Here is a 104,890-nt window from a genome sequence, read left to right on the forward strand (position 1 = left end):
TCAGCCACGCCCCCAGCCCGGCTGATAACGCCCTGACCAGCCCGCCTTCCCCAAGGCAAAGGACAAAAGGGGCATCAACTCGCGCAATGCCCTCTGAAACGCCTTTGCTCTGGAACGCCTTTGCTTTGGCGCCCGCCCTTGCTCTGGAACAGGGCGGTGCCGGCTACCGGCCGCGGGCGACCACCGCCAGTTGTCCGTCCTGGTCGATGACCGCGAGGTCGCCCGAGTGGTCGGTGCGGTAGACGCGGGCGCCGAGGCGGTGCAGGAGCGCGATCGTGGACGGAGCGGGATGGCCGTAGTCGTTGTCGGCTCCTACGCTGATCAGTGCCGCGCGAGCGCCTACGGACCCGAAGAAGGCCGGGTCCAGTCGCCGCGAGCCGTGGTGCGGGACCTTGAGTATGTCCGCTCGCGGGGCGAGGCGCCGCAGCAGCGCGTCCTGGGCCTCGGTTTCGATGTCGCCGCTCAGGAGGGCCGAGCCTGCTCGCCAGCGTACGCGGGCCACGACGCTGGAGTTGTTGATCAAGCTACCCTCGCCTTGGCCCTCGGTCCCACCCTGGGCCGGGTCAGGGGCGAGGATGGTCACCTCGGACGGACCCAGTTGCCAGCGACTGCCCGAGGGCGGTGTCCATTGGGGGATCCGGTGTCGGGCGAGGATGGTCGCGATGCGATCGCTCTCCTGCGGGGCGACGCGTTGCGGGCTGACGATGACCGCGCCGACGCGCCTGTTCCTGAGTACGCCAGGGAGCCCGTCCACGTGGTCGGCGTGTGGGTGGGTGAGGAGTAGCAGGGGTACGTCACGTACGTCCAGCCTGCGGAGGCACCGGTCCATGAGGACGGGGTCCGGGCCGGTGTCGACGACGATGCCACGACCGGGACCGGCCGCCAGCACCATGCCGTCGCCCTGACCGACGTCGCAGACCACCATCAGCCAGTTCGGGGGCGGCCACGGCTTGGCCATGGGGCGAACCACGAGCGCGACCACGAGTGCCGCGCCGGCCATCGTGAGGGCCGCCGTTCGCCAGGTACGGCGTCTGAGCACGGGAATCATCACGGCCACGGCGACCATCAGCAGCCCAAGTCCCGGAAGACCGCCCGGCCATGGAAGCGTGGCCAGTGGCATGCTCACTGCCCACTCGGCGACCATGATGATCCAGCCCACGGCGTACCCTGCCGGGATGACCAGCCACTGAGCTGCCTGCGGCCAGAGGGGAGCCACCAGCGCGGCGGCGAACCCGAGAATGGTCGCCGGCGCCACAGCCGGACCCGCCAGGAGGTTGGCGGGTATGGCCACCAGGGTCAGTTGGCCGGACATCAGCACGAGAACCGGTGTCACAGCGACCTGTGCCGCCGCGGACACGGCCACCGCCTCCGCCGCCCACCGAGGCAGCCGCAGACGGCGCCGACCTCGTCCTGGCGGTGAGCGAAGCAGAGCAGAGGACGGCTCCTGGGACTCGAGGACGACATCGGGTGCGCCGGCATCGGCACTGTGGGGTGCCGAGTCGCTGTGACGACCGGCATCGTCGGCCCTGGTGGGAGTGGGGCTCTCGGCAGCGAAGTCGTCGTGGGTGTCGGCGGGGGTTTCCTCCGGGTCGGTGCCGATGAGGTGGGCTCGCCAGCGGGGAGCCAGGAGGAGGATGCCGGCGGTCGCGAACACGGACAGGGCGAAGCCGTACGAATGAGCCAGTTCGGGGTCGAACAGGATGAGCAGCAGGATCGACGCCGACAGGGCCGCCACGCCGTCCTTGGTCCGGCCGGTGCCCAAGGCTATGGCGGCGGACAAACCCATGAGCAAGGCTCGGAGGACGCTGGGCGAGGGTCTGGCCACCACGGCGAAGGCGATCATCGCGACGGCGGCGAGGACGGCTCTCAGGGCGAGCGGGAAACCGGCCAGGCGAGAGAGGGCCAGGACGACACTTGCCACGATCGCGAGGTTCGCGCCACTTACCGCGTTCAGGTGGCTCAAGCCTGCTTCGTTGAGGTCGGCGGTGAGTTGTGGGTCCATGCGGGAGACGTCGCCCACGACCAGGCCTGGGAGGAGGCCGCGCTGGTCAGCCGGGAGTACGTCCGCGGCCGTCCGTAGGCCTGCCCTGAGGGTGCCTGCCGCGGCCTGGATCCATGACGGGGAGGTGAGGACGCGTGGTGGCTCTCGTACGAGGAGGACGGCGCCGATCAGGTCGCCGGGGGTTGCCTGTGCCAGGCGAGCGGTTACTTCCAGGCTCTGGCTCGGGAGGAGGCTGCTCCACTCGCGGCCCTGGGCGAAGACGACGACAGGGGTGTTCACCGCGATTGCTCTGCCGGCCACACCTCGGCGAAGCGGCGATCGAAGGCTGGCAGGGGTTTGGAGGACGGTCACCGTGGCGGTGACGACTATGCGGTCCTGGGTGAAGCGTCCGCCTCGGTGGCGTCTGATCTTCGGATCGTCGGTGAGGGTGATCTGTGCGGTGACCTGTGCTCCGCGGGTCGCCAGAGCGGCCACCGGGCCTGTGCTCACGGCGTGGACACGCAGGGCCACTGAGGCTGAGGTCGCGGCGACGCAGGTGAGAGTCGCGATGGCCACGTTGCGCCAGAGCCGCCGGACGGAACCCTGAACCGCGCCCGGAGAAGTGCGGCGGGACACGATCCAGGTGAGTGAGGCCACTTGGAGGACGCGGGAAGGTCTGGGGAGGGTCAGGAGCGCGGACACGGTGGCCACCGCGGAGACGATCAGGCTTGTGGTCGGGGAGAAGTTCAGGAGGGTGAGGGCGGCGGCCCAGGCGGCGAGGGCGGGCAGGGCCAGGGACCAGGAGTGAGATGAGGGGGGCAGGTCGTGGGGCAGGTCGTGGGGCAGGTCGTGGGGCATGTCGTGGGGCATGTCGTGGGGCATGTCAGACGCGGACCTTTCCCTTGATCTCCTCGTATTTCTTCGCGCCAATGCCGCTGACCTCGCGCAACTGGTCGACGCTGGTGAAGCCGCCGTGTGCGGTACGGAAGTCGGCGATGCGGGCCGCAAGGACCTCGCCCACGCCGGGGAGTTGTTCGAGTTGGTCGGGGGTGGCCGTATTGAGGTCGAGGGTCGTGGTGGCGGGGTCGGCTGAGGCGAGGCCGGGTGGGAAGCCCGGTGGGACGCCTACAACGATCTGTTCGCCGTCTACCAGGCGTCTGGCCAGGTTGACCGAGGACATGGCGGTGCTGCGGACGGGGCCTCCTGCGGCTGTCACCGCGTCGGCCACCCTGGCGCCCATGGCGAGGGTGTAGAGGCCCGGCTTGCGGACCTTGCCGGTGATGTAGACGGTCACCTTGGCCGTGGGAGAGGGGGTGACGGGTCCCGGCGGGCTGGGGGGTGGGGCGGGGAGGGGTTCTGGGGTGGGTTGGGAACGCCACGCGATCACGCCTGCCACCACCGCGGCCAGGACGGCCAGGGCCATCAGGATGCGCAGGCCCGGCCTGCCGGGGTCGAGCGAGGCGGGCGGCTTGGCGGCGACGGCCTGGCGAAAGGCCTCGAACGAGGGCGGGATCGGGGCCGCCACTCGGCCCGGCCTCTGAGTCGGCTTGCGCGGGGCCGCCACTCGGCCAGATCTCTGGGTCGGCTCATCAGGGACCGCCACTCGGCCTGACCTCTGAGCTGGCTCGTGAGGGACCGCCTCGCGGCCAGATCTCTGAGTCGGCTCGTGAGGGACCGCCTCGCGGCCAGATCTCTGAGTCGGCTCGTGAGGGGTGGGAGCGCGGCCTGACCTCATGGGCGCCCCATGCGAGGCTCGGTCTGGTCTCACGGATGCCTTGCGCAGGGCTGGGCCCGGCCAGGCGGGCGCCTCGGGCAGAGCTCGGCCGGGCTGCGGAGGCGGGTCGTGTGGGTGTTGGAGTGCGCCGCCGGGCAGGCTGGGGTTGGTGAGCGACCGTAGGCGGGACTCGGCGATGGTCCGCTCGGCTGTCGCATCGTGGTTGCGCACGCCAGCGAACGTACGAGACAGGCAGGGGGCCGCAGGCTGGTGAACGAGGTTCTGGGGACAACCGAGCGACGGTCAGGCGGCCCTGTGGACGAAGAAGTGGTTCGTCACACGACCGTCTGGATTTCTGCGACGGTCCGTGGTGGTTGGGGTCCTTATGGTCAGTCCCCCTTCGGGGGGGAGGAAAAAGACCGTCCGTCGTGGCACGGGTCCCCAAGAAGAGACACCCCTCCGGGGGAACGAAAGAACGGATACCACGGAGAACGTTCGGGGACATCACCTAGTCGGCCGAGGAAACCGTCAGTCCCAGCAGGCCGGGACCCACATGAACGCCGACGACCGCCCCGACCTCCACCACCCGCATCTCCACCACCCCGGGCAGCCGCTTGGCCAGCCGTTCGGCCAACCCCTCCGCCCGTCCCAGCGCCCCCAGATGCTGCACGGCGACCCGCACCTCCGCCTCGCCCGCCGCGGCCACCGCCAAATCCTCCAGCCGGGCGATGGCCCTGGTCGCGGTCCGTACCTTCTCCAGCAGCGAAACCCGCCCATCCACCAGGTGCAGTAACGGCTTGATCAGCAGCGCCGAGCCCACCAGCGAGGCCGCCGTCCCGACTCGGCCGCCTCGTCGCAGGTATTCCAGCGTGTCGGCGTAGAAGTACGTCCGGGTCCGTAAGGCGCACCGCCGGGCCGCCGCCGCCACCTCCGCCGGCGTGCCCCCGTCCGCGGCCGTACGGGCGGCGGCGAGCACGGGGTAGCCGAGGCCCATGGCGATCGAGCGGCTGTCGATGACCTCTACCGGTACCGGGGAGTCCTTGGCGGCCAGCAGGGCGGCGGCGGCGGTGCCGGAAAAATCGCCGGAAAGGTGTATTGAGACCACGGCCGAAGCGCCGCCGGCCGCCAGCGACGAGTAGCACGAGGCGAAGCGCGCGGGCGCGGGTCTGGACGTGGTCGCCGACGACAGGTCGCCGGTGAAGGAGTCCTCGTCGTACGAAAGACCACCGGAAGTCACCTGTACGGGCACAACAGCGACACCAGGCACCGGAGGCAGGTAAGCAGTTGAATCCGTGACCACGAACACCGATGGCGGCATAGTCCGAGATCAACTACTGGACCGGGGTGCCACCCCGCCAGACCCGGCGCGGCTTGAGGCCGAAGGACCAGGCGAAGGCGCCCTCGTGGTCGGCGTCCCACTGGACGATGTCGGCGAGGCGACCGGGAGCCAGGACGCCCCGGTCGGGCGCGCCCAGCACGGTGGCGCCGCCGAGCGTGGCCGCCCGCAGCGCGTCGTTGACGCTCATCCCGAACGCCGACACCGCCATCGCGATCACCAGGGACATCGAGGTGATGCCGCAGTAGCCGGGGTTGTGGTCGCTGCCGAGCGCGATCTGCACGCCGTGCTTGATCATCTGGCGGACCGGCGGCAGGTGGCCGCGCTGGAGCGCCGTCGCGGGGCAGACCACGGCGGGCACGCCGTAGCGGGACATGATCGCGATGTCCTCTTCGGACATGTGGTGCAGCCCGTCAGCGGAGGCGCAGCCGAGCTCTGCGGCCAGTTGAACGGCGCCCCGGCGGCTGTAGAGGCCGGCGTGGATGCGCGGCAGCAGGCCGACGTTGCGGCCCGAGGCGAGCACCCAGCGGGACTCCTCGGTGGTGAAGTGGCCCTCGTCGCAGTAGACGTCCACGCTGTCAGCGCCGGCGGCGGCCGCGTCGGCGCACCAGGCGCCCACGGCCTCGACGTATTCGCGCTGCCGGCCGAAGTATTCCGGCGGCACCACCTGCGCCGCGAGGAAGGTGACGTGCACCCGCGGCATCATCGGCTCCTTCTCCAGCTCGCGCAGGAGCCGCACGTCGGCGAGCTCGCCGTCGCGGGTGAGGTGGTAGCCGGTCTTGGCCTCGACGGTCGTGGTGCCGCTGAGCAGCCAGCCGCGCAGCCGCTCGCGTACGCCGTTGCACAGGGTCCACGGGTCGGTGCCGCGGGTCACGGTGACGGTCGAGCCCACGCCGCCGCCCGCCGCGGTGATGGCCGAGGAGGTGGAGCCGCCGGTGCGGATCGCCAGCTCGGCGTAGCGGTTGCCCGCGTAGACGGGGTGGGTGTGCGCGTCGATGAGACCGGGCGTGACGAGCGCGCCGCCCAGATTTTCGACGTGGTCCACATCGACGATGTCGTCGACGACGCCGGGCACGCTCTGCGGCAGGTCGGGCGCTCGGCCGACCCACGCGATCCGGTCGTTGTGTACGAGGATGGCCGCGTTGCTGAGGACCTCGTTGCCGGTCCAGAGGCGGCCGATATTGGTCAGGAGCCGAACGGTCACCGCATCACCGCCCCGCGGGATCCCCCAGCTGAGCACGCTGCCCAGCAGCGCACGGCTGCCGCCGCGCCCACTGAGTCGGCTCCGGGTCCGGACGACATGGGGGGTCTCCTGATCTCATCCGCGTATGGCTGTGCGGTGACCGTATCGCCAGACTCATGATCCGGCGATTTCAGTTCAGTTACGTTATTTCACAGGTGGGCTTGCTGTACAGGGTTATTCGGAAAGAAGCCCACTCATCCCAACCGCCACTCAGCCCCATCGATCCCCTGTGGCCCCCGCACGCGACCTGACTCGCAGCAGCGATCATCTGAAACCCGTGCCATTAGTGTCGTAAGACTCGGCTTATCCTAGCAATCCCAGCGTTCAGGGACCACTGCCGCCTTTGGGCAGCTCCGCAGTGATTTCAGGGGTTCTGGCCCCCACAACCACCAAGAGCTGCCCGATACGACCGCTAGGAGACGCGTTCGACCGGCTTGCCGGCCCGCTCCAGCTCCTGGAACAGACTCGGGAGCACGCGCGCGTGCAGGACTGTGCCCTCCGCGACGTGGTCCACCGAGAGCACCTCGCCCTCCTTGTGGGCCCGCGAGATCAGGTCACCCCTGTCGTACGGCACGAGCAGTACGACCTCGTGGTCGAGCCTGGGCAGCTCACGCTCGATGAGCGCCATCAGCTCGGCGATGCCGGCACCGGTGCGCGCCGAGACCACGATGCTGTCGCGCTCGCGCCTGGCGATGCGGTCCAGCACCTCCTGGTCGGCGGCGTCGGCCTTGTTGATCACCACGATCTCGGGGATGTCGGAGGCGCCCTCGATGTCGGCGAAGACCTCGCGTACGGCGGCGAGCTGGCCTTCGGGGTCGGGGTGGGCGCCGTCGACCACGTGCAGGATCAGGTCGGCGTCGGCCACCTCCTCCAGCGTGGAGCGGAACGCCTCGACCAGCTGGTGCGGCAGGTGGCGGACGAATCCGACCGTGTCGGCGATCGTGAACAGCCTGCCGTCCGGCGTGTGCGCGCGGCGTACGGTCGGGTCGAGGGTGGCGAACAGGGCGTCCTCCACCAGCACACCGGCGCCGGTGACGCGGTTGAGCAGCGAGGACTTGCCGGCGTTGGTGTAACCCGCGATCGCGACGGCCGGGACCTCCCGGCGACTGCGCCGGTGGCGCATGGTGTCACGCGAGGTGGACATGCCGCTGATCTGGCGGCGCAGCTTGGCCATGCGCTCGCGGATGCGGCGCCGGTCGAGCTCGATCTTGGTCTCACCGGGGCCGCGGCCGCCGATGCCGACGCCGCCCGCGGCGCGTCCGCCGACCTGCCGGGACAGGTTGCCACCCCAGCCACGCAGGCGCGGCAGCAGGTAGCTGAGCTGGGCCAGCTCGACCTGAGCCTTGCCCTCACGGCTCTTGGCGTGCTGCGCGAAGATGTCGAGGATCAGCGCGGTGCGGTCGATGACCTTCACCTTGACCGTCTCCTCCAGCTGGCGGAGCTGGCCGGGGGCCAGCTCGCCGTCGCAGATCACGGTGTCGGCGCCGGTCGACTCGACCACGTCGCGGAGCTCGAGCGCCTTGCCCGATCCGATGTACGTGGCGGGGTCGGGCTTCTGGCGGCGCTGGATGAGGCCTTCGAGGACCTCCGAACCGGCCGTTTCGGCCAGGAGCTTCAGCTCCAGCAGGGAGTTTTCGGCGTCCTCCGCCGTGCCTGAGGTCCAGACCCCGACCAGGACGACCCGTTCGAGCCGCAGCTGCCGGTATTCGACCTCGGAGACATCCTGAAGTTCGGTGGACAGGCCCGCCACGCGGCGCAGGGCCTGGCGCTCCTCAAGGTCCATCCCGTCGGTGTCGAACTCATCAAGCGCGGAGTATTCGTGCATTCGTGTCATCTCTAATAGGCAACGTCTGAACACCGGAGTGTCTTCCCCGATGGTGGCATGACATCCCTCATGCCATCACCTGGTTATCCCGGGCAACGTTATCCCGGCACCACGCTGACGTCTCCCGAGCCCGTGGCCACCGACACCTTGTGCGGAGAGGCCGGGTCCTTGTCGACCGAGACCTGAACGTCACCCGATCCGACCTTGGTCTTCACATCATAGGCACCGGCCGGAAGATGCAGAGTGGCGTCACCGGAGCCGCTCTTCAGCTCGACGCTGTCGGGCACGACGGCGAACTTCAGCGCGAGGCTGCCGGAGCCGGCCTCGGCGAAGATCTTCTTGGTCCCGAGACCGCTGGCGTCCACGTCTCCCGAGCCGGCGCTCGCCTCGATCTGCCCGGTCAACTGCCTCATCGTGATGTCGCCCGAGCCCGCGTTGGCGTCGATCTGAAGACCCTTGGGGATATCGATCTTGTAGTCGACGCTGCAGTTATCCCAGTCCTTGGGGCAGCTGTAGAACACGGAGAGCGTGTCGCCGTCGACCTTGTGCTCGGCCTTCGGCTTCTCGTTGCGCCAATGGAGGGTCTCGGTGACCCGCACGGCGGTGCCGTCGTACTCCGTGAGCACGGTGTCGCCGGAGCCGCTCTTGAGCTGCAGCTTGGCGACCTTGTCCGTGACCTGGTACGTGACGGTGTCCTGGTTGGTCGGGCCGGCCAGGTCCTTCAGCCCGCAGCCCGTCAGCAGTAATGCCGAGGCGAGGAGGCCACCCGCGATCACGATCGTCTTCATGGGACAGATCCTCGCGCCCACAGGGGATGGCGCACATCGGGGTTTCCCCCTGACCCTCCCCGGGGGAACCCCCACCTTGAACCGGGGACCACCCATGAAGTAGCTTCCTTCCATAATCCAGAACCAGTTTTCCACATCATGGAAGAAGGGGCATATGGAGATCACCGGCCCGATGCTCGACCGGTTCGACGAGGTCCTCACGCCGGAGGCTCTCGCCTTCGTGGAGAGCCTGCAGCGGGAGTTCGACGCGACCCGCCAGGAGCTGCTGGAAGCCCGGCGCGTACGGCAGGCGGACCTGTCGGCGGGCGGCCGGCTCGACTTCCTGCCGGAGACCAAGGAGGTCAGGGAGAGCGACTGGAGCGTCGCGCCGCCGGCTCCGGGGCTGGAGGACCGCCGGGTCGAGATCACCGGCCCGGTCGACCGCAAGATGACGATCAACGCGCTCAACTCGGGGGCCAAGGTCTGGCTCGCCGACTTCGAGGACGCCAACTCCCCGCTCTGGGCCAACTGCGTCGGCGGCCACCTCAACCTGCGCGCCGCTCTCGACCGGACGATCGACTTCGAGACCGGCGGCAAGACGTACGCGCTCAAGCCCGACGCCGAGCTGGCCACGATCGTGGTCCGGCCGCGCGGCTGGCACCTCGACGAGAAGCACGCCCTGGTGGACGGGCGGCCGGTGTCGGCCTCGCTGTTCGACTTCGGGCTCTACTTCTTCCACTGCGCCCGGCGGCAGCTGGACAAGGGGCGCGGCCCGTACTTCTACCTGCCGAAGATGGAGTCGCACCTGGAGGCGCGGCTCTGGAACGAGGTGTTCGTCCGCGCCCAGGACCTGCTGGGCCTCCCGCAGGGGACGATCAGGGCGACCGTGCTGATCGAGACGTACCCGGCGGCGTTCGAGATGGAGGAGATCCTCTACGAGCTGCGCGACCACTCGGCCGGGCTCAACGCGGGCCGCTGGGACTACCTGTTCAGCGTGATCAAGAAGTTCCGCACCCGGGGCCGGGAGTTCCTGCTGCCCGAGCGCAACGCGGTCACCATGACCGCGCCGTTCATGCGCGCGTACACCGAACTGCTCGTGCGGACCTGCCACAAGCGGGGGGCGCACGCGATCGGGGGGATGGCGGCGTTCATCCCCTCGCGGCGCGATGCCGAGGTCAACGCGACGGCGCTGGAGAAGGTGCGCGCCGACAAGACGCGCGAGTCGGGCGACGGCTTCGACGGCTCCTGGGTCGCGCACCCCGACCTGGTGCCGATCTGCCGCGAGGTGTTCGACGGCGTGCTGGGCTCGCGGCCCAACCAGCTCGACAGGACGCGCGAGGAGGTCTCGGTCTCGGCCGCCGACCTGCTGGCGGTCTCCGAGACGCCGGGTTACATCACCGAGGCGGGGCTGCGCGGCAACGTGGACGTGGCGCTGCGCTACCTGGCCGCCTGGATGGGCGGGCTCGGCGCGGTGGCGATCCACAACCTCATGGAGGACGCGGCCACGGCGGAGATCTCCCGCTCGCAGATCTGGCAGTGGATCCACAACGACATCACGCTGGCCGACACGGGCGCGACGGTGACGAAGGAGCTGGTCGAGCGGATCATCGCGGAGGAGCTGGCGAAGATCGCGGCCGAGCCGGGCTACGACGAGGGGCTGTACGCGCAGGCCACGGCGCTGTTCAAGGAGGTCGCGCTGGACGACGACTTCGCCGAGTTCTTGACACTTCCCGCGTATGCCCGCATGCCGTAATCACGAAATTTCCGGATATATCCGGCGTGTCAACGCCGGAGATATCCGGAAAGGTAGAGCGAGAGACCGGGTATGACGAAGGATGGCCTAGAGAAGGGGGCGCCATGGCCGACAAGCCGCTCGACGAGCTGACGGCCGCGCTGCGCGCGCTGCTGCCCGCCGACTCGGTGATCACGGACCCGGTACGCCTGCGCACCTACGAGTGCGACGGCCTGACCTACCACCGGGCCATGCCGGGCGTCGTCGTGCTGCCCGAGACGGCCGAGCAGATCTCCGGGGTGGTCCGCGCCTGCAACGACTTCGGGGTCCCGTTCGTGGCCCGTGGCTCCGGCACCGGCCTGTCCGGTGGGGCGCTCCCCCGCCAGGACGGCGTGCTGATCGTCACCTCCAAGATGCGCCGCGTCCTGGAGATCGACCTGCCCAACCGCCGGGCCGTCGTCGAGCCGGGCGTCACCAACCTGGCGATCACCGAGGCGGTCCGCGACCGGGGCTATTACTACGCCCCCGACCCGTCCAGCCAGCAGGTCTGCTCGATCGGCGGCAACGTGGCGGAGAACTCCGGCGGCGCCCACTGCCTCAAATACGGCTTCACGGTCAACCACATCGAAGCCTGCGAGATCGTCACCCCCGACGGCGACCTGGTGACCCTCGACCGGATGGACCCCGGCTATGACCTGCTCGGGGCGTTCATCGGCTCGGAGGGCACGCTGGGCATCGCCACCAAGATCACAGTACGGCTGAGTCGTGCCCCCGAGGCCGTCACCACGGTGCTGGCCGCCTTCGAGAGCATCGAGCAGGGCGGGCAGGCGGTGTCGGCCATCGTCGGCGCCGGCATCGTGCCCGCGGCGATCGAGATGATGGACGCGCTGGCCATCGAGGCGGCCGAGGCGGCGGTGGCCTGCTCCTATCCCGAGGGCGCGGGCGCGGTGCTGATCGTGGAGCTCGACGGGCCGGAGCGGGAGGTCGTCCGGCAGTTCGCCCGGCTTCAGGAGATCTGCTCGGGGGCGTTCGAGCTGCGGACGGCCGACGACCCGGCCGAGCGGGCGGCGATCTGGAAGGGCCGCAAGTCGGCGTTCGCGGCCGTCGGCCGCATCAGCCCCGCCTACATCGTGCAGGACGGCGTGGTGCCCCGCACCTCGCTGCCGAAGGTGCTGGCCGCCATCGACCGGCTGTCGCAGGAGTACGGGATCAGGGTGGCCAACGTCTTCCACGCGGGCGACGGCAACCTGCATCCGCTGGTGCTGTTCGACGACGCGGAGCCGGGGGCGGGCGAACGGGCCGAGACGGTCTCGGGCGCCATCCTCGACCTGTGCATCGAGCACGGCGGGTCGATCACCGGTGAGCACGGGGTGGGCGTGGACAAGGCGAAGTACATGCCGAGGATGTTCTCCGCGGCCGATCTCGACACCATGCAACTCCTCCGCTGCGCCTTCGACCCGAAGGGCCTGTCGAACCCAGGCAAGGTGTTCCCCACGCCGCGGCTGTGCGGGGAGGTGCCGGGGGTGCGCAAGGGCGTCCATCCGCTGGTCGCCTCGGGACAGGCGGAGCAGTTCTGATGGAGATGGACGGGCTGGAGAGGACCGGTGTGACGGTCAGGGAGGCCGGGCCGGACGACGTCGTGGGCGGCGTACGACCGGGCGTGGTGGCCCTGCCCGAGTCGGTCGAGGAGATCTCGGCCGTGCTGCGCGCCTGCGCCGAAGCCGGCCTGGCGGTCGTGCCCGTGGGCGGCGGCACCAAGCTGCACTGGGGCCACCCGCCCGAGCGGTGTGACGTCCTGCTCGACCTGTGCTGCCTGAACGAGGTCGTCGAGCACGCCGCGGGCGACCTCGTGGTGAAGACCCAGGCCGGGGTGACGATGGACGCGCTGGCGGACGCGCTCGCCGAGCAGGGGCAGGAGCTGGCGCTGGACGTGCCGTTCGCCGAGGGCGCCACGGTCGGCGGCACGCTGGCCGCCGCGACGGCCGGGCCGCGCGCCTTCCGTTACGGTACGGCCCGCGACCTGCTCATCGGCATCACCGTCGTGCTGCCGGACGGGACCGTGGCCAAGTCGGGCGGCCGGGTGGTCAAGAACGTCGCGGGCTACGACCTGGGCAAGCTGTTCACCGGCTCGTACGGCACCCTGGGCGTCATCGCCGAGGCCACGTTCCGGCTGCACCCGCTGCCCGCCGACCGCCGCTATGTCGTGACCGAGCTCGAGCCGCCCGTTCAAAAGCCCGTTCAAAAGCCCGTGCAGACGTACGGCCAGGAGCGCGTTCAGGAGGTGACCGCGATGCTGGCCGCCTCACAGGCCGAGCCGAGCGCGGTCGAGCTCGACTGGCCCGGCGGCGACGCGCCGATCACGCTGGCCGTGCTGGTCGAGGGCTCGGCCGCCGGGCCGCGGGCCGAGGCGCTGCGCGCGGCCATGGGCGCGGGCACCGTCACGGACGAGGCGCCGGCCTGGTGGGGGCTGATCGCCGACGACGAGGTCCTGATCGAGCTGCGGTTCCCGCCCGCGCGGACGAGTGAGGTCCTGGCGGCGGTACGCGACACCGGGCTCTCGCTCCGCGGCTCGCCCGTCGCCGGGCGGGTCTGGCTCCAGCCCGGTGCCGAACCACCTGCGGAGTTCGCGGGTGTCGTGTCCGGGCTGCGGGAGCGCTTGGCGCCGCTGGGCGGCCGGGTGACCGTGCTGGCCGCGCCGTACGAGGGCGTGGACCGCTGGGGGCCGGTGAGCGCGCTGCCGCTGATGCGGCGGGTCAAGGAGCGGTTCGACCCGGATCGCCAGATGTCTCCCGGCCGGTTCATCGGCGGCATCTGAGTGGGCGGCAACCAGGAGGCATCCGAGTGGGCGGCTCTGAGCGGGAGGCATCTGGCATGACGTCCGGCGGCATCGACCCCAAGCTGATCAACGACTGCGTGCACTGCGGGTTCTGCCTGCCCACCTGCCCGACGTACACGCTGTGGGGCGAGGAGATGGACTCGCCGCGCGGCCGGATCAACCTGATGAAGCAGCACGTCGAGGGCACGCCGGTGACGCCGGAGATGGCCGGGCACTTCGACGCCTGCCTCGGCTGCATGGCGTGCGTCACCGCCTGCCCGTCGGGCGTCCAGTACGACCGGCTGATCGAGCAGACGCGGGCCGAGGTCGAGCGGGTCCACGTGCGCGAGCCGCGTGAGCGGGCGGTCAGGGAGGTCGTGTTCAGCCTGTTCCCCTACCCGCGCAGGCTGCGACTGCTGCGCCCCGGGATGGGGCTGGCCGCGCGGATGGCGCCGTTCCTGGAGCGGGTGCATCCCAGCCTCGGGGCGATGGCGGGGCTGGCGCCCCGGGTCGGGCGCAGGCAGCGGATACCGCGGCTGGTCCGGGCAAGAGGGCCGCGCCGTGCCGTGGTCGGCATGCTGACCGGGTGCGTGCAGGGCGAGTTCTTCCCGCAGGTCAACGCGGCCACCGCGCGGGTGCTCGCGCTGGAGGGCTGTGACGTGGTCATCCCGCCCGGCCAGGGGTGCTGCGGGGCGCTCAGCGTGCACTCGGGGCGCGAGGAGCAGGCCAGGCGGCTCGCGCGGCGCACGGTCAGGACGTTCACCCTGGCCGGCGTGGACACGGTCGTGGTCAACGCGGCCGGGTGCGGGTCGTCGATGAAGGAGTACAGCCAGTTGCTGGGCAGCGAGCCGGGCTTCCGCGTGCTGGACCTGTCGGAATACCTCGTCGAGCTGGGACCGGTGGCGGACCGGCATCCCCTGCCCGTCACGGTGGCCTATCACGACGCCTGCCACCTGGCCCACGCGCAGGGGATCCGGGCCCAGCCGCGCGAGCTGCTGAAGGCGATTCCGGGGCTGGACCTGCGCGAGGTGCCGGAGTCGGCCATCTGCTGCGGATCGGCGGGGACGTACAACATCTTCCAGCCTGAGGCGGCCCGCGATCTGGGCGACCGGAAGGCCAAGTCGGTAGCCTCGACGGGCGCGGAGCTGCTGGTGTCGGCGAATCCGGGCTGCACGATGCAGATCGCGGCCGCGATGCGGCGCGGCGGTGCGCGGATCAGAGTGGCGCACACGGCCGAGGTGCTGGACGCGTCGCTGCGCGGGGTGTCTCTTTGACCGGACGGGGGTTGGGCGGGTGAGCGTGCAGTCTGTCGAGCGGGCGCTCGACGTGCTGGAGGCGCTGGCCGAGCACGGTGGCGAGGCGGGGCTGTCGGAGATCGCGGCCAAGACCGGGCTGCCGTTCGGGACGATCCACCGGCTGCTGCGGACGCTCCTGGCCCGCGGCTACGTACGCCAGGAGTCGGACCGGCGCTACGCGCTGGGCGGCGGGCTGGTGCGGCTGGGCGGCATCGCCGAGAGCATGGTCGGGGTGTGGGCGCGGCCGTACCTATCGAAGCTGGTGTCGCTGTCGGGAGAGACGGCGAACCTGGCGGTGCTGGAGGGCGACTTCATCGTCTACGTGGCGCAGGTGCCGTCTCCGCGCAGGCTGCGCATGTTCGCCGAGGTCGGGCGGCGGGTGCTGCCGCACAGCACGGCCGTGGGCAAGGTGCTGCTGGCCGGGCGGCCGGCGGAGGAGGCGGTCGCGGTGTTCGTTCGGACCGGCATGCCGCGCCGCACCCCCAACACGATCACCGACACCGACGGCATGCTCACCGAGCTCGGCCTGGTCAGGGACCGCGGTTACGCCATGGACCTGGGCGAGGAGGAGCTCGGCGTGCACTGCCTGGCCGTGCCCGTGCACGACGGGAACCGGGTGGTGGCGGCCATGTCGGTCTCGGGCCCGGCGGAGCGGATCGACGCCCTCGACCGGGAGGAGCTGGCCGGGGCCATGCGAAAGCTCGCGCTGGACTTCGGCGCCGAGCTCAGCCCTGTGGCCGGCGCAGGCTGACGAAGCCGTCGCCATACTAGTCTGTTGCGCTATGAGCAACACGTCCGTTCAGTCGGTCGATCGGGCCATCGCCATCCTGGAGATCCTGGCGCGCGAGGGCGCGACGCGGGTGACGGACCTCGCCGTCCAGCTCGACGTGCACAAGTCCACGGCGTTCCGGCTGCTGGCCGCCCTGGAGCAGGGCGGGCTGGTGGAGCAGAGCGGTGACCGCGGCCGTTACCGCCTGGGATTCGGCGTCGTACGGCTGGCGGGCGCGGCCACCGCGCAGCTCGACCTGTCGAAGGAGAGCCGCCCGGTGTGCCTGCGCCTGGCCGAGACCGTCGGCGAGACCGTCAACATCGCGGTGCCCCAGGACGGCGACGCGGTGAACATCAGCCAGGTCCGCGGCCCCGCCGCGATCAGCGGGCACAACTGGGTGGGCCAGCGCACCCCCTCGCACGCCACCTCCAGCGGCAAGGTGCTGCTGGCGTTCGGGGCGCTGCGGCTGCCCGCCGAGCCGGCGCGTTACACGCCCTCGACACTCACCGAGGCCGGGCGGCTGGGGCTGGCCGAGATCAGGGAGCGCGGCTGGGCCACCACGGTGGAGGAACTGGAGGTGGGCCTGAACGCGGTGGCCGCGCCGATCAGGGGCAGCGACGGCTCGGTGGTGGCCGCGGTGAGCGTCTCCGGGCCGTCCTACCGGCTCACGCCCGAGCGGCTGCCCGAAGTCGGGGCGCTCCTGGCCGAGGGCGCGAGGGAGATAAGCCAGCGCATCGGCTATTACCGTTGACCCCATGTGTAGAAGCATCAAGACCCTGCGCCCGCCGTACACCGAGGACGTGACGGAAGACGACGTACGGGCGGCCGCGCTCCAGTACGTGCGCAAGATCTCCGGGTTCCGCGCGCCCGCCGCGCACAACGCCGAGGCGTTCGACCGGGCGGTCGAGACGATCACCAAGGCGTCGGAGGAGTTGCTCGCGGCGCTGCAGGTGCGCGGAGGGCGTTGACACGATCCCCGGGTGGGAGAAGTGTCCCCGGTAACCGCATCCATCTCGCCAGGGGGCACGCAGCAGTTCAGCGCGTTCGGAGACCTGACCGGCTCGGGCCGTCGTCAGCAGGAGGCCAGGATGCCGGTCATCGCGTCCTTCTCACCGGTGGTCAGCCACAGGTCGTACTTCGCCTTCACGTCGATCTGCTTGGCGATGTAGGTGCAGCGGTACGCCTTGCGCGGCGGCAGCCAGGTCGCGGCGTCGGAGTCGCTCTTCTGCCCGTTGAGCGGCCCGTCCACGGCCATCAGGTTCATCGGGTCGTTGGCGAACTGCTTGCGCTTGTCCGCCGTCCACTGCTGCGCGCCCTTCTGCCAGGCGTCGGAGAGCGGGATCAGGTGGTCGATCTGCACGGCGGTGCTGGTGTCCTGACCGCGCTTGAACGTGATGGTCTTGCCGCTGTAGGGGTCGTCCAGCACGCCGGTGAGGACGATGCAGTCGTGCGTGCCCGACTTGAACGTCTCGTCCTTCAGGTCGCGCTTCAAGATGTCGTTACGCGTGTCGCAGCCGTTGTGGTCGACGTCCGACCAGGCCGGGCCGAACTTCTCGCGCTCGAAGCCGGTACGCGGCGCGCGGCCTTTGACGGCGAGCTTGGCCAGCTTCTTGCGGGCGTCCCCCACGTCGGCCGACGGGGCTTTACCCGTGTCGGCCCGAGGTGTCTGCGCGTCCAGCTGCCCACATCCCGCGAGCAATCCCACTGTGGCCAAACCGGCCAAAACCACCTGAAGACGCACGCTCTACTCCCAAGACTTATGTTTTCGTAAAGTCTAGGTAGAGCAATTACCACTAAGCGCCTATTTATCCCTCAAGTGCGTCAAGCAACCATTCGGCGAGGTAAGTGGTGAAGGACGACCGCACGTAGATCCGGTAGCCGCCCTCCCCTTCCGGGTCGGAGAACCGTTCGAGCAGGACGGCCGCCTTGCCCAGCAGCGTCTGGGCGTGCCCCGGGAACACCGCCGGGTGCAGGTCGATCGGGCAGCCGGTGATCAGGACGTCCAGTGCGCCCGGCCCCGTGAGCTCCAGCACCGTCCGCTGCCCCGACACATCCACCCACCCAGGCCGCTCTTCGGCGTCCCCTGTCACGAGCCACCAGTCGGGTCCCAGCCGCAGCCCCACTCCGGGATCGGTACGGTGAACCTCCCACATCCGCACAAAGGGCACCTCGCGCAGGCGTACCCGCTCGGAACCGGCGGCCTCGAAGCGTTCGGTGAACGCGGCGGCCGGGCTCTCCCGGCAGCCCTCCACAAGCCCGGCGACCGCCCTCACATCCGGATCACCGTCGCGCCGGGTGTTGCCGGGGTCGTAGAAGACCGGCTCGACCACCGTCACGGGCACGGCCGCCTCCCCCGACACCGCCGAGAGCCGATCACCGACGGCCACGCCACGGACCATGGCCAGGCTGAAGCTCCGCCCGAGCGTCGCGCTCAGGTAGCTGGACGTCACATGCCCCAGCATCGGCCCGGTCGGTCCCACGAGCTGGGCGCCCTCCTGCACGAACGCGGCCGGATCGTCGGCGAGCAGTCCCACCAACCGTTTGCGCCCGTCGCGCGCGGTGTCGGGCCGCGCGTGTGAGCGCTTGCCCACGAAGTCCGGCTTGCGCTTCGACACCAGCCACGACATGCCGAGGTCCTGCGGGGTGACCGTGCCGTCGGTCTCCTGGCCGACGATGGCGAACCCCTTCTCGGCCCGCAGCACGTGCATGGTCTCGGTCCCGTACGGCACCGCGCCCAGCTCCAGCACGCTCTCCCAGAGCGACCTGCCGTACCACCAGGGCACGTTGACCTCGTAGGCCAGCTCGCCGGAGAAGCTGATCCTGAACACCCGCCCGTCGACGCCCAGCACGCTCGTGGCCGCGTACGTCATGAACGCCAGCTCCTCGGCCCCCGGCGCGATCAGCCCGATGATCTCCCGCGCCTTCGGCCCCACCACCGCGACCGTCGCCCAGTGGTCCGTCACGGACGTGAACGACACCTCCAGCCCCGGCCACTCGGTCTGCCGCCACTCCTCCAGCCAGTCGAGCACGGCCGCCGCGTTGCCGGTGGTCGTGGTCATCAGGTAGTGGCCGTCGGCGAGCCGCGTCGTCGTGCCGTCGTCGAACACCATCCCGTCGGCGGTGCACATCACCCCATAGCGGCACGAGCCAACGCGCAGCGTGGAGTACATGTTCGTGTAGATCCGGTCGAGGAACTCCCCCGCGTCCGCGCCCCTGACGTCGATCTTCCCGAGCGTCGAGGCGTCCATGGCGGCGACACCCGTGCGGGCCGCCCGGCACTCGCGCAGCACCGCCTGCTCCATCGTCTCGCCGTCGAGCGGGAAGTAGCGGGGCCGCTTCCACTGCCCGACGTCCTCGAACACCGCGCCCCGCGCGAGGTGCGAGGCGTGCGGCGCGGTCGTCCTGACCGGGTCGGAGAGCGCGCCCCGGTCACGTCCGGCGAGCGTGGCGAAGGACACGGGTGTGTACGGCGGCCGGAACGTGGTCGTACCCACCTGCCCGGGGGCGGCGCCGAGCAGCGCGGACATCACCCCCGCCACCACGGCACCCGACGTCTTACCCTGGTCGGCGCCGGTTCCGGCGGTGGTGTAGCGCTTGACGTGCTCCACGGACCGCATGCCGGTCCCCGCGGCCCTGGCGAGATCGGCCACGGTGACGTCCCGATGCAGATCGGCGAAGGCGTCGGGCGCGTGCGGCTCCACCACCCAGACAGCCGCCGGGGGTCGCAGGGGAAGCTCGTCGGTCTCCGGTACGCGGAACCCGCCTCCCTCCCTCTTGCCCGTCGGCCGGGCCGCCTGGCAGCCCGCCGCGTAGCCGTCCTGGATGGCCTGCGCAGTGCCGTACCGGCCCCGGCAGGCACCGGCGGACCGTTCGGCCTGGGCGGAGAGGCCCGGCACGAACGCCTGCGCCTCCTCGTCGAACACGGTCCGGCCCTGCGACTGGCTGAACAGGTGGACGACCGGGTTCCAGCCCCCGGCGACGGCCAGCAGGTCGGCCTCGAAGCGCCGGTCACCGGCCAGGACCTCGGTGAGCACACCGTCGGCAGCCGCCACGGTCCCCGTGACGGTCCCGGTGACGACCTGCTGACCAAGCGTTTCGGCACCGGCTCGCGGGCGCGGGTCGATGATGGCGGCGATCTCGACGCCGGCCGCCCGCAGGTCGCGCGCCGCCTCGTAGCCCGAGTCCGCGCAGGCGAAGACGACCGCCCGGCGGCCGGGCCGTACGCCGTACCGGTTGACGTAGGTGCGGGCGGCCGAGGCGAGCATCACGCCGGGCCGGTCGTTGCCGGGGAAGGCGACCGACCGCTCCTGCGCGCCGGTCGCCAGGACGACCTGGGCCGCGCGCAGGTGCCACAGCCGCTCTCCCCGGGGGCGGCGCTCGACGGCCACCACGTAGTTGTGGTCGTAGTAGCCGATCGCCGTGGTCCTGGTGAGCACCCGGACCTCGGGCATGGACGCCAGCCGGGCCCGTACCAGGGCCACCCAGTCGAGCGCGCGGGCGCCGTCCAGACGGACCCGGCTGTTGAGCAGGTCGCCGCCGAGCCGGGGCTGGTCGTCGACGAGGATCACCCGGGCGCCCGCCACCCCGGCGCTGAGCGCGGCGGCCAGCCCGGCCGGGCCGCCGCCGACCACCAGCACGTCGCAGTGCAGGTAACCCTTGTCGCGGCGGCGATCGTCGGTCGCGTCCAGGTCCACCCGGCCCTTGCCGCGCAGGCTCCACGCCGTCAGCCCCTCGTACAGCTCGACGGTGGTGGCCGCCAGCATCGGGTCGGCGCCCACGCGGACCAGGGCGTTCGGCTCCTCGGGGCCGGCGGAGAAGATGCCGCGCGGGCGGCCCAGCTCGACGCTGTGGCCGACCACGCGCACGCCGTTGGCCAGCAGCGCGGAGGCGAGCGTGTCGCCGGGATGCCCCTCCATGCGGCGACCGTCGAAGCTGAACGACAGCACGACGGAGCGGTCCACCAGACCGCCCCTGTCCAGACGGGTCATGGCGCCTTTCCCGATCTCATGGGTTCCGGGTTTCGTGAGTGACGGTGTGCCGGCGCAGCGTGAACCAGGTCCGGCAGCCGTGCACGTGGAACCAGCGCTCGTGGAACCATCCCTTGGGGTTGTCCCGCAGGAACACGTACTCGGCCCACTCCGCGTCCGTGGCGGTGGCGGGCGTCTCGGGGTAGGCGATACCGGCCTGCCCGCCGTAGCGGAACTCGTTCTCGTCGCGGGGGCCGCAGTGGGGGCAGTCGATGAGCAGCATCAGTGCGCCACCGCCGCCGCGCCGTGCTCGTCGATGAGCGCCCCGGTGGTGAACCGCTCCAGCGCGAACGGCTCGGCGAGCGGATGCGGCTCGCCGTGCGCGATCGTGTGCGCGTACACCCACCCGGAGCCCGGCGTGGCCTTGAAGCCGCCGGTGCCCCAGCCCGCGTTGACGAACAGCCCGTCCACCGGGGTACGCCCGATGATCGGCGAGGCGTCGGGCGAGACGTCCACGATGCCGGCCCAGGTGCGCAGCACCCGCACCCGGCTGAAGATCGGGAACAGCTCCAGGGCTGCCGCCATCTGCGCCTCGATGACGTGGAAGGCGCCCCGCTGGCCGTAGGAGTTGTAGGAGTCGATGCCCGCGCCCATGACCAGCTCGCCCTTGTGCGCCTGGCTCACGTAGACGTGCACGGCGTTCGACATCACCACGCAGTCGAGCACCGGTTCCAGCAGCTCCGACACCAGCGCCTGCAGGGGATGCGACTGGAGCGGCAGCCGGATCCCGGCCTCGGCCGCGAGCACCGAGGTGTGCCCGGCGGACGCGAGCGCGATCTTCCCGGCCGCGATCGGCCCCCGGGACGTCTGTACGGCCACCGCCCGGTTCCCGGTGATCTCGAAGCCGGTGACCTCGCAGCCCTGGATCAGGTCGATGCCATAGGCGTCGGCCTTTCGGGCCAGGGCCCAGGCGACGTGGTCGTGCTTGGCGATGCCGCCCCGCCGCTGCAGCGTGGCGCCCATGACGGGGTAGCGGGCGCGCTCGGAGACGTTGATGACCGGGCAGAACTTCTTGACCTCGTCGGCCTCCAGCCACTCGGCGTCGACGCCGTTGAGCCGGTTGGCGTTGACCCGCCGCCTGCTCTCGCGCACGTCGCCCGGGTTGTGCGCCAGGTTGAGCACGCCGCGCTGGCTGAATTGCAGGTCATAGTCCAGCTCCTCGCTGAGGCCCTCCCACAGCTTGAGCGAGTGCTCGTAGATGGCGGCGCTCTCGTCCCACAGGTAGTTAGAGCGGATGATCGTGGTGTTGCGCGCCATGTTGCCGCCGGCCAGCCAGCCCTTCTCGAGCACGGCGACGTTCGTGATCCCATGGTTCTTGGCCAGGTAGTAGGCGGTGGCCAGGCCGTGCCCGCCGCCGCCGACGATGACCACGTCATAGGCGGGCCTGGGGTCGGGGTTGCGCCAGAGAAAGTCCGGGTGGGTCACCTTCTGATCTTCTCCATCTTGGGGTCGAACAGGGGCTCGGTGGCGACCTCGGCCGGGACACGCCGCCCGAAGTACGAAATATCGACATGCGTTCCGGGGGTGGTCAGCTCGATCGGCAGCCAGGCGTAGGCGATCGGCCGCTGGATCGTATGCCCGTAGGCGGCGCTCGTCACGTAACCGACCGTGCGGCCCGCGTGCCGTACCGGCTCCTTGCCCATCACGACCCCCGCGCTGAGCAGCGGGACCAGCTTGCGGGTGATCTCGGTGGTCAGCGCGTCCCGGCCGAGGAAGTCCTTACCGTCCTTGACGGCGAAGGCCAGCCCCGCCTCGTACGGGTTGTGCTCCGGGGTCATGTCGACGCCCCAGAGCCGATAGCCCTTCTCCAGCCGGAGGCTGTTGAACGCGGCCCTGCCCCCGGCGATCGGCAGGCCCGTCGCCCAGAGCGTGTCCCAGAGCTTGAGGCCCAGGTCGGCGCTGGTGTAGAGCTCCCAACCGAGCTCGCCGACGTAGGAGACACGCATCGCGGTCACCGGAACGTGCCCGACATATCCGGTCTTGAGGCTGAAGTAGCGGAAGCCCTCATGGGACAGGTCCATGTCCGTGAGGGGCTGGAGGAGCTCCCTGGCCCGCGGCCCCCACACGCCGACGCAGCAGGTGCCGGGCGTGATGTCCCGGACGTACACGCCGCCGGGGGCGTGGCGGGTCAGCCAGTCGAGGTCGAGGTTGCCGTTGGCGCCGATCTGGAACCGGTCCTCCGTCAGCCGCGCCACCGTGAGGTCGGAGCGCACGCCGCCACTCGCGTCCAGGAGCAGCGAGTAGGTGACCGAGCCGGGCTTCTTGTCGATGTTGTTGGTGGTCAGGTACTGCAGGAACGCCGCCGAGCCGGGCCCGCCGACCTCGATCCGCTTGAGCGAGGTCATGTCGTAGAGCGCGACGCCCTCCCGGGTCGCGTGCGACTCCGCGGCGGCGACCGGCGACCAGTAGCGACCGGCCCACTGGTCGCGCCGGGCCACACCGAGCAGCGCCTCGGCGGCCTGGCTGTCGTGCTGCGGCACCAGGTCCTCCTCCAGCAGCGGCAGGTTCGCCTCGAACCAGTGCGGACGCTCCCAGCCGGCCGCCTCCAGGAAGTAGCCGCCCAGCTCGCGCTGCCTGACATAGAACGGGCTGGTCCGCATCGGCCGCGGCGACTCCATCGGCTGGAGCGGATGGATGACGTCGTAGACCTCGACGAAGTTCCGCTTACCGCGCTCCTCGACGTACGCGGGCGCCAGCTGCACCGGCTCGAACCGGCTCAGTTCGCATTCATGCAGGTCGAAGGTGGACCGCCCGTCGACGAGCAGCTCGGCCACCGCCCTGGCCACGCCCGCCGAGTGAGTGACCCAGACGGCCTCGGCCAGCCAGAACCCGTCGAGGTGCGGCGCCTCGCCGATCAGCGGGAACCCGTCAGGAGTGAAGGAGAAGATCCCGTTGATGCCGTCCTCGTACGTGGACTCCTTGAGCGCCGGCAGCAGCTCGACCGCGTCCCGCCACGCGGGATCGAAGTCCTCCTCGGTGAACGCCTGCACCGAGGGCATCACCGTGCCCTTGGGCCCGATCTCGTCCTGCCGGACCGACATCGGCCGGTGCGCGTAGGAACCGATTCCGATGCGGTCGCCGTGGCCGCGGAAGTACAGGTCGCGGTCCTGGTGCCGCAGGATGGGCCCGTCCGGTACGCCCGGCGTCCGCGCCTTGGCGTACTGGTGGGCCAGCGGCAGCAGCGGCACGCTCAGCCCCGCCAGCCGCCCGATCGCCGGCCCCCAGAACCCGGCGGCGCACACGACCACCTCGGCGGCCAGCACGCGATACTCGACCTCGCTCGCCTCCGGCCGGCGGGCCTCGACGGCGACGCCGGTCACCCGGCCGCCCCCCTGCTCGACGCCCACGACCGTGTGGTGCGGCAGGAACCTGGCACCCCGCTCGATCGCCCGGCGTGCCTGCGCCTCACCGCAGCTCACGGCCGCGGCCAGCCCATCGGTGGGGACGTGGAAGCCGCCCAGCACCTTGCTCCTGTCGAGCATCGGCCAGAGCTCCACGCACCGGTCGGCGTCGACCAGCCGCCCCTCGACACCCCAGGATTCGGCCCATCCCTGCTTGCGGTGCAGGTCCGTCCACCGCTCCTCGGTGGTGGCCACTTCCAGGCCGCCGACCTGGTCGAAGCAGGGCCGCCCGGCGAGGGCGAGTCCGCTGTACTTGCGCACGGTATAGGAGGCGAACTCGGTCATGGTCTTGGACGGGTTCGTCTGGAACACGAGTCCAGGAGCATGCGAGCTCGACCCGCCGGCGGCGAACAAGGGCCCCTGATCGACGACGGTGACATCGGTCCACCCCCGCCCGGTGAGCTCGTCGGCCAGGGCACAGCCCACGATGCCGGCTCCAATGATCACCAAACGAGGCCGGCTCACCATGCGCCCTCCGGTTGTTCCCTAATACGCAACAAGCACCGGACTACGCAACGAACATAGAGCCCACCGCACCCCCGGACAAGGCCCCTGGAAGGTCACATGTCGCCCTGGGAGGGCGATACCGAATCGCCACCGGCTTTCGACGGACCACGGACGGGGCCCAGAGCGCGCACGTCACGGCGCCCAGCGCGCTCCACCGGAGGAGCGTGTCCCTGGACAGAGCCCGGCCCCGTTCGGGGATGGGGTTCACCGGGCCGGCCGTAAAAAAGGATCCCGCCTTTGAACGTAAAAAGGATCCCGCCTTGAAAAGGCGGGACCCCTCACAATGGGAGAGCCGGGCGGCTAGGAGCGCCCGTACGAGTCCTCAATGCGCTCGATGTCGTCCTCGTCGAAGTGACCGAAGGCGATCTCCAGGATCCGCGTCGCGGGCCCGGACGAGCTGAGCCGGTGCGTCTGCCCCTGCTGGATCAGCACCCGATCCCCCACAGCGGGCTCGATGCGCTTTCCGTCCACCTCGAACACGCACCCCGGGTCGAGCGCCACCCACAGCTCGGAGCGGTGCTCATGACGCTGCAGGCTCAGCCGCTGCCCCGGCGAGACCTCGATGATCTTCACGGTGGACACCTCATTGAGGGTGAACCGCTCGAACCCACCCCACGGCCGCTCGTCACGGATCACAGCCGCCAGCCTGTCGATGTCCTGCATCGCCCCTCCAGGGAAAAGTCACGCCATAAACCCGCGCTCAAACTACCAGGCACCTTCTGATCAGGCGCTACGCGGCCCAGCAAGACGAGCTCGTCAGGTGATGAGGATCCCGCCGTCGACGGGCAGGACGACGCCCGTGATGTACGACGACGCGTCACTCGCCAGGAAGACCGCCGCGGCCACCAGCTCCGCCGCCTCCCCCACCCGGCCCATGACCACCCGCTGCGCGACCATCCGCTCCATGTAGTCGGCCTTGAACTGCTCCGTCATCTCCGAGGCGAAGAACCCCGGCTCCAGGCAGTTGACCCGGATCCCCCGCCGCCCCGTCCACTGCTGCGCCAGGTCCCGGGTCAGCCCGATCACCGCCGCCTTCGACGCGCTGTAGGCGGCCTGCGGCAGCCCGGCCGTCGTCTCCGCCAGGATGCTGCCGATGTTGACGATCGACGAGCCGGGCCGCATCACCCGCGCGCACGCCTGCGCCATCCAGTACGTGCCGTGCAGGTTGATGTCGACCACCTGCCGGAACTCCTCCGGCGTCTCCCGCAGCGCCGGCACGGCGGTGCCGACCCCGGCGTTGTTGATCAGCACGTCGACATCGCCCATGGTCTCCACGGCCGCGGATACCAGCGCCTGGCAGTCCTCGACCTTGGTCACGTCGGTCGGCACGGCCAGGCACCGGCGGCCGGTCTCCTCGACCAGCCGCCGCGTCTGCTCCAGCCGATCCTGCCGCCGGGCCCCGATCACGATGTCGGCCCCGGCCTCGGCCAGCCCGCGGGCGAAGGCCACGCCCAGCCCCGACGACGCGCCGGTGACGATGGCGACCTTCCCGTCGAGGCTGAAGCGTTGAAGCATCCTAGAGGCCGTATTCCTTGACGATCCGCTCGTGGCGCTCGACCTCCACGTCGACCTCCTTGGCCAGGTCGAGCCAGGCCAGCGGGTGCGACCAACGCTCGGTGGCGTCGTCGAGCAGGGCGTCGACCTCGGCCGGCGACACGTCCGGCGGCACCGCGACCCAGCCGAACACGCCGGGCAGCGGCTCGCCGCCGGTCGGGTGGGTGACCATGTAGTTCTCGTCGCTGTAGACCCACATCGGCCAGCCGCGCTCGGCCATGACCTCGGTGAACTCCGCCCAGTCCTCCTCATTCGGCGCGGCGCCGTCGAAGAAGTAGCTGGTGTAGCCACCAGGGCGGAGGACGCGCACCGCGGCGAAGGGCGGCACGAAGTTCTGCTGCTCTTCGGGGTCGTCGGGGACCGGCTCCAGCAACTGCGGGTCGAACACGACCAGGTCGCCGGCGTTGTAGTCCATGCCGCGCGGCTGCGGCAGGGCGAGCCGGGCGGTGGCCGGGCCGGTGCGGATGGACAGGATCTGGCGCTGGCCGCCGTCAGGCGCGGGGAGGATGACCCGGATCAGGCCCATCTCCTCCTCGATCGGCCCCTCGGCCGACTTGACCGGCATGCCGATCTTGGCCGTGCCCTTGCGGACGATGTCCCAGTCCTCGCTCGAGGTGGCCATGACGATCATGCGCCAGGTGTCCTCCTCGGTGATCTCGTCGATCACTTCGAGCAGTGCCTTGGCGCCCTTGGCGTTGTCGTCGAGCTGCTGGGCCGCGGTGGCGACCAGGCGGCGCGCCTCGACGCCGCCCCCGGCGGCGACGGCGTGCTCGGCCGCCTCCAGCGCCTCCGGCCAGCGCTCGCGGGCGCTGTGGAGACGGGCCATCGCGAGGTATTGGGTGTCGTGCGGCAGCAGCGCCGCCATCTGCTCCAGCCGCTCGTCCTGGCGGGCCTCGATGAGCAGCGTGGTCAGCGTGGAGACGTCGTCGGGGTCGGCGGTGACGATGTCGCCGGAGTCGACCAGCAGCTTCCAGTAGATGTCGGCGCCCGTCGCCGGGTAGCCGAGGAAGCCGAGGGTGGAGGTGTGGCGACGGGTGGTCTCCAGATCCTCGCCGGACCTCGGGGCCAGCCAGCCGGTCCACCGCTCGGGGTCGGCGTTGTGCCCGTCGGCGGCGTCGAAGTAGGCGACCCGCTCCTCGACCGGGCAGGGCGCGGGCGGCTCGGTCGTCGCGTCGGCGGCGGCGCGCAGGGCGGCGATCCGCTCGGCCACGCCCGTGCTGTCGCGCAGCTCGGCGGCGGCCGACTGGGCCAGGTCGGCCAGCAGCCTCGCCTGCCAGACGCTCTGCCTGGCGATGGCCAGCTCACCCGCGACCAGCGAGAGCTCGACGCGAGCGCGGTAGCCGCCCATCATGCCGTAATAGTCGATCCACTGGCGCAGCACGCGGCCGAGCTGCCAGGTGTTGGTGATCTGCGAGGAGCCGGCCAGCTTGGCGACGGCGTGCGTCCACTCCACCCACGAGCGCGGGTGCTCGCCGACCACATCGAGGTCGGGCAGCGCGTCGACGGCCTCGGCGATGCGGCCCAGCGTGGCCAGGATCAGCGCGCGGCGTACGCCGTCGTTGCGCTCCTTGGACACCGGGTCGTCGGCCTGGAAGTCGGCCGCGGCCTGGAGCGCGGCCAGCGCGTCCTCACCGCGCCCGGCGGCGAGCAGGGCGCGGGCGCTCTCGGCGCCGAGCTCCCAGCTGGCCTCCCGGTCGGCGGCACGCAGCCGCTCGACGGCGCTCTCGGCATAGAAGACGGCGTCGCCGGCCCGGCCCGCGTCGATGAGCGCGGCGACGTATTGCGTCACCAGCCCGGTGTAGGCGGGGTTGGCCGGCTCCAGGTCCTGGATGACCGCGTCGAGCGTCTCCAGGCGCTCGGTGGCGTAGCCCGGACCGTCGGCGTTGGCCCACGCCAGGGCGAGCGCCTCGACCGCGGCCGGGGTGGCCGGGCAGTCACGCACCTCTTCGCGCTGAGCGAACGACAGCAGGTGCTCGGCGTCACCGATCGCGACGGCACCCTGCGCACGGTCGCCCACGCGGCCGAGCAGGTGCCAGTAGCGGGCGTAGAACTCGAGCCACGGGAGCTCCAGGGCCTCCGCCTGCTGGGCGATGGCCGGAGCCATCACGTCTAGCTGGGGGTATCGCCCCTCGTAGGCCTGTGCGGGCAGGTCTCCCAGCGCCATGGCGAGCCCCACGTTGCCCGCCTCAGAAAGCTGCTGCTGGGTTTCACCGACCCAGGCCCAGATGTCCACGTCCATGAGCAGTCAGTCTGCCAGGTCAATCACCGTGCCCAAAACGCAGAAGCTCGATGAGCTCGTCCGATTCGTCATTGTTCAGTACCGAAAATACAGATGCCAGCAGATCATCGGTCGTCTCTTCAACCGCGACCCTTTTCGCGACGACGGCGGGACCCGGCTTCTGATACGGCTCCGGCCAGGTGAAGAATTTCGCCATCACTTCACCAGAAGTGTGTCCGAAAGGAGTCCCGTCGTGGTCGGCCGCCAGCATCGCCTCCAGCGGGTCGAGGCCCGCCGCGATCACCGCGTTGGCGTGCAGCCCCCCTCGCAGCTCCCGTACGACGTGCATGAGCTGCGTGGCCCGCGCGGGCGCGTCGTCGGGCAGGGGTACGGCCCGCCACCCGGCGAACAGCGGCGCCCCGGCGGTCGGCGCCTGGGCGACGACCCGTTCGAGCAGCTCCGCGAGCCTGGCGCAGCCATCGAAGCCGCCGAGCGTGCGCCGCCCCCACTCGTGGCAGACGTCGGTGTAGACCTCGACGGCCCGCTCGACGCTCATCTTGCGCCCGCCGTGCCAGCTCTCCTCGACGTGGGCGGCGGGGAAGAAGACCGCGACGGAGGTGACGACGTCGGCCGCGCACTCGCCGAGGACCCCGCAGCGCCCGCGGAAGTAGAACTCACGCGGGCCAAGGCCGTACTCCTCGCAGCGGGCCTTGGCCTCCCTGGAGAGCATGAAGCGGCCGCCGTATTGGCCGATGGGGCCCTTGACGCGCACCGCCGTGGTTCTCGGGTCCGCCATGTCCACCCTTCCTCGGTTCGCCAAGTGGACTCAGCATCCCTCAGAAGAACATCATTCTGCAAGCATCAGGTTCCCGCCCGCCACGATGACGGCGGGGCCGGTCAGGTAGCTGGTCTCCTCGGTGAGCGTGACGACGACGGTGCCGCCGGGCACCTCGATCGTCCACGTGCCGGTGCTCTCCCCGCGCAGGCCCGCGGCCGCGACGGCGGTGGCGACCGTGCCGGTGCCGCAGGAGCGGGTCTCGCCCGAGCCGCGCTCGTAGACGCGCATGACCGCGCGGCTGGGGCCGACCGCGTTGAACAGCTCGATGTTGACGCCGCTGGGGAAGACCCCCGGGTCGAAGCCGGGCTGGTGGGTCAGGTCGAGCTGGACGACGGGGTCGCCGATGGGGCAGGCCAGGTGCGGGTTGCCCATGTCGACGTGGACGCCTTCGTACTCGTGACCGCTGACGGTGGTGACGCTGTGGCCGCGGACGACGGGCTTGCCCATGTCGACGGTGACGTCGCCGTTGTCCTCGATGCGGATCTTTCTGACGCCGCCCCTGGTCGCCACGCTGAACTCGCTCTCCCCGACCAGCCCCGTCTCGACGAGGTAGCGGGCGAAGACGCGCGCGCCGTTGCCGCACATCTCGGCCATGCTGCCGTCGGCGTTGCGGTAGTCCATGAACCACTCGGCCGCGCCGGCCTGGTCGGCCACCTCGGGGCACAGCTTGGTACGGACCACGCGCAGGACGCCGTCGGCGCCGATCCCGGAGCGCCTTTCGCAGATGGCGGCGACCAGCACGGCGGACAAGTCGAGCTCGCCCTCGGGGTCAGGGAGGATGACGAAATCGTTCTCGGTGCCGTGACCCTTGAGAAAGCGCATTTGACTATTTTATGCGGAGCCTTGGCCGACGATCCGCGCCAGGGACCGGTCCAGCAGGTCCGGGGCGTCGTAGGGCAGCCAGTGGACCCGCGGATCGCGGCGGAACCACGACTCCTGGCGGCGGGCGAAACGCCTGGTCGCCCGGACGGTCTCGGCGAACGCCTGCTCCTCGGTCCACTCGCCGTCGAGGTAGCGGGCCACCTGGGCGTATCCCAGCGCGCGGCTCGCCGTACGTCCCTCGGCCAGGCCCTGCCCGAGCAGGGCCCGCACCTCGTCGACCAGGCCCGCCGCCCACATGCGCCCGACCCGGACCTCGATCCGCTCGTCGAGCTCCGGCCTGGGCACCTCCAGCCCGATCTGCACACTCGGGTAGAGCGCCTCGAACGACGGCATGGTGGCCGAGAACGGGCGGCCCGAATGCTCGATCACCTCCAGCGCGCGCACGATGCGGCGGCCGTTGCTCGGCAGGATCGCCGAGGCGGCGGCCGGATCTGCCTCCCGCAGCCGCTCGTACAGCGGTGCCGGGCCGCGTTCGGCCAGCTCTGCCTCCAGCCGGGCCCTGATCTCCGGGTCGGTGCCGGGGAAGTCCAGGTCGTCGATGGCCGCGCGCACGTAGAGCCCGCTGCCGCCGACCAGCACGGGTGCCGCCAGCGACTCGATGAGCGGCCTGGCCAGCTTCTGGTATTCGGCCACACTGGCGGTCTCGGTGACGTCCCAGATGTCGAGCAGGTGGTGCGGCACCCCCCGCTGTTCGGCCGGGGAAAGCTTCGCCGTGCCTATGTCCATCCCTCGATAGAGCTGCATCGAGTCGGCATTGATGCACTCGCCCCCGAGCCGGATCGCGAGATCCACGGCGAGATCGGACTTTCCGGCGGCCGTGGGACCCACGACGGCGATGACTGGCTGCTGGCGCACACCGACAAGTGTGTCAACTGTCCGGGTATGGACAGACCGTTTAGAGATCGAGCAGCGTCGGCTGGAGGTATCCCTCGTGGGTCAGCAGCCAGCGCTTGGTCTCGACACCCTCGCCGCCGCTGAAGCCGCCCAGCCCGTTGCCCGCGACGACGCGGTGGCAGGGCACCACGATCGGGATCGGGTTCGAGCCCATGATCGAGCCGATGCCGCGGGCCGGCACCCGCGAACCGCTCCGCTCGGCCAGCTCGCCGTAGGTGACGGCGGTGCCGTACGGGATGCCGTGCAGGGTCTTCAGCACCTGCCGCCGCGACCCGGAGGTCAGGCGCCAGTCGATCGGGGTCTCGAACGTACGCAGATCGCCGGCGAAGTAGGCGTTCAGCTCGGCGACGGCGAAGGCCGTGCGCTCGGGGTCGTCCACCTCGGTCAGGTCCGAGAGCCGCTCCCCCGGATGCGTCCGGGAGCCCCATCCCGTGGCGGCCAGGCCGACCTCGGTCACCGCCAGCACGAACGGCCCTACCGGCGTCGGCACCTCGGCGAACGCGACCGTACCCATCATGTCCTCCCCTGGGGGAATTGCTCCCGGCATAAACACTAGGCGACTCCGGGATGGCCATGTGGCAAAGGCTCTTCAGGGCCGGAATCCGTGTTGTTACCGTCCCACCATGTCAGCACCGAGCGCCACCGCACTCGACCGGATCCCCGGCTGGTTCTGGCAGACGACCACCAAGGAGATCACCTGGTCGGTCCCGTCGTCCATCGCGCGGTCCGCTGGACCCGCAGACGCCTCACCCGGCGCTGACGGTTTACCGTCGCGCTCGTGTCATCCCGTGAACTCGTCATCCACGCGAGTCGCAGGGCGTGCGATGCGCATGCCTCGAAGAACAGGCAGACTGGAAGAGTGAATCCTCAGTCACGGTACGCCAGCCACCGCGTGTACCTGGTGCCCGCTGATCTGCACGAACTGGCAGGGCCCAGCACCGGGCTCGTGGAGTTGCCGACCCACCTCGATTGGTCGGAGCAAGGTGTCTACGACCTGGAGGACGACGGCCAGCTGGGATTGATGTACGAGCGCGTCATCCGCGAGGCGGATCACCTCGACGACCTGCGCACCTACTTGAACGGCTCGGTCCTGGTTCGCATCTGGCCACGGCTCTTCCTACCTGTCCAGGCCAGGCAGGCATGGGAAGCCCGCTTCCGAAGTCTGGTGCGGGCCGCGTAGTGGCCATGGATCCCCTGCACGAACTGGCCACCAGGATCGGCTTGGCGGCTACCGAGCGATTCTACCGATAGCGGCGGTCGCTCAGTAAAAGTCGAGATGGGGGTCGACTGGCGCGCCCATCCACCGGTCCGGCTGGAGATCGGCCCAGTGCTTCACCAGGATGATGCGGTCGGAAACAAGGTGGCTGCGCTCTATGGCAGAGCCGAAGTTCGTGACTTCGTCGATGTAGACGCCGTATTGCGCAGCGGCCGCTACACCACGGACGATCTGACCCGCCTCGCCACAGACGCCGACCCAGGCTTCGACATCATCATGTTCGCGGTCGCGCTTTCCGCTCTTGGCCGCATACCGGACCAGGCACTCGCCCACCATGGTCTGACGGCCGGCGACATCGCTCGACTTCGCGAACGATTCCAGTGCTGGGAGCGGTCTCTACATCCGGAGCGTCCGTGATGCCGCACAGCTCGGTTCGCGAGCACCGAACAGCGAAGTCCGCTCCAAACGTCTAGCATCGCGCTCGTGTCATCTCGCGAACTCGTGGTGCTGGGCACTGCCAGCGCCGTCCCGACTCGGCACCGCAACCACAACGGTTACCTGCTGCGCTGGGACGGCCAGGGGTTCCTGTTCGACCCGGGTGAGGGCACGCAGCGGCAGATGGTGCATGCGGGGGTCAGCGCCAACGACATCCACTGGCTGTGCCTGACCCACTTCCACGGCGATCACTGCCTGGGCGTGCCCGGTGTGGTGCAGCGCATCGCGCGTGACAAGGTCCGGCACCCCGTACGAGCGGTCTACCCCGCCTCCGGCGCCGGCTACTGGCAGCGGCTCCGGCATGCCGCCGTCTTCGCCGACACCACGGTCATCGAGGAGCAGCCGGTCAGCGGCGAGCAGGTCACCATCGGCCCGCTGACCGCCCGCCGCCTGTCCCACCCCGTCGAGTCCTACGGCTACCGCCTCCAGGAGGCGTCCAGCCGGCGCATGCTGCCCGACAAGCTGGCATCTTTCGGCATTCGCGGGCCGGAAATCAGCGAGCTCCAGCGCACCGGCTCCGTACGCGGCATCACCCTCGACCAGTGCAGCGTCCCCAAGCCAGGCCAGAGCGCCGCCTTCGTCATGGACACCCGCCTGTGCGACGCCGTCTTCGAACTCGCCTCCGGCACCGACCTGCTGGTGATCGAATCGACGTTCCTGTCCGCCGAGAGCGCCCTGGCCAAGGAGTACGGCCATCTCACCGCGTTCGAGGCCGGTCTCGTCGCCGCCGACGCCGGCGTGCGCCGCCTCGTGCTGACCCACTTCTCCGAACGCTACGGCTTCGCCGACGAACCCGCCTTCCTCAGCGACGTACGGCGAAGCTACGACGGCGAAGTCATCCTGGCCCGCGACCTGATGAAGATCCCCGTCCCCCGACGACGGCACCCGTAGATCACGAGACCAGCGGGCGAACCTCCTCGGCCACAAACCGCACAAAACCCTCGATATCGGGCTCATCGACCGTCGCCTGGAGCACCACGGTGTCACCCCCGGCATCCGCCAGCCGCTGAACGGCCTTGGCCACCGTGCCCGCGTCCCCGGCGGCCCCGGAGTCCGGTTTACCGGCGTCGCCCCAGCGCTCGAGCTCGGCCTTGAGGCGTCCGGGTCCGTCCGGTCCGATCGCCGCGTGCAGGTGCACGATCACCTCATGGCGGTCGGTACGCCCGGCCGCCGCCCGCCCCTCGTCGATGAGCCCGCGGGCCCGCCGTACCTCCTCGGGCGGAGTTCCGGCGACCAGGATGGTCCCGTCGGCGGCCTCGCCGGACAGCCGCAGCGAGCGCGGCCCGACCGCCCCGGCGAGCACCGGGGGCACGGTCTCCGGCGGCCAGTCGAGGGCGACGTCGTCGAGCCGCACGTAACGGCCCTCCACGGTGACCCGCTCACCGCGCAGCAGCGCCCGCAGGGCCGCGAGGTGCTCGCGCAGCAGGGTCACGGGCGAGTCCACCCGCGCGCCGGCCTGCGCCATCCACTCCTGTACGCCGTGACCGACGCCCAGGACGACCCGCCCCGGGAACAGCCGGTAGAGCGTGGCCGCCTCCATGGCGGTCAGCGCGACGTTCCGCAGGGGCACCGGGAGCAGGCCGACGCCGACGCGCAGCCGTTCGGTCCAGGCCAGGGCCGCGGCTGCGCTGGCGATGCCGCTCTGAGAGAAGCAGTCCTCCCAGAGCCACAGCTCGTCCAGCCCCGCCTCCTCCGCGGCGCGGGCCACACTGCGCATCCGTTCGGGGGGTAGCTGAGGCCGGAACACGGCACCGAGAGCAGTCATGAGATCTTTCCTACCCGCCCGCACCCGGACCGGACAACGGCTGCTGGACCAGAATCCGGGTGAGCAGGTCGTGTAGCTGGGCGCGTTCGGCGGCGTCGAGGGGGGCGAGGATCTCGTCCTGGATGGCTCGCGCCTCCCGCGTCAGGCGGGTGAGTTCGCGCTGTCCTCCCGCGGTGATGGTGACGGTGACCCTGCGGCGGTCGGCGGGGTCGCGGGCGCGGTGGACGAAGCCGGGCGCCGAGAGCTCGTCCAGGACCTTGACCACGTCACTGGGGTCGATGCCGAGCCTGGCCGACAGGTCGCGCTGAGCGTGCGGCCCGAAGTCCGCCAACGCCGCCAGCACGGCCATGTGCCACATGCGCAGCCCGTCTGCCGCCAGCCGCACGGCCAGCCGGCCTCTGGCCGCCTTCCCGGCCTTGGACATCAGGTACGTGGTGAGTCCGAGCAGGCTCGGCGGCAGCTCTTCCATATCTGGATATTGTAGGGTCTGACCCAATAATAGGTCTCGACCCACTATTTCCGGAGGTTTCGGATGGACGTGCTGCATCCTCGGCTGCTGGTTTCGGCGTTCGCGGAGTGCTTCGCCTTCTATGACGCGGTCCTGCCAGAGGTGCTCGGGGCGAATCTCGTGAAGGGCGGCCCGGACGGTCCCTACGCGCACTGGGACGTGGGGTCGCAGGGGGTGCTGTCGATGCTCGACCGTGGCGCCATGGCCGAGGTCGCGGACACCGGCGCCCTGCCGGTGGACGCCGCCGCCGAACAGGATCGCGTCATGCTCGTCAGCCGGGTGCCCGACGTCGACCGGGCGTACGCCGTCTGCCTGGCCCACGGCGGCCGGTCCGTCACGGAGCCCGCGGACCGGCCCGGCTGGGGTCTGCGAGCCGCTCACGTCCGTGACCCGGAAGGCAATCTGGTGGAGTTTCAGTCCTACTGAGCAGGTACGCGGTCACTCGTACGGGCTGCGGCCCTCGTCGATCGCCTGGATCAGGCCGCGAGCGTAGTCGTACGCCGCCCGATGCAGACCGCCCCCATAGCTGATCCTGGCCACCCCCAGCTCGGCCAGCCCGGCCAGATCCGGGACGCCCGGCCGGAACAGCACGTTCACCGGGCCGCCGACCTCGTTCACCAGGGCCCGGATCTCCTCAGCGTCCCCGAGGCCGATCGGGTAGACGCAGTCGGCGCCGGCCTCCAGGTAGCGCCGCGCCCGCGCCACCGCCGCCTCCCGTGACCCATCGCCGTGCAGATAGGTGTCGACCCTGGCGTTGATCACCAGCCCCGCCCCGGCGGCGGCCCGCACACCGGCCAGGAACTCGGCCTGTACCTCCACGTCGACGAGCACGTCGGTGCGGGGGTCGGAGTCCTCCAGGTTGCAGCCGACCGCGCCGGCCGCGGCCAGGCGTTCGACCAGCTCAGCCGGCTTCAGACCGTAGCCGCGCTCGACGTCCGCCGTCACGGGCACGTCCACCACGCGCGTGATGCGGGCCACGGCGGCCATCATCTCGTCGACGGGGGTAGCCTCGCCGTCCTCGTAGCCCAGCACCTGGGAGACGGCCGCGCTTCCCGTGGCGATCACCGGGAAACCGGCCTCCTGTACGGCTCGCGCGGACGCCGCGTCCCAGACGTTGGGCAGCACCAGCGGGTTGCCGGGCACGTGGAGAGCGCGCAGCAGAGCCGCCTTGTCAGTGGTCATGCAGGCAGCCTAGGAAGGAAGTGGCTCCCGCCAAAGGGCCAATGACGCGGGGAACCGCCAAGCCACTTGGCCGGAAGACCGCCAAGCCACTTGGCCGGAAGACCGCCCAGCCACTTGGCCTGGGGAACCGCTGAGCCGCTTGGCCGGTCAGCAGCCGCTCTTCGAGCACTGTCCGATGACCTGGCCCGCCGGGCCGTCCGCAGGGCTCTCGCCCGCTGACTCCTGCGCCGGCGTGGTCGGCGTTGACGTGGGCTTCTTGCCGTTCTGGGCCGGAGGCGTGGTGCGTGAGTCGGTGCCCGCCGACCCCTTGTCGAGGCCCGTGTCCGCCTTACCCGTGTCAGCCGTGTCGTCGGTGCCCGTGTCGGTGTCGGTCAAGGGCTCGTCAGCCACGTCGGACGGGGTGCCGGCGTCGGGAGCGTCCGTCTTGGCGTCGCCCATGGACGCCTCTTCGTCCTGCTGCAGTTCGTCGGTGGTGGCGGACTGGCTCGACTGACCCGCCTGACCGCTCGGCGGGGTCGGCTGAGCGGGGCCGCCCGCCAGCGCGAAGCCGATGCCGCCCGCCGCGAGCACGGCGGCAAGGGCCGACGCGGCGATGACGACGGTCTTTTTGTTGGTGGTGGACCTGGCTTTTCTGGCAGGTCTCGGCATATCGCCCGGCCCGGTGAGGATCTCCTGGCGATCCGGCTCCATCGGATCTTGCATGGTGCTGCGACTCCCTGCGGTCGTATCGGGAAAGCTCGCCGGCTTCCGCGGGTGATGGACCACACTAGCCGCAGGAGTGGAATGCTCGCGCACCAATCACAAAGGAATCACGACTTGTCACCACTTCATGCCATTCGACCAGGTCGTCGTGACCGCCTGGCAGCCGCGGCAGGTGTGGCCGGGGTGATCGTCATCGCCGCGCTCGGTATTTTCCTGGCGTTCACGGGATCGCAAAGTCCCAAGCGGGAAAAGGCGCCGGAAAATGATCAGGAAAGCGGGCTTTCCCACGGATCAAGCATGACGCCGGCGAGTCGTCCTCCGAACCCGACGTCGTGGCCCTCGATCGCGACCCCGGCCGACAGCCTGGCCGCCGACAACGGCCCACCCCCGGAGAACGGCCCGACTCCCGAGAAGGGCCTGACCCCTGAGGACGGCCTGACGCCCGAGAAGGACCTCCCGCCCAAGCAGGACCGGGCGCCCAAGCAGATCGAGGCCCACCCGCGGCCCGTGCCCTCTCCAAGCCCGGGAATAGGTGAAGCGCTGCCACCGCCCGCGCGCAGGGACAGCACCACGCCGAGCGGCCCGGCAGGCAGGACACGGGCGCCCAGGTCCGTGCCGACCCCGCCGAAGACCACGGACCCCGAACCGGCCGCACCGGCGACCGTGACCACCGCACAGGCGACCGGGGCCACCGCGCAAGCCCCCCGGACAAGCGCGTCCACGCGAAGACCGGCGCCTTCCGTACCCCTGGGGACCGACCCGTGCGCGACCTTCCTCGACTTCCGCCGCGACTACTGTTACCGACTCCTCGGCCGATGACTCTCCCCGAAGGGGGTATCCCTCCAAAAGGCCCCCAGCCACGACGGACCGTCACAGGGATCGTGACGGTCGCGTGACGGACCGCCCACGGACCCTTGTGGGCAGAGCGTCAGGAAGCCGATGCCCTAGGAAGCCGAGCACGCCCCGGCCGCGGGCACCGACGGCGGGCGGCCGATGGTGGGCATGCCGAGTGAGACGCCCTTGGCCGGAGCCGGGGCACCCTGTCGCGCCTCCCAGGCGTCCCCCGCCCGCGTACGGCGCACCGACCCCACCGGCCTGTCGGCCACCAGGTGGTGCGGAGCCGCGTACGTGACCTCGACCGCGACCATGTCACCCGGCCGCGGCGTATGGTCGCCGACCGCGAAGTGCACCAGGCGGTTGTCGGCGGCGCGGCCGGACAGCCGCCGAGTGGCGTCGTCCTTGCGGCCCTCGCCCTCGGCGACCAGGACCTCCAGCGTCCGTCCCACCTGCTTGCGGTTCTCCGCCCAGGAGATCTCCTCCTGCAGCGCGACCAGACGCTCGTAACGCTCCTGGACGACCGCCTTGGGGATCTGGTCGTCCATGGTCGCGGCGGGTGTGCCGGGCCGGATGGAGTACTGGAAGGTGAAGGCGTTGGCGAAGCGGCTCTGGCGTACGACGTCGAGGGTGGCCTGGAAGTCCTCCTCCGTCTCGCCGGGAAAGCCGACGATGATGTCGGTGGAGATGGCCGCGTCGGGCATGGCCGCGCGGACCCGCTCGATGATGCCGAGGTAGCGTTCGGCCCGGTAGGAGCGGCGCATCTCCTTCAGCAGGCGCGAGGAGCCCGACTGCAGCGGCATGTGGAGCTGGTGCATGACGTTGGGCGTCTCGGCCATGGCGGCGATCACGTCGTCGGTGAAGGCGGCCGGGTGCGGCGAGGTGAAGCGGACCCGCTCCAGCCCGTCGATGGTGCCGCAGGCGCGCAGGAGCTTGCCGAACGCCAGCCGGTCGCCGAACTCGACGCCGTAGGTGTTGACGTTCTGGCCGAGCAGCGTGACCTCAAGAACGCCCTGATCCACCAATGTCTGGACTTCGGCGAGAACGTCGCCGGGACGCCGGTCCTTCTCCTTGCCGCGCAGCGACGGCACGATGCAGAAGGTGCAGGTGTTGTTGCACCCGACCGAGATCGCGACCCAGGCGGCGTAGGCGGACTCCCGCTTGGTGGGCAGCGTCGAGGGGAAGACCTCGAGCGACTCCTTGAGCTCGACCTGCGCCTCGCCCTGGATGCGGGCCCGCTCCAGCAGCACCGGCAGCGCCCCGATGTTGTGGGTGCCGAACACCACGTCGACCCACGGCGCCTTGCGGACGATCTCGCCCTGGTCCTTCTGGGCCAGGCAGCCGCCCACGGCGATCTGCATCCGGGGGTTGCTCACCTTGGCCGGTCGCAGGTGGCCGAGGTTGCCGTAGAGGCGGTTGTCGGCGTTCTCGCGTACGGCGCACGTGTTGAACACCACGACGTCGGCGGTATCGCCCTCGGCCGCGGCCACGTAGCCGGCGTCCTCCAGCAGGCCGGAAAGGCGTTCGGAGTCGTGCACGTTCATCTGGCACCCGTATGTGCGCACTTCATAGGTGCGGGCGCTCTCCTGGGTCACAGTCATCGCACGTCCAAGGGTAGTCCTTGTCCGGCTTGCGACGGTCGTAGGATCTAAAACGCCAGCTTGATGGCATGATGTGATCGGATCGGTACCGCTCGGTTAGTGACCAGCGTCCTATTGGCCCCTAGGTTTTGCACATGACGGAGAACGGGGACGTCACTCCACTTGTAAAGTTGGAGCACGTCAACAAGCACTTCGGGGCACTGCACGTCCTGAAGGACATCAACCTGACCGTTTCCCGTGGCGAGGTCCTGGTCGTGATCGGCCCTTCGGGTGGCGGCAAGTCCACCCTGTGCCGGGCCGTCAACCGGCTGGAGACCATCGACGGCGGGCAGATCATCTTCGACGGTCAGCCACTGCCGGAAGAGGGCAAGGCACTGGCCAAGCTCCGCTCCGAGGTGGGCATGGTCTTCCAGTCGTTCAACCTGTTCGCCCACAAGACGATTCGCGAGAACGTCACGCTGGGGCCGATCAAGGTGCGCAAGAAGGCCCGCGACGCCGCCGAGACGCGCGCCATGGAGCTGCTCGAACGGGTGGGCATCGCCGCGCAGGCGGACAAATACCCCGCGCAGCTCTCCGGTGGGCAGCAGCAGCGCGTCGCCATCGCCAGGGCGCTGGCCATGGACCCGAAGATGATCCTGTTCGACGAGCCGACGTCGGCGCTGGACCCGGAGATGGTCCAGGAGGTGCTCGATGTCATGATCGGGCTGGCTCGCGACGGGATGACGATGATGGTCGTCACGCATGAGATGGGGTTCGCGAGAAGAGCCGCGAACCGGGTGGTGTTCATGGCCGACGGGCAGATCGTCGAAGAGAACACCCCCGACGAGTTCTTCACCAACGCCCAGACAGACCGGGCCAAGGACTTCCTTTCGAAGATCCTCACGCATTGATCCCAGTCCGCAGCAGGAAGATTGAGGTAACCACTATGCAGATGCGTCGAACTGGGGCCGTGTTCGCCGTCACGGCCATGGCGGTCGGTCTTGCCGCGTGTGGCGGTGGAGGCAGCTACACCACCGTCGTGGACAAGCTCAAGGGAGCCAAAGAGATCACCATCGGCACCAAATGGGACCAGCCGAGCCTGGGCCTGAAAAAGGGTGGCGGTGACCCTGAGGGCTTCGACGTGGACGTCGCCAAGTACATCGTGAAGGAGCTGGCCGGCGGCCAGGATGTGAAGATCACCTGGAAGGAGTCTCCCTCGTCCAACCGCGAGGCGCTGCTCGCCAATGGCACCGTGGACATCATCTTCGCCACTTACTCCATCACTGACGCGCGCAAGCCGAAGGTGACCTTCGGCGGCCCGTACGTCGTCGTCCACCAGGACACCATGGTCCGTGCCGACGCCGCGGACATCACCAAGGCGACGGACCTCAAGGACAAGCGGATCTGTCAGGCGCAGGGCTCCAACTCCTACAAGCGGATCACCGACCCGCCGCCGGACGGCAAGCTCAACCTGCCCGCCAAGCTCGTCGGCGCCAGCAACTACTCCGAGTGCGTGCAGAAGCTCAGTGGTGGCAACCTGGACGCGGTCACCACCGACAACCTGATCCTCGCCGGCTTCTCCAGCCAGGACCCGGGCAAGTACAAGCTGCTCAACGACCCGTTCACGGACGAGAAGTACGGCATCGGCCTGAAGAAGGGCGACAAGACGACCTGCGAGGCCGTCAACAAGGCCGTCACCAAGATGTGGCAGGACGGCACGGCCACCCAGCTGCTCACGAAGTGGTTCGGCAAGACCGGCCTGGACCTGCCCAAGGAGGCCCCACCGGCCGAGGGTTGCGCCTGATCCTCACCCCCCGCGGCGGCCGGTGATCCGGCCGCCGCCGCCGTTCTCACTGGTGGAGCACGATGGACGAACTAATTCAGTACGGTCCCGACCTGGCCGTCGGGTTCCTGAACAACGTTAAGCTCTCGCTGATCATCGCGGTGTTCTCGCTGATCGTCGGCACGATCCTGGCCGCCATGCGGGTCTCGCCCACCCCGGTCCTGCGGGCCGCGGGCACGGCGTACGTCAACCTCGTGCGCAACACCCCGCTCACGCTGGTGCTGGCCTTCTGCTATCTCGGGCTCAGCGACACCCTCGGGCTGATCTTCTCCACCGAGGTGCCGCTGACGAACTCGTTCTGGCTGGCCGTGCTGGGCATGTCGGCCTACACCGCGGCGTTCGTCTGCGAGGCGCTGCGGTCCGGCATCAACACCGTGCCCATGGGGCAGGCGGAGGCGGCCCGCGCGATCGGGCTCACCTTCAGCCAGTCGATCACGCTCGTCATCTTCCCGCAGGCGTTCAGGGCGGTCATCGCCCCGCTGGGCAGCGTCCTGATCGCCATGATCAAGAACACGACCGTGGTGGCGGCCGCCGGTTACACCGTCGAAGTCTCCAACGTGATGCGGACGACCTTCGACACCACCGGCGTCTCGATTCCCATCTTCCTCGGCATCGTGGTCGCGTTCCTGATTCTCATCCTGCCGATCGGCTGGTACACCGGCTGGCTGGCCAGGAGATTGGCGGTGGCCCGATGAGCGCGTCCGTACTCTTCGACACGCCTGGCCCGCGCGGCAGGCTGCGCAACCACATCATCACCGGGGTTTCCGCGCTGGTCCTGCTGGCGGCCCTCGGCTGGGTGCTGCTGAAGTTCGACGAGAAGGGCCAGTTCGACGGCAAGATCTGGGAGCCGTTCACCACCCAGGTCGTCTGGGTGGACTTCATCCTGCCCGGACTGCTGGGCACGCTGGCGGCCGCCGCGCTGGGCGCGGTCTTCGCGCTGCTGTTCGGTGCGGTCTTCGGCATCGCCAGGCTCTCCGACCACCGGTGGGTCAGGATTCCCGCCGCCTGGATCGTGGAGCTCTTCCGGGCGATCCCGCTGCTCCTGCTGATCTTCTTCATCTGGTACCTGGCGCCGGACCTGTTCGGCGGCGGGGACTACGCGCTGTTCGCGATCGTGCTCGGGCTGACCCTCTACAACGGGTCGGTGCTGGCCGAGGTGGTCAGGGCGGGCATCAACTCGCTCCCGAAGGGCCAGTCCGAGGCGGCGTACGCGATCGGGCTGCGCAAGGGCGGCGTGATGCGGTTGGTCCTGCTGCCGCAGGGCCTCACGGTGATGATGCCGGCGGTCGTCAGCCAGCTCGTGGTCCTGCTCAAGGACACCGCGCTGGGCTACTTCATCGTCTACGTCGACCTGCTCAACATGGGCTTCAAGACGCTGCCGTCGGTCTATCCCGGCACGAAGCTGGTGTCGGCGATCGTCATCGGCGTCATCTACATCCTCATGGCCATGGCGCTCAGCGCGTTCGCCACCTGGCTGGAGAAGCGCAGCCGCCGCAGCCGCAAGACCACGGCCCCGCCGATCGCGCCGCCGGGCGCGGTGGCGGGCCTGCCGTCGGGCCGGCCGGCTCCTGACGGCGCTGTGGCGTAGGGCTGAGGTCATCAAGCAGGTCACCGCGGTCAACGGGTGACCGGAGTGAGGTGGTCACCGGACAACGGTGATCGAAGCGGGGTGGTCACCGGAGTGAGGTGATCACCCCGCACTCTTGCCGATCTTCCGGCAGGATGCGTCTATGCCCTTCTGGCGCTCCCCCATCTCGACCACCGACGTCGCCCGGTCCAGCCGGCGGCTCGGCTGGCCGATCGCGCTCGACGGCCAGGTGTGGTGGACGGAGGACCGCCCTGACCAGGGCGGGCGCACCACGATCATGCACCGCGCCGCCGACGGCACCTGCCGCGAGCTGCTGCCCGAGCCGTGGAGCGCCCGCACCCGCGTGCACGAATACGGCGGGCGGCCCTACGCGGTGACCCCCGAGGGCGATGTGATCTTCGCCTGTCTCGCCGACCAGCGCCTCTACCTGCTCAAGGACCGCGCCGGCCGTACCGACCGCGCCGATCTCGCCGACCGCGAAGGCCTCAGTGATCTCGCCGACCGCGCCGATCTCGCCGACCGCGAAGGCCTCAACGACCTCGCCGAGCGCGCCGACGAGCCCGTCCCGCTCACCCCCGACGGCGACCGCTACGCCGACCTGCTGGTCCGCGACGATCAGGTCTGGTGCGTACGCGAGCGGCACACCGACGACGGGAAGACGACCAGGGCCGTCGTCTCCATCCCGATCGGCGGCGGTGAGACCCGCGAATGGGTCACCGGCGGCGACTTCTACGCCTCTCCCGCCATCTCCCCCGATGGACGGCATCTCGCTTACATCACCTGGAACCATCCGCTCATGCCGTGGACCGGCACCGAGCTGCGCGTCACCCGCCTGTCCGACGGCACCTCGTGGACCGTGGGCGGCGGTCCGGCCGAGTCCGTGCTCGCGCCCAGCTGGAAGGACGACGGCCACCTCTACCTGATCTCCGACCGCTCCGGCTGGTGGAACCTCTACCAGACCGGCCTCCATGACCTCTCGCCGAAGCCGCTCCATCCCCTGGAGGAGGAGTTCGCCTGGCCGCCGTGGACGCTGGGCGGCCTGCCCTACGTCGTGCTCGGCGACGGACGGCTCGCGGTGCTGCACGGGCGCGGCGACCTGCGGCTCGGCCTCCTCGACCCGCAGACGGGCCGGCTCACCGACCTCGATCCGCCGGGCGACGGGTGGGATCCGGCGCTGGCCGCCGACGGCACCGGTGTGACCGGCATCGCGTACGGCGCCGCGGTCCCGAAGTCGCTCATCCGCGTCGACACCGTCACCGGCCAGGCCGAGACCCTCAGGCGCGATGTCGACGAACTGCCCGACCTCGCCTGCCTGCCCACGCCTCGACCGGTGGAGATGGGGCACCGGGTGCACGGCTTCCTCTATCCGCCGTCCAACCCGGCCGCCGAGGACTCGGAGGAGGCTCCTCCTTACGTGCTCTTCGTGCACGGCGGTCCGACGGCGCACGAGGGCACGGCGCTCGACCTGGAGAAGGCGTACCTCACCTCACGCGGCATCGGCGTGCTCGACGTCAACTACGGCGGGTCCAGCGGCTACGGCCGGGCTTATCGCGATCGGCTGAAGGGGCAGTGGGGCGTCGTCGACGTCGAGGACACGATCATGGCCGCCGAATGGCTGGTGGCTGAGGGACTGGCCGATCCCGGGCGCATCGCGGTGCGCGGCGGCAGCGCGGGCGGCTGGACCGTCATGGCGGCCTGCTGCCGTTCGGACGTGTTCGCGGGGGGCGTGTCCTACTACGGCGTCAGCGCGCTCGCCCCGCTCCATGCCCACACCCATGATTTCGAGTCGCGTTACGTGGAGTGGCTGGTCGGCCCGGAGGACCCGCGGCTGTACGCCGAGCGCGAGCCGCTGGCGCTGGTCGACGGCGTCTCCTGCCCGATGCTGCTGCTCCAGGGGCTCGACGATCCCGTGGTGCCGCCCGAGCAGTCGGCGGCCTTCGCCGACGCGCTGGCCGAGCGCGGCGTCTCGTGCACCTATCTGGCGTTCGAGGGTGAGTCGCACGGTTTCCGGCGCACCGAGACGCGGGCCACCGCCCTGGCTGCGGAGCTGGCGTTCTACCAGCAGATTTTCAGCTGATTCTCGCTTTCGTCGCCATCAATCACGGTTCTTGGACAGAACCGGTATCACTCGGCGGTCGCTACTCGCCAACGGTTGAATAACCGCCCTCGACACCGCCCTCCCCAAGTGGATTGCTCGAAGGAGCAGCACGTAGGGCGCGCCTCGCGGCCACGAAGCGCGCCCCACTGGCCAGCCACATATCCCCATCTCGGCACGAGGGAGGGCCAGATGGCCAGCTTGCGCCATCTCAGCATCGCCGTGGTGGCCGCGGCAAGTCTGCTCGCCGCCGCCTGCGCCACGGACACCGGCACGAACGGCTCGGCACCACCGACAGCGGCCCAGGACACCGGCAAGCCCTTGTCGGGCGGCACGATCAGGCTGGTGGGCGGCGGCGACGTCGACCATCTCGATCCCACCAGCGCCTACTACACGGTCACCAACGGCATCATGCGCGCTTACGCGCGCCAGCTGTTCAACCTGAGCGGCGTGGCCAAGGAGGCCGACACCACCAAGGGCTTCGCCGTCGTCCCCGACGTCGCCGCCGAGCTGCCGACGACCGCGAACGGCGGCCTCAGCTCCGACGGCCTCACGTACACGATCAAGCTGCGCGACGGCGTCCATTGGGACACCCAGCCGCCGCGGACCGTGACCGCGGGCGACTTCGTCCGCGGCTTCAAGCGCCTCTGCAACCCGGTGGCCGGAGCGGGCGCGCCCGGCTACTACACCAGCACGATCAAGGGGATGGCCGCCTACTGCGCGGCCTACGGCAAGGCGTTCGAGCAGGCCAAGCCCACGGCGGCGGCGCTGGCCGCCTTCCAGAACTCGCACGACATCGCCGGCGTGCGGGCCAAGGATGACAAGACGATCGTGTTCACGCTGGTCCAGCCGGCGGGCGACTTCCTCAACATCCTGTCGCTGAACTTCTCCTCGGCCGCGCCCCAGGAGTACGACCAGTACGTCCCGGACGACGCCACCTTCCGCCAGCACGTGATCTCCGACGGCCCGTACAAGATCACCCAGTACGTGGCCACCAAGTCGATCAGGCTGGAGAGGAACCCCGCCTGGACACAGGCGGCCGACCCGATCAGGCACCAGTACGCCAACGCCGTCGACGTCAAGATGGGCGTCACCGAGCCCGACGCGGTGCAGCAGCAGATCGAGGCGGGCAGCGCGGACCTGTCCTGGGACCTGCCGGTGCCGACCGCCCAGATCCCACGGCTGAAGAGCGGCGACCCCGACTTCAAGATCTTCCCGGGCGCCGTGACGAACCCGTATCTGGTGTTCAACCAGCAGAGCAAGAACGAGAACGGCGCCATGGGCAAGCTCAAGGTGCGCCAGGCCATCGAGTACGCGATCAACAAGGTGGCCATCGCCAAGATCTACGGCGGTGCCGACGTGGCGACCCCGCTGCACACGGCCATCCCACCGGGCAACATCGGCTACCAGGAGTACAACCCGTACCCGACGCCCGGTGACCAGGGTGACCCGGCCAAGTGCAAGCAGCTGCTCGCCGAGGCGGGCTACCCGAACGGGATGACCCTCATCGGCGCGTTCCGCAACGCGGGCAACCACCCGGCCAACTTCCAGTCCTACTCGGCCGACCTGCAGAAGTGCGGGATCACCGTCAAGGGCCTGCCCGTACGGCAGGGCGACTACTACGGCGCCTTCCTGCAGAACCCGACCATCGCCAAGGACAGCAAGTGGGACATCTCAGCCCCCGGCTGGGTGCCCGACTGGTACGGCAACAACGGCCGCGCCGTCTCCCAGCCGCTGTTCCAGACCAACTGCACGCCGGGCACGAGCAACTACGGCTGCTACAGCAACCCGAAGGTGGACACCCTCATCAAGCAGGCGCTGGCCGAGCCCGACGCGGCCAAGGCGGCCGGCCTCTGGCACCAGGTCGACCAGACGGTGATGGCCGACGCGGTGATCGTGCCGTTCGGCAACCAGAACACGCCGATCTACAAGAGCAAGCGGGTGCGCAACGCGCTGTATCTGCCCGCGTTCCAGGTCTACGACATCACCAACCTCTGGCTTGACCCCAACTCGCCATGACCGTGCGGCGCCCCGTGGGACTCCCACGGGGCGCCGCTAGGGAGGAACATGAGCCTGCTAGAGGTGACGGACCTGAAGGTGACCTTCCCCACCTCCGACGGCCTGGTCCAGGCGGTGCGGGGACTGTCGTTCACCGTCGACCGCGGCCGGACGCTGGCGATCGTCGGCGAGTCCGGGAGCGGCAAGACCGTGAGCACCCAGGCCATCCTCGGCCTCTCCCCCGGAGCCGACATATCCGGCACCGCCCTGTTCGAAGGGGTGGACCTGCTCGAACTGGACCGCGAGCAGCTACGCCGCATCCGCGGGGCGGAGATCAGCGTCGTCTTCCAGGACCCGCTGACCAGCCTGCACCCGCTCTACAAGGTCGGCCGGCAGATCGAGGAGCTCTTCCACGTCCACCGGCCCGACACCAGCCGCGCCGAGGCCCGCAAGCGCGCGATCGAACTGCTCGGCCTGGTCGGCATCCCCCGGCCGGACCGGCGGGTGGACGACTATCCGCACCAGTTCTCCGGCGGCATGCGGCAGCGCGCGATGATCGCCATGTCGCTGGCGCTGAATCCGAAGCTCATCGTCGCGGACGAGCCGACCACCGCGCTCGACGCGACCGTCCAGGCGCAGATCCTCGAGCTCATCGGCCGGGTCCAGGCCGAGTTCGACATCGCGCTCATCCTCATCACCCATGATCTCGGCGTCGTGGCGGGGATCGCCGACGAGGTGCTGGTCATGTACGCGGGCCTGGTGGCCGAGCGGGCCGACCGGCGTACCCTCTACTACCGCCCGCACCACCCCTACACCAAGGGCCTGCTGGAGTCGATCCCGGGCAGCACCGGGGCCCGGGGCGAACGGCTGCGGCCCATCCCCGGCTCCCCGCCGTCGCTGATCGACCTCCCCTCGGGCTGCGCCTTCCACCCGCGCTGCCCGTACGCCATGCCGGTCTGCGCGGCCGAGCGGCCGCCGCTGTCCAGGGTCACCGGCGGCGACGGGCACGCCTCGGCCTGCTGGCTGCCCCACGAGGCGGTCGGGCTCGGCCCGGAGGCCGACGCGCTGCGACTGCAGGCGAAGGAGGCCTGATGCTTCTCGAAGTCGAGAACGTCGTCAAACACTTCCCCATCACCACCGGCCTGCTGGTCAAGCAGACGATCGGGCAGGTGCGCGCGGTCGACGGGGTGAGCTTCGACCTGTCGCCGGGCGAGACGCTCGGGCTGGTCGGCGAGACCGGCTGCGGCAAGTCCACGCTCGCCCGCTGCGTCGCGGGCCTGCATCCGATCACCTCGGGCCGGGTCCGCTTCGACGGCGACGACATCACGAACCTGCCCAGAGCCAGGATGCGGGCCTACCGGCGCGACATCCAGGTCATCTTCCAGGACCCCTACGGCTCACTGAACCCGCGCCGGCGCGTCGGCTCGATCATCGCCGACCCGCTCGTGGTCCACCGGGTGAGCCGCGGCGCCGAGCTGCGCCGTACCGTGCAGGAGCTGATGGAACGGGTGGGGCTCAACCCCGAGCACTACAACCGGTTCCCCGCGGAGTTCTCCGGTGGGCAGCGGCAGCGGATCGGGGTGGCCAGGGCGCTCGCGCTGCGGCCCCGGTTGATCATCTGCGACGAGCCGGTGTCCGCGCTGGATGTGTCCATCCAGGCGCAGATCCTCAACCTGCTGAAGGATTTGCAGGACGAGTTCGGGCTGACGTACCTGTTCATCGCGCACGACCTGTCGGTGGTGCGGCACATCAGTGACCGGATCGCGGTCATGTACCTGGGCAAGATCGTCGAGCTCGCGGGGGCCGACGAGCTGCACGAACATCCCCGACATCCCTACACGAACGCCCTCCTTTCCGCCACGGCAGTGGCCGACCCGGACGAGGCCGAACGGCGGCGGCGCATCATCCTCACGGGCGACGTCCCCTCGCCGATCGACCCGCCGTCCGGCTGCCGCTTCCATCCACGGTGCCCGAAGACGCGGGACCGCTGCTCTTCGGAGGAGCCCCCGCTGGCGCTCCGGGACCACCTGGTGGCCTGCCACTTCCCCGTCGAGGCAGGCGAGGACCTGACCGCTTCCGGTTCCGGCTCCGCTTCCGGTTCCGGCTCCGCTTCCGGTTCCGGCTCCGCTTCCGCTTCCGCTTCCGGTTCCGGTTCCGGCTCCGGTTCCGGCTCCGGCTCCGGCTCCGGCTCCGGCTCCGGCTCCGGCTCCGGCTCCGGCTCCGGGAGGAGGCTCGCATGACGCTCACCGAGATCAGACCGGACGCGGTCAGCGACCGGACGATCGCCGGCCGCAGCCCGTGGCAGCTCGCCTGGGCCAGGATCAGGACCGACAAGGTCGCGCTGGTCTCCGGCCTGACCGTGGTCCTGCTCTGCCTGCTGGCGCTGGCGGCCCCGCTCATCGCCGCGTGGAACGGCCACGACCCGGACGAGCAGTTCCGCGACACCGGCATCACCGCGCAGGGGCTGCCGATCGCGCCGAACGGCACGTTCTGGTTCGGCACCGACCGGCTCGGCCGCGACCTGTTCATCAGGGTTCTGTACGGGGCGCGGGTCTCGCTGCTGGTCGGCGTGGTCGCCACCGGGCTGGCGGCGCTGGTGGGCGTCATCGTCGGCCTGCTGGCCGGCTACTACGGCGGCGTCATCGACACCGTGCTGTCCCGGCTCATGGACGTGGTGCTGTCGTTCCCGTACCTGATCTTCGCGATCGCGGTCGTCTCGATCGCCGGGCCGTCGCTGACCGCGACGATCGGGGTGATCGCCTTCTACTCGTGGGCGGCCATCGCGCGGGTCGTGCGCGGCCAGACGCTCTCACTGAAGGAGCGCGAGTACGTCGAGGCCGCCCGGTCCATCGGCTGCGGCGATCTCCGGATCATGTTCGTCGACATCCTGCCGAACCTGCTCGCCCCGGTCATCGTCCTGACCACACTGCTCGTGCCGGCGGCCATCGTCTTCGAGTCGACGCTGTCCTTCCTCGGGCTCGGCATCGTGCCGCCCACCCCCTCCTGGGGCAACCTGCTCAGTGAGGCGCAGGGCTTCTACCGGGTCGCCTACTGGTACCTGGGCTTCCCCGCGGCCACCCTGCTGCTCACCACGCTCGCCTTCAACCTGGTCGGCGACGGCATCAGGGACGCCATCGACCCACGCATGGAACGCCTGTTCAGCCGCCGCGGCCGCCGTAACCGCCTTGGCCGCCTTGACCGTGACGGCCGCCGCCCTCGTCGTCGTAAGGGGGCCTGATGCTCCGCAGATTCCTGATCCGTCGGGCGCTGCTCGGCGTGCTCGTCCTGTGGCTCGTCACGCTGGGCACGTTCCTGCTGTTCTTCGTCGCCCCCAGCGACCCCGCCAGGACGCTGGCCGGCCGCCAGGCCACCCCCGAGCAGGTGGAGCTCATCCGCCACAACCTCGGCCTGGACCGCCCGATCCTCGTCCAGTACCTGGACTACCTGAACCGCCTCATCCACGGCGACCTCGGCCAGTCGTACTTCTCCGGCGAATCCATCGGCAAGCTCCTCTCCCAGGACTTCCCGCCCACGGCCTCGCTCGTGATCGGCGGCGCCATCCTCTGGGTCGTCATCGGCGTGGGCGCCGGAGTCCTCAGCGCCACCCGGGCGCGCTCCCTGCTGGACCGCGTCGTGACGTTCCTGGCCCTGGCCGCCGTGTCCATGCCCACCTTCGTGGTCGGCCTGCTGCTGTTGTACTTCCTGTTCTTCCAGCTCTCCATGGCCGGGGCGCCGCTGCTGCCTCCGGACTCGTACGTGCCGCTCACCGACAGCCCCGGCGAATGGGCCCGCCACCTGATCCTGCCCTGGATCACGCTCGCCATGGTCCAGGCCGCCTCCTACGTACGCCTGACGCGCGGGTCGATGCTGGACATCCTCGGCGAGGACTACATCCGCACCGCCCGCGCCAAGGGCGTCCCCGAAGGCCAGGTCATCTACCGGCACGGCTTACGCGCCGCCCTGACGCCGGTGGTGACGCAACTCGGCGTCGACGTGGGCACGCTGATCGGCGGGGTGGTGGTGACGGAGTCGGTCTTCGGGCTCGGCGGCATCGGGCAGGCTGTGGTGCAGGCATTCGTCAGCGGCGACCTCCCGGTCATCATGGGCGTCGTCGTCCTCGCCACCACGGCCGTCGTCGTGGCCAACCTCCTGGTGGACATCACCTACGGCCTCCTGGACCCACGCATCCGCCTGACCTGACCCCGTCGTGGGGCGTGTGGCCGGGGATGTGCGACGGGTGAGGGCGCCCGCAGCGCAATGCAGTCGAAGCGAACCCCCTCCCGTTCCGACCACGCCCCACCTCTCCCTCCCGCCGCCCACTCCCCCGCCCTCCACTCCCCCGCCCCGCCCTCCGAGCGCCGCGTCGGCGAGCCGTGGCACGGCCGAGTCCGGCGCCTGTGATCGGAGCAGAGACCCTCGGCGCTGGCTGTGCCGAGGGTCTCGCGGCTTCGCGCAGGGCGCCCAGCGGAGCGTAGATTGCCGGGCCGGGAAGCCGGGGCCCAAAAGCGTGACCGCGTCAGAAGCCGAATTCCGCAGTGATCTTCTGATCGATGGCCTCCGCCTTGGGGGTGTAGACCCGATAGAAGTCCTTGCCGCACTCCAGATCGTCCAGAGCGGCCTTGACCTCCTTGGCCAGGTACGGCTTGGCCTGGGCGGGCGTGAGCGTGGCTCCGAAGGTCCGCTTGGGCTCGCCCTTCTTGGGGGGCGACGGCACGTCGGGAACGTCCTCGCGCTGCCGGCGACCGATCCGGTCCTCCTGGTCGAGGAACTCCCTCCAGCCACGCTGCCACAGTTCCGACGGCACGGTGCTGGAGACCTTGTATCCCTTGCCCGTCAGGCACGTGGCCATGCTCGATGCCAGCTTGATCAGCTCGGGGTCGCCGTCGATCTCACGCTCATACGCCGGTCCCGTGACGGCCTCGCTCTGTTCGAGCAGGTCTTGGTCGGACGTCACCTTCTTGCCGAGGACCTGCTTGGCCGCGACGACGAAGCAGGCGGTCATGGCCTTCCAGTAGCTCGTGCGCTGAGCTGGGGAGAGCTTCGCCCGGATTTTGTCGTTGGGGTCGTCCCCGGAGAGGTCGGGCATGCTGTCGGGAGCGTCTGGGCCCTTCGGGTAGACGAATAACGAGAAGACCCCGAAGCCGTACTTCGCCCGCTGGGCCTTCAACGCCTCATAGTCGCCGGCTCTGCGCTTGCGCTCCCCCTCGGTGTCGGGATCTTCGGCCGGCACGTAGGCGATGTACTTGAAGCCCTTCTGCTTCATGCAGTCCGCCTTGACGGACTGGAACTGGCGTCTCTTCTCCTGTGTCGTCGCGGCCGGCTTCGAGGCAGGTGAAGCGCTCTTCGCAGTCGGCTCGGCGTCGCCCCCGCAGCCGCTGAGCACGGCCGTCGCAACCAGGAGCAAGGCGGTCTTCCTGATGGTGTTCATGGCTGGTCTCCCCGTATGTCAACGTCACGCGCGCACGCGACCGCCGAGGCACCTGTACGGCTCGTGGTGGCGTCCGGCGCTCTCGCGGGCGCGCGTGATCTGCTTCTTCCGTGGCTCGCGTACGAACCGGCTACCGTCGGATCCGGCAGGTCGCGCGGGTCCGGCCGCAAGCGACCCTTGCGGCTAGCGCCGAGCACTGCCGCAACAGTCGCCCGCCTGGACGTGCTGCGGGCCGTCCCCCGTGCCCCGGTCGGAGGCCGTGGACGCGACCATCACGATCAGCGCCAATGTAGATCTTGCTGACATGCCCGGCAACCATACTCTGTTTAATGAAGTATGGTCAATCGCGCAGCCTTCCCGTCTGCCGTCGCCCACCGCTCGTCTTCGGGACGGCGGACGGGAAGGTGGGCCGCACGGCACCCACCAGCTACCCGCACAAGGTGATCACGGCCATCCCGGAGTCTGAGCCCCCGGAAGCGGGGTCATATCTGTGCTGGTCTGCATCGGTCTACGGCGAACCCAGCGGGCCAACGGCACGCAGTGCGGCGATCAGCCCGAAGGAGTTCCCAAAAGAGCCTCTAAAGCCATTGACTTTCAGCACGGAAAGCACTGATCGCGAACCTCAGCGCGCGAACTCGGTCGCGCGCGACTCCCGGACGACGGTGATGCGGATCTGGCCCGGATAGGTCAGCTCCTCCTCAACCTGCTTCGCCACATCCCGCGCGATCACCTGCGCCTGGATGTCGTCGATCGCGTCCGGCTTCACCATCACCCGGATCTCCCGCCCCGCCTGCATGGCGAACACCTTCTCCACCCCGTCATACGACTGCGCGATCTCCTCCAGCCGCTCCAGCCGCTTGACGTACGCCTCCAGCGACTCCCGTCGCGCACCTGGACGGCTGCCGCTGATCGCGTCGGCCGCCTGCGTGAGCACGGCCTCGACCGTGCGGACCTCGACCTCGTTGTGGTGTGCCTCGATGGCGTGCACCACGTCCTCCTGCTCGCCGTATCTGCGGGCGATCTCCGCCCCGATCAGCGCGTGGCTGCCCTCGACCTCGTGCGTCAGGGCCTTGCCGATGTCGTGCAGGAGGGCGCAGCGCTTCATCAGCGACTGGTCCATCTTGAGCTCGGCGGCCATGATTCCGGCGATGTGCGCGGACTCGATGAGGTGTTTGAGGACATTCTGTCCGTAGGAGGTGCGGTATCGGAGCTGGCCGAGCAGCAGCGTCAGCTCGGGGTGCATGTCCGTGATGCCCAGCTCGACCAGCGCGTCATCACCCGCCCGCGCGCACAGCTCCTGCACCTCCGCACGACTGCGCTCGTGCGCCTCCTCGATGCGCTGGGGGTGAATGCGGCCGTCGAGGACCAGTTTCTCCAGCGTGAGCCGGGCAGTTTCCCGGCGTACCGGGTCAAAACACGACAGCAACACCGCTTCCGGCGTGTCGTCGATGATCAGGTTCACGCCGGTCGTCGACTCGAACGCCCGGATGTTGCGCCCCTCACGGCCGATGATCCGGCCCTTCATCTCGTCGCCGGGCAGGTGCAGCACACTCACCACGGACTCGGCCGTCTGCTCGGCCGCCATCCGCTGCACGGCCAGCGTCACGATCTTGGTAGCCCGCTTCTCGCCTTCCTTGCGCGCATCGCCCTCGATCTCCCTGACGATCAGCGCGGCCTCGCGCTTGGCCTGGTTCTCGATCTCGCGGACCAGCTCGCTCTTGGCCTGCTCCCCGGTGAGCCCGGCGACGCGCTCGAGGATCACCCGCCGCTCGTTCTCGACCTGCAGCAGCTCCGCGCGCCGGTCGGCCAGCTCGACCTCGGTCTCGCCCAGCTTGCGATCGCGTTCGGCCTGTCGCCTGGCCTCCTCATCGAGCCGCTGCTCGCGCTCGGCCAGCCGCCCTTCCCTGCGTTCGAGGTCGGCCCGGAGCTCCTTGAGCTCGGCCTTGAGTATCCGCCCCTCCTCCTCGACCTCGCTCCGCAACCGCGCCGCGCTCTCGGCGGCGGCCGCCGACCTGCGCAGGATCTCCTCGGCATCGGACTCGGCCTTGCCCCGGATCTCCCCGGCCTCTTCACGAGCCAGCTCAAGCTCCTCGTGTACGGCCTGCAACTGCTCGGGGCTCGGCTTGAGCACTCGCGAACCGCTGCCCGATGTGCGGCGGACGACGATGAGCAACGCGGCGATCATCCCGAACGCCAGCAGGAGCACCGCCACCGACAGCACCACGACAAGCGGCCCCATGTGCTCCCCGCCCTCCTCGCGTCGTCAAGACTCGTAACGCGCCCTCAAAACGGGAGGGGTCACATGCGCGGCGCTGATCGCCCAAACGGCATCTTCACCACGACCGATATCCAACCAAGACTGACCGGGCGTCGACTGGGGTAGCCGACACCTCGCCTGCCTCGATCCACCGAGCTCGTTCGTCCGTCAATCACCGGTATGGCAATCCGCACTGCGCGGAATAACTCCTCACTGCCGTCGAGGTTATGCGTCGAACAAGTCACGAGCAAGCAAACGAGTCATCAAGCGTGTCTTACGGGCTTGCATCTCGTCATTCAGCCAGATTTCCCGCTTCTGCCCCGAAATGCCGCTCCACACGCAACTACGCACGCCCTCCCACCAAACCCGAGCCCGACCAGAAAGAGGACCACCTTCGCTACCGGCAGGACCCAAATCCCCGCCCCGAAAGACCGGGCGCCCCCTCGGACGACCCGCACCCCAATGCCGCCCGAGCATCCCCGCCGGGAGGGGTCAGGAGAAGTCGTCCTCGATCTCGACGCCCTCCGTCTCCAGCGCCTCGCGGATGACGCGGAAGGCCAGTCCCGGGGCGTACCCCTTTCTGGCCAGCATTCCGGCCAGGCGGCGAGTGCGGACCTGGGGGTCGAGGCCGCGGGTGGAGGACAACTTGCGTTCGACGAGACGGCGCGCCGTTTCGAGCTCCTGGTCGGGCTCGAGGCGGTCCACGGCCTCGTTGACGGTCTCGGAGTCGACACCGCGGTGGCGGAGCTCCGCGGCCAGAGCGCGTTTGGCGAGCCCACGACCGTGGTGGCGGGAGTCGACCCAGGCTTCGGCGAATGCCTCGTCGTTGATCAGGCCCAGCTCGGAGAAGCGATCGAGGACTGTCTCCGCGGCCTCATCCGGCACGTCACGCTTACGGAGCGCCTCGGCCAGTTGGGCTCGCGTCTTGGGAGCCATCGTGAGCAGACGGAGGCAGATGGCCCGAGCCACCGACTCAGGATCGGCGCTGGGAGCGGCACTGGCGGCCGACCCCTCATCGGGCCCGTCAGGAAGCCACCCAGCACGCCCCCGAGAGCCCGCCGAACGTGCGCCCTTCCCACCCCGCCCACCTGATCGCCGTCCTCTTCCGGAGCGCTTTCCCCCACGCCGGCCATCCTGGTAAGGATCATCGTCGGCCTGGCCACCGGTATAGGACCCGCCCTCGAACTGACCGCTTTCGGTGCCCGCACCGGATGACAGCCCGTCCTGGGAGAACGGTACGTCGCCTCGGGGAGAGGGGTTTTCCGCGTTGGACGATGAATTGCCTTGGGCAGGCGGAGGCACGTCGTGGCCTCGGGGAGACACGCGGTCTGCGGTGGACAGTGAGTTGGCGTGGGCAGGCGGAGGCACCTCGTCGCCCCGGGGAAACGCACTGCCTGCCGTGGGCGGTGAGTTGCCCCGAGCGGGCGGCCAGGCGGTTTCTTGGGACGCAGTTGAGATCCGCTCGTCGCTCTGCCCGCCGCCCGACTCGCCGCCTGAATCACCGGACGACTCAGCGGTCGATGCTGCGCCCAACTCGGAGCTCGGCTCGGCAGGTGCGTGAGTGCGCTGGCTGGGTGGTGGGTCGGCCGGGGTGCGGGGCCGTTGGCGCCATTCGCTGAGCGACGGCCACCCTGCCGACGACTCCCCGCCGGACAGCTTTCCGCTGGATGGTTCAGCGCCGGACAACTTGGCACCGGACAGTTCGCTACCAGCCAGCTTCGCACCGGACGGCTCGCTACCGGGTAGCCCATCTGATGGCTCACCACGAGACAGCTTCCCACTGGACGGTTGGCCACCGAGCAGCCTTCCACCGGACGGTTCACTTCCGACTGGCTTTGCGCTGGACGGTTTCCTCCGGGATGGTTTCCGGCCTCGGGGCGGGTCGTCCGAGGAGGACCAGGACCCGGAGGGCCAGGTGTCATCAGGAGTTGACGACCGCGGGGAGGGGTTGGCGGTGGGGTTGCGGCGGCGGCCGGGAGGTGGGGTGGGGAGGTCGGGCCAGGCGCCCCAGTCGTGGGAGTGGGGCGCCTGCGACGGGTCCGTGTCACTCATGCGACGACCGATCAGACGTCACCGGGCTTCGGCGTGGCGGCGGCCTTGGCGCCGCGGCCCGAGGGAGCGGCGGCCGGGGCGGCCGGGGCCGCGGGGGCCTCGGCGGGGGCGTCCAAGCGAGGGCCGACGCCGAGCTTGTCCTTGATCTTCTTCTCGATCTCGTTGGACATGTCGGGGTGGTTCTTCAGGAAGTTGCGGGCATTCTCCTTGCCCTGGCCGAGCTGGTCGCCCTCGTAGGTGTACCAGGCGCCGGACTTGCGGACGAAGCCGTGCTCGACACCCATGTCGATGAGGCCGCCCTCGCGGGAGACGCCCACGCCGTAGAGGATGTCGAAGTCGGCGACCCGGAAGGGCGGGGCCATCTTGTTCTTGACGACCTTGACCCGTGTACGGTTGCCGACCGCCTCCGTGCCGTCCTTGAGCGTCTCGATGCGGCGGATGTCGAGGCGGACCGAGGCGTAGAACTTGAGCGCCTTACCGCCGGTCGTGGTCTCGGGCGAGCCGAACATGACGCCGATCTTCTCGCGGAGCTGGTTGATGAAGATGGCGGTGGTGCCGGTGTTGCTGAGCGCGCCGGCGACCTTGCGCAGGGCCTGGGACATCAGGCGGGCCTGGAGGCCAACGTGGCTGTCGCCCATCTCGCCCTCGATTTCGGCCTTGGGGACCAGGGCGGCCACCGAGTCGATGACGATGATGTCGACGGCGCCCGACCTGATCAGCATGTCGGCGATCTCGAGCGCCTGCTCACCCGTGTCGGGCTGGGAGACGAGCAGGGCGTCGGTGTCGACGCCGAGCTTCTTGGCGTATTCGGGGTCGAGGGCGTGCTCGGCGTCGATGAACGCCGCGATGCCGCCCGCGCGCTGGGCATTGGCCACCGCGTGCAGAGCCACCGTGGTCTTACCCGAGGACTCCGGGCCGTAGATCTCGACGATCCTGCCACGCGGCAACCCGCCGATGCCCAGCGCGACGTCCAGGGAGATCGAACCCGTGGGGATCACCTCGATGGGGGCACGGACGTCGTCACCGAGGCGCATGACGGAGCCCTTGCCGAACTGCCTCTCGATCTGAGCGAGGGCTGTCTCGAGGGCCTTCTCGCGGTCGTTGATAGCCATGGGAACTCCCCCTGGAGGGTTGTGGTCCGATCAGTCGAGTGAAAGCTACGGCCTGCCACCGACAGTTTTGCGGAGTCGTCGCTGGGAGGGCGAGGCCTGGCGGATTACATCCTAGCCGAACGGCTGTTCGATCACCGCAGGAACACGCGGTAGCACCCAACGCAAACGGCTCCCGTCCCCCGACAACCGAACGTTGAGCGCGTGGCGATGAACCTTGACGGACGCGAGCTCGTGACATCGAAGATCAAGTGTGCAGGTTGAAGATCAAGTGTGCAGGTTAGAACGTCTGCCCACAGGGGTTGGACGAGGCGGTCCACCCGCGCGCTGACGGGGACCGCGATGATTTCCGCAGACGCGCGGAGTCTATTCCTTTGGTGGGCCGGACCTTCCCCGGCCCCAATGGCGAGAGGAGACCCGATCGTGGCAGTGGGGATCTTCGCGGGCATCCCTGTCCGCGACTGCAAGAGCGCCGTGGAGTGGTACACCAGGCTTCTCGGCAAGGGTCCGTCGTTCTGGCCCAACGACGTCGAAGCGGTGTGGCAACTGGCCGAGGACCGGTACGTGTACGTCATCGAGGACGTCGCTCGCGCCGGAGGCGGCGTGAGCATGATCTGGCTGGACGATCCGACGTCCGAGGTGGAGCGGATCGCAGGGCGCGGCCTGCGGCCGGTGGACATGGAGCAGCACGGCAACGTCTGCAAGTGGGTCTTCCGTGACGCTGACGGCAACGAGACAGGCATCGGAGGCGAGACTATGCCTGCGCCCTGAATCGGAAATTCAGTCACTCCGGCTTTGATGGCATGCGCTCAACGTTCGCTGGCACACGACAGCTCTGCCTGGAATGCCGACCGAGGTACGCCTTGACCCATCCGCTCGCGCATCCGCCGATTCGGGGGCACCCCCGACTCGGATGTGACGTCCGCCCCGGCGACGGAGCTATGGAGGATTACGAGCAGGGAGGTTAGCGGGGCAGGGAGGTCAGCGTAGGGAGGTCAGCGTAGGGAGATCAGCGTAGGGAGATCAGCGGGGCCGTGAGGTTAGCCGGAGCAGGGAGGTCAGCGGAGCCGGGAGGAGACGTTCTCGACCTGGCAGACCGCGCGCCAGACGGTCTTGGCGCTCTCGCCGTCGGCCAGTGCCTGGTCGACCGTCCGCCCTTCGAGCGGGGCGAGCACGTAGTCGCGGGCCCACGAGTCGGCGTACGACTCCCCGAAGTGAGCGCGCATCCGTCTCCAGAACTCGGTCAGCCGCATCACACAAGTATGGAACCGCCGGAAGGGTGGGTAGGACACCCCCATGGCAAAGACCCCCAAGTCCTCCCCGCCCAAGTCCGCCGAGTGCAAAGCCAACCGAAAGAAGCGCCGCCGGCTCCGGTTAACCCAGCGCTTAGCCGTACAGCAGGAGAAATCGGAGAGAGCCGAAAAGCACGCGGGCATCAGGCAGGAACCTCGGGCGGGCACACCGCGCACGCGTAGAGCGTCGCGCCGGTAGATCACATCACGCGCGAGCCGTACATCTCACCCAGATGGTCGGCGAGCAGCTCCAGCCGGGCGCCGTCGGGGTCCTTGAAGTAGATGGAGGCGCCGCTCTCGATCTGGTGCGGCACGCCGGCCACCTCGAGCTTGCCGCGCAGCCGCTCCCAGGTCGCGGGGTCGACGGAGATCGCGATGTGGTGCAGCCCGCCGAGCACCTCCTGGTAGGGGCCGAGGTCGAGCCCCGGGAAGTCGAAGAAGGCGAGCAGGTTGCCGTTGCCGATGTCGAAGAAGAAGTGGTTGGAGCCCTTGAAGTCACGGTTCTCGAAAATCTCCGTCAAGGGGAACTCAAGGAGCTCCTGGTAGAACTTGACCGTCCGCTCCACGTCCGACGACAGCAGGGCGAAATGGTGCAGACCGCGCGCACTACTGGACGGCCGGTGCGCTAAGAGGTAGCGCTCCCTGATGTCCTCGCGGCGGCTCTCAATGGCTGCGTAGTCGATGCCCACGCTCGCTCTATGTCCGCAGCACCCCCGCCTCAATCGCGCACCACCGCCACAATGAGTTTTCTGTCGGTGCCACGAGGCAGTATGTGCTGGTGAGCTCGCTAGAACATTTCTCCCACACCACCAGGCAGTGGTTCGCCGGAGCGTTCGAGGCGCCCACGAGCGCGCAGGAAGGCGCGTGGGAGTCCATCGCGCGCGGTGACAACACCCTGGTGGTGGCGCCCACCGGGTCGGGCAAGACGCTGGCCGCCTTCCTGTGGTCCCTCGACCGCCTGGCCGCCGCCGACCGCCTGGCCGCCGCCGACCGCCCCACCACCGCCGCGACGGATCCGACACAGGTCGACGCAGGTTCCGAGCAGGGCGACGCGGATCCGAAGCAGGGCGAGGCCGGTCCCAAGCAGGTCAAGAAGCAGACCAAGGTCCTGTACGTGTCGCCGCTCAAAGCGCTGGCCGTCGACGTGGAGCGCAACCTGCGTGCCCCGCTGGCCGGGCTCAAGCAGACCGCGCGCCGGCTCGGCCTGCCGGTGCCGGAGATCTCGGTGTCGATCCGCTCCGGCGATACCCCGGCCGAGGACCGCAGGCGGTTCGCCGCCCACCCGTCCGACATTCTCATCACCACGCCGGAGTCACTGTTCCTGCTGCTCACCAGCCAGGCGCGCGAGGCGTTGCGGGGCGTCGAGACGGTGATCGTCGACGAGGTGCATGCGGTGGCCGCCACCAAGCGCGGTGCCCACCTGGCGCTCAGCCTCGAGCGGCTCGACGCCCTGCTCCAACGGCCCGCGCAGCGGATCGGGCTGTCGGCGACCGTACGACCGGTGAGCGAGGTCGCGGCGTTCCTCGGCGGGTCCCGCCCCGCGACGGTCGTGCAGCCGCCCTCCGACAAGGTCATCGAGGTCGAGGTGGTCGTCCCGGTCGAGGACATGACGGAGATGGAGGGCAGGCCGCGGTCCGCCAACGGCGGGCCGGGGTCCGCCGACAGCGGGCCCGGGTTCGGCGACAGCGGGTTCACCGACGGCGACGAGCCCGAGCCGTCCAGCCGGTCGATCTGGCCGCATGTCGAAAACCACCTGTTCGAGCTGATCGAGGCGCACTCGTCGACGATCGTGTTCGCCAATTCCAGACGGCTGGCCGAACGCCTCTGCACCAGGCTCAACGAGCTCGCCTACGAGCGCGTACAGGGGCCCGAGGCCGTCGACCTGTCGATCTGGGAGACACCGTTGCCGGGAGATCCGCCCAGGCCGACGCCGCTGCCGGGAGATCCGCCCCGCCCGACGCCGCTGCCGGGAGGCCCGTCCCGGCGGGCGCCCGCCGAGATGATGGCGCAGGCCGGGGCGAGCAAGGGCGTGGTCACCGAGATCGTCCGCGCGCACCACGGCTCGGTGTCCAAGGAGGAGCGGGCGCAGATCGAGGAGGCGCTCAAGTCGGGCCGGCTGCCCGCCGTGGTCGCGACGTCCAGCCTGGAGCTGGGCATCGACATGGGCGCCGTCGACCTGGTCGCGTGTGTGGAGGCGCCGCCGAGTGTGGCGAGCGGGCTCCAGCGCATCGGCCGGGCGGGTCACCAGGTGGGCGCGGTGTCCAAGGGAGTGATCTTCCCGAAATACCGCGGCGACCTGATCCAGACCGCCGTCGTGGCCGAACGCATGATGAGCGGCCAGATCGAGGAGCTGCGCTACCCGCGCAATCCGCTCGACGTGCTGGCCCAGCAGATCGTGGCGATGACCGCGCTGGAGGAGTGGACGGTCGACGAGCTGGAGGCCGTGGTCAAGCGGGCCGCTCCCTACGCGACGCTGCCGCGTACCGCGCTGGAGGCCACGCTCGACATGCTGGCCGGCCGCTACCCGAGTGAGGAGTTCGCCGAGCTGCGGCCGCGGGTGGTCTGGGACCGGGTGACGGGCACGTTGCAGGGCCGTCCGGGCGCGCAGCGGCTGGCGGTGACCAACGGCGGCACGATCCCCGACCGGGGGCTGTTCGGCGTCTTCCTGGTGGGCGAGAAGGCGTCCCGGGTGGGCGAGCTCGATGAGGAGATGGTCTACGAGTCACGGGTCGGCGACGTGTTCGTCCTGGGTGCGACCTCGTGGCGGATCGAGGACATCACGGCCGACCGGGTGCTCGTCTCCCCCGCGCCCGGCCAGCCGGGCAAGTTGCCGTTCTGGCACGGCGACGCGCCGGGGCGACCGGCCGAGCTGGGCAAGGCGATCGGCGCGTTCCTCCGCGAACATGCGGGAAACACCTCCAACGACCGCATGCGAGCGGCCGGCCTCGACGAATACGCCGCCCGCAACCTGCGCGCCTACCTCGACGAACAGCGTGAGGCCACCGGCTACGTCCCCGACGACCGCACCCTCCTGGTCGAACGCTTCCACGACGAGCTCGGCGACTGGCGCGTCGTCATCCACTCCCCCTACGGCGCGCGGATCCACGCCCCGTGGGCCCTGGCGATCAACCGGCGGCTGCGCGAGCGCTACGGCCTCGACGTGCAGGCCGTTCACTCCGACGACGGCATCGTGCTGCGGATCCCCGACACGCTGGTCGAGCCGCCCACCGACGTGGCGGCGTTCGACGCCGAGGAGATCGAGCGGATCGTCACCGAGGAGCTGGGCGGTTCGGCGATGTTCGCCTCCCGGTTCAGGGAGTGCGCGGGCCGGGCCCTGCTGCTGCCGCGCCGCACGCCCGGCCGGCGCAGCCCGCTCTGGCAGCAGCGGCAGCGGGCCGCCCACCTGCTGGGGGTGGCCTCCCAGTACGCGTCGTTCCCGATCGTGCTGGAGACGATGCGCGAGTGCCTCCAGGACGTGTTCGACGTGCCCGGGCTGGTGGCGCTGATGCGCGACATCGCCGCGCGCCGGGTGCGGGTGGTGGAGGTGGAGACGTCGCAGGCGTCGCCGTTCGCCGCGTCGCTGCTGTTCCACTACATAGGCGCGTTCATGTACGAGGGCGACGCGCCGCTGGCCGAGCGCCGGGCCCAGGCGCTCGCGCTGGACATGACCCTGCTGGCCGAGCTGCTCGGCGAGGCCGACCTGCGGGAACTGCTCGACCCCGACGTCATCTCCGACACCGAACGCGAGCTGGCCAGGCTCGACCGGCCGTTGCGCGACGCCGAGGACCTGGCCGACCTGCTGCGCACGCACGGGCCGCTGCTCGTGCCCGACGTGAGCCTGCGCGGCGGCGATCCCGCCTGGCTGGCGGAGCTCGAACGAGCCCGCCGGGCGATCAAGGTGCGGATCGCGGGAGAGGAGCAGTGGGTGGCGATCGAGGACGCGGCCCGGCTGCGTGACGCGCTGGGCGCGCCGCTGCCGGTCGGAATCCCGCACGCGTTCCTGGAGCCGGTCGCCGATCCGCTGGCCGACCTCGTGGCCCGCCATGCCCGTACGCGCGGGCCCTTCCATGCCGGTACGGCCGCCGCCAGGTTCGGCCTCGGCGTGGCCGTGGTGACCGACGCCCTGCGCCGGCTGGCGGCGGCCGGGCGGGTGGTCAACGGCGAGTTCCGGCCGGGCGGCCGGGGCGAGGAGTGGTGCGACGCCGGTGTGCTGCGGATGCTGCGGCGCAGGTCTCTGGCGCGGCTGCGCAAAGAGGTCGAGCCAGTCCCGCCCGAGACGCTCGGGCTGTTCATGCCCGCCTGGCACGGCATCACCGGCTCGACGCCACGCGGCACCGACGGCAGCGGCACGGCCCGCACGGCGCGGGCGATGGACGCGCTGATCCACAGCGTCGAGCAGCTCCAGGGAGCCGCCGTGCCCGCGTCGGCGCTGGAGACGCTGGTCCTGCCGTCGCGCGTGCCCGGCTACCACCCGGCGCTGCTCGACGAGCTGACCTCGTCGGGCGAGGTGATGTGGGTGGGCCAGGGATCGCTGCCCGGCGGTGACGGCTGGGTGTCGCTCTACTTCGCCGACACCGCTCCCCTGCTGCTGCCCGAGCCCGGCCAGATCACGATGACCCCGGTGCACGAGCGGGTGCTCGACGTGCTGAGCGGCGGCGGGGCGCTGTTCTTCCGGGGGATCTCCGACCAGCTCGGCTCGCTCGACGACGCGGCGCTGGTGTCGGCGCTGTGGGATCTGGTGTGGTCGGGACGCGTGTCCGGCGACACGCTGGCGCCCTTGCGGGCCACGCTCGGGTCGGGCCGGCCCGCGCACCGGCCGGCCACCACGCGCCGGCGGCGGGCCGTGCTGCCGAGCAGGAGCGGGCCGCCCACGGTGGGCGGGCGCTGGTGGCTGCTCCCCGCGCCCGCCGAGGACGCCACCCAGCGGGCCCAGGCCCAGGCCGAGGTACTGCTCGAACGGCATGGGGTGGTGACCCGCGGGGCGGTGACGTCGGAGCGGCTGCCGGGCGGGTTCACGCCGGTCTACCAGGTGCTACGGGCCTACGAGGAGAGCGGGCGGTGCCGCCGGGGCTACTTCGTCGAGGGGCTCGGGGGCGCGCAGTTCGCGCTGCCGGGGGCGGTGGACCGGATGCGCGCCATGGCCCCGAGCGTCGCGCCGACCGGCCCGGCATCCGGCGACCACGGCTTGGGCGCATCCGGGCGGGCCACCGATCGGCGGGCGGTCGTCATGGCCTCGGCCGATCCGGCCAACCCCTACGGGGCGGCGCTGCCGTGGCCGGCGCATCCCGGTGAGGTGGGGCACAAGCCCGGCAGGAAGGCGGGCGCGCTGGTGGTGCTGGTGGACGGGTTCCTCGTGCTGTACGTGGAGCGGGGCGGCAAGACGCTGCTGTCGTTCGCCGACGACGAGCGGCTGCGGCCGGCCGTGGACGCGCTGGCGCTGGCCGTACGAGATGGGGCGCTCGGGAAGCTGACCGTCGAGCGGGCCGACGGCGCCTCGATCGGCGAGTCACCGCTGGCGGCGGCGCTGGAGGAGGCCGGGTTCCACCCGACACCCCGAGGCCTGCGCCTGCGCGCCTGACCAACCAAAAGACCTGACCACCCGAGAGACCTGCCCGGCCGAGAGACCTGCCCTGCCGAAGGGCCCGCGCGCCTGATCGACCCAACGACCCGCGCGCCTGACCCACCGAGAGGGCTGCTCGGCCTGGCAACGTGTACGGGCTCACCCTCTGGATTCCGCAACGACACCGGAAACGGCCGTGACTTTGTATACGATTCCCTCAAATGACTGAGCTGACATTGGGCGGCGCCCACCTCCCGCTTCGCGACCAAGTGACCGCGGAGATCCGCCGACTCATCATCTCCGGCGAGCTCGCCCAGGGTGAGCGCCTGGTCGAGGACCGGCTGGCCGCGCGGCTGGGCGTGTCGCGCAACCCGGTGCGCGAGTCGATCCGGGTGCTCGCCGCTGAAGGGTTCGTGCAGGTCATCCCGAGGATCGGCGCCACCGTGGCGCGGCTGTCGCCGGCGGAGGCCGAGGAGCTCTTCGACGTGCGGATGGCGATCGAGGGGCTGGCGGCCCGGCTGGCGGCACGCAAGCGGACCCCGGAGACGGCCGCCCGGCTGCGGCTGGTGCTCGACTCGGCCAAGGAGGCGGTCGAGGAGGGCAGGCTCGAACGGGTGGCCGACCTCAACACCGCCTTCCACCTGGCCGTGGGCGAGGTGGCGGGCAACTCCTACCTCAATCTGATGATGGCGCCGATGCTGCTGCGGGCTCAGTGGGTCTTCCGGCAGACCGCGGCCGCACGCGGACCGCACTCCTGGTCGGAGCACCTGAGCCTGTGCGAGGCCATCGCGGCGGGCGACGAGGACGAGGCCCAGGCCAGGGCCGTCGCGCACGTCGCCGCCGCCAGGCGGTCCTTCCTGGCCGCAGTACGCCCGGCGAAGCCCCGGCACGATGAGAAAACGGTCGGATAACAACATGAGGTGACGAAACACCGTTGAAATCCAGGTTCTTGTATACAGTCTCCTAAAGTTCGTCCTCCTCACGTTCGTTCCCCCGGAGGCACCATGAGACCCAGGCTGGTCCTGACGCTCGCCGTACTCCCCATAGCCCTGGCGGCTTGCGGTGGAGGCGGTTCGAGCGGCACCCCCGTCGCCCCGTCAGTGGCCGACGCCACGTCCGACAGCCGCGCCGTCGAGAGCGGTGGCACTCTGAACATCGCGCTCAACGCCGACCCCGACGCGCTCGACCCGAGCGTGTCCACCACGCTGGTGGGCCGCGAGGTGTTCGCGAGCATGTGCGAGAAGCTCTTCGACATCGACGCGAAGGCCGCGCTGGTGCCGCAGCTCGCGACCGCTCTGCCCGACGTCTCGGCCGACGGCAAGGAAGTGACGATCAAGCTGCGCGAGGGCGTGAAGTTCAACGACGGCACCGCCTTCGACGCGGAGGCGGTCAAGAAGTCGCTGGATCGCCACCGTACCTGGGAGAAGTCGGCCCGCCAGGCCGACCTGGCCGCCGTGTCCAAGGTGAGCGTGGTCGATCCGGCCACCGTCAAGCTCACGCTGACGCGCGCGTTCACGCCGCTGACGGCGCAACTCGCCGACCGTGCCGGGATGATCATGTCGCCCAAGGCGCTGGAGGCGGCGGGCGACAACTTCGGCGCGAGCCCGGTGTGCGTCGGGCCGTTCAAGTTCGGCGCCCGAACCTCCGGCAGCCAGATCGTGCTGGACAAGGCGCCTGACTACTACGACGCCGCCAAGGTGAAGCTCGACAAGCTCGTATACAAAATCATCGTCGACCCCAACGTACGGGCCGCGAACCTCAAGTCCGGCGACGTCCAGGTGGCAGACCAGCTGGCCACGACCACGGTCAAGGGCGTGCAGGCCGACCCGAACCTCACCGTCGTGTCCGGCGGCGGGCTCGGCTACTACGGCCTGACGATCAACACCGGTAACGCCAACGGCTCCACCGAGAAGCCGGGCACGGTCGACACCCCGCTGGCCAAGAGCCCGCAGCTGCGCGAGGCGTTTGAGCTGGCGCTGGACCGCGACCAGATCAACAAGACCGTCTACAACGGCCTGTACGAGGCCGACTGCTTCCCGCTGCCCGCCGACAGCCCCTATCGCGCGCCCGCGCTCCAGTGCGCCAAGCGCGACCTGGCCAAGGCCAAGCAGCTGGTGCAGGCGTCCGGCGTGCCGACGCCGATCCCGGTCACGCTGACCACGCCCAACGACGCCACCAACCAGCGCCTGGCCCAGGTCATCCAGCAGATGACCAAGGAGGCGGGCTTCAACGTCACGGTGCAGACGGCCGAGTTCGTCAGCACGCTGGAGCAGGGCAAGGCCGGCAAGTTCGACACCGTGCTCAACGGCTGGTCGGGCCGGGTCGATCCGGACGGCAACCTGTCGAACCTGATCACCAGCCGCGGCAGCAACAACTACAGCGGCATGTCCGACGCGGGCATCGACGACCCGATCAAGGAGGCCGCGGCGGTCACGGAGCCGGCCCAGCGCGCCGAGCTGTACGCCAAGGCGTTGCAGCGGGCGGCCGAGGTGCGCGGCGTGGTGTACCTGTATCACAACAAGTACTACCTGGGCATGAACAAGACCGTCGCCGGTGTCCAGTACTTCAAGGACGGCCTGCCGCGCTTCGTCACCGCTGGGTTCGCCGCCTGATGGTCTGGTTCATCCTCCGCAGAGCGGGCTCGGCGGTGATCGTGCTGTTCCTGGCCAGCATCCTGATCTTCCTCGGGATCAGGGCGCTGCCCGGGGACCCGGCCGTGGTGATGGCCGGCGAGGAGGCCTCTCCCGCGATGGTCGAGGCGATCCGCCACGAGTTCGGCCTGGACAAGCCCCTGCCGGCCCAGTACGTCGACTACGTGGGCCAGACCCTGTCCGGCAACCTCGGCCGCTCCACCCAGGACCAGTTGCCGGTAGCCGACATCCTGGCCGAGCGGCTGCCGGTGACGCTGGAGCTGTCGGCGCTGGCCCTGCTGGTGGCGATCGTCGTGGGCCTGGGCGCGGGCATCGTGGCCGCGATGAAGCGGGGCCGGCTGCCCGACTACGTGGCCACCGGCTTCGGCCTGGCGGGGCTGTCCGTGCCGCACTTCTGGCTGGGGCTGCTCGCCATCCTGCTGTTCGCGGTGACGCTGCGCTGGCTGCCCGCCTCCGGGTACGTCCCGTTCACCCAGGACCCCGGCCAGAACCTGCAGCGCATGATCCTGCCCGCCCTGGTGCTCGGCACCGGGTTCGCGGCGATCCTGATGCGGCAGACGCGCTCGGCCATGCTGGGCGCGCTGTCGGCCGACTACGTGCGGACCGCCCGGTCCAAGGGCCTGTCGGAGGCCAAGGTGGTGGGCGCGCACGCGCTGCGCAACAGCCTCACGACCGTGGTGACCGTCCTGGGCCTGCAGCTCGGCGCGCTGATCAGCGGCGCGGTGGTGACGGAGCAGATCTTCGTCATCCCCGGTTTCGGCAAGCTGACCGTGGACGCCGTGCTCACCCGGAACTATCCCGTCATCCAGGCCGTGGTGCTGATCACGGTCATCGGGTACGTGCTGGTCAACCTTCTGGTCGACATCGCGTACGCCTTCCTCAACCCCCGCATCCGGCTGTCGGGAGGCGGGCATGGCTGACGTGCCGGCCGTACCGGTGACGACGGGCCGGGCCGATCGCCGCCGCAGGCTGTGGCGGCGCTTCAGGCGGCGCCCGATGCCGATGGCCGGGCTGGTGCTCGTCGCCGGGTTCCTGCTGCTGGCGCTGCTCGGACCCCTGCTCACCGGCGATCCGTCGGCGCAGGACTACAACGCCACGCTCGCGCCGCCGTCGGGCGCGCACCCGCTCGGCACCGACGACCTGGGCCGCGACGCTCTGGCCAGGATCGCGCACGGGGCGCAGGTATCGTTGCAGGCCGGCGTGCTGTCCACGCTGCTGGCCATGGTGGTCGGCATCCCGATCGGGCTGGTGGCCGGGTTCTACCGGCGCTGGCTGGACCCGGTCGTGATGCGGCTGGTGGACGTGACGCTGGCCTTCCCGTTCCTGGTGTTCGCGGTGGGGCTGGCGGCGATCATCGGCCCCTCACTGAAGGGTGTGGTGCTGGCGCTCGGTTTCTCCCAGTTGCCGGCGGTCATCCGGATCACCCGCGGCGAGGTGCTGGCGATCAGGGAGATGGACTACGTGGCCGCGGCCATCGCCGACGGCGCGACCGACCGCCACATCCTGCTCCGCTACGTGCTGCCGAACTGCTCCAGCCCGCTCATCGTGCAGGCCACGGTGGCGATTCCGGCGGCGATCATCGGTGAGTCGACCCTGTCGTTCCTCGGCCTGGGGGTCCAGCCACCGACGCCGTCGTGGGGCGTGATGCTCACCACCGCCCAGCAGTACCTGGACGTCGCGCCGTGGCTGGCGATCTGGCCGGGACTGATGATCGCGCTGGCCACGCTCGGCTTCAACCTGCTGGGCGACGGGCTGCGTGACGTTCTCGACCCGAGGAGCGGCCGATGAGCCTACTCGAGATCACCGATCTGACCGTCGGCTTCGACACCGAGGACGGCCTGGTGCAGGCGGTCAGGGGCATCTCGCTCGAACTGGGCGAGGGCGAGATCCTGGCGCTCTGCGGCGAGTCGGGCTGCGGCAAGTCGGTCACCGCGATGTCGGTGCCGAGGCTGCTGCCGCCGGACACGACCAGGCTGTCGGGCTCGATCAAGCTCGACGGTCAGGAGCTGACCACGCTGCCCGAGTCGCGGATGCGGCAGATCAGGGGCAAGGAGGTGTCGGTCGTCTTCCAGGAGCCGATGACCTCGCTCAACCCGTCGTTCACGGTCGGCTATCAGATCACCGAGGTGCTGCGCAGGCACGAGGGGCTCTCCCGCAGGGCCGCGCGCGACCGCGCGGTGGAGCTGCTCGAACTGGTCGGCATCCCGCTGCCCGCCCGCCGGATCAAGGAGTATCCGCACCAGCTCTCGGGCGGCATGCGCCAGCGGGTGATGATCGCGATCGCGGTGGCCTGTTCGCCGCGAGTGCTGATCGCCGACGAGCCCACGACCGCGCTGGACGTGACGATCCAGGCGGGCGTGCTCGACGTGTTCCGCGACCTGCGCGACCGGCTCGGCACCGCGGTCATCCTGATCACCCATGACCTGGGCGTGGTCGCCGACATCGCCGACCGGGCCGTGGTCATGTACGCGGGCCGGGCCGTGGAGCAGGCGCCCGTCACCGAACTGTTCGCGCGACCGCGCCATCCGTACACGCTCGGCCTGATGAACGCCCTGCCGTCGGCCGCCGTGAACGGCCGGCTCGCCGAGATCCCCGGCATGGTGCCCTCGCCGCTGACGGACCCGGACGAGTGCGCCTTCCAGGCGCGCTGCACCCGCGCGCAGGACGACTGCCGAAGCAAAAGACCGCAGCTCGAGACCCAACTGCCGGACGATCATCTGGCGGCCTGCTTCCACCCGGGAGGGCAGTCGTGATCCTGGAGATCGACAACCTGGTCAAGCACTACGGCCAGGTACGCGCCGTGGACGGCCTGTCGCTGAGCATCGGCCAGGGCGAGGTGCTCGGCCTGGTCGGCGAGTCGGGCAGCGGCAAGTCGACCGTCGGCAAGTGCGTGCTGCGGCTGACCGAGCCCACCTCGGGCGGCATCCGGCTCGACGGCCGCGACATCACCCACCTGTCGCGCCGGGCCATGCGCCCGCTGCGCAGGGACGTCCACATGGTCTTCCAGGACCCCTACTCCTCGCTCAATCCGCGCTTCACGATCGAGCAGATCGTCGGCGAGCCGCTGCTGCACCACGGGATCGCGAGCCGTCGCGAGGCGGGCGGGCGGGTCGCGGCCATGCTGGAGCAGGTCGGGCTCCGCCCGGAGATGAGGTCGCGCTTCCCGCACGAGCTGTCCGGCGGGCAGCGGCAGCGGGTGGGGCTGGCCCGCGCGCTGATCCTGGAGCCCAAGCTGGTGGTGGCCGACGAGCCGGTGTCCGCGCTGGATGTGTCGGTGCAGGCGTCGGTGCTCAACCTGATCACCGACCTGCAGCGGGAGATGGGCTTCTCCTGCCTGTTCATCACCCATGACCTGTCGGTCGTGGAGTTCCTGGCCGACCGGATCGCGGTGATGTACCTGGGCAGGATCGTGGAGTCGGGGCCGACCGCCCAGATCTTCGCCGAACCCCGCCACCCCTACACGCAGGCGCTGCTGTCGGCGGCGCCGGTGGCCGACCCGGTCAGGCAGCGTGAGCGGCGCCGGATCGTGCTGGGCGGCGACGTGCCGAGCCCGGTGGATCCGCCCGCCGGCTGTCGTTTCCATACCCGGTGCCCGCTGGCGTACGACGCCTGCCGGACGAGCGAGCCGGCACTGACAGACCCCCGTACGAGCGGCCACCCGGTCGCCTGTCACCTGGTCACGGCGGACCACGTGCCCGACGCGGCCGCCACTCGATGAGAGGACGCAGTTTGTTCACCACCAGGCCCGAGCTGACCGGAGACTTCGGCATGGTGGCCAGCACGCACTGGCTGGCCTCCGCTACCGGCATGAGCGTGCTCGAACGCGGCGGCAACGCCTTCGACGCGGCCGTCGCCGCCGGGTTCGTCCTTCAGGTGGCGGAGCCACACCTGAACGGGCCCGCCGGCGAGGTGCCCATCCTGCTGTGGAGCCATGACGAGGAGCAAGTGTCGGTCGTGTGCGGGCAGGGCGTCGCCCCGGCCGCCGCCACGATCGACCGGTTCACCGGTCTGGGGCTCGACGTGGTGCCCGGCACCGGCCTGCTGGCGGCCACCGTGCCCGGGGCGTTCGGCGGCTGGCTGCTCATGCTGGAGCGCTGGGGCACCTGGACGCTGGCCGACGTGCTCGAACCCGCCATCCACTACGCCACCCACGGCGTCCCGGTGCTCGATCGGATCGCCGCCACGGTCTCGTCGGTCGAGCGGCTCTTCCTCGAAGACTGGCCGACGTCCGCCGCGACCTGGCTGCCGCAGGGGAAGGTACCGGGAGCCAAGCTGACCAATCCCGTGCTCGCCGCCACCTACCGCAGGCTCGTCTCCGAGGCGCGGGCCGCCTCCAGCAGCCGCGAGGGGCAGATCGCGGCCGCCCGCGACGCCTGGTATCGGGGGTTCGTCGCCGAGGCGATCGCCCGGTTCAGCGCCGACACCGCCTGGCGCGACAGCTCGGGCGAGGTCCACGGCGGCCTGCTCACCGGCGACGACCTGGCGGGCTGGTCGGCGTCGGTCGAGGAGCCGGTCACCTTCGACTACCACGGGCACACGGTCTGCAAGACGGGCCCGTGGGGGCAGGGGCCGGTCTTCCTGCAGCAGCTCGCCCTGCTGTCGGGGTTCGACCTGGACGCGATGGGGCAGCTCAGCGCCGACTACGTGCACACGGTGATCGAGAGCGCCAAGCTCGCCTTCGCCGATCGCGAAGCCTGGTACGGCGACGCCGAGGTGCCCATGGCCGACCTGCTCGACGACGCGTACACCGCGAAGCGGCGCGCGCTCATCGGCGCCCAGGCCGACATGGAGCTGCGGCCGGGCGCACCCGGGGGGCGCACGCCTCGCCTGCCGGTGTTCCCTGGGGCCGGCACGGTCAGCACCGCGCCGGGCGTCTCGGGCGTACGGTCCGGTGTGGGCGAGCCCACGGTCGGCTCCGACGGCTCCACCCGGGGCGACACCTGTCACGTGGACGTCGTGGACCGGCACGGCAACATGGTCTCCGCCACGCCGAGCGGTGGCTGGCTGCAGAGCTCGCCGACGATTCCGGAGCTGGGCTTCTGCCTTGGCACCCGGGCGCAGATGTTCTGGCTGCAGGAGGGGCTGCCCGCCTCGCTGCGGCCGGGCACGCGCCCGCGCACCACGCTGTCGCCGTCGTTCGCGCTGCGCGAGGGCAAGCCGTGGCTGGCGTTCGGCACGCCCGGCGGCGACCAGCAGGACCAGTGGAGCCTGAACTTCTTCCTCTCCCTCGTCCACTGCCGGCTCAACCTGCAGCAGGCCGTCGATGCCCCCATGTTCCACTCCGAGCACTTCCCCAGCTCGTTCTTCCCGCGCGGCTCCCGGCCGGGCGTCATGCACGTCGAGAACCGGGTGGACCCGGCGGTGGTCGCCGAGCTACGGCGGCGCGGCCACCAGGTGGAGGTACAGGGGCCGTGGTCGCTCGGCCGGCTCAGCGCGGTCGCCCGTGACGGCGGCTTCCTGAAGGCGGCCGCCAACCCGCGCGGCGCCCAGGGCTACGCGGCCGGCCGATGATCGAGCTGTCCGAGCTGGCCTTCCTGGCCGGGGCGGGACTGCTGGCCGGGGCGGTCAACGCCCTGGCCGGCGGGGGCACCCTGATCTCGTTCCCGGCGCTGCTGGCGCTCGGCTATCCGAGCATCACCGCCTCGGTGACGAACGCGGTGGCGCTGTGGCCCGGCTACCTGGGCGGTGTCCTGGGCTACCGGGCCGAGCTGCACGGGCAGCGGCGCCGGGCCACGGTGCTGTCGGCCACCACCGTGCTCGGCGCGATCGCGGGCAGCTCACTGCTGCTGCTCACACCGGGGCGGCTGTTCGACTCGCTGGTGCCGTGGCTGGTGGCCTTCGCCAGTCTGGCGCTGCTCGCCCAGCCCTGGCTGCGCAAGCGCTTCGAGGGCGACGGGCGCCAGGGCACCAGCAGGCTGGTCCACGTCGGGGTGTTCCTCGGCGGCTGCTACGGCGCCTACTTCAACGGCGGCATGGGGGTGCTGCTGCTGGCGGTGCTCGGGCTGTTCCTGCATGACGACCTGCATCGGGTCAACGCCGTGCGGGCGACCCTGTCCCTGGTGATCAGCACGGTGTCGGTGGTGGCGTTCTCGCTGTTCGGGCCCGTGCGATGGGAGGCGGTGGCGGTGGTCGCGCCGGCGAGCCTGGCGGGTGGCTTCCTCGGCACCCGTCTGGCCCGGCTCATGCCGCCCACGGTGCTGCGCGGCGTCGTGGTCGTCTTCGGGCTGGGCGTAGCCACACTCCTCGCCCTTCGCTGAACACTCGCCCCTCGCTGAACACTCGCCCCTCGCTGAACCCGCTGTTGACCGGTCAGGCGACCGTGGCCTCGATCAGGTCGTCCACGACCGCCGCCAGGTGCCCGGTGCGGGCGTGCGCCCTGCGCTGCCGCTCCGCTCCGGAACCCCGGCCGAGCAGCCGGTCCAGCCCTTCTTCGACCAACGGCAGGTCACCGGCCTCGGTCGCGGCGTCCCGTACGTGCTCCAGAAGACGGCCCGCCATCACCCGCGCCGGCACCAGCGCGCCCTCACGCACGTCGAGACTGTCGCCGCCCAGGCCGTCGCGGGCGGCGCGCCAGTAGGCGGCCCGTACGACCTCCGACGGGATCGGCAGGCCGCGGTCACCGCGCTCCACGGCGGCCAGCGCGGTCACGACCAGGCCGCGGATCAGCCCGATGATGGTGAGGCTGTCGCTGACGTCGAGCGGCACGTCGGCGACGCGCACCTCGACGGTCGGCAACGAGGGTGACGGGCGCGCGTCCCAGTACACCGTCTTGGGGTCCATCAGCGCGCCCGACTGCGACAGCGCGCGCAGCGCCAGCTCATAGTCGGCGTACGACGGGAAGTACGGCGGTGCGCCGGAGACCGGCCAGCGGCCCCAGCTGATCACCCGCCAGGACGCGTAGCCGGTGTCGCGCCCCACGAAGAAGGGCGAGTTCGCGGCCAGCGCGATCAGTGTGGGCAGCCAAGGACGCAGGTGGTTGCCGACGTAGACGGCCTGTTCCTCGTCGGGGACGTCCACGTGCACGTGCAGGGCGCAGATGCTGAGCTCGTCCTGCAGCGCGCGGTAGAGGATCCGGCCCTGCTCGTAACGGACGTCGTCGCTGAGCGGACTCGGCACGACGTCACCGAGGACGGGAATGCCGCTGGCGACCACGGCCAGCCCGCACGAGCGGGCCGCCTCGGCCACCTCTCTGCGCGCGGCCCTCAGCCGCGTGCCTAACTCACCGAGGTCGGCCGAAGGAGCGGTGCGAGCCTCGACCTGGAAACGGGTGATCTCGTGAACGACGTCTAGGACGTCCGTCGCGGCGGCCAACACCTCTGCCGCCCGGGGAGCCACGTGGCGCGACCAGGGATCGACGATGAGGTACTCCTCCTCGATCCCGATAAGAGGAGTCACATCCCCTTTATGCCCCTTTTCCGCTAGGCAAAGCGGTGCGGGCCATAGTGTGCGTACGGTCTTCCCTCGGCGAGCGCCCAATACCGGTCGCCGAAGGACCAGTGCCACCACTCCGTCGGGTAGTTGACCAGGCCGACAGGCTCCAGGGCGGCGGCGAGGATCTTGCGATGGGCGCGGGCATCGGCCGAGATGTTCGGGGCGTCCATGTAGCAGGCGCCGTCGCTCTCCTCCGGGTTGTCGTTGACCTGGGTGCCCATGTCGTACTCCGTGCCGTCGGGCGCGCTGAGCGTCAGGTCGACAGCGGCTCCGGCGGTGTGCGGGGCCACCTCGACTGGCGACACATACCTACTTGCCGCGATATATGACTCGTCAGGCGACATCTCGGGGAAAGCAGCGCGCAGCCCGTCGCGGTACTCCTCGAAGATGCGACGCTGCGTGTCGATCGGCCGGTAGCCCTCGACGACCAGCAGATGGAAGCCCTCGGGCAGCCGCCGCTCGGCCCGCTCCAGCCGCGCCAGCAGCCCTGACCGCAGGTGCGCGTAGGCACCCGCGCGGTCGGCCATCCGCTCGTCCACGCGCAGTCGGCCGCGTACGTCCGCCAGCTCCTCGCCGTTGTCGCGCACCGGGATCGCGGCGACGCGGGGATCAGAGATCAACACGATGTCGCTCGTGGGCTGCCACATAGGCAGAAATTCTCACACAGTGTCGGAGAAAACCTGATCTCGGGCCTGCGCCAAGGCCGCGACCAGGGCCCCTCGCAGCACCGGATTGCCCGCCACTCCGGTCGTGACGACCTTGGGCCGGGTCGGGCAGACCCGGGCGACGGCCTCCTCGACCTTGGCGGCCAGGCGTTCGCCGCCCGCCCGGCCGACGTCGCCGCTGAGCACGATCAGGCCGGGGTCGAGGACGACCGTCACGGCCGCGGCCCCCACCGCCAGGCGGGCCGCCACCTCGTCCAGGTACCCGTCGCCCCCGTTGTGTACCTGGTCGGGGACCGTGGCGCCGAGCACACCGTGCGCGGCGGCGAGACCGCTCAGCGCGTCGTGCCCGACCAGTCGCTGGAAGGAGCCCGAGGTCGGCTGCGACACGTCGGCGGGCAGCGGCTCGCCCGGCACGGGCAGCCAGCCGATCTCGCCCGCTCCCCCGGTGATGCCCCGGTGCAGCCGCCCGCCGAGCATGACGCCCAGCCCCTGACCGACACCCGCCCAGATGACCACGAAGTCGTCGTATCCGGCGGCGGCGCCGTAGTGGTGCTCGGCCAGCGCGACCAGGTTCACGTCGTTCTCGATGATCACCGGAACGCCCAGCGTCTGGCGCAGGCTGGCCAGCACACCGACGTGCCAGGCCGGCAGGTCGTAGGAGAAGCGCACGTCGCCGCTGCCCGGATCGACCACGCCCCTGGTGCCGATCACGAAGGCGCGCAGCTGTGACAGGCTGACGCGGGCCGAGGCGCAGGCCCGCTGGACGGCGGAGTGCACGGCCTTGACCGGATCCCCGTCCGCCGGGTTGACGGTGACCTCGACCACGATCTGTCCTGTGATGTCCGCCACACCCACGGTGAGGCTGTCGGGCAGCACTTCGAGCCCGGCGACGTACGCGCTGGACGGGTTCACCGCGTACAGCGCCGCGTGCGGACCCCTGCCTCCCGCCCGCTCCCCCGCCACCCGGACGAGCCCCCGCTCCTCCAGCCGGGCGAGCAGCTGACCTGCGGTCACCTTGGACAAGCCGGTCCGCTCACCGAGCTCCGCACGGGTCAGCGGCCCGTCCTCCAGCAGGAGTTCGAGTGCCGTGCGGTCGTTCAACCGGCGGAGCAGCCGAGGGATCCCCGGGCTTCGGCTCATCGACGCGCTCCCTCTCGTCACGAATGGCTAACGGGCGTTTTTTTTAAGAAAGTTTCTTGTTAGTTTAGCAGCAGTCGTTCGGACATGCAGATCAGCCTGGTGCGGACCGCAAGCGAGCACCCGGGAAGGGAGAACCCTGTGAGGATCGCGCAGATCACCGCCACTACGGTCACCACGGCCGCTCTGGCCCTGGGCCTGGCCGCCTGTGGTTCCGGCGGGACGCCCGCGGCTTCGCCGAGCGCGGCGGCCTCCGCCGCCGCGTCCGGCCCCAAGTACGCGGGCAAGGAGCTGACCTTCTGGCGCCTGGGCGACAGCAACCCTGCCGCGCAGAAGTACACCGACGAGCTGGTCGCCGCCTTCGAGCAGCAGACCGGCGCGAAGGTGAAGGTCGAGTGGATTCCGTGGCCGCAGGTGAACGACAAGTTCACCGCCGCGGCGGCCGGCGGCACCGGTCCCGACGTCACCGAGATCGGCAACGACCAGGTGCCGCTGTGGCAGAGCCAGGAGGCCCTCGAACCCGTCACCGACATCGTCGCCTCGGGCGACCAGGCGCAGATCCCGAAGAACCTGATGGGCCTGGAGACGATCGACGGCGAGACCTACGCCGTGCCATGGGGCGGCGGCAGCCGGGCGGTCCTGTACCGGGCCGACTGGTTCAAGGAGCTCAAGATCGACGTCCCGAAGACCTGGGACGACCTGACCGCCGCGGCCAAGAAGATCCAGTCCAAGAAGGGCAAGGACGTCGACGGGTTCGCCTTCAACGGCGGCTCCGACGCCAACCACCTGCTGGGCGCCCTCGCCTGGACCGCCGGCGGCGACTACGCCGTCAAGGAGGGCGACAAGTGGGTCGGCAAGCTCACCGACCCCGCCTTCAAGTCCGGCTTCGCCCAGTACACCGGTCTGGTCACCGACGGCCTGTCGAGCAAGTCGCGGCTCACCCAGAACACCACGGACATCCGCACCCGCTTCGCCAACAACAAGGTGGGCATGTACCTCACCGCGTCGTGGGACCTGCCGGGCATCGACGAGGACAGCAAGGGCAAGCTCAAGGGCGACAAGCTGGCCTTCTTCCCGCTCCCGTCCAAGGACGGCGGCGAGGCGCAGTCCTTCCTCGGCGGCAACGACATCGCCGTGTGGGGCGGCGCCAAGGAGAAGGACGCGGCCAAGGAGTTCGTGAAGCTGGCCTCCGGCAAGGAGTGGGGCGTCAAGTACGCCAAGGACGGCGGTCTGCTCCCCGTCTACCCGGACGCCCTGGCCGCGCTGTCCAGCGACCCGGCCCAGGCGCCGTTCGCCGCCGCCTTCGCCAAGGCCAAGGCCTTCCCGGCCAACCCGCACTGGACCGAGGCCAACGAGACCAAGGCGGTGCTGCAGAACGCGGCCCGCACGGTGATCGAGGGCAAGTCGTCGGCCGACGACGCGCTGGCCAAGGCCAACAAGGAGCTCGAAGACATCCTCAACGCCGCCTCCTAGCCCTATGACGAACACCTCGACGCTCGCCAGGGGTGGCGGCCGGTCCTCCACCCCGCGGCGGCCCAACTCCCACCGTCCGGCCCGGGCCAGCGGCCTGCCCACCTGGTCGGTGCCGTACGTGCTGCTGATCCCGGGCCTGCTGGTGATCGGGGCGCTCCTGCTCTACCCGCTGTTCCAGGTCGGGGTCATCGCCTTCCAGAAGGTAGGCCTGGTCCAGATCAGCGGCAAGAAGCCCGCCACCTGGGTCGGCTGGGACAACTTCACCCGCATCTTCGACAACGAGATCTTCTGGTCCTCACTGCGCAACACGCTCGTCTTCGCCGTCGTCGCGGTGTCGCTGACGCTGATCGTCGGCACGGCGGTGGGCGCCCTGCTCAACAAGCTCGGCCGGAAGATGTCCACGTTCGTGGTGGTCGGCATCATGTTCGCGTGGGCCGTGCCTCCGGTGGCGCAGGGCATCATCTGGAAGTGGCTGTTCGACGCGGAGGCGGGGGTCATCAACTGGGCCCTCAACCTGCTGCCCGACTGGCTGTCGAGCCTGCTCTTCGGCCGGACCGGCTGGACCGGCCAGCCCTGGCTCAACGACGCGTGGTCCATCTACATGGTGCTGATCATCTGCGTCGTCTGGGCGAGCTTCCCGTTCGTGGCCGTGTCGGTGCTGGCGGGGCTCAAGGGCATTCCGGCCGAGCTGTACGAAGCCGCGCGGGTGGACGGGTCGTCGGCCTGGCGGACGTTCAGGAAGATCACCTTCCCGCTGCTCAAGCCGGTCTTCGCGGTGCTGACCGTACTGTCGATCATCTGGGACTTCAAGGTCTTCGCGCAGCTCTACGTGCTCATGGGCGGTCCGTCGAACCGTGAGGCGTTCAACCTGTCGATCTACTCCTATGCCGAGGCGTTCCGGCCGCCGCCCAAGATGGGGTCCGGCGCGGCGATCGCCCTGGTGCTGACCGTGATCCTGCTGATCGTCACCGCCGTGTACGTCAGGCAGCTCGTCAAGCAGGAGGAGATGTGAGCCCGCTCGCGCGCAAACGGCTCGGCAAGATCGCGCTGAACGCGGCCGGGCTCCTGGTGTTCCTGATCGCGATCTTCCCGGTGTACTGGATGGCCTCGACCTCGTTCAAGGCCAACGATCAGATCTTCACCACCGACTTCATCCCGTTCCCCACCCATTTCACCTTCGAACACGTCGACCGGGTGCTGAGCGAGGGCGTGGCCGGGCACTCCATCTGGCTCTACATGCGCAACAGCGCGATCGTGGCGGTGGGCACCGTGCTCATCGGGGCGGTCTTCTCCCTGCTGGCGGCGACCGCGGTGGCCCGCTTCCGGTTCAAGGGGCGCAACACGTTCCTGATCCTGCTGCTCATCGTGCAGATGATCCCCTCCGAGGCGCTGCTCATCCCGCTGTTCCTGAGCGTCAAGCGGCTCGGCCTGTACGACCAGCTGGCCGGCCTGATCGTCGTCAACGTGGGGCTCACGCTGCCGTTCGGCATCTGGATGCTGCGGACGTTCGTCGCCGCCGTGCCCAAGTCGCTGGAGGAGGCGGCCTGGATCGACGGCGCGGGGCGGATGACCACGTTCTGGAAGGTGCTCTTCCCCCTGGTCGCGCCGGGACTGGTGGCCACCAGCATCTTCTCGTTCATCACCGCGTGGAACGAGCTGATCTTCGCGCTGGTCCTGATGAGCGGCTCGGAGGGCTACACGATGCCGGTCGCCATGCAGTACTTCTTCGGGCAGAAGGGCACCGACTGGGGCGCCATCATGGCCAGCTCCACGATGATGACCATCCCGGTCGTCGTCTTCTTCCTGCTGGTTCAGCGCCGCATGGTCTCCGGTCTGGTGGCCGGGGCCGTCAAGGGCTGACCGATCCACGGATCTTCGTGCGGCCTCGCCGTGCCCTGACCCTGCCTGAAATCCATTGCCTGAACGTCCGATGCCTGAACGTCCGATGCCTGAACGTCCGATGCCTGAACGTCCACTGATGAGGAGCTATGAGTCAGAGTGATCGGGGGCTGCGCCGCCTCGCGGCCGGCACGCTGCTCGTCGCCTTCCAGGGCACCACGGCGCCCGACTGGGTGCTGCGCGAGCTCGAGAACGGCCTGGGTGGTGTCACCCTCTTCGGCTTCAACGTCGCCGACCCGGACCGGCTGCGGGCGCTGACCGCGTCCCTGCGCGCGGCCGGCGAGCCCGTCATCTCGCTGGATGAGGAGGGCGGCGACGTCACCCGCCTGGCCTACCACGTCGGCAGCCCGTACCCGGGCAACGCGGCGCTGGGGGCGGTGGACGACGCCGAGCTCACGCACCGGGTCTACCAGGCGATCGGCTCGGAGCTGGCCGCCTGCGGCATCAACCTGGACATGGCGCCCGACGCCGACGTCAACACCGAGGCCGACAACCCGGTGATCGGCACCAGATCGTTCGGCGACGACCCCGAACTGGTGGCCAGGCACACGGTGGCCGCCGTCCAGGGCCTGCAGTCGGTGAACGTGGCCGCCTGCGTCAAGCACTTCCCCGGCCACGGCGCCACCCGGGTCGACTCGCACGTGTCCGTACCCGTCGTGGACGTCACGCTCGACGTGCTGCGCGCCCGCGAACTGGTGCCGTTCCGGGCGGCGATCGGCGCGGGGACCAAGTCGATCATGACAGCGCACGTGGCGGTGCCCGCGCTGACCGGCCCGACCCCGGCCACGCTGTCGGCCGCCGCGCTGACCGAACTGCTCAGGGGCGAGCTCGGCTACGACGGCGTGGTCATCAGCGACGCGATGGACATGCACGCGATCACCAGGAGCGTCGGCCTGGCCGGTGGCGCCGTGCTGTCGCTGGCCGCGGGCTCCGATCTGCTCTGCCTGGGCCCGCTGCCCTCCTACGACGACGTGCGGCACATCACCGACGAGATCGTCACGGCCGTACGGGAGGGGCGGCTGCCCGCTGCCCGGCTGGAGGAGGCCGCGGCCAGGCTGGCGGCGCTGCGCGAGTGGTTCGGCTCGCCCGCCGCGCCCACGGTCGAGCAGAACGGGGTCGGCCTGCAGGCCGCCAGGCGCGCGGTGCGGCTCACGGGCGTGACGGAGCCGCTGGTCGAGCCACTGGTGATCGAGGTGGACACGCCGCCGACGATCGCGGTCGGCGACGTGCCCTGGGGCGTGGGGCCATGGCTGCCTCAGGCCGAGATCATCCGGGTGAAGCCGGCCGACGCGGACGTGCCGGTGCTGCTGGCGAAGGCCACGCACCGGTCGCTGGTCCTGGTGATCAAGGACGCGCACCGCAACGAGGCCAGCCGCGAGCTGGTCTCCGCCCTGGTGGCGGCCCGGCCCGACGCGACGGTGATCGAGATGGGGCTGCCGATCTGGCGGCCGGACAGCGCGGCCTACATCGCGACGTACGGCGCGGCCCGGGCGAACGCCCAGGCGGCCGTGGAGCTACTCACCATCTGAGCCGGGCTGGTCATGGCGCGCGGCGGGCCGGTCGTGGCCCGAGCGTCGGACCGGTCACGGCTTGAGGAGTGCCTCGCGGGCCTGGTCCAGGGCCGCGAGGACGGCCCCGCGCAGCACCGGGTTCTTGTCCGTGACCGTGGTGGTGACGACTTCGGGGCGTACGGGGCAGATGCGGGCCACGGCCTCCTCCACCCGGGCGGTGAGCGCGGTGCCACCGGCCTGTCCCACCTCGCCCGCCAGCACGACCAGGCCCGGGTCGAGGATCACGCAGACCGAGGCCACGCCCAGCGCGAGCCGGTGCGCGATCTCGTCGAGAAAGGGCTCGCCCTCGGCCCCGGCCGCCACGGCGACCTTCACGCACTGCCCGGCGCTCTCGGCCGTGAACCCGTAACTTCCCGCGAGCTCGCCCACGGCCTCGGCACTGACGAGCGACTGCAGGCCACCCGCGAGCGAGGGCAACCGGCCCGGCTCGGTGCGGATGTCCTCGGGCAGGGGTACGCCGGGCACCGGCAGGTAGCCGATCTCGCCCGCGCTGCCCGAACGGCCCCGGTGCAGCTTGCCGCCGAGCATCACCGCGAGACCGAGGCCACGGGCGGACCAGAGCAGCACGAAGTCGTCGACCCCCTGGGCGGCGCCGTCGACGCGCTCGGCGATCGCGGCCAGGTTGACGTCGTTCTCGATCGTCACCTCGCGTTTGAGGTCACCGGCGAGCGCCTCGTGGATGCCCTCGTGCCAGCCGGGCAGGTCGAAGGAGAAGCGCACGTCGCCGCTGCGCGGATCGACCACGCCAGGGGTGCCGATGACCACGCCGCGCAGCCGGCCGATGCTGATCTTGGCGCTGCGGCAGGCCTTCATGATCGCGCCGTGCACCACCGATACCGGGTCGTCGAGGTCGGCCGGATCGACGGTGACCTCGGCGATCGTCCGGCCGTGGATGTCGGCGACGGCCGCGGAGATCAGCTCGGGCCCCACCTCGAGCCCGGCCACGTAGGCGCTGGAGGGGATGACGGAGTAGAGCGCCGCGTTGGGGCCGCGCCCGCCGGCCTGCGCGCCGACGACCTCGACCAGCCCGCGCTCCTCCAGCCTGGACAGCGTCTGCGAGGCGGTGACCTTGGACAATCCCGTCCGATCGCCGATCTGCCCCCGCGTCATCGGACCCGTGGCCAGCAACAACTCCAGCGCGGCCCGGTCGTTGATCTCCCTGAGCAGTCTGGGCACACCAGGGCGTCGCTCCACGCTGAATCCCGCCGTCAAATCGAAAAGGTTGTTGGAAGTTTAGCGCCCTGGACCTTGCTTATCACCGCAGGTGAACACGAGGATCTCTCACGATCATCCCCTCCGCCATACGCCGCCTCGGCAGCGCACTGATCGCGGTGTCCGCCCAGGCACCGCGCCCGCCGCACCCGGATCGGCCGCCCATTCTGGCGACGTTGCGCATAACCAGTGTTGACCAGGAGGGATAATCGACAACATGCGCCTTTCCGCTCGTGTCGACTACGCCCTCCGTGCTGCCGCCGAACTCGCCGCGGCCGGCGCCGGCCCGACCACCGTGGGCGAGCTCGCCAAAGAGCAGGACATGCCCCCCAAATACCTGGAAAACATCCTGCTGCAGATGCGCCGTGCCGGACTGGTGCGTGGCCAGCGGGGTCCGGAAGGCGGCTACGTCCTGGCCCGGGCGGCCGCGGAGATCTCCCTCGCCGACGTCATCAGGGCGGTGGACGGGCCACTGGCCAACGTACGAGGTGAGCGTCCCGAGCACGTGGGCTACCGCGGTCCGGCCGAGTCGCTGCAGCAGGTGTGGATCGCGCTACGGGCCACCGAACGCGCCATCCTGGAGGAGGTCACGCTGGACCAGGTGGCCAGCGGCGCACTCCCCGACCGCGTCCGCCAGCTCGCCGCCGACCCCGCCGCCTGGGACTGACCCCACACGACGCGGCCGGCTCGCCGCTTGGGAGTGACTCCACACGACGCGGCCGGCTCGCCGCCTGGGAGTGACTCCACCCGACGCGGCCGGCTCGCCGCTTGGGACTGACCCCACAAGGCTCTGGCCCGTCGGCCCGGGTTTCTAGACTGGGAGCATGCCCGAAGGAGATGCCGTCTATCGCACGGCCGCGCGGCTCCGCGGCGCGCTCGACGGCCGGGTCCTGACCCGTTCGGACTTCCGCGTCCCCCGGCACGCCACGGCCGACCTCAGCGGCCGGACGGTCCTGGAGAGCCTTTCACGCGGCAAGCACCTGCTGACCCGCATCGAGGGCGGCCTGACCGTGCACACGCACCTGCGCATGGACGGCAGCTGGCGAGTGCTGCCCGCCGGCCGTCGCACCGCCCCCGGCGACCAGATCCGGCTGGTGCTGGCCAACGAGCAGTGGCAGGCCGTGGGCGTGCGACTGGGAGTGGTGGACCTGCTGAAGACTTCCGACGAGCACCGTGTCGTCGGGCATCTGGGGCCCGATCTGCTCGGCGACGACTGGGATCCGGCCGAGGCCGTGCGCCGCCTGCGCGAGGCGCCGGAACGGACCATCGGGGAGGCGCTGCTCGATCAGCGCAATCTCGCGGGAATCGGCACCATCTATCGCGCCGAGACACTCTTCCTGCGCGGCGTCTGGCCATGGCGGAAGGTCGGCGACATCGAGGACCTGGACGCGCTCGTGAGACTCGCCCAGCGGCTCTTGGCGGCGAACAGGACACACGCCGCCACAGTGACCACGGGCGACCGCAGACCGGCCGGCCAGACGTGGGTTTACGGCAGGGCAGGCCGACCCTGCCGCCGATGCGGTGCTCGCATCAGTCGCGGGGAGATGGGCGCACAACCACAGGAACGCCTCATCCTGTGGTGTGGTGACTGCCAACCGCGTTAGGCGGCCACCATGTCCTTGACTTCGGGAAACACGGAGTCGGAGATCGACCCGGGCACCGTCTCGGGAAGGGGGATGCGCTCGTGCTCCGGCGCGTCGGCGAGAACAGGAGTGGCCTGGAGCTCCGCCAGTGCGAACTGGTCGGACACCTCACGCAACACCTGCGACAGCGGCACCCCGAGGGCGCCACAGATCGACGCCAGCAGCTCCGATGACGCCTCCTTCTGACCGCGCTCAACCTCGGACAGGTAGCCAAGCGAGACACGCGCCAGCGTGGACACCTCACGAAGAGTGCGTCCCTGCCGCACCCTCAATCGCCTCAGCACGTCGCCGAGCAGCTGACGCAGCAGAATCATCTGTCGCTCCCTCCCCGGCGTGGATGGCTTCACCACGCCCCGCGCGGTCGGATCGTGCCGTCCGTTCTTCTTCTTCGGCTCGTACATGCTCCTCGCCGTCATCATCGGACGTCTCCGTCCCTGCCCCGCCGCGCTTCCTTCATTGCGCAATGGCTCAGTGCGTGACAGCTCATTACGTGAAGGTTCGTTACGTGACTCGTTAGGCCCGCCTGCCGGGCGCTCGGTGCTTGCAGATGGCTCACGGACCTCACTCACAGCTCCACCGTACCCGTATCAACCGACACCGTGTGAGACCGTGCCTCGGATGTTCGCTGGGGACGTAACACGGTAATCACCCGGCATGTTCCCCATTGTTCCCCTTCAGCACACTTGCCAGTAGATCGATAGCCTTGTCCACCGTCTCTACCCTGATACGTTCGCGAGACCCCTCAAGCCTCAACCGTCTCTGCCAAATCTGGTTTCCCGGTCCGCTGACGGCCACATGTACGGTGCCGACGGGCTTTCCGTCCTGTGGCTCCGGTCCCGCCACACCGGTCACCGCCAGACCATATGTCGCCTCGCACAGCCGGGCGACCCCCGTCGCCATCGCCGCCGCCACCTCCGGGTGCACAGCCCCTTCCCGGCGCAGCAGCTCCTCCGGCACCTCCAGGAGCCGGTGCTTCAGATCGGTGGCGTAGGAGATGACCCCGCCCCTGAACGACTTGGAGGACCCCGAGACCGAGGTGAACGCCGCCCCGATGAGGCCGCCGGTCAGTGACTCGGCCACGGCGAGCGTGGCGGCCCGGCCTACGAGCAAGGAGAGAACCTCCGCGGCACCAACCATGATCACTCCCCGCGGGCCCGTCGGGCCACCTGACGTAGCTTGATCGCGCGTACCACGTAGTCGACGCCCGTGGCCACCGTGACGACCACGGCCGCGCCCATCACCACCCAGCGGACCGGGTCGGGCACGCCGGGCAGGATGTAGAGGACGATGGCCGTGATCTGCAGCACGGTCTTGACCTTGCCGCCGTAGCTGGCCGGGATGACCGCGTGCCTGAGCAACACGAACCGCAGGGCGGTGATGCCCAGCTCGCGGCCCAGGACGGTGACCGTCACCCACCACGGCAGCTCGCCGAGGATCGACAGGGACACCAGGGCCGCGCCGGTCAGCGCCTTGTCGGCGATCGGGTCGGCGATCTTCCCGAAATCGGTGATCAGCCCGTAGCGCCTGGCCAGCTCACCGTCCAGATGGTCGGTGAGCGAGGCCACGCCGAACACCGCCAGCGCCGCCAGGCGCCAGCCCATGCCCGGCAGCAGGAGACAGACGACGAAGAAGGGGACGAGCACCAACCGGAGGACCGTGAGGACGTTGGCGATGTTCCACGGGCTCACCACGCGGCGCTCGTCCTTGGTCATGGACCGGCCTTGATGCGCGCGATCAGGTCAACCCCCTCGGCGTCGACCACCACCGCGCGCACGATCTGACCGCGGACCAGGCCGATGCCCTGGACCGTGACGGACCCGTCGACCTCGGGGCCCTGGTGGGCGGCCCGTCCCTCATAGCCGCCGTCACCCAGGTCGTCGTCGATGAGCACGTCGACCTCCGTGCCGATGCGCTCCTCCGCGCGCTGCGCGGTCAGCTCCTCGGCGAGCTCGGTCAGGACGCGCACGCGCTCGTCGATGACGTCCTGGTCAAGCTTGCCGGCGAAGCCGGCCGCCTCGGTGCCGTCCTCGTCGGAGTAGCCGAACACGCCGATCACGTCGAGCCTGGCCTGCTCCAGGAACCCGACCAGCTCGCCGAACTCCTCCTCGGTCTCACCGGGGAAGCCGACGATGAAGTTGGAGCGCACGCCCGCCTCGGGCGCGCCCTGACGGATGCTGTCCAGCAGTCCCAGGAAGCGCTCAGGGTCGCCGAAGCGGCGCATCCGGCGCAGGACGGTGCCACTGGCGTGCTGGAAGGACAGGTCGAAGTAGGGGGCGATGCCCTCGGTGCCGGCGAGTACGTCGATCAGCCCCGGGCGCAGCTCGGCCGGTTGCAGGTAGCTGGCCCGCACCCGCTGGATGCCCTCGACCGCCGCCAGGCGCGGCAGCAGCTTCTCCAGCGCCCTCAGGTCCCCCAGGTCCTTGCCGTAGGACGTCGAGTTCTCGCTGACGAGGACGAGCTCACGGACTCCTCGGTGGCCAAGCCAGTCGGCCTCGGCCAGGAGTTCCTCGGGGTCGCGCGAGACGTAGGCGCCGCGGAAGGCCGGGATGGCGCAGAACGTACAGCGCCGGTCGCAGCCGGAGGCCAGCTTGAGGGAGGCCACGGGGCTCTCGTCGAGCCGTTTGCGCAGCACGCGCGGCCCGCTGGCGGGCGCCAGCCCGTCGGGCAGGTCGCCGTGGCCGGGGATGGCGGTCTTGCCCGCGCTGGCACGGTCCACGGGCGAGATGGGTAGCAGGGTGCGGCGGTCTCGAGGCGTGTGCGGCTTGAGCGGTCGTCCGGCGAGCACGTCGTCGAGGCGCCCGCCGATCTCGGTGTAGTCGTCGAAGGAGATGACCGCGCTGGCCTCGGGCAGAGCGTCGGCGAGCTCGTTGCCGTAGCGCTCGGCCATGCAGCCCGCGGCGACCACCTTGGCCCCGGAGTCCGCCGCGGCCAGCAGCGTGTCGATGGAGTCCTTCTTCGCCGAGTCGATGAAGCCACACGTGTTGACGACGACGACATCGGGGTCGTCGTCGCCCAGCTGCCAGCCGGCAGCCTCGAGTCGCGCGGCCAGCTCCTCGGAGTCGACCTCGTTGCGCGCGCAGCCCAGAGTGATCAGCGATGCGGTTCGGCGGGATGACATGGTGAACACTACGGTATCGGCAGTTGGCCACCACCGGGCGCACGGGCTACCTACGTTGTGCTTTGGAAGGCTTGAACGAGCGCGTCACCATCTCCCCCGGATCCCCCGGATGGCCCAGATCCTTGCCGTCGACCTGCAGCGACACGGCGCCCGCGTCACCGATCAGAAGATGGACCTCGGTGTCGGACCGGTAGGTCTTGCTCTTGCCCGCCGCCAGCGTTCCCGAGAACAGCTTGCGTCCCTTGGCGTCGCTGACGTTCAGGTATGACGGGCTCTTGGCCTTGACCTTGACGACGACGACGTCCTTGGCGACCGCGTTGGACGCCTTCCCCTTGGCGTGCGACGGCTTGGGAGCGTGCTCGTTGATCGGCTCGTTCGGCGGGAGGAGGCGGGAGTCGGCGGTGCGCATCTCGTCCGACGTGCCCCCGCCGAGCACCCTGACCGCCCCGAAGACCATGGTGATGGCCAGGGCCACGCCCAGCGCCATCGTCCAGTTGAGACCGCGCCGCTCGTTGATCCTGATCTTGCGCTCGGCCTGGAAGACGGCTGCGGCCCGGATGGGCGTGACCGCCCCGCTGTGTTCTTCGTCATAGAGATGGACCGTCGCCACGGGATCGAGCCCGACGGCCTTGGCTACGGCCCTGACATGCCCCCTCGCATAGAAATCACCACCGCACTGCGAGAAGTCGTCACGCTCGATCGCGTAGATGATCGCCTCACGAATGCGGGTGGTCTCGCTCAGTTGCGCGACCGTCAGCCCGGCTGTCCGCCGGGCCGCCGCCAGCATGGCCCCTGTGCTCTGTTCCGGCATGGCTAGCGCCTTCCGTCCCACGACGTTCTGTAATGATTCACATTCAATCAGTAGTCGTCGGGCGAACGTGCATTGGGGTCATTCGCCACGCAAGTCAGCTAGCAAACCGGGCAGATCATCGGGCTTCACGATCACTTCACGGGCCTTCGAACCCTCGCTGGGGCCGACCACGTTGCGGCTCTCCAGCAGGTCCATGAGCCGCCCCGCCTTGGCGAAGCCGACACGGAGCTTGCGCTGCAGCATCGAGGTCGAGCCGAACTGCGTGGTCACGATCAGCTCGGCCGCCTGGACGAGCAGGTCGAGGTCGTCGCCGATGTCCCCGTCGATCTCCCGCTTGACCGGCGCCGCGGCGACGTCATCGCGGTATTCGGCCTGCATCTGCGTCTTGCAGTGCGTGACTATCTCGGCGATCTCCTTCTCCGAGACGAACGCGTTCTGGATGCGGATGGGCTTGCTGGCGCCCATCGGCAGGAACAGCGCGTCACCCTGGCCGACCAGCTTGTCGGCGCCCGGCTGGTCGAGGATGACCCGCGAGTCGGTGAGGCTCGACACGGCGAAGGCCAGCCGCGAGGGCACGTTCGCCTTGATCAGGCCGGTGACCACGTCGACGGAGGGCCGCTGCGTGGCGATGACCAGGTGGATGCCGGCCGCGCGGGCGAGCTGCGTGATGCGCACGATGGAGTCCTCGACGTCACGCGGGGCGACCATCATCAGGTCGGCCAGCTCGTCGACGATCACCAGGAGGTACGGATAGGGCTGGTAGACCCGCTCGCTGCCCGGCGGCGGCTGCAGCTTGCCGGCCTTGACGGCCTTGTTGAACTCGTCGACGTGCCTGAACCCGCTGGCGGCCAGGTCGTCGTAGCGACGGTCCATCTCCCCCACGACCCATTCGAGGGCCTCCGCGGCCTTCTTCGGGTTGGTGATGATGGGCGTGATCAGGTGAGGGATGCCCTCATAGACCGACAGCTCCACCCGTTTGGGGTCGACCAGCACCATGCGTACCTCGTCGGGCGTGGCACGCATCAGGATGGAGGTGATCAGGCCGTTGACGCAGACCGACTTGCCGGCGCCGGTGGCGCCCGCGATGAGCAGGTGGGGCATCTTGGCGAGGTTCGCCACGATCGTACGGCCCTCTACGTCCTTGCCCAGCCCCACGATCATCGGGTGGTGGTCGCTCTGCGCCACCTGGGACTTCAGCACGTCGCCGAGGGAGACCAGGTCCTTGTCCGCGTTCGGGATCTCCACCCCGATCGCCGACTTCCCCGGAATCGGCGACAAGATCCTGACATCTGCCGATTTAACGGCGTAAGCGATGTTCTTAGTGAGCGCCGTGACCTTCTCCACCTTGACCGCGGGGCCCAGCTCGATCTCGTAGCGGGTCACGGTCGGGCCACGGGTGAACCCGATCACCTGCGCGTCGATGACGAACTGCTCAAGGACGCTGGTCAGCGCGTTGACGACGACGGTGTTGGCCTTGGTCTGCGGCTTGGGCGCGCTGCCCGGCTTGAGGAACTGCAGATCAGGCAGACTGTACGGCCCGGCCTGAGGCGAGAGCACCAGCTGCTCGACCTTGCGCGGCGCGGGAGTGTGCTCCGGCGGCTCCGCCTTCTTGACCGGCGCGGGGGGCGGCTCCTCCTCGTCCGTCAGCCCCGGCACGATCTCGGGCGAGTGCTCGGCGCGCTTCTCCTGCTCGGAGAGCACGGGCGTGTCGTACGGCTTGACCAGATCGGGCTTGTCGCCCGTCTCGCCCTTCTTTGTCCTGGGCCGCTTCTTGACGGGCGTGGCCTGCTCGGCGAGCGCGTGCCGTTCGAACAGCAGGTGCGTGAGCTCGGCCAGCCGCTCCGGGACGCGGTGGACAGGGGTGGCCGTGATGACCAGCACGCCGAAGCCCGACAGGATCAGCAGCAGCGGGATCGTGATCCAGGCGGGCAGGATGCTCATCGGCGGCGCCGACACGATGAACCCGACGATGCCGCCCGCCTGTGACACCCGCTCCATGCCGTCGTTGGCGGTGCCGGCGGGGTAGGGCGTGTCGTTGGCGACGTGGATGACGCCGAGCACGCCGACCAGCAGCGCACTCCACCCGATCACCATGCGCCCGGTGTCGGCGTTCTGGTCGGGGTGGCGCAGGTAGCGCCAGGCGAGCAGGCCGAGCAGCAGCGGCAGCGCCCACGCCAGCGACCCGAACACGCTGTGCACGGTGACGTTGACCACGCCGGAGACCGTGCTGTCGGCCTGGCGCCAGGTCATCGCGGCCAGCACGATGGCGCCGGCGAGCACGGACAGGCCCACCCCGTCGCGCCGGTGCGCGGGATCGAGGTCGCGCGCGTTCTTGCCGAGCGCCCGGGCGGTGCTGCCGATGCCGTTGGCGAGCAGCATCCAGAGCCCGACGATCAGCTTGCCGATCATCGTGAAGACCCACGTGATCGGGTCATGGTGGGTCATGCCCGGCTTGCGGGCCGACCCGGCCCCCTTCGCCCTCGGCCGCCCGGTCGAGCTGGATGCGCGCTTGGCGGGGGTCGAGCGGGCGGAGGTCGACCGCTTCGCCGGCCCCTTGGATGCGCTTTTCGGCGTACGGGTGGCCATGATGCCAAAGGTACGACGGAGACACCGCGTAACGCACACAGGCTCGCCGAGCGCACGACAGCTGGGTGCGAAAGCTCTCTTACCCCGGGCCGGTCACCATCGAACCGTGTCGAAGGCGGCCCGCATGTCGGCCACCAGCCCGGCCATGTCCCTGATCGCTTCCCTCAATGCCTCGTCATCGGCGCAGGAGCCGGCCAGTTCGTCGAGCCGCGCCTCGACGGCGCCGAGCCGCTCGGAGAAACCGGACAGCACCTGCGCGTTCCTCGACAGCGCCACGTCGTTCCGCACGAGGTCGCCCAGCAGGGCCGCCTGCTCGCGCAGCACCGCGTTCTTGCGGAACAACTCGATGAAGACGGCGACCTTGGACCGCACCACCCACGGATCGAACGGCTTGGTGATGTAGTCGACCGCCCCCACGGCGTAACCCCGGAACGCGGCGCCGGATCCCGGCTCGGGGCTGGTCAGGAAGATGATGGGCACCTCACGCGCCTGGTCCAACCGCTTGATGTGGGACGCCGTCTCGAAGCCATCCATACCGGGCATGAGGACGTCGAGCAGCACCACCGCGAAGTCGTGGCGGAGCATCAGCTTCATGGCCTCCTGCCCCGACCTGGCCTTGAACAGCTGCTGCTGAAGCGGGCGTAAGACCGCCTCGAGCGCGACCAGGCTCTCGTCCTTGTCATCGACCAGCAAGATCTTCACCTGGCGATTCATCACAACCTTCCTTTCCCCCGGGACCATCCGAGACCCGCCCATACCTCACCTCCAAGAGGTCCAAAAGCACGACCATGGAGGCCTTCTTTGCAACTGGGGGGTATTGGAGCCGTCCAGTCTGCCACTCTGAGAGTGACCGAACTGACACATCGAGTGATGTTCTAGGACGCATAGTGGACACGACCCGCGTGTCGAGCACGGCCTTCGACGGCACCCCGCAAGCCCCCGCGGCCGCACGGCGCTTCGTACGTCAGGTGCTCGGTGAATGGCAACTGAGCCACCTGACCGAAGACGCCGTGCTGCTGACCAGCGAACTCGTCACCAATGCCGTGGTGCACGCGGGCACGGGGCTGGAGCTGACCTGCCGGCTCGACCCGAACGCCGTCCCGACCAGGCTGGAGATCGAGGTCGACGACCACCACCCGACCCTGATCGTGCCGGCCGCCGAGTCGCCGCCGCCCGAGGGCATGGCCACCTCGGGGCGTGGTCTCGCGCTGGCGGGCATGCTCGCCGACGCCTGGGGCGTCACCTATACGGGCGCCGCCAAGCGGGTCTGGGTCCGCATGGAGCTCGACAAGGGGTGTGGCCACGAGAGCGCCTCCGGCATCCCCGCCACGAAGGCCGCCGCGATCGCGGCCTCCACGGAGACCCTGCACGTCGCCGTCGTCGTGAGCGACCTCGACGGCCGGATCGTCACCTGGAACGCCGAGGCGGAGGCGCTGCTCGGCTGGTCCGCCGCCCAGGTCGTCGGCCGGCCGCTGGCGGAGCTGGTCGCCTGGCGCAGGCACGGCCCCTGCGCGCTGTCGCTGTCGGACACTCTCGGCCTGGGCCGCTGGCGCGGCGAGTCCAGGATGCGGCACCGCGACGGGGACCTGCTCCCGGTCTACATCTCCCACCTGCGCACCGACGGCCGCGCGCAGGACCGCCGGTCGATCTGGATCGTGGTGTCCAGCGACCACCGCTACGTCCTGGCCTCCCCACCCGCCCCGCTCAAGCGGGAGCCGGGCGGCCGCATCAAGGACCTGCTCGACCACGACATGCCGCTCGACGAGCTGCTCGACACCGTCGCCCAGATCGTCCAGCTGTCCAGCGCGGCCGACGCCGCCTATGTGCTGGTACGGGCCGAGGGCGGCAACCGGTTCGGCGTCGCGGCGGGCACCGGGGCGACGGCGGGGCTGGTGGGCGTGGTGGCCGCCGGGGTGTTCGGCGTGGAGCAGAAGGCGCCGGCGATGTTCGACGACCTGCTGGCCACCGACGTCGAGCTGGCCCAGCGGCTCCAGGCCAGGTCGCTGGCGTGCGCGCCGCTCATGGTGGCGGGCGAGGTGACCGGCTACCTCGTGGCGACGGCCGCCGAGCCCGGCCGGTTCGACCAGGCGCTCACGGCGAGCCTGCAGTACATCGCGGACCAGGTCGCCGTGACCGTGCAGCGCGAGCGACTGGCCGAGCGGGACCGGGCGCATCGGGGGCGGCTGTCGTTCCTCGCGGAGGCCGGCGAGCTACTGGCGGGCGTGCACGACGAGGAGCTGATCGCGGCTCTGACGGCCCAGCTGGTCGTGCCCAAGATCGCCACCTGGGCGGCGGTCTACCTGACCGACCTGGCCGGCATGACCAGGCTCGCGCACGTGTGGCACAGCGAGGAACGCCACAACGCCGACCTGCGCCAGGTTCTGCCCGTCATCCCGCGTGCGGCGCTGGGCGAGGTGACCTGGCCGGTCGGGCCGGAGAGCGTGCTGTCGTTCCCGCTGCTCACCCAGGGCCGCTCGCACGGCGCGCTGGTGATCGGGCGCGTCGAGCCGACCCTCCCGCTGGAGCTGGCCGACCTGCTCGCCGACCTGTGCCGCCTGGTGGCGCTCAACCTCCACACGGCCATGCTCTACTCGCGGCAGGCGACCACGTCACGGGTGCTGCAGCGCAGCCTGCTGCCCATGCGGGTGGCGCCGATGCCGGGACTGGAGTCGGCGGTCGTCTACGAGCCCGCCGAAGAGGGCGCCCACGTCGGCGGCGACTTCTACGACCTGTTCACCGTCGGCGACCACTGGTGCTTCGCCCTCGGCGACGTCTGCGGCAGCGGTCCTGAGGCCGCCGCGGTGACCGGGCTGGCCCGCCACGCCGTACGGCTGCTGGCCAAGGAGAACTACACCGTGGCCGACATCCTCGACCGGCTCAACCAGACGCTGCTCGACGAGGGCGAGGACGGCCGCTTCCTCAGCCTGCTCTGCGGGGAGCTGACGCCACTGCCCCAGGGCGGCGCGCTGTGCACGCTCGCCTCGGCGGGCCATCCCCCGCCCCTGCTGCTGCGCGCGAACGGCGAGGTCCAGCCCGTCGCCACCTCGCAGCTGCTGCTGGGCATCGACGGCGACGCGCGGTTCTACACCGAGACGTTCGAGCTGCTGCCCGAGGAGCTGCTGCTGTGCGTCACCGACGGCGTCACCGAGCGGCGCGACGGCGACCGGCTGCTCGATGACGACGACGGGCTGACCGCGATCCTGTCGGGCTGCTCGGGGCTGAGCGCGCACGCCGTGGCCGAGCGGATCCGGCAGGCGGTCGAGTCGTTCGCCACCGAGCCGTCACACGACGACGTGGCGCTGCTGGTGCTCCGTGCCACCACCGCCCTGCGGGCGGGCGGTCAGGTGGTGAACCGGTAGGAGGTCGTGGAGGTGCGGGTCTCGCCCGGCCTGAGCACGGTCGAGGGGAACTGCGGCTGGTTGGGCGAGTCGGGGAAGTGCTGCGTCTCCAGGCACAGACCCGCGTGCGGTCCGTACGGCGTCGCGACGCCGTCGAGCATGCCGCCCGCGTAGAACTGGACGCCCGGCTCGGTGGTCGTGACCTCCATGGTCAAGCCGCCGACCGGCTCGGTCACCCGGATCCCGCCGTCGAGCACGAAGCAGTGGTCGTAGCCGCCGTCGTAGCGCTCACCCACCGCGTGCGGCGTGGTGAAGTCGAACGCCGTGCCCTTGACCGGCGCCGGCTCGCCCGTGGGGATCTTGTCCTCGTCGACGGGCAGGTAGTGCTCGGCGTCCATCTGGATCACGTGCCCGAGCACGTCGCCGGCGCCCGCCAGGTTGAAGTAGGAGTGGTTGGTGAGGTTGACGACGGTGGGCGCGTCGGTCTCGGCCGTGTAGTCCAGGCGCAGGGCGTCGTCTTCGAGCGTGTAGGTGATCGAGGCGGTCAGCGTGCCCGGATAGCCTTGGTCGCCGTCGGGGCTGGTGAGTGTGAGCGTCACGGAGGAGCCGGTGACCTCGGAGACTGTCCACACCTTGCGGTCGAAGCCGCGGTTACCGCCGTGCAGGCTGTTGGGCCCGTTGTTGAGCGGCAGGCGGTGTTCGACTCCGTCGAGGGTGAAGCGGCCGCCCGCGATGCGATTGCCGTACCTGCCGACGACGGCGCCGAAGTAGCGGCTGCGGGTCAGGTAGTCCTCCAGCGTGGGCAGTCCGAGCACCACGTTGACGCCGGACACCTCCAGCGACTGCAGGATGGCGCCGTACGTGAGCACGCTCGCGCGCAGCCGTCCCGAGGACAGCTCGACGCGCTCGACCTCTTCACCCGACGGCAGCGTTCCGAACATCATCTGTGTGCCTTTCCCGTGGACTCGCGGACGATCAGGGCCGTCTCCAGCATCGTGGCGGCGGCGGTGGCCGCCGAATCGACCGACTGGAGCAGCAGGTCTACGGCGATGCGGCCGGCGGCGGCGGTGGGCATGGCGATCGTGGTCAGCTTCGGGCGGCTCAGCCGGCCCGGCACGATGTCGTCCACGCCGATCACGCTGACGTCTCCGGGGACGCTCTTGCCCCGCTCGGCGAGCCCCTCGATGAGGCCGATGGCGACCAGGTCGTTGTAGGCCAGCACGCCCGTCGCGCCCGAGGCGATGACGTCGGTGGCCGCGGCCAGGCCGCCCAGCTCCGTCGGCGGGTTGGGGCCGAGGAAGACCACGTCCACGTCGTTCATCGCGGCGGCCGCCTCCTGCATCTCCTTGCTGGTCCACGACCCGCTGGGCCCGGTGACCAGCGCGATGCGCCGGTGCCCGAGCGCGGTGAGGTGCTCGACGGCCTGCCTGGCCCCGCGGCCCACGTCCATGAGCACGGTCGGCATGCCCTTGGCCCGGCGGTTGACCACGACGAACGGCACCTCCTCGCGCAGCCGCTCTATCGTCCGGTTCGTCAGGCGCGGGCTGCACAGCAGCACACCGTCGACCTGCTTGGTGAGGGTCTGGATCAGATCCTCCTCCACCTGCGGGTCCTCGTCGGTGTCGGCCACGAACACGTGGTAGTCGCGGAGCCTGGCCTGCGCCTGGGCGGCCTTGATCAGCGGAGGGAAGAAGGGGTTGGCGATGTCGGCCACGATGAGGCCGATGTTGTGGGTGCGGCCGGTGGTCAGCGCCCGCGCGGCGCGGTTGGGCCGGTAGCCGAGATCCTCGGCGATGGCGAGCACGCGGGTGCGCGTCTCGGGGTTGACCAGGTGGGGCGCGGAGAACGCCCGGGACACCGTGGAAACATGCACGCCCGACGCTTCAGCCACGTCACGAATCGTCACCGCCACGCTTGGCCTCCTCCGACCGTACCTAGTACTTTAGTGCAATCGTTTGTATCACTGTCAATCAGCCATCCCCGCCGGATTTTTCACCTAAATCCCCACCATATCTCTTCATATGGCCAGACCGCCTGGCCAGAGAAGGCCGGGCCGCTTGACGTTCTCCCGGCCCCACGTCGATACTTTCTGCAACCGGTTGCTGTATCCCAAGCAGGAGTGGTGAACGACCGATGACACGAACACTGGTGACCGGCAGCGCCGGCCGGCTAGGGCGCAGCGTGGTCGCCTCATTGGCTCAGGCCGGTCACGAGGTGATCGGCATCGACGTCACCCCGGGCACTCCCCCCGAGGCCGCGGTCACCCTGCCCGCCGACCTGACGAACCTGGGCGAGGCGTATGACGTCATGGCCCGCTTCCGGCCCGACGCCGTGATCCACCTGGCCGCGATCGCGACCCCGTTCAGCCGTACCGACGGGCTGACCTTCCGTACCAACACCCAGCTCGCCTTCAACATGTGCGCGGCCGCGAGCAACACCGGAGTCGGCAAGGTGATCGTGGCCAGCAGCCCGACCGTCATCGGCTACGGCGCGCCCGGCGGCTGGACGCCCAGCTATCTGCCCATCGACGAAGAGCACCCCGTCGCGCCGTGGAACGCCTACAACCTGTCCAAGGTCGTGGCCGAGCAGACGATGGCGTCGTTCGCGCGCAGCTCGGAGACACGGTTCGCGGCGGTGCGGCCGTGCTTCGTGGTGGCTCCCGAGGAGTGGGCGGGCGCGCCCACCCAGTCGGGCCACACGATCGCCGAACGGCTGGACCGGCCGGACATCGCCGGGGCCTCGCTGTTCAACTACCTCGACGCCCGGGACGCCTCCGACCTGATCGCCGTGCTCCTCGAACGCCTGCCCGACCTGCCCAACGGCGAGGTGTTCTTCGCGGGGGCGGCCGACGCGCTGGCCCGCGAGCCGCTGGCGGAGCTGCTCCCCGCCGTCATCCCCTCGACCGCCGCCGCGGCCACGAACCTCACCGGGACCTCTCCCGCCTTCACCTCCGCCAAGGCCGGGCGGATGCTGGGCTGGACGCCCAAGCGCTCGTGGCACACCGAACTGGAGACCGGATGAACCTCAGCGGAGTCCTCTTCTTCCCCGTGACCCCCTTCGACCCCGACCACGGGCTGGCCGAGGAGGTGCTGGCCGAGCACATCAGGCGCGGGCTCCAGCACCGGCCCGGCGCGGTGTTCGCGGCCTGCGGCACGGGTGAGTTCCCCGCGCTGTCGGAAGCGGAGCACGCCGCGATCGTCCGGGTGGCCGTCGAGACCACGGCCGGCCAGGTGCCGGTCTTCGCGGGCGCCGGCGGGCCGCTCGGCGCGGCGCTGGGCCAGGCCCGCGCGGCTCGCGAGGCGGGCGCCGACGGCCTGCTGCTCATGCCCCCTTACCTGGCCAAGGGCCCCAACGAGGGCTTCAGCGCCTATGTGCGCGCGATCGCCGCGATCCTGCCGGTCATCATCTACCAGCGCGACGCGGTGGCGCCCACCCCCGAGCAGGTCGTGGCGCTGGCCAGGATCCCGGGCGTGATCGGCCTCAAGGACGGCCTGGGCGACATCGACCTCATCCAGCGCACGGTGCTGGCGGTGCGCAGGGAGATCGGCGAGGAGTTCAGGTTCTTCAACGGGCTGCCGACGGCCGAGCTGACGATGGGCGCCTACCGGGGCATCGGCGTGGAGCTCTACTCCTCCGCCGTCTTCGCCTTCGCGCCCGAGATCGCCACCGCGTTCCTGAACGGCGCCGACCACCTGCTCACCGAGTTCTACGAGCCGCTCGTACGGCTGCGCTCCAAGGTCCCCGGCTACGCCGTCTCCCTGGTCAAGGCCGGTGTACGACTCGGCGGCCTGGACGCGGGACCGGTGCGCCCGCCCCTGGTCGACGCCTCGCCCGAGCACGTGGCCGAGCTGAAGGCCCTGATCGAACACGGGCGGTCGCTGGCAGGCGTCTCATGATCCGTGACCTGAAAGTGAGCGCTCACACCGCCGAGCTGTCCAGGCCGTGGGGGCCGGATGTGCCCGTCAACCACGTCATGGTCGTGGAGCTCACGCTCGACGACGGCCGGACGGGCACCGGCTTCTCCTGGACGCCGCAGATCGGGGCGCGGGCCGTACAGGCGCTGCTGGAGAACGACATCCGCGAGGCCGTCATCGGCCTGGACCCGCACCCCGAGGTGGTGTGGGACCGGCTCTGGCGGCACCTGCGTGAGGCCGGGCCCGGCGGGATCACCACCGTCGCGCTGGCCGGGGTGGATCTGGCGCTGTGGGATCTGCGCTGCGGCGAGCGCGGCCTGGCCGACGTGCTGGGGCGGCGCAGGGACACGGTGCCGGTCTACGGCAGCGGCGTGAACCTGCACTATTCGCTGGAGGAGCTGGTCGCCCAGGCCGGCCGGTGGAAGGCCGCGGGCTATCCCGGGGTCAAGATGAAGGTGGGCCGGCCCGACCTCGCCGAGGACGTCGAGCGGGTGGCCGCGGTCCGCGAGGTCGTCGGCCCCGGCACGCTGCTGATGATCGACGCCAACCAGCGCTGGGACCTGCACCGGGCCCGCCGCGCCGTCGAGGCGCTGGCCCCGTACGACCTGCACTGGCTGGAGGAGCCGCTGCCCGCCGACGACGTCGCCGCGCACGTGGAGCTGCGGCGCTCCGTGGACGTGCCCATCGCGGTCGGCGAGAACGTCTACACCGTCTACGGCTTCCGCGACCTGCTGACGGCGGGGGCCTGCGACATCGTGCAGCCCAATGTGGTCAGGGTCGGGGGAATCACCCCGTTCTTGCGCATCACCGAGCTGGCCCGGACCTTCGACGTACCGGTCTATCCGCACCTGCTGCCCGACCTGTCGGCGCAGCTGGCGCTGGCGCTGCCGCTGCCGTGCCTGGCCGAGGAGGTCGAGGACGCCTCGTTCGCCGCGCTGGGCCTGCTGGCCGAGCCGTATCCCGTCCACGTGAGCGACGCGAAGGTGCGCGTCGGTGAGCACCGGGGGCTCGGCCTCCACTGGAGATGAGCATGCGGGTCGTACTCGCCGGAGCGCACGGGTTCGGCGCCCACTACCTCAACCGGTTGCGGCGGCTGGCCGGCCAGATCGAGCTGGCGGGCGTCTGTGACGTGCGGCCGGTCTCCCCCGAAGACCTCGACGGGCTCGGTACGCCGGAGTTCTCCACCGACCTGCCCGAGCTGATCAAGCGGACCGGCGCGCGGATCGCCATCCTGGCGACCCCGATCCCGACGCACGCGGACCTGACGCTGGCGGCGCTGGCGGCCGGCGCGCACGTGCTGGTGGAGAAGCCCACGGCGGCCACGCTCGCCGACTTCGAGCGCATGGAGCAGGCCGCCGCCGAGGCCGGTCTCGCCTGCCAGGTGGGCTTCCAGAGCCTCGCGTCCGCGGCCCTGCCGGAGGTGCGGCGGCTGATCGCCGAGGACACGATCGGCCGCGTGACCGGTATCGGGGTGGCGGGGGCGTGGCCGCGGCCCGCCTCCTACTTCACCCGCAGCTCCTGGTCGGGGCGGCGCCGGCTCGACGGCGTGGACATCGTGGACGGCGCGCTGACCAACCCGTTCGCGCACGCCGTCGCCACCGCCCTCGCCGTGGCGGGCGCCGAGGAGCGCGGCGCGGTCACCTCGGTCGAGGCGGAGCTGTTCCATGCCAACGCCATCGAGTCGGACGACACCTCGGCCATCCGCATCCACCTGGCGGACGGGCCGCCGATCGTGGCCGCCGTGACGCTCTGCGCCACCGGCCGCGACGAGCCGTACGTGGTCGTCCACGGTGAACGGGGCACGATCACGTTCACGTACACGGTGGACGAGGTCCGCGTCGGCGACGGCCCGGTGCGCCGCTTCCCCCGCGCAGACCTGCTGGAGAACCTCGTCGAGCACGTACGCACCGGAGCCGACCTGATCGTGCCGATCCACCGGACCGGGGCGTTCATGGAGGTTCTGGAGGCCATCAGGGTCGCGCCCGATCCGCTGCCGATCGCCCAGGACCACCAGGACCTCTCCGGTGACGGGCCGGTGCTGCCCGGCATCGCCCAGGTGGTCGAGTCCTGCGCGGAGCGGCTGGAGCTCTTCTCCGAGCTGGGCGTGAGCTGGGCCGTGCCGTTGATGGTGGATGACCAGGTGGTGGCCGAGTACGTCACGCGGCCCGACCTGCCGATCAGCGCGGCCCCACGGCCCTACCTCCACCCGGTCCGCACGCTGGGCGGCACGGTGGTCACCGAGGTGCAGCCGGCGGACCATCCGCACCACCTCGGCGCCGGCGTGGCCGTCACCGATGTCGGCGGGCGCAACTTCTGGGGCGGCCGTACCTTCGTCAGGGACCAGGGGCCTCAGTGGCTGGACGACCACGGGATCCAGCGGCATGTGTCGTTCACCGGGCGTGACTCCTCGGGCTTCGCCGAGACCCTGCTGTGGCAGCGGCCGGGCGAGGAGCCGGTGGTGCGTGAGGAGCGGACCGTGCGGGCCGTCCCGCTGTCGCGGGGCTGGGCGCTCGATCTCACCTTCACGCTGCGCAATCTCACGGGCGCGCCACTGACGATCCAGAGCTCGGCCACCAAGGGCCGGGCCGGGGCGGGCTATGGCGGCTTCTTCTGGCGGGCGCCGGTGGCGTCGCGAGGGCTGCGGGTGTTCGCCGCGTCCCCCGAAGGTTCCGCCGAAGGTTCCGCCGAAGGTTCCGTCGAAGGTTCCGTCGAAGGTTTCGTCGAAGGTTTCGTCGAAGGTTTCGTCGAAGGCGAGGAGTTGGTCCACGGCTCCCGGGCGCCGTGGCTGGCGCTGGCGGGCGAGGACTGGACGCTGGTGTTCGTCCGGGCGGGCGACGATCCGTGGTTCGTCAGGGTGGCGCAATATCCCGGTGTGGGCACCGCGCTGGCCTGGGACACGCCGCTGGTCTTCGAGGACGAGCTGACCCGGGGCGTGTCCGTGGTCGTGGCCGACGGGCGCCTGTCCGCCGCCGAGGCGGCCGGGCTAGCCGCCGAGGTGGCGCTCTAGCCAGGTGAAGGCGTGCTCCTGCATGGGGACGTCGAAGGCGTGCGGGGCGTCGAAGAAGATCCCCTCGTAGCCGCCGTCCGGGTGGCGGCGCGCGATGGCCTCGTGCGCCGCGTGCATCCCGGCCGGCGGGAACAGCTGGTCGCGCTCGCCGTACATGACCAGGAGCGGTTCGGGCGCACGGGCGGCGACCAGCGCCGGCCAGTCGCAGACGCGCGACAGTCCTGGCGGGAAGAACATCCAGGTGTGCCCGGCGACGTAGCCGTCCAGGACCTCGCGGTAGGTGGAGACCATCGCGGCGACGGCGACCGCGGCGACGCCGGTGTCGAACGCGCCGAGCAGCGCCGCGCGCAGGCCGCCCCCTGACAGCCCCACACAGCCGATCCGCCCGACGTCGGGGCGAGACCGCAGGTAGGCCGCGGCGGCCAGGTCCTCGCCCGCCACCACGCCGGCCAGCGAGGTGCCGAGCAGGGTGCAGTACTTCTCCAGCACGTGCTCGTGGTGCCCGGCCGCGACGTCGTAGCGGTCGGCCTCGGACATGGCGGGATCATTCGCCTGGGCGAGCACGCGCTCGGGCATGTCCGCCCGGTCGAAGCGGCGGCTGCCCCAGCCGATCACGTCGGGGACGAGCACGGCGAAGCCCCGCCTGGCCAGCTCGCTCGCGTAGGCCCGGCCGCCGTAGATCTGCTCGCGCAGCCGCAGCACCTCAGGCGTGGGCGGCTCGGGGCCGTCCGCGATCTTCTCCTTGCCCGCCCACTTCATGCCCGCGTGGCAGTGCAGCGCGAGCACCCCGGGCAGCGGTCCTTCCGCGTGGCGGGGCTTGAGCAGGTAGGCGTGGGTACGCGGGCCGAACCCCACCGACCAGGAGAGCTCCTCACCGCTGAGGTCCGGCGTCGTCCAGGAGCGCTCGACCCGCACCTCTCGTACGGCGAGGTCGAGCGTCCCGATGGCCTCGCGGGCGGCCTTCCTGAGCGCGGGGCCGGGCGCGGCCTCGGGAAACAGGCCGTGCCGGCGCTCCGCGAGCTCGGCCAGCCCGGAGAACGGCCCGAGGTGGCGCAACTCACGCATCGGTCAGGCGCCGACGAGGCGGGTGCCGTCGGCGGCCAGGCGGACGGGCGCGCCGGTGCCGGCCGAGCGGGTGGCGGCCACGCCGACCAGCACGCTGCGGATGCCGTCGCGGTAACCCGCCGGGCGCCCGAGCGGATCGTCGCCGGGGCCGCGGAAGACGTCGTCGAGCAGCAGCCGGTCGCCACCGCCGTGACCGCCCTCCCCCTGTTCGATGGCGATCTCCTCCGGCTCCTGCCAGTGCCGGTGCAGGATGAGCTTCTCCCCGGCGCCGGCCATGTGCTCCTTGCCCGCGGCGCTCGGGTCGATCGCGGCGTGCTCGGGGGTCCAGGGCCGCTCCAGGACGTCCAGCTCGATCCGGCCCTCCGTACCGTTGAAGACGACGCGGTATCCCTCGTACGGGGCGTGCGCGGTGAGCGAGTAGGTGAGCATGGCCCGGTTGGCGTAGCGGACCAGGACCGACATGTTGTCGTCGATCGTCACGCCCGGCCCGAAGACGTCCTGGTCGCGGATGTAGCCGTCCTCGTGCTCGGCGTCCAGGTACAGGCGCTTGAGGTGCTCGTCGGTGGAGATGTCCAGGATGAACGGGTCGGTGCCGAGGCCGGGCGCGCCCTGGCCGCGGGCGGGACGCGGGCCTCTGGGCAGGGCCTGGCCGTAGAAGCGCAGGTCGGTCTGGGCGAAGACGAGCTCGGGCGCGGCCGCGAGCCACCAGTTGACCAGGTCGAAGTGGTGGGTGGACTTGTGTACCAGCAGGCCGCCGGAGTTGGCCTTGTCGCGGTGCCAGCGGCGGAAGTAGTCGGCGCCGTGGATGGTGTCGAGCGCCCAGTCGAAGTGGACGGAGGTGATGTCGCCGATCGCGCCTTCGCTGATGAGCTTTTTGACCGCCGAGTTACGCGGGGAGTAGCGGTAGTTGAAGGTGACCACCAGTTTGCCCGGGTTGCGCTCGGCGGCGGCGGCGATGGCCTCGCAGCCCTCGGCGTCGATGGTGAGCGGCTTCTCCACGATGACGTCGAGTCCCGCGTCGAGGGCGGCGACGACATAGCGGGCGTGCGTCGCGTCCACCGTGGTGACCACGACGGCGTCGGCCAGCTCCAGGAGCTTGCCGAACTCGTCGGGGGCGAAGCACGGCACCTGCTCGCCGATGCGCTCGACGTAGTAGTTCATACGCGTCTGGTTGACGTCGCAGAGGCCGACGATCGTACCGGTGTCGCGCCAGTCGCCCAGCAGGGCGTCGACGTACATCTGGGCGCGATGGCCGAGTCCGACGAAGGCGTACCTGGTGCTCAACTTCTCTCCCCGAGTCGTGGAGTGGAGGCTGGGGGCTGTCGTGCCCCCAGCCTGGATCAGACCTCAGCCGGCGATGGCCGCGTTGGCTTCGGTCAGGAACTTCTGCGCGCCGGCGTCCGGTGTCGTCTTGCCGAAGAGGACCTCTTCGCTGTTGCGCTTGAGGATGTCCTCCATCTGCAGCGCGCCCTTCGGCGGGGCGACGATCGGGCTCAGCTCGCCCTTGACCGCGTCGATGAAGGTCAGCGTCTTCTGGTCGACGGCCGGCAGCTTGCCCTTGACGGCGGTGAGCACCTTGGCGTTGGTCGGCAGGCCACGGTCACTCAGCAGGATCGAGGCCGCGTCCGGGTCGTTGACCATGAAGTCGATGAACTTGCCGGCTTCCGCGAGGTGGTCGGACTTGGCGGAGGCCGTGTAGAACATCGACGGCTGCAGGAACATGCCGCCGGTGGTCGCGCCCGTCGCCTTGGGCATCCGCATCAGGGTCAGCTCCTGGCCCGACGCCTTGGACAGGGCGTTGAGCTGGTTGCTCCACCACATGCCCATGGCGCCCGCGTTGGTGGCCAGCAGCGACTGCTCGGGGCCCACGGAGATCAGTTCGGCGCTCTTGGCGGCGTCGGCGGAGCCCTTGGTCTGGATGAGCTGCTGGTGGATGCCCCACCACGCCTTGAGCGTCTCGGGCGTCACCCCGATCTTGTTGCCGTCGTAGAACTTCTCGCCGCGCTGGGCCGCGAAGATCTGCAGCCAGGCGGGGTTGTAGTTGTACTCGGCTCCGTTGACCCCGTTGCCGGCCGCGGAGATCTGCTTGGCCAGGTTGATCCAGTCGTCCCAGGTCCAGGACTTGTCGTCGGGCAGCTTCTGTTTGGCCTTCTCCAGCGCCGACTTGTTGACGAGCATGGAGAAGGTGTTGACGCCGCTCGGGATGGCGTACTGCTTGCCGTCGACCTGACCGCTGGTGAGCACCTGCTGGTCGAGGTCGCCCGTGGTGACCTTGCCCGACAGATCGGCCAGGGCGTTGCGGCCGGCGTACTCGCTCAGGCCGCGGATCTCGATGCTGATGACGTCGGGGGCGTCGTTGGCCGCCACCTTGGTGGCCAGCTTCTCGTAGTAGCTCTCCCAGTTGGAGAAGTCGCCCTCGACGTCGATGGTCGGGTTCTTCTCCTCGAACTTCTTGATGACCTGTTCGGTGAGCTTCTGCCGCGCGTCGCTGCCCCAGTAGGAGAAGCGGAGATGGATCTTGTCACCGCCGGCCTTGTCGCCGCTGCCGCCACCACAGCCTGCGGCGGCCGTCATGACCGCCGCCGACAGCAGGGCGACCGTCCACATCATCCTAGGCTTCACAGCTCTACCTCCTGGTGAAGAGTTGCGGGGGGTGTTACTTCAGTCCGGTGGTCGCTACACCACGAATCAGATATTTCTGACCGGCAAGGAAAAAGCCGAAGATCGGCCCCAATGACACGATCGACATCGCGAACATGGGGCCCCACGACGACTCGCCACTGGAGTCTAGGAAGGAGCGGAGTGCAACGGCCACTGTGAGATTGTCCGAGTTTGTCAGGTAAAGGTTCTGACTGAAGAAGTCGTTCCACGTCCAGATGAAAGTGAAGATGCCGGTCGTGGCGAGCGCCGGGGTGCAGAGCGGGAGGATCACCTGCAGAAAGACCCGCCAGTAACCCGCACCGTCGATGGCCGCGGCCTCGTCCAGCTCCCTCGGCAGGGTCCGGATGAACTGGACCATGAGGAAGATGAAGAACGCGTCCGTGGCCAGGAACTTGGGCACGATCAG

General features: G+C 70.2%; 90 protein-coding genes. 43 read left to right on the plus strand and 47 right to left on the minus strand.

The window, feature by feature from the left end; translation table 11 throughout:
- Window positions 1–163: 163 nt before the first annotated feature.
- The 6 genes from AB0H88_RS47160 to AB0H88_RS47185 all read right to left on the minus strand — a co-directional run bounded on the left by AB0H88_RS47160 (window position 164) and on the right by AB0H88_RS47185 (window position 8,887).
- On the minus strand, window positions 164–2,863 hold the full coding sequence (locus AB0H88_RS47160; protein ID WP_357656056.1) for a ComEC/Rec2 family competence protein: 2,700 nt from the start codon (window positions 2,861–2,863) through the stop codon (window positions 164–166).
- 1 nt (window position 2,864) lies between these two features.
- Entirely contained in the window at window positions 2,865–3,506 is a 642-nt protein-coding gene (locus AB0H88_RS47165; protein ID WP_357656057.1) for a ComEA family DNA-binding protein, read from the minus strand.
- 697 nt (window positions 3,507–4,203) lie between these two features.
- On the minus strand, window positions 4,204–5,013 hold the full coding sequence (locus tag AB0H88_RS47170; RefSeq protein WP_357656059.1) for a DegV family protein: 810 nt from the start codon (window positions 5,011–5,013) through the stop codon (window positions 4,204–4,206).
- Window positions 5,014–5,026: 13 nt separating this feature from the next.
- Window positions 5,027–6,235 carry an amidohydrolase family protein gene (locus AB0H88_RS47175; protein WP_225290705.1) on the minus strand — a complete coding sequence of 403 codons (1,209 nt, stop codon included), beginning with the start codon at window positions 6,233–6,235 and terminating at the stop codon, window positions 5,027–5,029.
- A gap of 451 nt (window positions 6,236–6,686) precedes the next feature.
- Entirely contained in the window at window positions 6,687–8,099 is a 1,413-nt protein-coding gene (gene hflX / locus AB0H88_RS47180) for a GTPase HflX (protein WP_357656194.1), read from the minus strand.
- A gap of 98 nt (window positions 8,100–8,197) precedes the next feature.
- Window positions 8,198–8,887, minus strand: a complete 690-nt coding sequence (locus tag AB0H88_RS47185) for a DUF4097 family beta strand repeat-containing protein (protein WP_357656062.1) — start codon at window positions 8,885–8,887, stop codon at window positions 8,198–8,200.
- 154 nt (window positions 8,888–9,041) lie between these two features.
- Here AB0H88_RS47185 and aceB point away from each other — a divergent pair, with 154 nt between their 5' ends.
- From aceB to AB0H88_RS47220, 7 genes are all read left to right on the plus strand, one after another.
- Window positions 9,042–10,619: a malate synthase A gene (aceB, locus tag AB0H88_RS47190; protein WP_357656064.1), complete on the plus strand. Its 1,578-nt coding sequence runs from the start codon at window positions 9,042–9,044 to the stop codon at window positions 10,617–10,619.
- A gap of 104 nt (window positions 10,620–10,723) precedes the next feature.
- Window positions 10,724–12,175: an FAD-linked oxidase C-terminal domain-containing protein gene (locus AB0H88_RS47195; protein WP_357656066.1), complete on the plus strand. Its 1,452-nt coding sequence runs from the start codon at window positions 10,724–10,726 to the stop codon at window positions 12,173–12,175.
- On the plus strand, window positions 12,175–13,413 hold the full coding sequence (locus tag AB0H88_RS47200; protein WP_357656067.1) for an FAD-binding oxidoreductase: 1,239 nt from the start codon (window positions 12,175–12,177) through the stop codon (window positions 13,411–13,413). Before AB0H88_RS47195 ends, AB0H88_RS47200 begins: the two co-directional genes overlap by 1 nt.
- Window positions 13,414–13,469: 56 nt before the next feature.
- On the plus strand, window positions 13,470–14,687 hold the full coding sequence (locus AB0H88_RS47205) for a heterodisulfide reductase-related iron-sulfur binding cluster (protein ID WP_357656069.1): 1,218 nt from the start codon (window positions 13,470–13,472) through the stop codon (window positions 14,685–14,687).
- A gap of 19 nt (window positions 14,688–14,706) precedes the next feature.
- Window positions 14,707–15,459 (plus strand): IclR family transcriptional regulator, encoded by a 753-nt coding sequence (locus AB0H88_RS47210; protein ID WP_357656071.1) that lies wholly within the window; start codon window positions 14,707–14,709, stop codon window positions 15,457–15,459.
- A gap of 31 nt (window positions 15,460–15,490) precedes the next feature.
- A complete protein-coding gene (locus AB0H88_RS47215; RefSeq protein ID WP_357656073.1) occupies window positions 15,491–16,228 on the plus strand; it encodes an IclR family transcriptional regulator in 738 nt (245 codons plus the stop codon).
- 4 nt (window positions 16,229–16,232) lie between these two features.
- Window positions 16,233–16,445 carry a DUF2277 domain-containing protein gene (locus AB0H88_RS47220; RefSeq protein WP_225290696.1) on the plus strand — a complete coding sequence of 71 codons (213 nt, stop codon included), beginning with the start codon at window positions 16,233–16,235 and terminating at the stop codon, window positions 16,443–16,445.
- Window positions 16,446–16,549: 104 nt separating this feature from the next.
- On the opposite strand, the gene AB0H88_RS47225 is transcribed toward AB0H88_RS47220, so the two are convergent.
- The 12 genes from AB0H88_RS47225 to AB0H88_RS47280 form a co-directional block, all read right to left on the minus strand.
- Window positions 16,550–17,218, minus strand: coding sequence for an HNH endonuclease family protein (locus AB0H88_RS47225; RefSeq protein WP_357656074.1), 669 nt, complete (start codon window positions 17,216–17,218; stop codon window positions 16,550–16,552).
- A 64-nt stretch (window positions 17,219–17,282) separates the two neighbouring features.
- On the minus strand, window positions 17,283–20,465 hold the full coding sequence (locus AB0H88_RS47230; RefSeq protein ID WP_357656076.1) for a 2Fe-2S iron-sulfur cluster-binding protein: 3,183 nt from the start codon (window positions 20,463–20,465) through the stop codon (window positions 17,283–17,285).
- Window positions 20,466–20,481: 16 nt separating this feature from the next.
- Entirely contained in the window at window positions 20,482–20,727 is a 246-nt protein-coding gene (locus AB0H88_RS47235) for a sarcosine oxidase subunit delta (protein ID WP_357656078.1), read from the minus strand.
- Window positions 20,727–21,929: a sarcosine oxidase subunit beta family protein gene (locus AB0H88_RS47240; protein WP_357656080.1), complete on the minus strand. Its 1,203-nt coding sequence runs from the start codon at window positions 21,927–21,929 to the stop codon at window positions 20,727–20,729. Before AB0H88_RS47240 ends, AB0H88_RS47235 begins: the two co-directional genes overlap by 1 nt.
- Window positions 21,926–24,373: an FAD-dependent oxidoreductase gene (locus tag AB0H88_RS47245; RefSeq protein WP_357656081.1), complete on the minus strand. Its 2,448-nt coding sequence runs from the start codon at window positions 24,371–24,373 to the stop codon at window positions 21,926–21,928. The genes AB0H88_RS47240 and AB0H88_RS47245 overlap by 4 nt, the downstream gene beginning before the upstream one ends.
- 339 nt (window positions 24,374–24,712) lie before the next feature.
- Window positions 24,713–25,075 (minus strand): phosphomannose isomerase type II C-terminal cupin domain, encoded by a 363-nt coding sequence (locus tag AB0H88_RS47250; RefSeq protein ID WP_357656083.1) that lies wholly within the window; start codon window positions 25,073–25,075, stop codon window positions 24,713–24,715.
- Between the two features lie 93 nt (window positions 25,076–25,168).
- Window positions 25,169–25,927 (minus strand): glucose 1-dehydrogenase, encoded by a 759-nt coding sequence (locus tag AB0H88_RS47255; RefSeq protein WP_357656085.1) that lies wholly within the window; start codon window positions 25,925–25,927, stop codon window positions 25,169–25,171.
- Between the two features lies 1 nt (window position 25,928).
- Window positions 25,929–28,205, minus strand: a complete 2,277-nt coding sequence (locus AB0H88_RS47260) for a tetratricopeptide repeat protein (protein WP_357656087.1) — start codon at window positions 28,203–28,205, stop codon at window positions 25,929–25,931.
- Between the two features lie 19 nt (window positions 28,206–28,224).
- Window positions 28,225–28,980 carry a hypothetical protein gene (locus AB0H88_RS47265; RefSeq protein ID WP_357656088.1) on the minus strand — a complete coding sequence of 252 codons (756 nt, stop codon included), beginning with the start codon at window positions 28,978–28,980 and terminating at the stop codon, window positions 28,225–28,227.
- 51 nt (window positions 28,981–29,031) lie between these two features.
- Entirely contained in the window at window positions 29,032–29,844 is an 813-nt protein-coding gene (gene dapF / locus AB0H88_RS47270; RefSeq protein WP_357656089.1) for a diaminopimelate epimerase, read from the minus strand.
- Window positions 29,845–29,853: 9 nt separating this feature from the next.
- On the minus strand, window positions 29,854–30,759 hold the full coding sequence (gene miaA / locus AB0H88_RS47275) for a tRNA (adenosine(37)-N6)-dimethylallyltransferase MiaA (protein ID WP_357656091.1): 906 nt from the start codon (window positions 30,757–30,759) through the stop codon (window positions 29,854–29,856).
- 40 nt (window positions 30,760–30,799) lie between these two features.
- Entirely contained in the window at window positions 30,800–31,315 is a 516-nt protein-coding gene (locus AB0H88_RS47280) for a methylated-DNA--[protein]-cysteine S-methyltransferase (RefSeq protein WP_214638479.1), read from the minus strand.
- 342 nt (window positions 31,316–31,657) lie between these two features.
- On the opposite strand from AB0H88_RS47280, the gene AB0H88_RS47285 reads away from it, so the two are divergent.
- The 3 genes from AB0H88_RS47285 to AB0H88_RS47295 all read left to right on the plus strand — a co-directional run bounded on the left by AB0H88_RS47285 (window position 31,658) and on the right by AB0H88_RS47295 (window position 33,400).
- Window positions 31,658–31,978, plus strand: a complete 321-nt coding sequence (locus AB0H88_RS47285; RefSeq protein ID WP_357656093.1) for a hypothetical protein — start codon at window positions 31,658–31,660, stop codon at window positions 31,976–31,978.
- 9 nt (window positions 31,979–31,987) lie between these two features.
- Window positions 31,988–32,431 (plus strand): nucleotidyl transferase AbiEii/AbiGii toxin family protein, encoded by a 444-nt coding sequence (locus AB0H88_RS47290; RefSeq protein ID WP_357656196.1) that lies wholly within the window; start codon window positions 31,988–31,990, stop codon window positions 32,429–32,431.
- A 66-nt stretch (window positions 32,432–32,497) separates the two neighbouring features.
- Window positions 32,498–33,400, plus strand: coding sequence for a ribonuclease Z (locus tag AB0H88_RS47295; RefSeq protein WP_357656095.1), 903 nt, complete (start codon window positions 32,498–32,500; stop codon window positions 33,398–33,400).
- A gap of 1 nt (window position 33,401) precedes the next feature.
- Here AB0H88_RS47295 and AB0H88_RS47300 read toward each other — a convergent pair whose 3' ends face one another.
- Together AB0H88_RS47300 and AB0H88_RS47305 are read right to left on the minus strand one after the other, a co-directional pair.
- On the minus strand, window positions 33,402–34,274 hold the full coding sequence (locus AB0H88_RS47300; protein WP_357656097.1) for an LLM class flavin-dependent oxidoreductase: 873 nt from the start codon (window positions 34,272–34,274) through the stop codon (window positions 33,402–33,404).
- Between the two features lie 10 nt (window positions 34,275–34,284).
- A complete protein-coding gene (locus AB0H88_RS47305; RefSeq protein WP_357656099.1) occupies window positions 34,285–34,743 on the minus strand; it encodes a MarR family winged helix-turn-helix transcriptional regulator in 459 nt (152 codons plus the stop codon).
- Window positions 34,744–34,806: 63 nt separating this feature from the next.
- On the opposite strand from AB0H88_RS47305, the gene AB0H88_RS47310 reads away from it, so the two are divergent.
- Window positions 34,807–35,208 carry a VOC family protein gene (locus tag AB0H88_RS47310; protein ID WP_357656101.1) on the plus strand — a complete coding sequence of 134 codons (402 nt, stop codon included), beginning with the start codon at window positions 34,807–34,809 and terminating at the stop codon, window positions 35,206–35,208.
- A 12-nt stretch (window positions 35,209–35,220) separates the two neighbouring features.
- Here AB0H88_RS47310 and AB0H88_RS47315 read toward each other — a convergent pair whose 3' ends face one another.
- The 3 genes from AB0H88_RS47315 to AB0H88_RS47325 all read right to left on the minus strand — a co-directional run bounded on the left by AB0H88_RS47315 (window position 35,221) and on the right by AB0H88_RS47325 (window position 36,954).
- Complete coding sequence (locus AB0H88_RS47315; RefSeq protein WP_357656103.1) at window positions 35,221–35,964, minus strand: isocitrate lyase/phosphoenolpyruvate mutase family protein; 744 nt, start codon at window positions 35,962–35,964, stop codon at window positions 35,221–35,223.
- 147 nt (window positions 35,965–36,111) lie between these two features.
- Window positions 36,112–36,666: a hypothetical protein gene (locus AB0H88_RS47320; protein ID WP_357656104.1), complete on the minus strand. Its 555-nt coding sequence runs from the start codon at window positions 36,664–36,666 to the stop codon at window positions 36,112–36,114.
- Window positions 36,667–36,783: 117 nt separating this feature from the next.
- Window positions 36,784–36,954, minus strand: coding sequence for a hypothetical protein (locus AB0H88_RS47325; protein WP_357656106.1), 171 nt, complete (start codon window positions 36,952–36,954; stop codon window positions 36,784–36,786).
- 9 nt (window positions 36,955–36,963) lie between these two features.
- On the opposite strand from AB0H88_RS47325, the gene AB0H88_RS47330 reads away from it, so the two are divergent.
- Window positions 36,964–37,485 (plus strand): hypothetical protein, encoded by a 522-nt coding sequence (locus tag AB0H88_RS47330; protein ID WP_357656108.1) that lies wholly within the window; start codon window positions 36,964–36,966, stop codon window positions 37,483–37,485.
- A gap of 125 nt (window positions 37,486–37,610) precedes the next feature.
- Here the strand turns inward: AB0H88_RS47330 and miaB are convergent, their stop codons facing one another.
- On the minus strand, window positions 37,611–39,101 hold the full coding sequence (gene miaB / locus AB0H88_RS47335) for a tRNA (N6-isopentenyl adenosine(37)-C2)-methylthiotransferase MiaB (RefSeq protein WP_357656110.1): 1,491 nt from the start codon (window positions 39,099–39,101) through the stop codon (window positions 37,611–37,613).
- 134 nt (window positions 39,102–39,235) lie between these two features.
- On the opposite strand from miaB, the gene AB0H88_RS47340 reads away from it, so the two are divergent.
- The 10 genes from AB0H88_RS47340 to AB0H88_RS47385 all read left to right on the plus strand — a co-directional run bounded on the left by AB0H88_RS47340 (window position 39,236) and on the right by AB0H88_RS47385 (window position 50,804).
- Window positions 39,236–39,991, plus strand: coding sequence for an amino acid ABC transporter ATP-binding protein (locus AB0H88_RS47340; protein WP_225290675.1), 756 nt, complete (start codon window positions 39,236–39,238; stop codon window positions 39,989–39,991).
- A gap of 35 nt (window positions 39,992–40,026) precedes the next feature.
- Complete coding sequence (locus AB0H88_RS47345; RefSeq protein WP_357656111.1) at window positions 40,027–40,884, plus strand: glutamate ABC transporter substrate-binding protein; 858 nt, start codon at window positions 40,027–40,029, stop codon at window positions 40,882–40,884.
- Window positions 40,885–40,946: 62 nt separating this feature from the next.
- A complete protein-coding gene (locus AB0H88_RS47350; RefSeq protein WP_357656112.1) occupies window positions 40,947–41,618 on the plus strand; it encodes an amino acid ABC transporter permease in 672 nt (223 codons plus the stop codon).
- On the plus strand, window positions 41,615–42,511 hold the full coding sequence (locus AB0H88_RS47355; RefSeq protein ID WP_357656113.1) for an amino acid ABC transporter permease: 897 nt from the start codon (window positions 41,615–41,617) through the stop codon (window positions 42,509–42,511). Before AB0H88_RS47350 ends, AB0H88_RS47355 begins: the two co-directional genes overlap by 4 nt.
- Window positions 42,512–42,653: 142 nt before the next feature.
- Window positions 42,654–44,588, plus strand: coding sequence for a prolyl oligopeptidase family serine peptidase (locus AB0H88_RS47360; RefSeq protein WP_357656114.1), 1,935 nt, complete (start codon window positions 42,654–42,656; stop codon window positions 44,586–44,588).
- Window positions 44,589–44,798: 210 nt separating this feature from the next.
- The gene (locus AB0H88_RS47365; protein WP_357656116.1) at window positions 44,799–46,625 is read left to right on the plus strand and encodes an ABC transporter substrate-binding protein; all 1,827 of its coding nucleotides are present in this window, start codon (window positions 44,799–44,801) and stop codon (window positions 46,623–46,625) included.
- A 48-nt stretch (window positions 46,626–46,673) separates the two neighbouring features.
- Window positions 46,674–47,696, plus strand: a complete 1,023-nt coding sequence (locus tag AB0H88_RS47370; protein ID WP_357656117.1) for an ABC transporter ATP-binding protein — start codon at window positions 46,674–46,676, stop codon at window positions 47,694–47,696.
- The gene (locus AB0H88_RS47375; RefSeq protein ID WP_357656119.1) at window positions 47,696–48,844 is read left to right on the plus strand and encodes a dipeptide ABC transporter ATP-binding protein; all 1,149 of its coding nucleotides are present in this window, start codon (window positions 47,696–47,698) and stop codon (window positions 48,842–48,844) included. Before AB0H88_RS47370 ends, AB0H88_RS47375 begins: the two co-directional genes overlap by 1 nt.
- Window positions 48,841–49,842, plus strand: a complete 1,002-nt coding sequence (locus tag AB0H88_RS47380) for an ABC transporter permease (protein WP_357656121.1) — start codon at window positions 48,841–48,843, stop codon at window positions 49,840–49,842. Before AB0H88_RS47375 ends, AB0H88_RS47380 begins: the two co-directional genes overlap by 4 nt.
- Entirely contained in the window at window positions 49,842–50,804 is a 963-nt protein-coding gene (locus tag AB0H88_RS47385; protein WP_357656122.1) for an ABC transporter permease, read from the plus strand. Before AB0H88_RS47380 ends, AB0H88_RS47385 begins: the two co-directional genes overlap by 1 nt.
- A gap of 316 nt (window positions 50,805–51,120) precedes the next feature.
- Here the strand turns inward: AB0H88_RS47385 and AB0H88_RS47390 are convergent, their stop codons facing one another.
- From AB0H88_RS47390 to recA, 4 genes are all read right to left on the minus strand, one after another.
- Window positions 51,121–52,032: a hypothetical protein gene (locus AB0H88_RS47390; RefSeq protein WP_357656124.1), complete on the minus strand. Its 912-nt coding sequence runs from the start codon at window positions 52,030–52,032 to the stop codon at window positions 51,121–51,123.
- 622 nt (window positions 52,033–52,654) lie between these two features.
- Window positions 52,655–54,271 (minus strand): ribonuclease Y, encoded by a 1,617-nt coding sequence (gene rny, locus AB0H88_RS47395; protein ID WP_357656126.1) that lies wholly within the window; start codon window positions 54,269–54,271, stop codon window positions 52,655–52,657.
- A 510-nt stretch (window positions 54,272–54,781) separates the two neighbouring features.
- Window positions 54,782–56,341, minus strand: coding sequence for a recombination regulator RecX (gene recX, locus AB0H88_RS47400; protein WP_357656128.1), 1,560 nt, complete (start codon window positions 56,339–56,341; stop codon window positions 54,782–54,784).
- 11 nt (window positions 56,342–56,352) lie between these two features.
- Window positions 56,353–57,453: a recombinase RecA gene (gene recA / locus AB0H88_RS47405; protein ID WP_225290663.1), complete on the minus strand. Its 1,101-nt coding sequence runs from the start codon at window positions 57,451–57,453 to the stop codon at window positions 56,353–56,355.
- Between the two features lie 420 nt (window positions 57,454–57,873).
- Here recA and AB0H88_RS47410 point away from each other — a divergent pair, with 420 nt between their 5' ends.
- A complete protein-coding gene (locus AB0H88_RS47410) occupies window positions 57,874–58,221 on the plus strand; it encodes a VOC family protein (RefSeq protein ID WP_357656130.1) in 348 nt (115 codons plus the stop codon).
- 287 nt (window positions 58,222–58,508) lie between these two features.
- On the opposite strand, the gene AB0H88_RS47415 is transcribed toward AB0H88_RS47410, so the two are convergent.
- Together AB0H88_RS47415 and AB0H88_RS47420 are read right to left on the minus strand one after the other, a co-directional pair.
- Complete coding sequence (locus tag AB0H88_RS47415; protein ID WP_225290661.1) at window positions 58,509–58,703, minus strand: DUF3046 domain-containing protein; 195 nt, start codon at window positions 58,701–58,703, stop codon at window positions 58,509–58,511.
- A gap of 239 nt (window positions 58,704–58,942) precedes the next feature.
- Window positions 58,943–59,431, minus strand: coding sequence for a VOC family protein (locus AB0H88_RS47420; RefSeq protein ID WP_225290660.1), 489 nt, complete (start codon window positions 59,429–59,431; stop codon window positions 58,943–58,945).
- 89 nt (window positions 59,432–59,520) lie between these two features.
- Between AB0H88_RS47420 and AB0H88_RS47425 the strand changes: the two genes are divergently transcribed.
- From AB0H88_RS47425 to AB0H88_RS47465, 9 genes are all read left to right on the plus strand, one after another.
- The gene (locus AB0H88_RS47425) at window positions 59,521–64,320 is read left to right on the plus strand and encodes an ATP-dependent helicase (RefSeq protein ID WP_357656132.1); all 4,800 of its coding nucleotides are present in this window, start codon (window positions 59,521–59,523) and stop codon (window positions 64,318–64,320) included.
- Window positions 64,321–64,523: 203 nt separating this feature from the next.
- Window positions 64,524–65,213, plus strand: coding sequence for a GntR family transcriptional regulator (locus tag AB0H88_RS47430; protein WP_357656133.1), 690 nt, complete (start codon window positions 64,524–64,526; stop codon window positions 65,211–65,213).
- A gap of 93 nt (window positions 65,214–65,306) precedes the next feature.
- Window positions 65,307–66,914 carry an ABC transporter substrate-binding protein gene (locus AB0H88_RS47435; RefSeq protein WP_357656135.1) on the plus strand — a complete coding sequence of 536 codons (1,608 nt, stop codon included), beginning with the start codon at window positions 65,307–65,309 and terminating at the stop codon, window positions 66,912–66,914.
- A complete protein-coding gene (locus tag AB0H88_RS47440; RefSeq protein ID WP_357656136.1) occupies window positions 66,914–67,873 on the plus strand; it encodes an ABC transporter permease in 960 nt (319 codons plus the stop codon). The genes AB0H88_RS47435 and AB0H88_RS47440 overlap by 1 nt, the downstream gene beginning before the upstream one ends.
- Window positions 67,866–68,741 carry an ABC transporter permease gene (locus tag AB0H88_RS47445; protein ID WP_357656138.1) on the plus strand — a complete coding sequence of 292 codons (876 nt, stop codon included), beginning with the start codon at window positions 67,866–67,868 and terminating at the stop codon, window positions 68,739–68,741. The genes AB0H88_RS47440 and AB0H88_RS47445 overlap by 8 nt, the downstream gene beginning before the upstream one ends.
- Complete coding sequence (locus AB0H88_RS47450) at window positions 68,738–69,706, plus strand: ABC transporter ATP-binding protein (RefSeq protein WP_357656140.1); 969 nt, start codon at window positions 68,738–68,740, stop codon at window positions 69,704–69,706. The genes AB0H88_RS47445 and AB0H88_RS47450 overlap by 4 nt, the downstream gene beginning before the upstream one ends.
- A complete protein-coding gene (locus tag AB0H88_RS47455; protein WP_357656141.1) occupies window positions 69,703–70,671 on the plus strand; it encodes an oligopeptide/dipeptide ABC transporter ATP-binding protein in 969 nt (322 codons plus the stop codon). Before AB0H88_RS47450 ends, AB0H88_RS47455 begins: the two co-directional genes overlap by 4 nt.
- Window positions 70,668–72,464, plus strand: a complete 1,797-nt coding sequence (locus AB0H88_RS47460) for a gamma-glutamyltransferase family protein (protein ID WP_357656143.1) — start codon at window positions 70,668–70,670, stop codon at window positions 72,462–72,464. Before AB0H88_RS47455 ends, AB0H88_RS47460 begins: the two co-directional genes overlap by 4 nt.
- A complete protein-coding gene (locus tag AB0H88_RS47465) occupies window positions 72,461–73,210 on the plus strand; it encodes a sulfite exporter TauE/SafE family protein (protein WP_357656145.1) in 750 nt (249 codons plus the stop codon). The genes AB0H88_RS47460 and AB0H88_RS47465 overlap by 4 nt, the downstream gene beginning before the upstream one ends.
- Window positions 73,211–73,262: 52 nt before the next feature.
- On the opposite strand, the gene AB0H88_RS47470 is transcribed toward AB0H88_RS47465, so the two are convergent.
- Genes AB0H88_RS47470 through AB0H88_RS47480 form a run of 3 tightly spaced genes read right to left on the minus strand, consistent with a single transcriptional unit; the run spans window position 73,263 to window position 76,189 of the window.
- On the minus strand, window positions 73,263–74,348 hold the full coding sequence (locus AB0H88_RS47470; protein ID WP_357656147.1) for a glutamate--cysteine ligase: 1,086 nt from the start codon (window positions 74,346–74,348) through the stop codon (window positions 73,263–73,265).
- A gap of 23 nt (window positions 74,349–74,371) precedes the next feature.
- Window positions 74,372–75,031, minus strand: coding sequence for a M15 family metallopeptidase (locus AB0H88_RS47475; protein WP_357656148.1), 660 nt, complete (start codon window positions 75,029–75,031; stop codon window positions 74,372–74,374).
- Between the two features lie 12 nt (window positions 75,032–75,043).
- On the minus strand, window positions 75,044–76,189 hold the full coding sequence (locus AB0H88_RS47480) for an ROK family transcriptional regulator (protein ID WP_357656150.1): 1,146 nt from the start codon (window positions 76,187–76,189) through the stop codon (window positions 75,044–75,046).
- A 138-nt stretch (window positions 76,190–76,327) separates the two neighbouring features.
- On the opposite strand from AB0H88_RS47480, the gene AB0H88_RS47485 reads away from it, so the two are divergent.
- From AB0H88_RS47485 to AB0H88_RS47500, 4 genes are all read left to right on the plus strand, one after another.
- Window positions 76,328–77,659 (plus strand): extracellular solute-binding protein, encoded by a 1,332-nt coding sequence (locus tag AB0H88_RS47485; protein WP_357656152.1) that lies wholly within the window; start codon window positions 76,328–76,330, stop codon window positions 77,657–77,659.
- A gap of 4 nt (window positions 77,660–77,663) precedes the next feature.
- Complete coding sequence (locus AB0H88_RS47490) at window positions 77,664–78,671, plus strand: sugar ABC transporter permease (RefSeq protein WP_357656154.1); 1,008 nt, start codon at window positions 77,664–77,666, stop codon at window positions 78,669–78,671.
- Window positions 78,668–79,519: a carbohydrate ABC transporter permease gene (locus AB0H88_RS47495; protein WP_357656156.1), complete on the plus strand. Its 852-nt coding sequence runs from the start codon at window positions 78,668–78,670 to the stop codon at window positions 79,517–79,519. Before AB0H88_RS47490 ends, AB0H88_RS47495 begins: the two co-directional genes overlap by 4 nt.
- 128 nt (window positions 79,520–79,647) lie before the next feature.
- The gene (locus AB0H88_RS47500) at window positions 79,648–81,087 is read left to right on the plus strand and encodes a glycoside hydrolase family 3 protein (protein ID WP_357656158.1); all 1,440 of its coding nucleotides are present in this window, start codon (window positions 79,648–79,650) and stop codon (window positions 81,085–81,087) included.
- A gap of 54 nt (window positions 81,088–81,141) precedes the next feature.
- Here AB0H88_RS47500 and AB0H88_RS47505 read toward each other — a convergent pair whose 3' ends face one another.
- Complete coding sequence (locus tag AB0H88_RS47505; RefSeq protein ID WP_357656159.1) at window positions 81,142–82,323, minus strand: ROK family transcriptional regulator; 1,182 nt, start codon at window positions 82,321–82,323, stop codon at window positions 81,142–81,144.
- Window positions 82,324–82,558: 235 nt separating this feature from the next.
- Between AB0H88_RS47505 and AB0H88_RS47510 the strand changes: the two genes are divergently transcribed.
- On the plus strand, window positions 82,559–83,008 hold the full coding sequence (locus tag AB0H88_RS47510; protein WP_214638527.1) for an Rrf2 family transcriptional regulator: 450 nt from the start codon (window positions 82,559–82,561) through the stop codon (window positions 83,006–83,008).
- Window positions 83,009–83,165: 157 nt separating this feature from the next.
- A complete protein-coding gene (locus AB0H88_RS47515) occupies window positions 83,166–83,945 on the plus strand; it encodes a DNA-formamidopyrimidine glycosylase family protein (RefSeq protein ID WP_357656161.1) in 780 nt (259 codons plus the stop codon).
- Here the strand turns inward: AB0H88_RS47515 and AB0H88_RS47520 are convergent.
- From AB0H88_RS47520 to AB0H88_RS47550, 7 genes are all read right to left on the minus strand, one after another.
- Window positions 83,942–84,298 (minus strand): helix-turn-helix transcriptional regulator, encoded by a 357-nt coding sequence (locus AB0H88_RS47520; RefSeq protein WP_357656163.1) that lies wholly within the window; start codon window positions 84,296–84,298, stop codon window positions 83,942–83,944. The genes AB0H88_RS47515 and AB0H88_RS47520 overlap by 4 nt on opposite strands.
- Window positions 84,299–84,629: 331 nt before the next feature.
- A complete protein-coding gene (locus AB0H88_RS47525) occupies window positions 84,630–85,121 on the minus strand; it encodes a nicotinamide-nucleotide amidohydrolase family protein (RefSeq protein WP_357656165.1) in 492 nt (163 codons plus the stop codon).
- A gap of 2 nt (window positions 85,122–85,123) precedes the next feature.
- Window positions 85,124–85,696: a CDP-diacylglycerol--glycerol-3-phosphate 3-phosphatidyltransferase gene (pgsA, locus tag AB0H88_RS47530; protein ID WP_357656167.1), complete on the minus strand. Its 573-nt coding sequence runs from the start codon at window positions 85,694–85,696 to the stop codon at window positions 85,124–85,126.
- The gene (gene rimO, locus AB0H88_RS47535) at window positions 85,693–87,102 is read right to left on the minus strand and encodes a 30S ribosomal protein S12 methylthiotransferase RimO (RefSeq protein WP_357656169.1); all 1,410 of its coding nucleotides are present in this window, start codon (window positions 87,100–87,102) and stop codon (window positions 85,693–85,695) included. The genes pgsA and rimO overlap by 4 nt, the downstream gene beginning before the upstream one ends.
- A gap of 46 nt (window positions 87,103–87,148) precedes the next feature.
- Complete coding sequence (locus tag AB0H88_RS47540) at window positions 87,149–87,913, minus strand: helix-turn-helix domain-containing protein (RefSeq protein ID WP_357656171.1); 765 nt, start codon at window positions 87,911–87,913, stop codon at window positions 87,149–87,151.
- Window positions 87,914–87,991: 78 nt separating this feature from the next.
- Window positions 87,992–90,499: a DNA translocase FtsK gene (locus AB0H88_RS47545; protein WP_357656173.1), complete on the minus strand. Its 2,508-nt coding sequence runs from the start codon at window positions 90,497–90,499 to the stop codon at window positions 87,992–87,994.
- Window positions 90,500–90,592: 93 nt separating this feature from the next.
- The gene (locus AB0H88_RS47550) at window positions 90,593–91,213 is read right to left on the minus strand and encodes a response regulator (protein ID WP_357656174.1); all 621 of its coding nucleotides are present in this window, start codon (window positions 91,211–91,213) and stop codon (window positions 90,593–90,595) included.
- 173 nt (window positions 91,214–91,386) lie between these two features.
- Between AB0H88_RS47550 and AB0H88_RS47555 the strand changes: the two genes are divergently transcribed.
- Window positions 91,387–93,858, plus strand: a complete 2,472-nt coding sequence (locus AB0H88_RS47555; protein ID WP_357656176.1) for a SpoIIE family protein phosphatase — start codon at window positions 91,387–91,389, stop codon at window positions 93,856–93,858.
- Here AB0H88_RS47555 and AB0H88_RS47560 read toward each other — a convergent pair.
- Window positions 93,840–94,781 (minus strand): aldose epimerase family protein, encoded by a 942-nt coding sequence (locus AB0H88_RS47560; protein WP_357656177.1) that lies wholly within the window; start codon window positions 94,779–94,781, stop codon window positions 93,840–93,842. The genes AB0H88_RS47555 and AB0H88_RS47560 overlap by 19 nt on opposite strands.
- Window positions 94,778–95,749 carry a LacI family DNA-binding transcriptional regulator gene (locus AB0H88_RS47565; protein ID WP_357656179.1) on the minus strand — a complete coding sequence of 324 codons (972 nt, stop codon included), beginning with the start codon at window positions 95,747–95,749 and terminating at the stop codon, window positions 94,778–94,780. Before AB0H88_RS47565 ends, AB0H88_RS47560 begins: the two co-directional genes overlap by 4 nt.
- Window positions 95,750–95,970: 221 nt before the next feature.
- On the opposite strand from AB0H88_RS47565, the gene AB0H88_RS47570 reads away from it, so the two are divergent.
- From AB0H88_RS47570 to AB0H88_RS47585, 4 genes are read left to right on the plus strand one after another with little or no spacing between them, the layout of a single operon-like run.
- Window positions 95,971–96,858: an NAD(P)-dependent oxidoreductase gene (locus tag AB0H88_RS47570; RefSeq protein WP_357656181.1), complete on the plus strand. Its 888-nt coding sequence runs from the start codon at window positions 95,971–95,973 to the stop codon at window positions 96,856–96,858.
- Window positions 96,855–97,733, plus strand: coding sequence for a 5-dehydro-4-deoxyglucarate dehydratase (locus AB0H88_RS47575; protein WP_357656183.1), 879 nt, complete (start codon window positions 96,855–96,857; stop codon window positions 97,731–97,733). The genes AB0H88_RS47570 and AB0H88_RS47575 overlap by 4 nt, the downstream gene beginning before the upstream one ends.
- Entirely contained in the window at window positions 97,730–98,779 is a 1,050-nt protein-coding gene (locus AB0H88_RS47580) for a mandelate racemase/muconate lactonizing enzyme family protein (protein WP_357656185.1), read from the plus strand. Before AB0H88_RS47575 ends, AB0H88_RS47580 begins: the two co-directional genes overlap by 4 nt.
- A 2-nt stretch (window positions 98,780–98,781) precedes the next feature.
- Window positions 98,782–100,758, plus strand: a complete 1,977-nt coding sequence (locus AB0H88_RS47585; RefSeq protein ID WP_357656186.1) for a DUF6807 family protein — start codon at window positions 98,782–98,784, stop codon at window positions 100,756–100,758.
- On the opposite strand, the gene AB0H88_RS47590 is transcribed toward AB0H88_RS47585, so the two are convergent.
- The 4 genes from AB0H88_RS47590 to AB0H88_RS47605 form a co-directional block, all read right to left on the minus strand.
- Window positions 100,735–101,823: a dienelactone hydrolase family protein gene (locus tag AB0H88_RS47590; RefSeq protein WP_357656188.1), complete on the minus strand. Its 1,089-nt coding sequence runs from the start codon at window positions 101,821–101,823 to the stop codon at window positions 100,735–100,737. The genes AB0H88_RS47585 and AB0H88_RS47590 overlap by 24 nt on opposite strands.
- A gap of 3 nt (window positions 101,824–101,826) precedes the next feature.
- Window positions 101,827–103,107: a Gfo/Idh/MocA family oxidoreductase gene (locus AB0H88_RS47595; RefSeq protein ID WP_357656190.1), complete on the minus strand. Its 1,281-nt coding sequence runs from the start codon at window positions 103,105–103,107 to the stop codon at window positions 101,827–101,829.
- Window positions 103,108–103,170: 63 nt separating this feature from the next.
- Complete coding sequence (locus AB0H88_RS47600) at window positions 103,171–104,445, minus strand: extracellular solute-binding protein (RefSeq protein WP_357656192.1); 1,275 nt, start codon at window positions 104,443–104,445, stop codon at window positions 103,171–103,173.
- A gap of 34 nt (window positions 104,446–104,479) precedes the next feature.
- The coding region (locus AB0H88_RS47605) for a carbohydrate ABC transporter permease (protein WP_357656193.1) at window positions 104,480–104,890 on the minus strand (411 nt) is incomplete at its 5' end.

The organism is Nonomuraea sp. NPDC050680, from assembly GCF_040654555.1.
In the GTDB taxonomy this organism is placed as follows: Bacteria; Actinomycetota; Actinomycetes; order Streptosporangiales; family Streptosporangiaceae; genus Nonomuraea.

Bases quoted from the DNA above. Each gene is read 5' to 3' on its own strand.
- AB0H88_RS47345 (WP_357656111.1), top strand. From the start codon at position 40,027: ATGCAGATGCGTCGAACTGGGGCCGTGTTCGCCGTCACGGCCATGGCG.
- AB0H88_RS47515 (WP_357656161.1), top strand. From the start codon at position 83,166: ATGCCCGAAGGAGATGCCGTCTATCGCACGGCCGCGCGGCTCCGCGGC.
- AB0H88_RS47575 (WP_357656183.1), top strand. From the start codon at position 96,855: ATGAACCTCAGCGGAGTCCTCTTCTTCCCCGTGACCCCCTTCGACCCC.
- AB0H88_RS47570 (WP_357656181.1), top strand. From the start codon at position 95,971: ATGACACGAACACTGGTGACCGGCAGCGCCGGCCGGCTAGGGCGCAGC.
- AB0H88_RS47230 (WP_357656076.1), bottom strand. From the start codon at position 20,465: ATGACCCGTCTGGACAGGGGCGGTCTGGTGGACCGCTCCGTCGTGCTG.
- AB0H88_RS47525 (WP_357656165.1), bottom strand. From the start codon at position 85,121: ATGGTTGGTGCCGCGGAGGTTCTCTCCTTGCTCGTAGGCCGGGCCGCC.
- AB0H88_RS47430 (WP_357656133.1), top strand. From the start codon at position 64,524: ATGACTGAGCTGACATTGGGCGGCGCCCACCTCCCGCTTCGCGACCAA.
- AB0H88_RS47465 (WP_357656145.1), top strand. From the start codon at position 72,461: ATGATCGAGCTGTCCGAGCTGGCCTTCCTGGCCGGGGCGGGACTGCTG.
- AB0H88_RS47310 (WP_357656101.1), top strand. From the start codon at position 34,807: ATGGACGTGCTGCATCCTCGGCTGCTGGTTTCGGCGTTCGCGGAGTGC.
- AB0H88_RS47255 (WP_357656085.1), bottom strand. From the start codon at position 25,927: ATGCTTCAACGCTTCAGCCTCGACGGGAAGGTCGCCATCGTCACCGGC.
- AB0H88_RS47360 (WP_357656114.1), top strand. From the start codon at position 42,654: ATGCCCTTCTGGCGCTCCCCCATCTCGACCACCGACGTCGCCCGGTCC.
- AB0H88_RS47315 (WP_357656103.1), bottom strand. From the start codon at position 35,964: ATGACCACTGACAAGGCGGCTCTGCTGCGCGCTCTCCACGTGCCCGGC.
- AB0H88_RS47440 (WP_357656136.1), top strand. From the start codon at position 66,914: ATGGTCTGGTTCATCCTCCGCAGAGCGGGCTCGGCGGTGATCGTGCTG.
- AB0H88_RS47590 (WP_357656188.1), bottom strand. From the start codon at position 101,823: ATGCGTGAGTTGCGCCACCTCGGGCCGTTCTCCGGGCTGGCCGAGCTC.
- AB0H88_RS47545 (WP_357656173.1), bottom strand. From the start codon at position 90,499: ATGGCCACCCGTACGCCGAAAAGCGCATCCAAGGGGCCGGCGAAGCGG.
- AB0H88_RS47300 (WP_357656097.1), bottom strand. From the start codon at position 34,274: ATGACTGCTCTCGGTGCCGTGTTCCGGCCTCAGCTACCCCCCGAACGG.
- AB0H88_RS47205 (WP_357656069.1), top strand. From the start codon at position 13,470: ATGACGTCCGGCGGCATCGACCCCAAGCTGATCAACGACTGCGTGCAC.
- AB0H88_RS47380 (WP_357656121.1), top strand. From the start codon at position 48,841: ATGACGCTCACCGAGATCAGACCGGACGCGGTCAGCGACCGGACGATC.
- AB0H88_RS47540 (WP_357656171.1), bottom strand. From the start codon at position 87,913: ATGCCGGAACAGAGCACAGGGGCCATGCTGGCGGCGGCCCGGCGGACA.
- AB0H88_RS47350 (WP_357656112.1), top strand. From the start codon at position 40,947: ATGGACGAACTAATTCAGTACGGTCCCGACCTGGCCGTCGGGTTCCTG.
- dapF (WP_357656089.1), bottom strand. From the start codon at position 29,844: ATGCGCTTTCTCAAGGGTCACGGCACCGAGAACGATTTCGTCATCCTC.
- AB0H88_RS47510 (WP_214638527.1), top strand. From the start codon at position 82,559: ATGCGCCTTTCCGCTCGTGTCGACTACGCCCTCCGTGCTGCCGCCGAA.
- AB0H88_RS47185 (WP_357656062.1), bottom strand. From the start codon at position 8,887: ATGAAGACGATCGTGATCGCGGGTGGCCTCCTCGCCTCGGCATTACTG.
- AB0H88_RS47170 (WP_357656059.1), bottom strand. From the start codon at position 5,013: ATGCCGCCATCGGTGTTCGTGGTCACGGATTCAACTGCTTACCTGCCT.
- AB0H88_RS47365 (WP_357656116.1), top strand. From the start codon at position 44,799: ATGGCCAGCTTGCGCCATCTCAGCATCGCCGTGGTGGCCGCGGCAAGT.
- AB0H88_RS47160 (WP_357656056.1), bottom strand. From the start codon at position 2,863: ATGCCCCACGACATGCCCCACGACATGCCCCACGACCTGCCCCACGAC.
- AB0H88_RS47195 (WP_357656066.1), top strand. From the start codon at position 10,724: ATGGCCGACAAGCCGCTCGACGAGCTGACGGCCGCGCTGCGCGCGCTG.
- AB0H88_RS47560 (WP_357656177.1), bottom strand. From the start codon at position 94,781: ATGATGTTCGGAACGCTGCCGTCGGGTGAAGAGGTCGAGCGCGTCGAG.
- AB0H88_RS47390 (WP_357656124.1), bottom strand. From the start codon at position 52,032: ATGAACACCATCAGGAAGACCGCCTTGCTCCTGGTTGCGACGGCCGTG.
- AB0H88_RS47215 (WP_357656073.1), top strand. From the start codon at position 15,491: ATGAGCAACACGTCCGTTCAGTCGGTCGATCGGGCCATCGCCATCCTG.
- AB0H88_RS47250 (WP_357656083.1), bottom strand. From the start codon at position 25,075: ATGCAGGACATCGACAGGCTGGCGGCTGTGATCCGTGACGAGCGGCCG.
- AB0H88_RS47520 (WP_357656163.1), bottom strand. From the start codon at position 84,298: ATGATTCTGCTGCGTCAGCTGCTCGGCGACGTGCTGAGGCGATTGAGG.
- AB0H88_RS47500 (WP_357656158.1), top strand. From the start codon at position 79,648: ATGAGTCAGAGTGATCGGGGGCTGCGCCGCCTCGCGGCCGGCACGCTG.
- AB0H88_RS47245 (WP_357656081.1), bottom strand. From the start codon at position 24,373: ATGGTGAGCCGGCCTCGTTTGGTGATCATTGGAGCCGGCATCGTGGGC.
- AB0H88_RS47585 (WP_357656186.1), top strand. From the start codon at position 98,782: ATGCGGGTCGTACTCGCCGGAGCGCACGGGTTCGGCGCCCACTACCTC.
- AB0H88_RS47580 (WP_357656185.1), top strand. From the start codon at position 97,730: ATGATCCGTGACCTGAAAGTGAGCGCTCACACCGCCGAGCTGTCCAGG.
- AB0H88_RS47550 (WP_357656174.1), bottom strand. From the start codon at position 91,213: ATGAATCGCCAGGTGAAGATCTTGCTGGTCGATGACAAGGACGAGAGC.
- AB0H88_RS47490 (WP_357656154.1), top strand. From the start codon at position 77,664: ATGACGAACACCTCGACGCTCGCCAGGGGTGGCGGCCGGTCCTCCACC.
- miaB (WP_357656110.1), bottom strand. From the start codon at position 39,101: ATGACTGTGACCCAGGAGAGCGCCCGCACCTATGAAGTGCGCACATAC.
- AB0H88_RS47435 (WP_357656135.1), top strand. From the start codon at position 65,307: ATGAGACCCAGGCTGGTCCTGACGCTCGCCGTACTCCCCATAGCCCTG.
- AB0H88_RS47415 (WP_225290661.1), bottom strand. From the start codon at position 58,703: ATGCGGCTGACCGAGTTCTGGAGACGGATGCGCGCTCACTTCGGGGAG.
- AB0H88_RS47220 (WP_225290696.1), top strand. From the start codon at position 16,233: ATGTGTAGAAGCATCAAGACCCTGCGCCCGCCGTACACCGAGGACGTG.
- rimO (WP_357656169.1), bottom strand. From the start codon at position 87,102: ATGTCATCCCGCCGAACCGCATCGCTGATCACTCTGGGCTGCGCGCGC.
- AB0H88_RS47370 (WP_357656117.1), top strand. From the start codon at position 46,674: ATGAGCCTGCTAGAGGTGACGGACCTGAAGGTGACCTTCCCCACCTCC.
- recX (WP_357656128.1), bottom strand. From the start codon at position 56,341: ATGAGTGACACGGACCCGTCGCAGGCGCCCCACTCCCACGACTGGGGC.
- AB0H88_RS47265 (WP_357656088.1), bottom strand. From the start codon at position 28,980: ATGGCGGACCCGAGAACCACGGCGGTGCGCGTCAAGGGCCCCATCGGC.
- AB0H88_RS47480 (WP_357656150.1), bottom strand. From the start codon at position 76,189: ATGAGCCGAAGCCCGGGGATCCCTCGGCTGCTCCGCCGGTTGAACGAC.
- pgsA (WP_357656167.1), bottom strand. From the start codon at position 85,696: ATGACCAAGGACGAGCGCCGCGTGGTGAGCCCGTGGAACATCGCCAAC.
- AB0H88_RS47375 (WP_357656119.1), top strand. From the start codon at position 47,696: ATGCTTCTCGAAGTCGAGAACGTCGTCAAACACTTCCCCATCACCACC.
- AB0H88_RS47280 (WP_214638479.1), bottom strand. From the start codon at position 31,315: ATGATGGGTACGGTCGCGTTCGCCGAGGTGCCGACGCCGGTAGGGCCG.
- AB0H88_RS47340 (WP_225290675.1), top strand. From the start codon at position 39,236: ATGACGGAGAACGGGGACGTCACTCCACTTGTAAAGTTGGAGCACGTC.
- rny (WP_357656126.1), bottom strand. From the start codon at position 54,271: ATGGGGCCGCTTGTCGTGGTGCTGTCGGTGGCGGTGCTCCTGCTGGCG.
- AB0H88_RS47355 (WP_357656113.1), top strand. From the start codon at position 41,615: ATGAGCGCGTCCGTACTCTTCGACACGCCTGGCCCGCGCGGCAGGCTG.
- AB0H88_RS47445 (WP_357656138.1), top strand. From the start codon at position 67,866: ATGGCTGACGTGCCGGCCGTACCGGTGACGACGGGCCGGGCCGATCGC.
- AB0H88_RS47475 (WP_357656148.1), bottom strand. From the start codon at position 75,031: ATGTGGCAGCCCACGAGCGACATCGTGTTGATCTCTGATCCCCGCGTC.
- aceB (WP_357656064.1), top strand. From the start codon at position 9,042: ATGGAGATCACCGGCCCGATGCTCGACCGGTTCGACGAGGTCCTCACG.
- AB0H88_RS47330 (WP_357656108.1), top strand. From the start codon at position 36,964: ATGACGCCGGCGAGTCGTCCTCCGAACCCGACGTCGTGGCCCTCGATC.
- hflX (WP_357656194.1), bottom strand. From the start codon at position 8,099: ATGCACGAATACTCCGCGCTTGATGAGTTCGACACCGACGGGATGGAC.
- AB0H88_RS47305 (WP_357656099.1), bottom strand. From the start codon at position 34,743: ATGGAAGAGCTGCCGCCGAGCCTGCTCGGACTCACCACGTACCTGATG.
- AB0H88_RS47260 (WP_357656087.1), bottom strand. From the start codon at position 28,205: ATGGACGTGGACATCTGGGCCTGGGTCGGTGAAACCCAGCAGCAGCTT.
- AB0H88_RS47460 (WP_357656143.1), top strand. From the start codon at position 70,668: ATGAGAGGACGCAGTTTGTTCACCACCAGGCCCGAGCTGACCGGAGAC.
- AB0H88_RS47320 (WP_357656104.1), bottom strand. From the start codon at position 36,666: ATGCAAGATCCGATGGAGCCGGATCGCCAGGAGATCCTCACCGGGCCG.
- AB0H88_RS47200 (WP_357656067.1), top strand. From the start codon at position 12,175: ATGGAGATGGACGGGCTGGAGAGGACCGGTGTGACGGTCAGGGAGGCC.
- AB0H88_RS47450 (WP_357656140.1), top strand. From the start codon at position 68,738: ATGAGCCTACTCGAGATCACCGATCTGACCGTCGGCTTCGACACCGAG.
- AB0H88_RS47385 (WP_357656122.1), top strand. From the start codon at position 49,842: ATGCTCCGCAGATTCCTGATCCGTCGGGCGCTGCTCGGCGTGCTCGTC.
- recA (WP_225290663.1), bottom strand. From the start codon at position 57,453: ATGGCTATCAACGACCGCGAGAAGGCCCTCGAGACAGCCCTCGCTCAG.
- AB0H88_RS47235 (WP_357656078.1), bottom strand. From the start codon at position 20,727: ATGCTGCTCATCGACTGCCCCCACTGCGGCCCCCGCGACGAGAACGAG.